Annotated in this window: 100 protein-coding genes, 2 tRNA genes and 10 pseudogenes (2 of these 112 running past the window's edge); 66 read left to right on the top strand and 46 right to left on the bottom strand. The window is 56.4% G+C overall.

Translation table 11 applies throughout. The features are described 5' to 3' along the window. The 4 genes in view from AC0L7S_RS06275 to allE are tightly spaced (at most 39 nt apart) and all read left to right on the top strand, a layout consistent with a single transcriptional unit that may run on beyond the window. Positions 1 to 619, top strand: partial view of an aspartate/glutamate racemase family protein gene (locus tag AC0L7S_RS06275; protein ID WP_473473564.1) — the 3' portion only. The gene continues 122 nt to the left of window position 1, outside the view; only the last 619 of its 741 coding nucleotides appear in the window; its start codon lies beyond the left edge, outside the window; the stop codon is at positions 617 to 619. 38 nt (positions 620 to 657) lie between these two features. Continuing rightward, entirely contained in the window at positions 658 to 1,557 is a 900-nt protein-coding gene (puuE, locus tag AC0L7S_RS06280) for an allantoinase PuuE (protein WP_473473565.1), read from the top strand. Positions 1,558 to 1,596: 39 nt separating this feature from the next. Then, complete coding sequence (locus AC0L7S_RS06285) at positions 1,597 to 2,847, top strand: allantoate amidohydrolase (RefSeq protein WP_473473566.1); 1,251 nt, start codon at positions 1,597 to 1,599, stop codon at positions 2,845 to 2,847. 5 nt (positions 2,848 to 2,852) lie between these two features. After that, on the top strand, positions 2,853 to 3,608 hold the full coding sequence (allE, locus tag AC0L7S_RS06290) for a (S)-ureidoglycine aminohydrolase (RefSeq protein ID WP_473473567.1): 756 nt from the start codon (positions 2,853 to 2,855) through the stop codon (positions 3,606 to 3,608). A 38-nt stretch (positions 3,609 to 3,646) separates the two neighbouring features. Here the strand turns inward: allE and AC0L7S_RS06295 are convergent, their stop codons facing one another. After that, positions 3,647 to 3,790 (bottom strand): hypothetical protein, encoded by a 144-nt coding sequence (locus AC0L7S_RS06295; protein ID WP_473473568.1) that lies wholly within the window; start codon positions 3,788 to 3,790, stop codon positions 3,647 to 3,649. Positions 3,791 to 4,118: 328 nt separating this feature from the next. On the opposite strand from AC0L7S_RS06295, the gene rfbF reads away from it, so the two are divergent. The 9 genes and pseudogenes from rfbF to AC0L7S_RS06340 all read left to right on the top strand — a co-directional run bounded on the left by rfbF (position 4,119) and on the right by AC0L7S_RS06340 (position 10,659). Next, positions 4,119 to 5,375, top strand: coding sequence for a glucose-1-phosphate cytidylyltransferase (gene rfbF / locus AC0L7S_RS06300; RefSeq protein ID WP_473473569.1), 1,257 nt, complete (start codon positions 4,119 to 4,121; stop codon positions 5,373 to 5,375). Next, a complete protein-coding gene (locus AC0L7S_RS06305; protein WP_473473570.1) occupies positions 5,372 to 6,286 on the top strand; it encodes a class I SAM-dependent methyltransferase in 915 nt (304 codons plus the stop codon). The genes rfbF and AC0L7S_RS06305 overlap by 4 nt, the downstream gene beginning before the upstream one ends. Continuing rightward, on the top strand, positions 6,189 to 7,133 hold the full coding sequence (locus AC0L7S_RS06310; protein ID WP_473473571.1) for a Gfo/Idh/MocA family protein: 945 nt from the start codon (positions 6,189 to 6,191) through the stop codon (positions 7,131 to 7,133). The genes AC0L7S_RS06305 and AC0L7S_RS06310 overlap by 98 nt, the downstream gene beginning before the upstream one ends. Positions 7,134 to 7,217: 84 nt before the next feature. Next, positions 7,218 to 7,421 (top strand): annotated as a pseudogene (locus tag AC0L7S_RS06315) (class I SAM-dependent methyltransferase); the annotation flags it as partial. Between the two features lie 51 nt (positions 7,422 to 7,472). Then, the gene (locus tag AC0L7S_RS06320) at positions 7,473 to 8,459 is read left to right on the top strand and encodes a class I SAM-dependent methyltransferase (protein WP_473474198.1); all 987 of its coding nucleotides are present in this window, start codon (positions 7,473 to 7,475) and stop codon (positions 8,457 to 8,459) included. A gap of 96 nt (positions 8,460 to 8,555) precedes the next feature. Continuing rightward, positions 8,556 to 8,909 carry a glycosyltransferase gene (locus AC0L7S_RS06325; protein WP_473473572.1) on the top strand — a complete coding sequence of 118 codons (354 nt, stop codon included), beginning with the start codon at positions 8,556 to 8,558 and terminating at the stop codon, positions 8,907 to 8,909. Next, complete coding sequence (locus tag AC0L7S_RS06330; RefSeq protein ID WP_473473573.1) at positions 8,879 to 9,541, top strand: hypothetical protein; 663 nt, start codon at positions 8,879 to 8,881, stop codon at positions 9,539 to 9,541. The genes AC0L7S_RS06325 and AC0L7S_RS06330 overlap by 31 nt, the downstream gene beginning before the upstream one ends. A gap of 57 nt (positions 9,542 to 9,598) precedes the next feature. After that, positions 9,599 to 10,243 (top strand): CDP-glucose 4,6-dehydratase, encoded by a 645-nt coding sequence (gene rfbG / locus AC0L7S_RS06335; protein ID WP_473473574.1) that lies wholly within the window; start codon positions 9,599 to 9,601, stop codon positions 10,241 to 10,243. Next, positions 10,240 to 10,659, top strand: coding sequence for a CDP-glucose 4,6-dehydratase (locus AC0L7S_RS06340; protein WP_473473575.1), 420 nt, complete (start codon positions 10,240 to 10,242; stop codon positions 10,657 to 10,659). Before rfbG ends, AC0L7S_RS06340 begins: the two co-directional genes overlap by 4 nt. 16 nt (positions 10,660 to 10,675) lie before the next feature. Here the strand turns inward: AC0L7S_RS06340 and AC0L7S_RS06345 are convergent, their stop codons facing one another. The 5 genes from AC0L7S_RS06345 to AC0L7S_RS06365 form a co-directional block, all read right to left on the bottom strand. After that, positions 10,676 to 12,490 carry a hypothetical protein gene (locus AC0L7S_RS06345; protein ID WP_473473576.1) on the bottom strand — a complete coding sequence of 605 codons (1,815 nt, stop codon included), beginning with the start codon at positions 12,488 to 12,490 and terminating at the stop codon, positions 10,676 to 10,678. Positions 12,491 to 12,943: 453 nt separating this feature from the next. After that, positions 12,944 to 13,873 carry a GIY-YIG nuclease family protein gene (locus tag AC0L7S_RS06350; protein ID WP_473473577.1) on the bottom strand — a complete coding sequence of 310 codons (930 nt, stop codon included), beginning with the start codon at positions 13,871 to 13,873 and terminating at the stop codon, positions 12,944 to 12,946. Then, positions 13,860 to 14,072, bottom strand: coding sequence for a hypothetical protein (locus tag AC0L7S_RS06355; protein WP_473473578.1), 213 nt, complete (start codon positions 14,070 to 14,072; stop codon positions 13,860 to 13,862). Before AC0L7S_RS06355 ends, AC0L7S_RS06350 begins: the two co-directional genes overlap by 14 nt. 242 nt (positions 14,073 to 14,314) lie before the next feature. After that, a tRNA-Ala gene (locus AC0L7S_RS06360) sits at positions 14,315 to 14,390 on the bottom strand. Between the two features lie 171 nt (positions 14,391 to 14,561). Then, on the bottom strand, positions 14,562 to 14,939 hold the full coding sequence (locus tag AC0L7S_RS06365; RefSeq protein WP_473473579.1) for a TIGR02300 family protein: 378 nt from the start codon (positions 14,937 to 14,939) through the stop codon (positions 14,562 to 14,564). 194 nt (positions 14,940 to 15,133) lie between these two features. Here AC0L7S_RS06365 and aroA point away from each other — a divergent pair, with 194 nt between their 5' ends. From aroA to AC0L7S_RS06405, 8 genes and pseudogenes are all read left to right on the top strand, one after another. Then, on the top strand, positions 15,134 to 16,501 hold the full coding sequence (gene aroA / locus AC0L7S_RS06370; protein ID WP_473473580.1) for a 3-phosphoshikimate 1-carboxyvinyltransferase: 1,368 nt from the start codon (positions 15,134 to 15,136) through the stop codon (positions 16,499 to 16,501). After that, on the top strand, positions 16,501 to 17,145 hold the full coding sequence (cmk, locus tag AC0L7S_RS06375) for a (d)CMP kinase (RefSeq protein ID WP_473474199.1): 645 nt from the start codon (positions 16,501 to 16,503) through the stop codon (positions 17,143 to 17,145). The genes aroA and cmk overlap by 1 nt, the downstream gene beginning before the upstream one ends. Positions 17,146 to 17,343: 198 nt before the next feature. Continuing rightward, positions 17,344 to 19,041, top strand: a complete 1,698-nt coding sequence (gene rpsA / locus AC0L7S_RS06380) for a 30S ribosomal protein S1 (RefSeq protein WP_473473581.1) — start codon at positions 17,344 to 17,346, stop codon at positions 19,039 to 19,041. Between the two features lie 418 nt (positions 19,042 to 19,459). After that, positions 19,460 to 19,600 (top strand): annotated as a pseudogene (locus AC0L7S_RS06385) (IS6 family transposase); the annotation flags it as partial. Positions 19,601 to 20,037: 437 nt separating this feature from the next. Further along, positions 20,038 to 20,898: an FAD binding domain-containing protein gene (locus tag AC0L7S_RS06390; RefSeq protein ID WP_473473582.1), complete on the top strand. Its 861-nt coding sequence runs from the start codon at positions 20,038 to 20,040 to the stop codon at positions 20,896 to 20,898. Continuing rightward, positions 20,898 to 21,374 (top strand): (2Fe-2S)-binding protein, encoded by a 477-nt coding sequence (locus AC0L7S_RS06395; RefSeq protein WP_473473583.1) that lies wholly within the window; start codon positions 20,898 to 20,900, stop codon positions 21,372 to 21,374. Before AC0L7S_RS06390 ends, AC0L7S_RS06395 begins: the two co-directional genes overlap by 1 nt. 2 nt (positions 21,375 to 21,376) lie before the next feature. Beyond that, positions 21,377 to 23,641, top strand: coding sequence for a xanthine dehydrogenase family protein molybdopterin-binding subunit (locus tag AC0L7S_RS06400; RefSeq protein ID WP_473473584.1), 2,265 nt, complete (start codon positions 21,377 to 21,379; stop codon positions 23,639 to 23,641). Next, entirely contained in the window at positions 23,641 to 23,886 is a 246-nt protein-coding gene (locus tag AC0L7S_RS06405; RefSeq protein WP_473473585.1) for a MoaD/ThiS family protein, read from the top strand. The genes AC0L7S_RS06400 and AC0L7S_RS06405 overlap by 1 nt, the downstream gene beginning before the upstream one ends. Positions 23,887 to 24,080: 194 nt before the next feature. On the opposite strand, the gene AC0L7S_RS06410 is transcribed toward AC0L7S_RS06405, so the two are convergent. The 13 genes from AC0L7S_RS06410 to AC0L7S_RS06470 all read right to left on the bottom strand — a co-directional run bounded on the left by AC0L7S_RS06410 (position 24,081) and on the right by AC0L7S_RS06470 (position 37,336). Beyond that, on the bottom strand, positions 24,081 to 25,115 hold the full coding sequence (locus AC0L7S_RS06410) for an NADP-dependent oxidoreductase (RefSeq protein WP_473473586.1): 1,035 nt from the start codon (positions 25,113 to 25,115) through the stop codon (positions 24,081 to 24,083). A gap of 158 nt (positions 25,116 to 25,273) precedes the next feature. Further along, entirely contained in the window at positions 25,274 to 26,041 is a 768-nt protein-coding gene (locus tag AC0L7S_RS06415) for an NYN domain-containing protein (RefSeq protein WP_473473587.1), read from the bottom strand. A 13-nt stretch (positions 26,042 to 26,054) separates the two neighbouring features. Then, positions 26,055 to 26,570, bottom strand: coding sequence for a DUF2478 domain-containing protein (locus tag AC0L7S_RS06420; protein WP_473473588.1), 516 nt, complete (start codon positions 26,568 to 26,570; stop codon positions 26,055 to 26,057). A gap of 416 nt (positions 26,571 to 26,986) precedes the next feature. After that, complete coding sequence (locus AC0L7S_RS06425) at positions 26,987 to 28,432, bottom strand: NAD(P)/FAD-dependent oxidoreductase (RefSeq protein ID WP_473473589.1); 1,446 nt, start codon at positions 28,430 to 28,432, stop codon at positions 26,987 to 26,989. A 15-nt stretch (positions 28,433 to 28,447) separates the two neighbouring features. Further along, positions 28,448 to 29,602, bottom strand: a complete 1,155-nt coding sequence (locus AC0L7S_RS06430) for an NAD(P)/FAD-dependent oxidoreductase (protein ID WP_473473590.1) — start codon at positions 29,600 to 29,602, stop codon at positions 28,448 to 28,450. Between the two features lie 3 nt (positions 29,603 to 29,605). After that, positions 29,606 to 31,045, bottom strand: a complete 1,440-nt coding sequence (locus tag AC0L7S_RS06435) for an FAD-dependent oxidoreductase (protein WP_473473591.1) — start codon at positions 31,043 to 31,045, stop codon at positions 29,606 to 29,608. Next, on the bottom strand, positions 31,042 to 31,416 hold the full coding sequence (locus AC0L7S_RS06440) for a (2Fe-2S)-binding protein (RefSeq protein WP_473473592.1): 375 nt from the start codon (positions 31,414 to 31,416) through the stop codon (positions 31,042 to 31,044). The genes AC0L7S_RS06435 and AC0L7S_RS06440 overlap by 4 nt, the downstream gene beginning before the upstream one ends. Next, positions 31,319 to 32,443, bottom strand: coding sequence for an NAD(P)/FAD-dependent oxidoreductase (locus AC0L7S_RS06445; RefSeq protein WP_473473593.1), 1,125 nt, complete (start codon positions 32,441 to 32,443; stop codon positions 31,319 to 31,321). Before AC0L7S_RS06445 ends, AC0L7S_RS06440 begins: the two co-directional genes overlap by 98 nt. After that, the gene (locus tag AC0L7S_RS06450; protein ID WP_473473594.1) at positions 32,440 to 33,171 is read right to left on the bottom strand and encodes an ABC transporter permease; all 732 of its coding nucleotides are present in this window, start codon (positions 33,169 to 33,171) and stop codon (positions 32,440 to 32,442) included. The genes AC0L7S_RS06445 and AC0L7S_RS06450 overlap by 4 nt, the downstream gene beginning before the upstream one ends. A gap of 106 nt (positions 33,172 to 33,277) precedes the next feature. Continuing rightward, positions 33,278 to 34,174 carry an ABC transporter permease gene (locus AC0L7S_RS06455; RefSeq protein WP_473473595.1) on the bottom strand — a complete coding sequence of 299 codons (897 nt, stop codon included), beginning with the start codon at positions 34,172 to 34,174 and terminating at the stop codon, positions 33,278 to 33,280. Positions 34,175 to 34,177: 3 nt separating this feature from the next. Then, a complete protein-coding gene (locus tag AC0L7S_RS06460) occupies positions 34,178 to 35,254 on the bottom strand; it encodes an ABC transporter ATP-binding protein (protein WP_473473596.1) in 1,077 nt (358 codons plus the stop codon). A 90-nt stretch (positions 35,255 to 35,344) separates the two neighbouring features. Next, positions 35,345 to 36,406, bottom strand: coding sequence for an ABC transporter substrate-binding protein (locus AC0L7S_RS06465; RefSeq protein WP_473473597.1), 1,062 nt, complete (start codon positions 36,404 to 36,406; stop codon positions 35,345 to 35,347). Between the two features lie 30 nt (positions 36,407 to 36,436). After that, a complete protein-coding gene (locus AC0L7S_RS06470) occupies positions 36,437 to 37,336 on the bottom strand; it encodes an acetamidase/formamidase family protein (RefSeq protein ID WP_473473598.1) in 900 nt (299 codons plus the stop codon). A 129-nt stretch (positions 37,337 to 37,465) separates the two neighbouring features. Here AC0L7S_RS06470 and AC0L7S_RS06475 point away from each other — a divergent pair, with 129 nt between their 5' ends. Beyond that, positions 37,466 to 38,368, top strand: coding sequence for a LysR substrate-binding domain-containing protein (locus tag AC0L7S_RS06475; RefSeq protein ID WP_473473599.1), 903 nt, complete (start codon positions 37,466 to 37,468; stop codon positions 38,366 to 38,368). Positions 38,369 to 38,489: 121 nt separating this feature from the next. Here AC0L7S_RS06475 and AC0L7S_RS06480 read toward each other — a convergent pair whose 3' ends face one another. The 6 genes and pseudogenes from AC0L7S_RS06480 to AC0L7S_RS06505 form a co-directional block, all read right to left on the bottom strand. Beyond that, positions 38,490 to 39,122 carry a hypothetical protein gene (locus tag AC0L7S_RS06480; protein WP_473473600.1) on the bottom strand — a complete coding sequence of 211 codons (633 nt, stop codon included), beginning with the start codon at positions 39,120 to 39,122 and terminating at the stop codon, positions 38,490 to 38,492. Continuing rightward, positions 39,073 to 39,776, bottom strand: a pseudogene (locus AC0L7S_RS06485) (ABC transporter ATP-binding protein). Before AC0L7S_RS06485 ends, AC0L7S_RS06480 begins: the two are co-directional and overlap by 50 nt. Beyond that, positions 39,769 to 40,536, bottom strand: a complete 768-nt coding sequence (locus AC0L7S_RS06490) for an ABC transporter ATP-binding protein (protein WP_473473601.1) — start codon at positions 40,534 to 40,536, stop codon at positions 39,769 to 39,771. Before AC0L7S_RS06490 ends, AC0L7S_RS06485 begins: the two are co-directional and overlap by 8 nt. Then, positions 40,533 to 41,510: a branched-chain amino acid ABC transporter permease gene (locus AC0L7S_RS06495; protein WP_473473602.1), complete on the bottom strand. Its 978-nt coding sequence runs from the start codon at positions 41,508 to 41,510 to the stop codon at positions 40,533 to 40,535. The genes AC0L7S_RS06490 and AC0L7S_RS06495 overlap by 4 nt, the downstream gene beginning before the upstream one ends. Further along, positions 41,503 to 42,405 carry a branched-chain amino acid ABC transporter permease gene (locus AC0L7S_RS06500; protein WP_473473603.1) on the bottom strand — a complete coding sequence of 301 codons (903 nt, stop codon included), beginning with the start codon at positions 42,403 to 42,405 and terminating at the stop codon, positions 41,503 to 41,505. Before AC0L7S_RS06500 ends, AC0L7S_RS06495 begins: the two co-directional genes overlap by 8 nt. 34 nt (positions 42,406 to 42,439) lie before the next feature. Beyond that, a complete protein-coding gene (locus tag AC0L7S_RS06505) occupies positions 42,440 to 43,732 on the bottom strand; it encodes an ABC transporter substrate-binding protein (RefSeq protein ID WP_473473604.1) in 1,293 nt (430 codons plus the stop codon). A gap of 404 nt (positions 43,733 to 44,136) precedes the next feature. Here AC0L7S_RS06505 and AC0L7S_RS06510 point away from each other — a divergent pair, with 404 nt between their 5' ends. Continuing rightward, complete coding sequence (locus AC0L7S_RS06510) at positions 44,137 to 44,865, top strand: FadR/GntR family transcriptional regulator (RefSeq protein WP_473473605.1); 729 nt, start codon at positions 44,137 to 44,139, stop codon at positions 44,863 to 44,865. A gap of 2 nt (positions 44,866 to 44,867) precedes the next feature. On the opposite strand, the gene AC0L7S_RS06515 is transcribed toward AC0L7S_RS06510, so the two are convergent. Beyond that, on the bottom strand, positions 44,868 to 46,163 hold the full coding sequence (locus AC0L7S_RS06515; protein WP_473473606.1) for an ABC transporter substrate-binding protein: 1,296 nt from the start codon (positions 46,161 to 46,163) through the stop codon (positions 44,868 to 44,870). Between the two features lie 161 nt (positions 46,164 to 46,324). On the opposite strand from AC0L7S_RS06515, the gene AC0L7S_RS06520 reads away from it, so the two are divergent. The 5 genes and pseudogenes from AC0L7S_RS06520 (at position 46,325) to AC0L7S_RS06540 (ending at position 53,474) form a co-directional block, all read left to right on the top strand. Continuing rightward, positions 46,325 to 47,698, top strand: a complete 1,374-nt coding sequence (locus AC0L7S_RS06520) for a flavin-containing monooxygenase (RefSeq protein ID WP_473473607.1) — start codon at positions 46,325 to 46,327, stop codon at positions 47,696 to 47,698. Between the two features lie 115 nt (positions 47,699 to 47,813). After that, positions 47,814 to 50,180, top strand: a complete 2,367-nt coding sequence (locus AC0L7S_RS06525) for a DUF1989 domain-containing protein (RefSeq protein ID WP_473473608.1) — start codon at positions 47,814 to 47,816, stop codon at positions 50,178 to 50,180. Between the two features lie 178 nt (positions 50,181 to 50,358). Beyond that, positions 50,359 to 51,315: an arginase family protein gene (locus AC0L7S_RS06530; RefSeq protein ID WP_473473609.1), complete on the top strand. Its 957-nt coding sequence runs from the start codon at positions 50,359 to 50,361 to the stop codon at positions 51,313 to 51,315. Between the two features lie 208 nt (positions 51,316 to 51,523). Next, positions 51,524 to 52,725 (top strand): annotated as a pseudogene (pcaF, locus tag AC0L7S_RS06535) (3-oxoadipyl-CoA thiolase). A gap of 137 nt (positions 52,726 to 52,862) precedes the next feature. Continuing rightward, the gene (locus tag AC0L7S_RS06540) at positions 52,863 to 53,474 is read left to right on the top strand and encodes a class I SAM-dependent methyltransferase (RefSeq protein WP_473473610.1); all 612 of its coding nucleotides are present in this window, start codon (positions 52,863 to 52,865) and stop codon (positions 53,472 to 53,474) included. Between the two features lie 96 nt (positions 53,475 to 53,570). Here the strand turns inward: AC0L7S_RS06540 and AC0L7S_RS06545 are convergent, their stop codons facing one another. After that, positions 53,571 to 55,565 carry a long-chain-fatty-acid--CoA ligase gene (locus AC0L7S_RS06545; RefSeq protein ID WP_473473611.1) on the bottom strand — a complete coding sequence of 665 codons (1,995 nt, stop codon included), beginning with the start codon at positions 55,563 to 55,565 and terminating at the stop codon, positions 53,571 to 53,573. Positions 55,566 to 55,968: 403 nt separating this feature from the next. On the opposite strand from AC0L7S_RS06545, the gene AC0L7S_RS06550 reads away from it, so the two are divergent. The 16 genes and pseudogenes from AC0L7S_RS06550 (at position 55,969) to nhaA (ending at position 73,845) form a co-directional block, all read left to right on the top strand. Then, the gene (locus AC0L7S_RS06550) at positions 55,969 to 57,564 is read left to right on the top strand and encodes an ABC transporter substrate-binding protein (RefSeq protein WP_473473612.1); all 1,596 of its coding nucleotides are present in this window, start codon (positions 55,969 to 55,971) and stop codon (positions 57,562 to 57,564) included. A 101-nt stretch (positions 57,565 to 57,665) separates the two neighbouring features. After that, positions 57,666 to 58,669, top strand: a pseudogene (locus tag AC0L7S_RS06555) (ABC transporter permease subunit). 10 nt (positions 58,670 to 58,679) lie between these two features. Next, positions 58,680 to 59,585, top strand: coding sequence for an ABC transporter permease subunit (locus AC0L7S_RS06560; protein ID WP_473473613.1), 906 nt, complete (start codon positions 58,680 to 58,682; stop codon positions 59,583 to 59,585). Between the two features lie 2 nt (positions 59,586 to 59,587). After that, the gene (locus tag AC0L7S_RS06565) at positions 59,588 to 60,442 is read left to right on the top strand and encodes an ABC transporter ATP-binding protein (protein WP_473473614.1); all 855 of its coding nucleotides are present in this window, start codon (positions 59,588 to 59,590) and stop codon (positions 60,440 to 60,442) included. After that, positions 60,439 to 61,269, top strand: coding sequence for a dipeptide ABC transporter ATP-binding protein (locus AC0L7S_RS06570; protein WP_473473615.1), 831 nt, complete (start codon positions 60,439 to 60,441; stop codon positions 61,267 to 61,269). Before AC0L7S_RS06565 ends, AC0L7S_RS06570 begins: the two co-directional genes overlap by 4 nt. Before the next feature lie 373 nt (positions 61,270 to 61,642). After that, positions 61,643 to 61,846 carry a 50S ribosomal protein L35 gene (gene rpmI / locus AC0L7S_RS06575; RefSeq protein WP_457940205.1) on the top strand — a complete coding sequence of 68 codons (204 nt, stop codon included), beginning with the start codon at positions 61,643 to 61,645 and terminating at the stop codon, positions 61,844 to 61,846. A 36-nt stretch (positions 61,847 to 61,882) separates the two neighbouring features. Next, positions 61,883 to 62,284, top strand: coding sequence for a 50S ribosomal protein L20 (gene rplT, locus AC0L7S_RS06580; RefSeq protein ID WP_473473616.1), 402 nt, complete (start codon positions 61,883 to 61,885; stop codon positions 62,282 to 62,284). Between the two features lie 52 nt (positions 62,285 to 62,336). Beyond that, positions 62,337 to 62,954: a hypothetical protein gene (locus AC0L7S_RS06585; RefSeq protein ID WP_473473617.1), complete on the top strand. Its 618-nt coding sequence runs from the start codon at positions 62,337 to 62,339 to the stop codon at positions 62,952 to 62,954. Beyond that, positions 62,951 to 63,352, top strand: coding sequence for a hypothetical protein (locus tag AC0L7S_RS06590; RefSeq protein WP_473473618.1), 402 nt, complete (start codon positions 62,951 to 62,953; stop codon positions 63,350 to 63,352). The genes AC0L7S_RS06585 and AC0L7S_RS06590 overlap by 4 nt, the downstream gene beginning before the upstream one ends. Further along, entirely contained in the window at positions 63,349 to 64,440 is a 1,092-nt protein-coding gene (gene pheS / locus AC0L7S_RS06595) for a phenylalanine--tRNA ligase subunit alpha (protein ID WP_473473619.1), read from the top strand. The genes AC0L7S_RS06590 and pheS overlap by 4 nt, the downstream gene beginning before the upstream one ends. Before the next feature lie 10 nt (positions 64,441 to 64,450). Beyond that, positions 64,451 to 66,859 (top strand): phenylalanine--tRNA ligase subunit beta, encoded by a 2,409-nt coding sequence (gene pheT / locus AC0L7S_RS06600; protein ID WP_473473620.1) that lies wholly within the window; start codon positions 64,451 to 64,453, stop codon positions 66,857 to 66,859. A 193-nt stretch (positions 66,860 to 67,052) separates the two neighbouring features. Next, complete coding sequence (locus AC0L7S_RS06605) at positions 67,053 to 68,039, top strand: Gfo/Idh/MocA family protein (RefSeq protein WP_473473621.1); 987 nt, start codon at positions 67,053 to 67,055, stop codon at positions 68,037 to 68,039. A 4-nt stretch (positions 68,040 to 68,043) separates the two neighbouring features. After that, positions 68,044 to 70,512: an ATP-dependent helicase HrpB gene (gene hrpB / locus AC0L7S_RS06610; protein ID WP_473473622.1), complete on the top strand. Its 2,469-nt coding sequence runs from the start codon at positions 68,044 to 68,046 to the stop codon at positions 70,510 to 70,512. Between the two features lie 78 nt (positions 70,513 to 70,590). Beyond that, entirely contained in the window at positions 70,591 to 71,916 is a 1,326-nt protein-coding gene (locus AC0L7S_RS06615; protein WP_473473623.1) for an ActS/PrrB/RegB family redox-sensitive histidine kinase, read from the top strand. 82 nt (positions 71,917 to 71,998) lie between these two features. Then, positions 71,999 to 72,562: an ActR/PrrA/RegA family redox response regulator transcription factor gene (locus AC0L7S_RS06620; protein WP_473473624.1), complete on the top strand. Its 564-nt coding sequence runs from the start codon at positions 71,999 to 72,001 to the stop codon at positions 72,560 to 72,562. A gap of 80 nt (positions 72,563 to 72,642) precedes the next feature. Then, entirely contained in the window at positions 72,643 to 73,845 is a 1,203-nt protein-coding gene (nhaA, locus tag AC0L7S_RS06625) for a Na+/H+ antiporter NhaA (protein WP_473473625.1), read from the top strand. 9 nt (positions 73,846 to 73,854) lie between these two features. Here the strand turns inward: nhaA and AC0L7S_RS06630 are convergent, their stop codons facing one another. Together AC0L7S_RS06630 and AC0L7S_RS06635 are read right to left on the bottom strand one after the other, a co-directional pair. Beyond that, positions 73,855 to 74,355 (bottom strand): MmcB family DNA repair protein, encoded by a 501-nt coding sequence (locus tag AC0L7S_RS06630; RefSeq protein WP_473473626.1) that lies wholly within the window; start codon positions 74,353 to 74,355, stop codon positions 73,855 to 73,857. A 223-nt stretch (positions 74,356 to 74,578) separates the two neighbouring features. Next, positions 74,579 to 76,350, bottom strand: a pseudogene (locus tag AC0L7S_RS06635) (chloride channel protein). Between the two features lie 120 nt (positions 76,351 to 76,470). Between AC0L7S_RS06635 and AC0L7S_RS06640 the strand changes: the two are divergent. Beyond that, a complete protein-coding gene (locus AC0L7S_RS06640) occupies positions 76,471 to 76,923 on the top strand; it encodes a MarR family winged helix-turn-helix transcriptional regulator (RefSeq protein ID WP_473473627.1) in 453 nt (150 codons plus the stop codon). Positions 76,924 to 76,935: 12 nt separating this feature from the next. Here AC0L7S_RS06640 and AC0L7S_RS06645 read toward each other — a convergent pair whose 3' ends face one another. Further along, positions 76,936 to 77,985 carry an ornithine cyclodeaminase gene (locus AC0L7S_RS06645; RefSeq protein ID WP_473474200.1) on the bottom strand — a complete coding sequence of 350 codons (1,050 nt, stop codon included), beginning with the start codon at positions 77,983 to 77,985 and terminating at the stop codon, positions 76,936 to 76,938. A 137-nt stretch (positions 77,986 to 78,122) separates the two neighbouring features. Further along, positions 78,123 to 79,046, bottom strand: coding sequence for an arginase (gene rocF / locus AC0L7S_RS06650; protein ID WP_473474201.1), 924 nt, complete (start codon positions 79,044 to 79,046; stop codon positions 78,123 to 78,125). Positions 79,047 to 79,189: 143 nt separating this feature from the next. On the opposite strand from rocF, the gene AC0L7S_RS06655 reads away from it, so the two are divergent. Further along, positions 79,190 to 79,615 carry an Lrp/AsnC family transcriptional regulator gene (locus AC0L7S_RS06655; RefSeq protein ID WP_473473628.1) on the top strand — a complete coding sequence of 142 codons (426 nt, stop codon included), beginning with the start codon at positions 79,190 to 79,192 and terminating at the stop codon, positions 79,613 to 79,615. Between the two features lie 37 nt (positions 79,616 to 79,652). Here the strand turns inward: AC0L7S_RS06655 and AC0L7S_RS06660 are convergent, their stop codons facing one another. The 7 genes from AC0L7S_RS06660 to dnaK all read right to left on the bottom strand — a co-directional run bounded on the left by AC0L7S_RS06660 (position 79,653) and on the right by dnaK (position 86,707). Next, complete coding sequence (locus tag AC0L7S_RS06660; RefSeq protein ID WP_473473629.1) at positions 79,653 to 80,750, bottom strand: acyltransferase family protein; 1,098 nt, start codon at positions 80,748 to 80,750, stop codon at positions 79,653 to 79,655. Between the two features lie 306 nt (positions 80,751 to 81,056). After that, positions 81,057 to 81,344 (bottom strand): DUF1330 domain-containing protein, encoded by a 288-nt coding sequence (locus AC0L7S_RS06665; RefSeq protein WP_473473630.1) that lies wholly within the window; start codon positions 81,342 to 81,344, stop codon positions 81,057 to 81,059. Between the two features lie 27 nt (positions 81,345 to 81,371). After that, positions 81,372 to 82,073, bottom strand: a complete 702-nt coding sequence (gene pyrF / locus AC0L7S_RS06670) for an orotidine-5'-phosphate decarboxylase (RefSeq protein WP_473473631.1) — start codon at positions 82,071 to 82,073, stop codon at positions 81,372 to 81,374. Continuing rightward, positions 82,070 to 82,666 carry an NADPH-dependent FMN reductase gene (locus tag AC0L7S_RS06675; RefSeq protein ID WP_473473632.1) on the bottom strand — a complete coding sequence of 199 codons (597 nt, stop codon included), beginning with the start codon at positions 82,664 to 82,666 and terminating at the stop codon, positions 82,070 to 82,072. The genes pyrF and AC0L7S_RS06675 overlap by 4 nt, the downstream gene beginning before the upstream one ends. Before the next feature lie 61 nt (positions 82,667 to 82,727). Beyond that, complete coding sequence (gene pmtA, locus AC0L7S_RS06680) at positions 82,728 to 83,333, bottom strand: phospholipid N-methyltransferase PmtA (protein ID WP_473473633.1); 606 nt, start codon at positions 83,331 to 83,333, stop codon at positions 82,728 to 82,730. A 117-nt stretch (positions 83,334 to 83,450) separates the two neighbouring features. Then, complete coding sequence (gene dnaJ / locus AC0L7S_RS06685) at positions 83,451 to 84,587, bottom strand: molecular chaperone DnaJ (RefSeq protein ID WP_473473634.1); 1,137 nt, start codon at positions 84,585 to 84,587, stop codon at positions 83,451 to 83,453. Positions 84,588 to 84,790: 203 nt separating this feature from the next. Then, positions 84,791 to 86,707: a molecular chaperone DnaK gene (gene dnaK, locus AC0L7S_RS06690; RefSeq protein WP_473473635.1), complete on the bottom strand. Its 1,917-nt coding sequence runs from the start codon at positions 86,705 to 86,707 to the stop codon at positions 84,791 to 84,793. Between the two features lie 577 nt (positions 86,708 to 87,284). Here dnaK and AC0L7S_RS06695 point away from each other — a divergent pair. The 4 genes from AC0L7S_RS06695 (at position 87,285) to AC0L7S_RS06710 (ending at position 90,299) form a co-directional block, all read left to right on the top strand. Then, the gene (locus AC0L7S_RS06695) at positions 87,285 to 87,839 is read left to right on the top strand and encodes a carboxymuconolactone decarboxylase family protein (RefSeq protein WP_473473636.1); all 555 of its coding nucleotides are present in this window, start codon (positions 87,285 to 87,287) and stop codon (positions 87,837 to 87,839) included. Positions 87,840 to 87,930: 91 nt separating this feature from the next. Next, on the top strand, positions 87,931 to 88,524 hold the full coding sequence (locus AC0L7S_RS06700; RefSeq protein WP_473473637.1) for a TetR/AcrR family transcriptional regulator: 594 nt from the start codon (positions 87,931 to 87,933) through the stop codon (positions 88,522 to 88,524). A 223-nt stretch (positions 88,525 to 88,747) separates the two neighbouring features. After that, on the top strand, positions 88,748 to 89,623 hold the full coding sequence (yghU, locus tag AC0L7S_RS06705; protein ID WP_473473638.1) for a glutathione-dependent disulfide-bond oxidoreductase: 876 nt from the start codon (positions 88,748 to 88,750) through the stop codon (positions 89,621 to 89,623). A 599-nt stretch (positions 89,624 to 90,222) separates the two neighbouring features. Further along, positions 90,223 to 90,299, top strand: a tRNA-Arg gene (locus tag AC0L7S_RS06710). 288 nt (positions 90,300 to 90,587) lie between these two features. On the opposite strand, the gene AC0L7S_RS06715 is transcribed toward AC0L7S_RS06710, so the two are convergent. After that, complete coding sequence (locus AC0L7S_RS06715) at positions 90,588 to 90,977, bottom strand: hypothetical protein (RefSeq protein ID WP_473473639.1); 390 nt, start codon at positions 90,975 to 90,977, stop codon at positions 90,588 to 90,590. A 29-nt stretch (positions 90,978 to 91,006) separates the two neighbouring features. Between AC0L7S_RS06715 and AC0L7S_RS06720 the strand changes: the two genes are divergently transcribed. Continuing rightward, the gene (locus tag AC0L7S_RS06720) at positions 91,007 to 91,150 is read left to right on the top strand and encodes a hypothetical protein (RefSeq protein WP_473473640.1); all 144 of its coding nucleotides are present in this window, start codon (positions 91,007 to 91,009) and stop codon (positions 91,148 to 91,150) included. A gap of 260 nt (positions 91,151 to 91,410) precedes the next feature. On the opposite strand, the gene pdxR is transcribed toward AC0L7S_RS06720, so the two are convergent. After that, on the bottom strand, positions 91,411 to 92,913 hold the full coding sequence (gene pdxR, locus AC0L7S_RS06725) for a MocR-like pyridoxine biosynthesis transcription factor PdxR (RefSeq protein WP_473473641.1): 1,503 nt from the start codon (positions 92,911 to 92,913) through the stop codon (positions 91,411 to 91,413). Between the two features lie 258 nt (positions 92,914 to 93,171). Between pdxR and AC0L7S_RS06730 the strand changes: the two genes are divergently transcribed. The 8 genes and pseudogenes from AC0L7S_RS06730 (at position 93,172) to AC0L7S_RS06765 (ending at position 101,210) form a co-directional block, all read left to right on the top strand. Beyond that, a complete protein-coding gene (locus tag AC0L7S_RS06730; RefSeq protein ID WP_473473642.1) occupies positions 93,172 to 94,629 on the top strand; it encodes a CoA-acylating methylmalonate-semialdehyde dehydrogenase in 1,458 nt (485 codons plus the stop codon). Positions 94,630 to 94,782: 153 nt separating this feature from the next. After that, positions 94,783 to 95,210, top strand: a pseudogene (locus tag AC0L7S_RS06735) (ABC transporter ATP-binding protein); the annotation flags it as partial. After that, a complete protein-coding gene (locus AC0L7S_RS06740; protein ID WP_473474202.1) occupies positions 95,211 to 95,876 on the top strand; it encodes an ABC transporter ATP-binding protein in 666 nt (221 codons plus the stop codon). After that, positions 95,873 to 96,829 (top strand): ABC transporter permease, encoded by a 957-nt coding sequence (locus AC0L7S_RS06745; protein WP_473473643.1) that lies wholly within the window; start codon positions 95,873 to 95,875, stop codon positions 96,827 to 96,829. The genes AC0L7S_RS06740 and AC0L7S_RS06745 overlap by 4 nt, the downstream gene beginning before the upstream one ends. 1 nt (position 96,830) lies before the next feature. After that, positions 96,831 to 97,667: an ABC transporter permease gene (locus AC0L7S_RS06750; protein WP_473473644.1), complete on the top strand. Its 837-nt coding sequence runs from the start codon at positions 96,831 to 96,833 to the stop codon at positions 97,665 to 97,667. A gap of 19 nt (positions 97,668 to 97,686) precedes the next feature. After that, positions 97,687 to 98,724 carry an extracellular solute-binding protein gene (locus AC0L7S_RS06755; protein ID WP_473473645.1) on the top strand — a complete coding sequence of 346 codons (1,038 nt, stop codon included), beginning with the start codon at positions 97,687 to 97,689 and terminating at the stop codon, positions 98,722 to 98,724. Between the two features lie 201 nt (positions 98,725 to 98,925). After that, positions 98,926 to 99,414, top strand: coding sequence for an isochorismatase family protein (locus tag AC0L7S_RS06760; RefSeq protein ID WP_473474203.1), 489 nt, complete (start codon positions 98,926 to 98,928; stop codon positions 99,412 to 99,414). Between the two features lie 143 nt (positions 99,415 to 99,557). Further along, positions 99,558 to 101,210 (top strand): lysine--tRNA ligase, encoded by a 1,653-nt coding sequence (locus AC0L7S_RS06765; RefSeq protein WP_473473646.1) that lies wholly within the window; start codon positions 99,558 to 99,560, stop codon positions 101,208 to 101,210. Here the strand turns inward: AC0L7S_RS06765 and AC0L7S_RS06770 are convergent. Then, positions 101,173 to 102,005: pseudogene (locus tag AC0L7S_RS06770) on the bottom strand (thermonuclease family protein). The gene AC0L7S_RS06765 and the pseudogene AC0L7S_RS06770 sit on opposite strands and share 38 nt — an antisense overlap. Before the next feature lie 8 nt (positions 102,006 to 102,013). After that, a complete protein-coding gene (locus AC0L7S_RS06775) occupies positions 102,014 to 102,658 on the bottom strand; it encodes a S24 family peptidase (RefSeq protein WP_473473647.1) in 645 nt (214 codons plus the stop codon). 1,082 nt (positions 102,659 to 103,740) lie between these two features. On the opposite strand from AC0L7S_RS06775, the pseudogene AC0L7S_RS06780 reads away from it, so the two are divergent. After that, positions 103,741 to 104,748, top strand: a pseudogene (locus tag AC0L7S_RS06780) (glycosyltransferase); the annotation flags it as partial. A gap of 390 nt (positions 104,749 to 105,138) precedes the next feature. On the opposite strand, the gene ppk2 reads toward AC0L7S_RS06780, so the two are convergent. Further along, complete coding sequence (gene ppk2 / locus AC0L7S_RS06785) at positions 105,139 to 106,041, bottom strand: polyphosphate kinase 2 (RefSeq protein ID WP_473473648.1); 903 nt, start codon at positions 106,039 to 106,041, stop codon at positions 105,139 to 105,141. A gap of 134 nt (positions 106,042 to 106,175) precedes the next feature. Here ppk2 and AC0L7S_RS06790 point away from each other — a divergent pair, with 134 nt between their 5' ends. The 3 genes from AC0L7S_RS06790 to AC0L7S_RS06800 all read left to right on the top strand — a co-directional run bounded on the left by AC0L7S_RS06790 (position 106,176) and on the right by AC0L7S_RS06800 (position 109,418). Further along, on the top strand, positions 106,176 to 107,411 hold the full coding sequence (locus tag AC0L7S_RS06790; RefSeq protein WP_473474204.1) for an ATP-binding protein: 1,236 nt from the start codon (positions 106,176 to 106,178) through the stop codon (positions 107,409 to 107,411). Between the two features lie 128 nt (positions 107,412 to 107,539). Next, positions 107,540 to 108,265 (top strand): phosphate signaling complex protein PhoU, encoded by a 726-nt coding sequence (phoU, locus tag AC0L7S_RS06795; RefSeq protein ID WP_473473649.1) that lies wholly within the window; start codon positions 107,540 to 107,542, stop codon positions 108,263 to 108,265. A gap of 145 nt (positions 108,266 to 108,410) precedes the next feature. Further along, positions 108,411 to 109,418, top strand: coding sequence for a magnesium and cobalt transport protein CorA (locus AC0L7S_RS06800; RefSeq protein ID WP_473473650.1), 1,008 nt, complete (start codon positions 108,411 to 108,413; stop codon positions 109,416 to 109,418). Between the two features lie 57 nt (positions 109,419 to 109,475). On the opposite strand, the gene AC0L7S_RS06805 is transcribed toward AC0L7S_RS06800, so the two are convergent. Continuing rightward, positions 109,476 to 109,994, bottom strand: a complete 519-nt coding sequence (locus tag AC0L7S_RS06805; RefSeq protein ID WP_473473651.1) for a GcrA family cell cycle regulator — start codon at positions 109,992 to 109,994, stop codon at positions 109,476 to 109,478. A gap of 353 nt (positions 109,995 to 110,347) precedes the next feature. Here AC0L7S_RS06805 and AC0L7S_RS06810 point away from each other — a divergent pair. The 3 genes and pseudogenes from AC0L7S_RS06810 (at position 110,348) to AC0L7S_RS06820 (ending at position 113,616) form a co-directional block, all read left to right on the top strand. Then, positions 110,348 to 111,540, top strand: a pseudogene (locus tag AC0L7S_RS06810) (acetylornithine transaminase). A 14-nt stretch (positions 111,541 to 111,554) separates the two neighbouring features. Next, positions 111,555 to 112,466 carry an ornithine carbamoyltransferase gene (argF, locus tag AC0L7S_RS06815; RefSeq protein WP_473473652.1) on the top strand — a complete coding sequence of 304 codons (912 nt, stop codon included), beginning with the start codon at positions 111,555 to 111,557 and terminating at the stop codon, positions 112,464 to 112,466. Between the two features lie 148 nt (positions 112,467 to 112,614). Further along, a complete protein-coding gene (locus AC0L7S_RS06820) occupies positions 112,615 to 113,616 on the top strand; it encodes an Hsp33 family molecular chaperone (RefSeq protein WP_473473653.1) in 1,002 nt (333 codons plus the stop codon). Positions 113,617 to 113,689: 73 nt separating this feature from the next. On the opposite strand, the gene apaG is transcribed toward AC0L7S_RS06820, so the two are convergent. Further along, positions 113,690 to 114,082: a Co2+/Mg2+ efflux protein ApaG gene (apaG, locus tag AC0L7S_RS06825; RefSeq protein ID WP_473473654.1), complete on the bottom strand. Its 393-nt coding sequence runs from the start codon at positions 114,080 to 114,082 to the stop codon at positions 113,690 to 113,692. Between the two features lie 156 nt (positions 114,083 to 114,238). After that, positions 114,239 to 115,343: the 3' portion of an O-succinylhomoserine sulfhydrylase gene (locus AC0L7S_RS06830; RefSeq protein WP_473473655.1), read on the bottom strand. It continues 95 nt past the right edge of the window; the window shows 1,105 of its 1,200 coding nt (coding positions 96-1,200); the start codon falls outside the window, past its right edge; its stop codon occupies positions 114,239 to 114,241.

The raw sequence follows: 115,343 nt of genomic DNA on the forward strand, positions 1-115,343 counted from the left end.
GACGTCGATCGAAAGCCATTATGACGAGGCATCTGCAACGATCGGCATCCTCGAGGAGATAGCAAAGGGCGAAAAGGCAGGCCACGACGCCTATGTAATCGCCTGCTTCGGTGACCCCGGATATCTGGCCGCGCGTGAAGTTGCGAAAGGTCCGGTCATTGGCATTGCGGAAGCCTCATTTCACATTGCGAGCATGATTTCGACCAGATTTTCCGTCGTCACCACATTGGCTCGAACCAAGATCATTGCGCAGCACCTCCTTCAGATCCACGGGTTCGAACATCAATGCGCGCGGGTGCGCGCAACTGATCTCGAAGTATTGGAACTTGAAGGGTCTGGGCCTGAAATCTTTTCAAGCATTGTCGATGAATGCCGCCGTGCAATTGCCGAGGACGAGGCTTCCGCCATCGTATTGGGGTGCGCTGGCATGGCAAATCTGGCGGATCACATTCAGCAGGCAATCGGCATTCCCGTCATCGAAGGCGTGACCGCAGGCGTGAAATTGGCCGAGGCCATTGTCGGGATGGGATTGGGCACCAGCAAGCTGGGAGATCTGGCTTACCCGTTAGCCAAAAAGCATTCTGGCACGGTCGCGCATTTGACTGTGACGAAAGACTGAAATCAGCACCTGAAGGACCAATTCTTGGGAGACCGCATATGAGTTACGCCAGAGACATGATCGGGTATGCCAACAATCCGCCGCAAGCCGATTGGCCAAAAGGTGCCAAGCTCGCATTACAGATTATTGTTGCCTACGAAGAAGGATCTGAAAATTGCATCCTGCACGGGGACGTCGGGTCCGAGAATTTCATATCGGACATCATCGGCGTGCCCTCTCTTCCCGGTGTTCGCAACATGAACATGGAATCTCTGTACGAATACGGCACCCGCGTTGGGTTCTGGCGTATTTTCAATGAATTCAAGGCCCGTGGAATCTACACGACTGTTCTGGCGAACGGCTTGGCATTGGAAAACAATCCGGGCTACGGCCGGATCATGCATGAACTGGGTCATGAAATCGCCAGCCACGGCTGGAAGTGGATCGATCACCAGTACATGGGTAAGGAAACCGAACGCGCGCATCTGCAATTGGCCATCAAGGCCATAGAAGATGAGACGGGGGTGCGCCCGGTCGGTTGGTACACCGGACGAAACAGCCCCAATACACTTGATCTGGTCGTGGAAGAAGGAGGCTTCCTCTATGACTCGGATACCTATGCCGACGATCTACCATATTGGGTCGAGGTCAATGGCAAAAGCCATTTGCGCATACCTTACACTCTCGAAGCCAATGATATGCGCTTCGTGGCTGCTGCGGGTTTCAACAGCGGCGATCAGTATTTCACCTATCTCAAGGACACTTTCGACGTTCTGTATCGCGAGAGTGATCAAACACCACGGATGATGTCGACGGGGTTGCATCTTCGGATAGGCGGCCGTCCCGGACGATGGGCGGCGTTCCTGCGGTTTCTCGATTATGTCCAGAGCCACGAGGCCGTCTGGATATGCCGACGCGATGAAATCGCCCGTCACTGGCACCAAAAGCACCCTGTTTGAGATGGAAAATGGCGGAGCCAAAGTCATGGGGAAATATGCATGAGCTATCTCGATGAACCGCAGGCAGGGCAGCGCATCTACAACCGATGTGAAGAATGGGCGCGGATCAGCGCGCCAGGACCAGGCGTTACCCGGCTTTATCTATCTACAGAGCATCGGCAAGCGGCCGAGGTTCTGATGGGTTGGATGACAGAATCGGGAATGGAAGCGCGGATAGACGAAGTCGGCAATGTCGTCGGGCGTTATCATGCCGATACTGGCGCCGGTCCTTATCTCATCATGGGTTCGCATCAGGATAGCGTGATCACCGGCGGAAAATACGACGGGCCGCTCGGCCTCCTGACCGCTCTTGACTGCGTGGCTGTATTGAACGGCGAAGGCAAGCGCCTGCCTTTTGGCATAGAGGTTGTGGCTTTTGGTGACGAGGAAGGGTCGCGATTTCGCACAACACTGGCTGGCAGCAGGGGAATTATCGGTGATTTCGGACCTGACCTGTTGAAAGCCAGTGACCCCGAGGGGGTATTTCTTTCCGACGCGCTTATTGAATTTGGCCTTGATCCTGCATTGGTCGGAAATGCCGCTCATCCAGCGGACGATGTTCTGGGATATGTCGAAGTTCATATCGAACAGGGTCCCGTACTCGAGGCTGAAAACCTTTCCGTGGGAGTCGTGACGGGTATAAGTGCGCAGCGGCGGGCCTGGCTCAATTTTCACAGCGAACCGAACCACGCCGGAACTGTCCCGATGCAGTTGCGCCATGATGCCATGGTTTGCGCGGCGGAAGCGATCCTGATTATCGAAGAAGCGGCAATGAGCCATTCGGACACGGTGGCAACAGTCGGCTCGGTCGAGACCAAGCCCGGCTTGGCCAATGTAATATGCGGTCAGGTAACGGTTTCGCTCGACCTGCGTTCGCATTCAGTTGAAGTCTTGAACCGGGTTTACGAGACCCTCAAGAGCAAGATCAATGAAGTGGCGCACCGACGGGGTGTGCAGGTGAAATATGATGTCCTGCTCGACCTCGCCGCCTGTCCATGTTCGGAGGCATTCGTGCGTCAGTTAGAAGACGCTGTCATCGCCACCGGATCACGCGCAATCAGAATGCCTAGCGGGGCTGGGCATGATGGTATGGCAATGAGCAAACTCACCGACATCGGCATGTTGTTTGTGCGCTGCAAAGACGGTGTGAGCCATAATCCAGCCGAAAGCGTCGAGGTGGTGGATGTAGATGCGGGGGCGGCGGTCCTGCTTCAGTTCGTTCGAAATTTCCGTCCAGTTTCCCAAAGGTAAGACAAATGAAACAGCATCTGGGTGAATCCCGCTCCTCATTCAAATCGAACTATGCATTCGTTAGCCCCGACAGCCACGAGGCAACAACCTTGCCTAACTGGCAAAAAAGTACACTTGCTGTGGTCATTGCGCCGCAGGTAGGATCCAAGTTTACCGAGTTTTTCGCCCAGATGGATGATGGAGCGGTCGCAACCGAATCTCCTATTGGTCTCCAACGTTTTTTTATGGTCCTCGAGGGTGAAGTCACCCTGTCTGCCAATGGCACAACCCATGAAATGGGCGTCGAAGGCTATGCGATCATACCCGCTGGCATGGCCCACAGAATCGAGGCGCGCGGCCCTGCGCGGCTGATAGTGCTTGAGCGCCCGTATCTGCCACTGAAAGGATATGAACGTCCTGGCGTCCATGTGTCCAATGTGTCCGACCACAAACAGATCATCATGAAAGGTGACGATCGGCTTTTGTTGCAGAAGCTGGCACCGGAAACACCAAGTTATGATTTTGAAATCAATGTAATGGAATACAAACCAGGCATGGGGCTCCCGTTCGTCGAAACGCATTATATGGAACACGGCATTCTTTTGATGAATGGTGGGGGGATATTCAGGCTAGGCGATAACTGGCACCCTTCCGAGCAAGGTGACGTGATCTGGATGGGACCTTACTGCCCGCAATGGTTCGGCGCGATCGGCCGCGATAATGTTCGTTATCTGATCTACAAGGATTACAATCGCGACCCGCTTTCACCCGGTACGTATTAAAAGAGGATCTCGCTAAGATGACAGTGCGCGTTTGAATATTACCGCAGTTCGCGATCAGGGATCGCAGTTGCAATGCCTTCCGGCACGTCTAGCGTTTTGTCGGTTTCGCCGCTTGCATCACGAAACCATGAAGTGTCCGGATTTTCGTCGCGGCCTGCAACATAGTCACCTGTAAAGATCATGGGACGAACCATGGCGCATTGCGCAAAATATTAACCCTGCGCGAACAGGCTCTATCATGTTGATTTTACGGTATAAATTTCGCCGCTTCAAAATGGCGAAATTTGTGCCGGTCATAACCTCATTTCAGCATCTGAAAGTGAGAGGAATCAATTGGTTGGCATTCCACCGCTGGACTCATGTTTCAGCGAAATTTCACAGCCCGCCAGCGCATGTGTCTGGCGATGACGTTCCAGATGAGCTTGCCAGTTGTCTTAAAGTCAACGACAAAGGGGCCCAGTGAATGGCGCGATGCAATAATTTTGGTTCAGGATATGAAGTGGGATTTTCGTGAAGGCAGTAATTTTGGCAGGGGGCTTGGGAACCCGGCTTTCTGAGGAAACCGAAATAAAGCCGAAGCCGCTTGTCGAGATTGGCGGGAAGCCAATCCTCTGGCATGTGATGAAAATCTATGCTGCTGCGGGATTTTCAGATTTTGTGATCTGCTGCGGTTACAAGAGCCATTTGATCAAGTCCTATTTCGTCAATTACTTCACTGAAAACTACGATATCACTGTCCATCTCGGTGAGAACAAGATCGATTTCCACGGCGATGCAAGCGAACGCTGGAGTGTAACGCTGATCGATACCGGCCTTCATACGATGACCGGCGGGCGCATCAAACGCATTGCCGAATTCGTGCATGGCGAAACATTTTGCGTCACCTATGGCGATGGCGTCACCGATCTGGACGTCCGCAAGGTCGTGGAACATCATCGCAGGAGCGGACGCAAGGCGACTGTGACGGCAGTACCCTCGCCGGGACGCTTTGGCATTCTGGACATCGATCAAGGGAATATGGTTACCCGCTTTCATGAGAAGCCCGACAACGAAATGGGTTGGATCAACGGGGGCTTTTTCGTTCTCGAGCCTTCCGCGCTCGATTACATTGAGGGGGATGAGACCATATGGGAACGAGCGCCGCTGGAACGGCTCGCAGCAGACGGCGAACTCGCGGCTTTCCGTCATGGCGGTTTCTGGCGTCCGATGGATACGCTGCGCGACCAGAGGAACTCGAAACGATGTGGAATGCGGGAAAAGCACCCTGGAAGACATGGTAGCAGCATGAGGCGAATTCAAAGCTACACAAGCCAGACCGCCCGGGACTTCCTGACGATGCACGGATTCGGACGTCTTGCGCGCTTCGGGTTCGCCGGCATTCTGGCGACAATGTTATATCTGGTGCTCGTCTACGCGATCGTTACAGGCCTTGAAACCGACCCCATTACAGCCTCCGTCTTTGCCTATCTTTTGTCGTTGATCTTCTCTTATCTCATGCAGAGCCGCTTCACTTTCGGCGTGCGTGAAGACACGTTCGGGCAAGGATTGCGTTTCGTCATTACCTCGCTCGTCGGTCTAGCCATCTCTTACGTAGCGATGTCGTTTTCCGTGGAAGTGCTGAAGCTTCCTTATACCGTGGGTGCGGTTGGGGTCTGCATCCTGATCCCGCTTACCAACTATATCGTGTTCCAGCGTTGGGTGTTCGCGAACGCTCTACCTGCAGGAGAGGAAACGACAGGTTCCAAGGGAGCCGGAACCAAACCATGAAATCCGAACCACACACCGGCAAGGACAACATCACCCAAGAGCAGGTGGCAGAAGATTTCGACCGTCTGACGCAAACTTACGAAAGCGACATCAATGAGGCCATAGCCTTCGCCGGGATGGAACACTCATTCTTTATCGATGTGAAGCGTGCGCATCTTGTGAGGCTCGCGGCGAAGCAATTTGGCAATGTAGGCCAGCTTGACACGCTCGATCTTGGATGCGGCATCGGGGCCTATCATGCCGGCCTCGAGAACGTCTTCCACGAGTTGCACGGGATCGATGTTTCGGCTGCAAGCGTTGAAATGGCCGCACTTAAGCACCCGTTTGTGAACTATGAAAGTTTCGATGGCGCACGCTTGCCCTATGTTGACAACAGGTTTGACGTAATTTTCACGATCTGCGTAATGCATCATGTTCCGCCAGAGCAATGGGAAGGTTTCGTCGCAGAGATGAAGCGCGTTCTCAAGCCTTCCGGGCTTGCCCTCGTCTTCGAGCACAACCCCTACAATCCGGCGACGCAATATATCGTAAAGTCCTGTCCTATCGACAAAGACGCCGTCTTGCTGAATCCGGGAAGGTTGCGCAGGCTTTTGGTAACGCCGGCTTCAACGATGTCCGCACCCGCAGCATTCTTTCGGTGCCGCCAAAGGGCGCTTTCCTCACCGGGCTCGATTCTATTCTGGGAGCGCTTCCGTTCGGCGCGCAATATTATCTCAGTGCGACGAAGAGCTGAGACTATTGAAAGCCGCAACGCAATTCGAAGCAGTCGATTTCGATGGGTTTTGGCAGGCGGCTGCCCTGCCGATACCGGTCATGATCGTTGGTTGCGGGCGCTGGGGTCGCGTATGGGCCACGGTCCTGTCGGCAGCCAGAGGCGATGCCAGCGGCATAACCATGGTAGCGCGCCATAACTACACCGAAAGCCACGAATGGGCGCAAACGATCGGGCTATCAAAAATTACGGTTGTAGGCAGCATCGAAGCGGCGCTGGCACTCGAACCACGCTTTGAGGTGGCAATCATCGCGAGTCGGCCTCGTGATCATGCCCGCGATGCGCTTCAGGTGCTTACCGCAGGTCTTCACGTTCTTGTCGAAAAACCGATCGCCAGCAGCGCGTCTGATGCGGCATTGATCATGGAACAGGCCGTCCATGCCGACCGCCTTTTCGGTGTTTGCACGGAATTTGCCTTCTTGCCGGCCTTTCATCAGATTGCTTCCTTGATGAATGGGCAAGGATCTGCCGATTTCTCTGCCGTGCTCGAATGGACCGATCCCAACAATGAGGTCCGCCATGGGCTGAAGAAGGCGATACATGACGAAATCAGTGTCCTCGAAGACCTGCTACCGCACGCACTTTCGGTCTTCCGTATCTTGCAGCCGCACGCCCGTTTCACCTTGTCGGATCGATGGCTCTCGCAGGATGGCCGGCGACGTGGCGGCTTCGAATTGCGAGATCAGCAGGGGCGGACATATGGCCTGTCCTGCGACAGCGAAAGCGATTGCCGGCGCAGGCTTCTGCGAATCGAGGTGAACGGCGTGTGTGGGAGTGTGGATTTCTCGAGCCACCCGCCGAAATTGGTTGTCGCCAGCCAAATGATTGAACCCTTGCCGGACACGCTTGCGATGACCTCAACGCTAAGGCTCGCATTCGGGGCTTTCGCTGCGGAATTGAAGGGGTTGATTTCGGCAAGCCCGTTAACAACTGGATTGGACGAACTTATCGCGATACATGCAGGGCTGGAGAATCCAGCCGAATGAGGCGCTATATGCTCTTGTCGCGCATGACAGGTCTTTTATTTGGGAGCGTTGGCGCCACGGCGGCCACCGAGGAATAGGATGAACATGCAACAGGACGATACGATCCGCATCACCAGATGCGAGGTTTGCGGGAATTCGGATCTCACGGACGTTCTCGATTTGGGAAAACATCCGCTTTGCGACGACCTCGTCCCGGTAGGCGACAGCCGGGTCACAGTTGAATATCCGATTTCCATCGCCTATTGCGCAACTTGCAAGACCGCTCATCAAAGATACCAGGTTCCAAAGCGGACATTATTCCCTGAAACCTATCATTATCGCGCCCGCCACACTGCGGATGTGCTGAACGGGATGCGCCAGCTCGTAGAAGCATGCCAACGCCAATGCGGTGATCTTGAGGGACTGAAAGTCCTCGATATCGGATGCAACGACGGCAGTTTGTTGTCTATCTTTGCCGAAAAGGGCGCACATACGTTCGGTATAGAGCCAACCGGTGCAGCTGCGGATGCAAAGGCTGCCGGTCATGTGACCTATCAGGATTATCTCAACCCTGTACTGGCCGAACAGTTTGTTCAGGAGCACGGACAGCCCGACATCATCACCTTCACAAATGTGTTCGCACATATCGAAGATTTGTCAGCCGTACTCGGATCAGTCGGGACGATGATGTCCCCCAAGACGCTTCTGGTGATTGAGAACCATTATCTGGGTGCAGTATTGGAGCGACACCAGTTCGATACGTTTTATCATGAGCACCCGCGCACCTACAGCCTGACTTCCTTTAAATTTATTGCGGATTCGCTGGGTGCCAACGTCGTCCTATGCGAATTTCCAGCTCGCTATGGTGGGAATATCCGCGTGATGATGCAAGCTGGATCGAGTTCGGTTTCCCCGGACCTGAGCCAGTATCTGGCACGGGAGGAGGATTTTGGCCAAGGCCTGATCGACTTGGCCCGCCGCATCCCGTTATGGCAGGAAGCCAAGCGCAATGAACTGGAAAAACTCGTCGCCGAATATGGTCCATTACCCGGCAAGGCATTCCCGGGGCGCGCCGCGATTCTTGTCAAACTTCTCGATCTCGACGAGAAAATGGTTTCGGCGGTTTACGAGAAACCCGGCTCCATGAAAATCGGCCACTATATTCCTGGCACGCGTATACAAATTCGATCGGACAACGAGTTCGTTGATCGACCAGACAAAGAGGCTCCTCTTCTCAATCTGGCTTGGCATATCTCGACAGAAATCCAAAACTACATGAGAAAAAGCGGATTCGACGGCCTTATCGTCGATATTTTAACTCAAGAAGAGATAGATCGTCTGGAATGAGTCCGCACGTTCACCCAGTTGCGCGGCAAAGCTCTGCCACCCGATGCGGACCTGCTGCGCGTGCCAATTGTTTGACCCGACCTTGATGAGATGGCGATGAAAACACTCATTTCGATCATCATTCCGGTATTCAACGAAGAAGACAATGTTCAGAAAACCTACGAGGCATTGAAGCAAGTTACGACTGAACTGGACGAATATGAATTCGAGTTCATCTTCACCGATAACCGTTCGACAGATTCCACATTTGGAAAACTTTGCGATATCGCACAGGTGGATTCGTCAGTCCGGGTGGTTCGCTTTGTCCGCAATTTCGGTTTTCAGAAATCCTTGTTGACCGGCTATCGATTGGCCAGGGAGCCGCCGCGATCCAGATCGACGCCGATCTTCAGGATCCACCCGCATTATTCGGCGCGTTCTTGCAACAATGGCGTGAAGGCTACGATGTAGTCGTCGGCGTACGTCGGCAGCGGCGTGAGAACCGGTTGCTGCACCAGGCTCGAAAAACCTACTATCGGCTCATAGCCAGGCTTGACGGCCCCCACCTCATACCCGACGCGGGCGACTTCCGCCTGATTGATCGATCGGTGATCGAAAAGCTGCGGCGTATTCACGAGCCGCATATCTATTTGCGTGGGCTGATCTCGTCGCTGGCGAGACGCCAGATCGGAATTCCCTTTGATCGTGCTGAACGGCTGCACAATGAAAGCAAGTTCCGTTTCAGTGCCCTCGTGCGTCTGGCTATGCAAGGCATTCTCGCACATTCGAGCCTTCCATTGCGGATCGCTTTCTATGTCGGCGTAGCGATCGCCTTCGCTGCAATGGCTCTCGCGGCCTTCTACATCGGATACCAGTTCCTGCATCCTGGCGCGATCCCAAAGGGCTTCACCACCACACAGATCCTTATCCTGTTCGGGATTGGCCTCAATAGCCTTTTCCTGGGTATAATCGGCATCTATGTCGGACGGATTTATGACCAGATACGTACCCGCCCGCTGACAATTATTTCGGACGCAATCAATTTCGACAGGCCGATTGAGAAGATCGAGGGAGATCTCACTATGCCTCGGCGCCTGGATTGACCGGAATTGAGCCCCCTAATCATGTAAGTTCGGCAAGTCACCAAGGTTCTTATATCGATGTCTTATCGCGGTGTTCGCACATTCGTTACCGGTCATACAGGCTTCAAGGGCAGTTGGTTATGCGCTTGGCTGAAAAGAAAAGGCGCCCTTGTCAGTGGGCTTGCGCTACCTCCAGAGACGTCTCCCAATCTATTTGACAGCGCCAATATTGCCGATGGGATGGAATCGGAATTTGGCGATATCCGTGACTTCGACACAGTCCGAAAACATCTGCAAGCAGCATCTCCGGAGATCGTTTTTCACCTAGCCGCCCAGCCGCTGGTTCGCCGGTCCTACCGCGACCCGGTTGGAACATTTGCATCGAACGTGATGGGAACAGCCCACGTGCTGGAAGCAATCCGCCAGTGCCCTTCGGTGCGCGCGGTGGTGGTCGTGACGACGGACAAGGTTTACCGAAACAAAGAGTGGGCATGGGGCTATAGAGAGACGGACCGGCTTGGCGGAAAAGACCCGTACAGTGCCAGCAAGGCTTGTGCTGAGTTGATAGCCGACTGCTATGCCCAAACCATGCTGCCAATGTCCGGCTCGCTAAAAATGGCCACCGTTCGCGGGGGCAACGTCATAGGCGGGGGGACTGGTCAGAAGATCGTCTGGTTCCCGATATCATTCGCACTGGCGATGCCGGTCAGGTTGTTGTGTTGAGGAACCCGAACTCCATCCGCCCCTGGCAGCACGTTCTGGAATTGGTGCACGCATATCTGCATATCGGGGAGCGGTTGCTCGCCGGCGATGACGTTGCTGTCGGCGCATGGAACGTAGGGCCGGAACCGGGCAACGAAGTCACTGTCGAAACTTTGGTGCGCGCCCTCCTCACGGACCTGAACAAATCCGACAACTCGATCGAAGTGCAATCCTCCGAACTTAAAGAGGCGAATTTCCTACGCCTCGATATTTCCAGGATACGCCAGCTGCTACATTGGAATCCGGTACTGGATTTTTCAACCACTGTGGCGTGGACCGCCGACTGGTATCGTCGCCGTGGCGCGGGGGAAGACGCAGCCGATCTCGTGGAGGAACAGATCGCCAGCTACGCCGCGCGGCGCGGCAAGGAAACTTAGCGCCGTTTCATGTAGATCAGGCGACCGCCAGGCGCTGCTTCATTGATTGAACCACAAATAGCCTTCTACTTTTGCAGATACACACTGGCACTCGCACCATTAACTGTCGCATGCGAAGCAGGTGTGGTTTCAAAAACTCGCTGTTGATCGGAGCCTTCGTTGTGGAAATGAAGGCATAGCGACGACCCGCATATCTTCCGGATGAGTGCATTCTGTACGCCTCATAGGCAGTGGCAATTTCCGGCAAGTGTGCGGCGATCGCCTTGCTTTGCACGGAGCGATCATCCGTGCACGGATACCAATAGTCGCAGATATTGAAGAAGAATGCGGAAAAATAGCCGTTGCGCGCTTGGGCCTCTTTTTTCAGGATGTCTGCGACCTTCTCCTTGGACAATCCGCGCAGCCGCCAATATTCAAACAACGCTTCCCCATGCCGTGTCAGCTGAAATCCCGCATTCGCCAAGCTGGGAATCCAATCGAGAACGACATCGGTATAATCGATAAGGAAATCACGCCCGCCATCCAGACGCACAGCCAAAGCTGGCGCCAGTCCCGGTTCGTCGAGCACCAATGTCCATCCGTCGAGTTTGTTGGGGGCAGCGTCAATTGCCCTGGCCATGGCAAGTGTATCCATATTGAGCGGAAACCAGAGTGAGGTCGCCCGCTGCAAGCTTGCAAAGGCAACCAGTAAGAGCAGGATCACCGGGACGAAAGCCCACCGCAGATAACGTTCCAACGTTGCCCCGTTGGCAGCCGGTGCCAACCTCGACACCATTATCCCTAGGCCCATCATCAACGCCGGATGGTTGACATATCGCTCCCAATCGCGCGTGCTGATCATCATCCCCGTCAACAATTGCTGATTCATGAGCGCGATCGGGAGACCAGCGAAGCCCATCGCGAGCCAGAGCATACGATCCGCGCCTCTCCGTTTCCACAAGAGCGCGCCAATGATGCAAACGAGAACGAGCCCGCCAAAGACCGCAACCGATATGCTCGGAAGACGGCTGGCGAAAACCCTCGAACCTTCAGCGTCGAGGCCGATATAGGCGGTCACTATGGTACCAAGCGACAGCCCGCAAAAAACCACTAGCAAAGCGGCTGTTCTAAATGAGCGGCAGACCAGCAGCACAAGTGCCGCGAAAATTTCGACCATCAGAAGGGGCAGGCTTACCAGGGAATATGAAAGCGTCAGCAGGACCTGCATGACGGCGAAAGCCAGCCAGGTCGCCAACTTCGTTTCCCGCTGGCTGCGGCGCACAATGTCCACAAGCAGTCCGGCGAATAAAAACGCCACCACATATACGACCTGCGGCTCAGGCGAGCGAAGAATAGCGGGATAGGACGTTTCGATCGGCGGCACCAGGTTGGGCCCAAGCAAACCGATGATCGTCTTGAAATGCTCCAGGGAGATCAACTTGCTGAGATAGGAGGCGCTGTTGCCCAGGCTGAACAAATCGGTCGAGAACATCAAAAGCAGCGACAAAAGCACACGAAAGGCAGAACTGGCAAAGAGACGCGAGGCAAAGAAATAGCCTGAAAGGAAGATAAGCGGCGGGAAGACGAGATCGAAACCGACAAGGGTCGCCGACGGAGAACCGCCGGTGATGAATAGCAGCGACCGGGCGATGTCATCGGAAAGTGTGCGATCGAGACGCGCCGCGCTCAATCCATTGGAAAGCAGGATATAGGTGTCTTCATCGTAGGCATTCTTGAACCAGGCAGGCTCTCCGACGGAGAAGGAGAACAAAAGGTGCTGCCAGGCTCCAAAAACGAGCATCAAAAGAGCGACGAAGATGACGGGAAAAAGCTTTCGATGCTTTTCGTTCATTCGCGCCGTCCCCAAGCCCCATATCGTCGGATGATTTCTCCGGCGTCTCGGACATCCGTTCCCAGGTGACGCGATTTGATCCAGGTCACGATAACGCCGAGCATTGCAAATGCTTCTCTAACACGCGTTGTTTATTTCGGCGAGTGAATTTGAATGGAGGCGATCTGCGTCGCGCCATGCCCCCACACACAGCCCTGCTGCTATGACATTTATATCGATCCCTTCCACGCTCCACCCGAAAAGCGGAGGGAATTATCTCTGCTTAAATCAACCAAACAAGATGCGGCCAACACTCTTCTGATATTCGCATATGTCTGTCTCAAATGTTCTGATGATGGACAGCGTCTGACGACAGTACCTGCGGGACAGATTTGAGGATGTGCTTCCATCAGGGATTTTTGCACTTCACCGACTGTTCCATATTCTTGGCTTTCAGGTACCGGTCGACAATTTTCACTCATCCACCGCTTCCTCCCTCGCGACTCGGGCTTCTTGCCAGTCGTGATAATTCTGCTTGGAACCTCTTACCTTCCACTCTGTCCGTCCGTTGCTATTTCGGTCAAGCACGGTAGCGGCGGCCGCCGAAGGACTGGAGAAGGGATAGGGCTTAACAAAGGTCATCATGTCGTCGCTAAGAGGGCCAAGGATACCCTCGGTGATCAGCTTTTGCTTCAATGCCGCATAGTTTTGCTGGACAAAGCCCGTGTTGATTAAGGCCTGAGAGCCTTCGAGCACGATAAATTCACCGTCCTCCTCGACTGCTTCGGCTTGCACACCCGTCTTGTGGCGCATCTCGAAATGCACGTCATCAGACGTTCGTTGCTCAATAGGCGTACGGGTCTGGCTCGCTGCGCGGGGCTGAGGCTTGAGCATCTCAAGCCCAATGACGGGGAGGATAATTTTCAAATTGACTAGGAACTGCTCCATATTGGCGCGGTCCGCTTCAGGTAGACGACGGCGCAGGCTGGCAGGATTTGTACTGTTATCGAGCGCTGCGCGGCCTGCTTCGTCGGCCATCTCAATCAGCCGTGCTTCGAGATATTCGGCATGGCCTTTGGATAAGTCATCGTCGCTGGTGGTGACCGTTATAGCCGTCTCCCAGAATTCGCGCTGGACAGCGCTTTGCTTGATCCGCTCACGCACGGAATTGGCCGAACCAATATATACACGCGTTGTGCCCTGCCGTTCGGGGTCTGGGCCTGCAAGAATGTAGACGCCGGTTCGATCTACTTCGGCCCGCGTCGCAAGAGACGCAAATGTCGAGTCTGTTGCTACGAAGATCAAGCCGGTCCAGCCATGGATCGTAGCTTTGCGCAAACCGGTGGGTGTGCCATCGACAAGAAAAAGTTGGATCGTCCGACCGAAGACTTCAGGCGTCATCATTCATCAACTCCGACAATTTCTGAGGATTCACCAGTGGCCGCCTCGATCCGCACACTGCAGAGCGTAATTGATCAAGGATCGCAGTTGCAACGTATTCCGGCACGTTTAGCGTTTCGCCGGTTTCGCTGCTTTCATCACGAAACCATGAAGCGTCCGGATATTCGTCGCGCCCTGCGACAGGGTCACGTGTAATGATCATGGAACGAAACAAGGCGCATGGCACAAAATATTGACCAGATGCCAACACGATGGGAAAGTTGAGTGATGTATGGATGCTCGTGCGTGGTCAGCACGATTGCGAGATTTTCACTGTTTGCACAGAACGCCAAAAACCCGTTCATTCCTATGGACGGCTCGAGAGTTGGCAACAAAAGGAAAACGTGGGGAAAGAAATAGGCTTCACGAAAATATTAAGCTATTTCAGTTAGTTAAATGACTAAATGGTGGAGCCAATCGGAATCGAACCGACGACCTCTTGAATGCCATTCAAGCGCTCTCCCAACTGAGCTATGGCCCCACATCCGGCAGTCGACCGGCACCGTTTCCGGCGAAGAGATCAAGCACGGATTGCCCCGAGCCCGTTAGTATTGGCGGCTTCTACCCCCGCCTTCAATCAATATCAAGCCTTCGTCATCCGCTTTTATCGCCCGGCTACGCAAAACTGTACCCGGTGGCGATATTTGAAAGATCAACTGTCGTCGTCGTCGTCACCAACAGCGATCATATCGGACACGTCATCATCGTCCTCTTCGTCATCGGCTAGGAACGTATCATCGTCGTCGTCATCACCGAGATCGACATCATCATCGTCGTCAGTGTCTGGTTTATCCTTGCCTTTGGCCTCCTCGTCGGCGTCTTCAAGAGATACGACTTCGACTTCCTCCTCCGCTTCTTTTTCGACGACTTCTTCCTCGTCATCGTCAAGCGAAAGCTTACCGCTTTCGAAATAGGAACGCGGATATGTCTTGCCTGTATACGGCGAGACAACAGGGTCCTTGTTCAGGTCGTAAAATTTCTGACCCGTTTCCGGGTCGATGCGTTTTGTGCCAAGTTCGGATTTCGCCACGGCAAACCTCTTTTGGAAAAGTTTGGTCCCCTTAACCGCAGTTTGCGGCAGTGTCAAAGCTAAAAACGGGTGTTTCCACGCTATGTATTTGTATTGCCCGGGTCTAGGGATGACCATTGCAGCCTGGCATGATACGAGACCGCCGCCACATGGCAAAAAGCCGATCCTGCGGCTTTTTATGCACGAGGATTATTATGTCACAAGCAGTCGCCCCTAAGCCGGCCATAGCCACCAGATCAGGTGCACTGTCAGGAACCGCGCATGTACCAGGCGATAAATCGATTTCGCACAGGGCCTTCATGTTTGGTGGTCTGGCGTCGGGCGAGACGCGCATTACAGGCTTGTTGGAAGGTGAAGACGTCTTGCGCACGGGGCAAGCCATGAAAGCAATGGGCGCGCATATTGAAAAACGCGCCGACGAATGGGTGATCCGCGGCACCGGCAATGGTGCTTTGCTAGAGCCGCAATCGCCGCTCGATTTTGGCAATGCAGGCACCGGCTCGCGACTCACCATGGGTCTCGTCGGTACCTATGACATGGAAACAACTTTTATTGGGGATGCCTCGCTATCGGGCCGACCCATGGGTCGCGTGCTTGATCCACTCAGGCAGATGGGAGTGCAGGTGCTGAAGGCAAGCCCCGGTGATCGTATGCCGATCACGCTGCGGGGGCCCAAGCATGCAGCCCCCATCAGCTACCGCGTGCCGATGGCCTCTGCTCAGGTGAAATCCGCGGTACTGCTTGCGGGATTGAACATTGCAGGTGTCACGACGGTCATCGAACCGGTGATGACCAGAGATCACACCGAAAAAATGCTGGTTGGCTTTGGTGCCCAACTACAGGTCGAAGTCGATGAGCGTGGCGTACGCCATATCTTTATCGAAGGGCAAGGCAAACTGACCGGCCAGACAATTGCCGTGCCGGGCGACCCCTCTTCGGCCAGCTTTCCGCTGGTGGCCGCACTTATCGTGCCGGGGTCGGATATCATCATTGAAAATGTGCTGATGAACCCGACCCGTACCGGCTTGCTGCTCACCTTGCAGGAAATGGGCGGCCAGATCGAAATCCTGGCTCCCCGCAATGCCGGGGGAGAAGACGTCGCAGATTTGCGTGTCCGCTACTCGGAACTCAAGGGTGTGGTGGTTCCGCCCGAACGCGCACCGTCGATGATTGATGAGTATCCAGTGCTGGCCGTTGCCGCATCTTTTGCCGAGGGCGAAACATTGATGCAGGGGCTGGAGGAATTGCGCGTCAAGGAATCTGACCGGCTGGCAGCGGTCGCAAATGGACTGATCCTCAATGGGGTCGATTGCAACGAGACCGAAACCACTCTGTCGGTGCGCGGCGTACCTGGCGGCAAAGGGCTTGGCGCGCGCTCCAGAGGCGTTGTGGTGGAAACCCATCTCGATCATCGTATTGCCATGAGCTTCCTTGTCATGGGCCTGGCGAGCGAAAAGCCGGTGACCATCGACGACAGCACCATGATCTCTACAAGCTTTCCCGAATTCATGGGATTGATGGCAGGGCTTGGCGCGGAGATCGAGACGGTGGAACCGAGTTGATTGCACTTATCATCGCCATTGACGGCCCGGCAGGCGCGGGCAAGGGCACGCTGGCCAGGCGGCTGGCAGATTATTTCCACCTGCCGCATCTGGATACCGGCCTGACCTATCGTGCTGTCGCGCATGTGCTTTTGACCAAAGGCTGGCCGTTGGGCGACGAACTGCACGCCATTGAGGCTGCTCAGCGTGTTGAGCTTGGCGGGCTGGACAAGGCAACGCTGTCCGCTCATGCGGTGGGCGAGGCGGCGTCGCGGATCGCGGTCATTCCTCGGGTGCGGGCCATTCTCGTCGACAAACAGCGCGCCTTCGCCCGGCAGGCATCAGGTGCCGTCCTCGATGGTCGTGACATCGGCACGGTGGTCTGTCCGAATGCGAACGTAAAACTCTATGTAACGGCGAGCGCTGCGGTGCGGGCGGGGCGGCGTCTGGCCGAAATCGAAGCGAATGGGGGTAGCGGCGATTTCGCGACGATTCTTGCCGACATTGCACGCCGCGATGAGCGCGATATGGGCAGGGCGGACTCGCCGCTAAGGCCGGCACCAGATGCGCACTTGCTAGATACGAGTGAAATGGATATAGAAACCGCGTTTCTTGCGGCCAAGGCGATAGTAGATCGCGCCCTTGCCAAGAGAGACGAAGCCTAGGCTTGATAAACAGCGTTCGCGTCGAATTGTCGGCAGCAACGCAAAATGTCATACTGGGTTTTAAAACCGCCTGCCTGCATTCATCATGCGTCGGAATTGCCGCCAGAAGCGGCCAAGGCTTTAGAGCCTGGAGTGCCGGCAGGGAAACGCAACTCTAACCTACGGCGCTTGCCTCGATGAGGCACTCCAGGAGAAAATATGTCAGCTGCAAACCCCTCTCGCGACGATTTCGCGAGTCTGCTCGAAGAATCATTTTCCACCGGTCACTCCGGCGAAGGCCAGGTCGTCAAAGGTACGGTCACGGCAATCGAAAAAGACATGGCCATCATCGATGTCGGCCTCAAGGTCGAAGGCCGTGTGCCACTGAAGGAATTCGGTGCCAAGGGCAAGGATGCGATCCTTGCGGTCGGCGATACCGTCGAGGTCTATGTCGAGCGCATCGAAAACGCCCTTGGCGAAGCTATGCTTTCGCGCGACAAGGCGCGGCGTGAAGAAAGCTGGGTCCGCCTCGAAGAGAAATTCACCAATGGCGAGCGCGTCGAGGGTGTCATCTTCAATCAGGTCAAAGGCGGCTTCACCGTCGATCTGGATGGCGCGGTGGCCTTCTTGCCACGCTCGCAGGTCGATATCCGCCCGATCCGCGATGTCACGCCTCTCATGCACAATCCGCAGCCCTTCGAAATTCTCAAGATGGATCGCCGTCGTGGCAACATCGTCGTTTCGCGGCGCACCGTGCTTGAAGAAAGCCGTGCCGAACAGCGTTCGGAAATCGTGCAGAACCTCGAAGAGGGTCAGGTCGTCGAGGGTGTCGTCAAGAACATCACCGATTATGGCGCTTTCGTCGATCTCGGCGGCATAGACGGCCTGCTGCATGTCACCGACATGGCATGGCGGCGCGTCAACCATCCGACCGAAATCCTCAATATCGGCCAGACGGTGAAGGTGCAGATCATCCGCATCAATCAGGAAACGCACCGCATCTCGCTCGGCATGAAACAGCTCGAAAGCGATCCGTGGTCTGATATCGGCACCAAGTTCCCTATCGGCAAGAAGATCAGCGGCACAGTTACCAACATCACCGACTACGGTGCGTTTGTTGAACTGGAGCCAGGCATCGAAGGTCTTATCCACGTTTCGGAAATGTCGTGGACGAAGAAGAACGTGCATCCAGGCAAGATCCTTTCAACCACGCAGCAGGTCGACGTTGTCGTGCTCGAGGTCGATCCGGCCAAACGCCGTATTTCGCTCGGCCTCAAGCAGACACTGGACAATCCGTGGGAAGCCTTTGCGCGTGATCATCCCGTGGGCAGCCAGGTTGAAGGCGAGGTCAAGAACAAGACCGAGTTTGGTCTCTTCATCGGCCTTGAGGGCGATGTGGACGGCATGGTCCATCTCTCCGATCTCGACTGGAATCGTCCAGGCGAACAAGTGATCGAGGAGTACAATCGCGGCGATATGGTCAAGGCGCAGGTGCTTGATGTCGATATCGAGAAGGAGCGTATTTCGCTCGGCGTCAAGCAGATGCAAAACGATGCAGCTGGCGATGCAGCCGCAAGTGGAGAACTGCGCAAGAATGCCGTGGTTACCTGTGAAGTCATCGGCGTCAAGGATGGTGGTCTTGATGTGCGGCTTGTCGAAAGCGGCATTGAAACCTTCATCAAGCGTTCGGACCTTTCCCGCGATCGTGACGAACAGCGTCCCGAGCGTTTCACGGTTGGCCAGAAGCTCGATGCGCGCATCATCGCCTTCGACAAGAAGACCCGCAAGCTGCAGGTCTCCATCAAGGCGCTGGAAATCGCAGAAGAGAAGCAGGCGGTCGCTCAGTACGGTTCGACCGATTCGGGCGCTTCCCTTGGCGATATTCTGGGCGCAGCCTTGAAGAAGCAGGGCAGCTAAAGTCCAAGCTTCACGCTTTTAGAGCATCGGACCGAAATTGGTCGTCGGTCCGCGGCTCAATTAATGTGATAAAACGCCGTGCATCCATCTGGACGCACGGCGTTTTAGCGACCGGTTCAGTACTTCCTTATCGATAGCAAAGCAGACGGTGTCGATCCCGTTCTCATGCCCCCATTGGACACGGCGGCGCGCCACGTCCGGGCGACCCTGTTCGGCGGCGATCAAGGCCCTTTTGTGCGACGGTTCTTCGGCGTGCACGAACTTTCAGCCTGATCGCGGTTCGGGAGCATGAGGAGTCGATCAGCGAAATCGCTATGCGCTGTAGCATTCATCCAGGGATGCTGAAGTGCAGCTTGTGTTGCAACGTTTTGATTACTTATCCTAAGACAATACCTCGCGACGATTTTCGGAGAAGTGAATGTTCGAGGGCAGCCCGTTCGAGCAGTCGGTGATCCTGTTGTGTGTACGCCGGTATCTGGTCCACGGTCTGAGCCTGTGGGATCTGGAAGAGATGTTGGCCGAGCCGGGGATTGCCACTGACCATACGACCATTCACCGGCTTTGAGCTTGGCCCGCAGCCCCGAAATTCCGTCGACCGCACGTTGGGCATGATAACCGCCAAGTCGTCAATGGTTGTCCGGTCTGCTCGTTACATTCGTATTGCTCCTTCGGACGGAGGTGCAGTTCTTTGAGCAACCTCGGCTTGGGCAGAACAGTTACTTTGTCGCGACCAATTATGTGGCCGCGAGTCTGCGCACCTTGCTGATTGGAAATCGTGATGTTGTCGGTCGCAGTATTTATATCTGTGCATTCATCCTATCGGTCAGCGTTCACTGCTGCGCTAGGGCACAGGTTCCCGTAATCGTTTTTTTCGTGTCGTTTTGAACCGGATTTGCTACGGCTGACTTCGGTTACAGCAAATGCATGAACAGGATGGAGATTTTGAGCGGACGCATTATAACAGGTCGATGAGATTGTGATTATCAAGGGGATAAGATGCGCTACGAGCGTCCGTATTCAATGGAAGAAGCTGTTGGCCTGTTGACCGGGTCAACTGGCCCGACCGCCATTCTCGCTGGAGGCAGCGACCTCTTGGTGAGGATGAAGGGCGGCTTCGTCGAGCCCGACCTGATCGTCGACATCAAGACGATAAACGGACTGGACGAAATCAGGCAGACGGCGGAAGGCTTCAGTATAGGTGCGGCAGTGCCTTGCGCCATATTGGGAGAGAGCGCAGCCTTGCAGAAGGAATGGCCCGGCGTCGTTGAAGCGGCGAAGCTGATCGGCTCGAAGCAGGTGCAGGGACGCTGCACCATCGTCGGCAATCTCTGCAACGCCTCACCGGCGGCCGACAGTGTGCCGGCGCTGGTCGCGGCCGGTGCCAGAGCATTGGTTGCCGGACCGGGAGGCAGACGCACGATTGCAGTGGAGGCTGTGCCGACCGGGCCAGGCAAGACGTCGCTCGCCAAAGGCGAGATCATCGAGGCGATCTTGCTCGACAAGCGCCCGCCGCGTTCGGGTGACGCTTATCTTCGTTTCATTCCTCGTACGGAGATGGATATCGCAGTGGTCAGTGCGGGCGTGAGCTTGACGATCGATGAGGAAGGTGTCGTCAAATCGGCCCGCGTGACGCTGGGAGCCGCGGCACCGACGGTACTTCTGGTAGATGAGGCCACTCAGATTCTTATTGGTACAAAGACGGATGCAGCCACACTCGAGAAGCTCGCAGAGGCTTGTTCGGTGGCCTGCCGTCCCATTGACGACAAGCGCGGCACCGTCGCGTTCAGGAGGAAAGTTGCCGGCGTGATGGCCAAACGAGCCGCCGCGACCGCTTATGAGCGTGCAGGAGGCAAATAATGGCTGGAATCGCAGTCTCAACCACGATTAACGACGATAATTATGAATTCCTGTGCCAGCCGGACGAAACGTTGCTCGATGTGCTGCGTGATCGCTTAGGGCTCACGGGAGCCAAGGAAGGCTGCGGTACGGGCGACTGCGGTGCGTGCAGTATCATCCTCGATGACAGGCTGGTGTGCTCGTGCCTGGTGCTCGGCGCGGAGGCGCAAGGCCGGCGGGTCGAGACCGTCGAGGGCATGGCCTACGGCGACAAACTGCATCCGCTCCAGCAGAAGTTCCTCGAACACGCGGCGCTGCAATGCGGCATCTGCACGCCAGGTTTCCTGGTAGCGGCGAAAGATCTTCTGGCTAAAAACCCTGATCCGACCGAGGAAGAAATCCGCTTCGGCCTGGCCGGAAACCTCTGCCGCTGCACTGGCTATGACAAGATCGTGCGCGCCGTTCAGGACGCTGCGAGCGTGATGAAGGGAGTATGACCATGGGTTTCGATCCGCGCTACCTGGAACGCAATTTCACATCCGTCGGCACGCGTCCCATCCGCCCCGACGGCGTCGACAAGGTGACGGGCCGCGCACGTTACGGCGCGGACTTCAACATGGCCGGCCAACTCGTTGGCCGCATTCTCAGAAGCCCGCACGCTCACGCCAAGATCAGGAAGATCGACACATCGAAGGCGGAGAAACTGGCCGGTGTGAAGGCGGTTATCACTGCGGCCGACCTGCCCGACCTGACCGACGGCGATTCCGCTATGTACGACATCCTCGATAATTGCATGGCGCGCAAGAAGGCGCTCTATGACGGCCATGCGGTGGCGGCGGTTGCTGCGATCGACGAGCGCACGGCCAAGCAGGCGCTGAAGCTCATCGAGGTCGACTACGAGGTGCTGGCGCATGTAACCGATGTTGACGAGGCAATGAAGCCCACGGCGCCGGTGCTGCACGAGACCGTATTTTCCGAGGGCGTCGAACCCAAGCCTGGCAAAGCGTCCAACATCGCCAAGCACAGCCAGTACGGTCATGGCGACATCGAGGAGGGCTTCAAGCAAGCCGAATTCATCGTCGAACGCTCCTTCAAGACCGAGCAGACGCATCAAGGATATATCGAGCCGCATGCCTGCGTGGCAAACGCCAGTTCCGATGGAACCGCCGACCTTTGGGTCTGCACGCAAGGCCATTTCGTCTATCGCCAGCACTGCGCCCAACTGCTTGGAATGGATGTCTCCAAGCTGCGCGTCACCTCGTCAGAGATCGGCGGTGGTTTCGGCGGCAAGACCCATGTCTGGTCAGAACCGGTCGCGCTGGCGCTATCGCGCAAAGCCGGCCGGCCGGTAAAGCTCGTCATGACGCGCGATGAGGTGTTCCGCGCCTCGGGGCCAACCAGCGCAACATCGATCGATGTCAAGATTGGAGCGCGCAAGGACGGCACGATCACGGCGGCATCGGCGACATTGCGCTATTCCTGCGGCCCCTATTACGGCATGTGGGCAGAACTCGGCGCCATGACCGCGTTTGCCTGCTACAACCTCGATAACGTCAAGACAGTCGGCTATGAAGTGCTGGTTAATCGGCCCAAGACCACGGCCTATCGCGCGCCGTCGGCACCGATGGCGGCCTTCGCGGTGGAAAGCGCAGTCGACGAATTGGCCAAGAAGATCGGAATGAAGCCCGTCGACTTCCGGATCAAAAACGCCGCCCAGGAGGGCACGAGATCGTCCTACGGTCCGGTATATGGCCCGATCGGCATCGGCCCGACGCTTGAGGCGGCGAAAAACCATCCTCATATGAAGGCTCCTCTGGGCAAGAATCAGGGGCGCGGTATGGCTTGCGGCTTCTGGTTCAACTTTGGTGGCCAGACCTGCACTGATATTAACATCGGCATCGACGGCACGGTCTCGCTTGCGGTTGGAACCATGGACGTGGGCGGTTCGCGTGCCTCGCTGTCGCTGGTAGCGGCGGAGGAGCTCGGCGTTGCCTATGAGCAGGTGAAAGCGGTGGTCGCCGACACTTCCACCCTCGGCTACAATGACATGACAGATGGAAGCCGCGGCACGTTCTCTTCGTCCCTGGCGACGATCTCGGCTGCTCGCAATGTCATCCGTGTCCTGCAGGAACGCGCTGCACAGGTGTGGGACATTCCGGTCGGCGATATTGTCTGGGAAAATGGCCACGCCATTGCCAAAGGCGCGAAGTACGACAATCTTCAACCACTGTCGCTCAAGGAGATTGCGGCCACGGCGGGCAATACGGGCGGACCGATAGCCGGCCACAGCGAACTCGTCGCCGACGGTGCCGGTGTGTCCTTTGCCACTCACATCTGCGATATCGAAGTCGACCCGGAAACTGGTGCCACAAGGGTTCTGCGCTACACCGTCGTTCAGGACGCCGGAAAAGCAGTACACCCGACCTATGTGGAGGGGCAGTATCAGGGCGGCGCCGCGCAAGGCATCGGCTGGGCGCTCAACGAGGAATATATCTACGGCAAGGATGGGCGACTTCAGAATCCCGGCTTTCTCGACTATCGTATCCCGGTCTGCTCGGACCTGCCGATGATCGACACGCAGATTCTCGAAATCCCCAATCCCAACCATCCTTATGGGGTGCGCGGCGTGGGAGAGACGTCGATCGTGCCACCGCTTGCGGCGATCGCCAATGCGGTATCGAACGCAGCGGGCGTGCGGATGACGCATATACCCATGTCACCGCCGCGCATCCTGGCAGCAATCGAGGTGGAACAGGCAGGCTGATGGTCGAAGTGACGCTCTGGGGGTCGCTTGGCACGGCAGCCGGAGGCAAGAACAAGCTCGACATCGAGGCGAAGGATATCCGTGAGCTGTTCAGAAAGCTGTCGGAACAGTATCCCGGTCTTGAACCTCACATCGAACGTGGCATCGCCGTCGCAATCGACGGCGTGATCTATCGCGATACCTGGTCGAAGGAATTGCCACAAGATGCCGAAATCTTCCTGCTGCCGCGTCTTGCCGGAGGATGATCGGACAACCGTTCACGCCATCGACGACCAAGACCTTGGCCTTGTCACGGGGACAAGAAAGGGTCACCTGTTGGCTGCGGCACGGTTAGGTGCGGCAGTGTCTTCAGTTGTGAAGTGGTCGCTCATCTTGACGATGTCACGCAACCGGTCGTGAGATCGTCCAGACAAGCGACCAGAAATTTGCTGCGTTTCCTTCAGTTTTGACCGACGCGGATCACACGCTTGCCGAAATTTTCGCCATTGAGAAGGCCGATGAAGGCAGCCGGGGCGTTTTCCAGACCTTCTATGATTTCCTCACGATATTTGATCTTGCCACTCTTGACCCAGCCGCCCATTTCCTTGGCGAACTCCGGGTAGAGATGCCCGAAACTGTCAAAGATGATAAAACCTTGCATCCTGATTTTCTTGCGCAGGATCTGACCCATCAGCCAGTTCATCCGGTCCGGCCCTGCGGGTAATTCGGTTGCGTTGTATTGCGACACCAATCCGCACACAGGTACGCGTGCATGTGCATTCAGAAGCGGAATGACCGCGTCCAGCACCTTGCCGCCGACATTCTCGAAGTAGATATCGATGCCGTTGGGGCTGGCCTTGGCAAGCTGTTCCGCAAAATCGGGGGCCTTGTGATCTATGCAAGCATCAAAACCCAGTTCGTCAACCGCATAGGTGCATTTGTCGGACCCGCCGGCAATGCCAACCACACGACAATCCAGCAGCTTACCAATCTGCCCAACAGTCGCACCGACCGGTCCGGTCGCCGCGGCCACGACGATTGTCTCGCCGGCTTTGGGCGCACCTATCTGCTTCAGGCCTGCCCAGGCCGTGAAACCGGGCATACCCATTATGCCTAGCGCCCACGAGGGATGTTCTGGCGACTGACCAAGATTGGTCACTCCCTTGCCATCTGAAAGAACATAGTCCTGCCAGCCGTTAAAACTCAGGACGCAGTCCCCCGGCGCAAAGCCTTTGACATTCGAGGTGACGACCCGTGCGACGCTGCCACCTACCATCACGCCTCCGATTTCGACGGGGGCGGCGTAAGACGGCGCATCGCTCATCCGGCCTCGCATATAGGGATCAAGCGATAGATATTCAGTGCGCAGCAGCATCTGTCCTGCGGCGGGCACGGGAATGGGGCTTTCGATCAATCGCAGTGTGCCCGCATTGGGTGCCCCCTTCGGTCGTTCAGCCAATATCAGTTGGCGATTTGTGTTGTCTGTTTGTGCCATGGATTTTTGCTTTCAATGCGCGGTTTGACGAACGGGCGTTTATTGGGAGAAGTGTCGCGTTCTTCGCTTCGCAAATCATCTTCCTCTATTTGCTGATGCCCCCAAGGATGTCGCGCCCAAACACCTACATGTCCATGAGAGCAAGAAGCCTGCAAGGGTCAGGATGGCCGCTGCGCCTTGGATGTTGATCCCCCCGGCGGTTTGGGTTTTACACGTATGCGCATCGTTCCACCTTCGGGATGGTCAATATCGAACGCGTTCGTGTTGCGCACAAGATCGCTCAATTTGCGGAAGCCGAAGGTGCGCGGGTCGAAGTCGGAGGCCAGATTGGCAAGCTGGTTGCCTACCATACCAAGCCGTACCCAGCCATCTTCACTTTCCATCTGAGCAATGACCCGTTTGATGATTGCCGCAGCGGCATTTGGTGGCTGGAGAGGCGTGGTGGTGGGTTGAGCAAGGTCACTGGCGTTTGCCGAGGCGGTCGGCTCCAGGTTTTCCGTATAGACGAAACGACGACAGGCCTGCCGGAAACTCTCGGGGGTTTTTCGCTCGCCGAAGCCATAGACATCGACGCCCTGTTCGCGAATACGCGCGGCCAGACGCGTGAAGTCACTATCGGATGATACGAGACAGAACCCATCAAAGCGTCCACTGTGCAGAAGGTCCATTGCATCGATAACCAGCGTGATATCGGAGGCGTTCTTGCCTGTCGTATAGGCAAATTGCTGTTGTGGGATGATGGCGTATTTCGACAAAATACCTGCCCAACCCTTGGAGCGGTCATTGGAGAAATCGCCATAGATGCGGCGAACGCTCGCTTCACCGATCTTGGCAATCTCCTCGAACAGCCCATCGGCGATCTTTGCCGAAGCATTGTCGGCGTCGATCAGGACTGCCAGGCGTAAGGAACGTGGTTCAGTTGGCATGAGGAACTTCCATTCAAGCGGTCTGCAAGGAATGCCACCACGACATGACCGCAGCGTCATCGGCAGGCAGAAAAGTGGCATCGGGCGCAAACGCATGCCACGCATCGCGATGCTTGGCCGACACCGTGGTCAGAACGGGTTTGCCAGCGCCGAATGCGGCTTTGAATGCTGGAACTAATCCTTCTCCCATAGCTTCCAGCTTGCCAAATTTGCTGAGCACGACGACATCACACGCCGCCACCTGATCGAGAAGATGTGAACAGGCGTTTTGGACACCTGTTGCATCAAGATGGCACGATGTGCCGCTCGGCGCGGCATCAAGGAAAATGGGATGCGGATTTCCGGAAACGATATCGCGTAAAACACCGGCACTACAGGTTCGGTCAGGTAGACCATGAGCCTCACTGATGACGCCAATAGCCCTGATGCCCGTTGCATGCCATTTGCCTGCGACGTGTCTGAACAATTCCTGGATGGCTGCACCATCGTCTCCCACGATGGTGGCGACTTTCGCCGTTTTCCGCTTCATCGATTAACCTCGCATACGGCTGGAGACAGTCATTATCGGCCTCATGTCTTCTGCTGTGATAATGACTGCTTCGTTTTTTCGATGCTTATGCTGTTTGAACAAATGACATAGATTGCACCGCAACATACCGGGACAATAGCTGCTGATCTATGCCCGCGACAATGGCTGGATTACGCTGACCAAATCCGGCGGATCTTCTGGTCAGGTTCATCAATAACTTCAAGAACTTGACGGCCATCGGAATTTGCAGCCAGGAACCTGCTTGTTATAGCGTTTCATATGGATTTTGTGCCCGCTTGCCGCCAGGCAACCGGTTCATGCCATTGCGTCCGAGACCTCGAACCCATGATAGCATCCAGATACCAGACAATACGGATCGGACCGAGGTGGGCACGCATCTTCAAATCGTGATTGTCCTAACGGGTTCCGATGCGCATCCCCAGAAGTCCCGGCAGGCGGGCTATCAACTCAGCTATTGCCGGTGACTTCTCCTGCAATTCCTCGGCCTCTTCGCAAGCGATGATCGCGCGGCGGATCGCTGCAGCTCCAATATATCGGAACGGTTCTGGTGGAAGACGCGGCACGTCGCGTGTGCATAGTGGCAAAGCTGACCACATATCCTTGGTACCAAGCACAAGTGAAGCAAGGCATTGTCCTCCGATATATGTAGGGTTCACCCCGTGTCCGGAATATCCACATCCGAAATGGATTCGCGTTCCCGGAATAGTCTTGAAGAAGGGCAACCTGTCGGACGACACGTCGATAGCGCCTCCCCATGCTTTGGCTAAAGATATCTTTGAGAGAGCTGGCAGGAGCCGCCTCAGGCCGCGCTCGGCGCGCGCAGCACTTGTACGGTCTTCCCGCAACTTGCGCGCAGCAGCGTTGCCATTGTGGCTTATTGGGCCAGAGCCGCTCCCCATTAGCACGCGACCATCCCGCGTTTTGCGAAAATAGTGAACAAACATGCGGAAATCTGCGATTCCTTCGCCGCCAAGCCATCCCATTTCGGCAATCTCCGCCGGGGCGGGTTCGCTCATGACAGCATAACTTGAAAATACGCTGATATGAGGCTTCACCTCAATTGCCGACGCCATGTCCACATTGGTGGCGAGGACAACGTCGCGGGCAAGCAACTCGCCTCGCGGCGTGCGAACGCGGTTTATGTTGCCCCTGTCCAGACCGATCATTGGGGTGTTCTCAAAGACCAAGACGCCGTTTTCAATCGCAGCAATTCGAAGTGCACGCACCAGGCGGGCGGGGTGCACATTGGCACCTTCGGGAAGGAACACCCCACCACGGAATACTGGTGATCTGCACCTCATGGCCACTTCCGCGGGGCTAAGCACATGCACGGTGTCAGCAACACCAAGGCGCAGCGCTTCTTGCGCGAGGTTCTGGATTTTGATGTCTTGGGCCGGGGCCGTCGAAACACGCATATTACCGTCTTCGCGCCACCACACATCGTGCTCCGAGTTTGTCACGAAATCGCGTATGGCATCCTGCGCAATCGTCCCTGCTCGGGCTACAGCGAGTGCGCCATCGTCGCCAATCGTATTTGCCATTGCCGGTAGTGCTGCCCAGTAGCCGTGAACCTTGCCACCATTCTTGCCACTAGCCCCGGAGCCGCAAAGATTAGCCTCGATGATTGCAACTGAAAGCGAGGGGCTTCGTTGCTTCAGCGCGAGCGCGGTCCACAGACCAGTATAGCCGCCACCAACAATGGCGACGTCAACCGAATGGGTTCCTGTGAATGGAAAATAAGGCGTCGGCCAACTTTCCTGCGCCAAAGCATCGGAAAACCACCAGGAGGGGTCGGCGGGATCAACACTTGTTGTCCTTGAAGGACCGTCAACTCCACTCATTGCGTTCAACTTCCATCAATTGCGAGTATGCGAAGATATCGGCGCTCCAGAACCAATGACGGTATTGAAACGTTTTATGGAAAAATCCTGTATTGGAAGGCTCGTCGCCCCAGTCGTTACCAGATCCGCGACGATGGAGCCCACTATGGGGCCAAGCTGAAACCCATGGGCGGAAAATCCGAAGGCATGGAAAAGCCCCTCTTCGGTCGAGCTTTGGCCGATTACAGGCAAACCATCACGTGTCCGCCCTTCAATGCCCGCCCATGCCCGCACGATATGCACATCGCGCATCACCGGAAACAGATCGAAAACGGTGCGCGCATTTAGCGCCAGTTTCCTGAAATCAAGGTCTGCACGGTTACTTTCCGGTTCGGCTTGGCCCTCATAGCCACCCCCGATCAATACCGTACCGTTGGCAAATTGCTTGAATGAGAGCGGTGCAGATACGGCGCTGACGACCTGCGAGATAAAGGGGGCCACGGGCTCGCTAATCATCAACATCGGCGCGACTGCGTTCATATCTGCGCGCTCACCGACCTGAGTTGCGAGCGCTGCTCCCCAGGCTCCCGCTGCGTTCACCAGTGACGGCGCTGTGACAGCCCGGCCGTCAGCGATATGTGCGGTCCAGACATTGCTGCTGCGGTTAATAGACGTCACCAGAGCATGTTCTTCAACATTGACCCCGAGGCGGATCAACTGGCGATGAAATGCATGGACAGTGTGAAAGGGAAGTGCTGCACCGTCGCGGCGAGAAATCAGCCCGCCCACGCAATGTTGCGCCAGCATGGGAACGAGATTTCTCAAGGTTGCCTCGTCTATCAGTTCCTCATGGTCGAAACCAGACGCTGCAACTTCGTCGCGGCGCGCCTTGAGAAAGGCAAATTCACTCTCATTCTCGGCGACAAACACATGACCATGCGCCACGAACCCGCAATCGCCATCAAGAATCTCGTCGATGCGCTCCCATAGATCCATCGCCGCAACGCTCAGCGGAATTTCAGCCATGGCCCGGAAAATTTGGCGCACTCCCCCTGCATTCACACCTGAAGCATGACGACCAAGGGTGTCCTTCTCTAATAACAATACGGATGCGCCGCGTTGAGCCAAATGGAATGCCGCGGAGCAACCGTGAATACCGCCACCAACAACAATCACATCAAAAGAAGACATTCTTCACTCACGAACGACAGCCCTGACATCTTCTTCTTCGTGCGGAAGCGAAGCGAGTTCCCTCACGGTGATTGGCTTGATCGGAAATCTCAAACGATAATAGCCAACGTTTGCGGGTGACACGCGACGCTGCGCGGCAATCATTTCGGTTACGGTAAGTCCGCATTGACGTCCCTGGCATGGCCCCATCCCGCATCGGAGATAGGACTTCAACTGGTTCGGCCCGATGTCATTAAAGTCGGCAATCGCGTCGGATATCTGCCGGCCAGTAACTTCCTCGCATCGGCAAACAATCGTGTCCGGCGCAGCTAGGCGAAAGTTCTCAGCCGGTTGAAACATGGCGTCGAGGAACTGCCGGCCTCTGGCAAAGGGCGCGAGGGTTTTGTGAACGGGAGAAGCCGCATGGTTGCGCTCGGCTTCGGTGATTGTTTTCAGGAGAAAGGCGGCATCCAGGCCGCAGAGCCGGCCAAGACACGCAGCAGCTTCAGCACCGTTGATCCCGGCACCATCCCCGGCAACTGACAAGCCTTCGACTGAGGTGCGGCCCCAGGAATCGGTTGCCGGTTTCCAGCAAAGCTGAACGTCATCCCACGCCATCTCGCATCCAGCGGCATTCGTCATGTTGACGTTTGGCACAACACCTTGATGAAGAAATAGCGTATCAACTTCGACGCTCTTGAATTGGTTGTCGCCTTGACGGTAGGCGACACTTTCAATCTTGCCGCGTCCGGTCGCTTTCAACTCCGTAATGCCACTTATGACCGGAACGTGGCGACGCACCTGTCGTGTCAGTTCCCATCCTTTCCTGAAATAAGGCGAGCAAAGAAAAGACGGGAGCGCTCTTGCGACCGAGAACCTGCGCGGTGACAGGGAAGTGTCGAGAAGAATGGTCGGCGGCGCTTCGGCCGTTATGAGTTGCTGGGCCAGCAGCCAAAGCAGCGGACCAGTGCCGGCAAGTGCGAAGCGACCATGCGGTACCAGGCCCGAGCTTTTGAGCAAGCCCTGCGCGGCACCCACACTCATTACACCCGGCAGTGTCCAGCCAGAGATCGGAAACGGCCGTTCCAGCGCGCCGGTCGCCAGCAAAATATGACGAGCTTCGATAATTCGGCTTTGGCCCCCTTTCGAAATACCGAGTTCGAGGGTGCGTGAAGCCATCCATACCGTCGCGCCGGGCATATAGGTGGTGGCACTGTTGTGGAAATCACGGAGAAGTTCGTTTCCTCGCCCGTAATCTTTCCCGAGGATTTCGCAGCGGCTTGACGGAGCCGTGCCAAGGCCACGGTAGATCTGTCCGCCGGGTTCGGGGTTCTCGTCTACCAGTAAAACCTGAAGCCCTCTGGAGCCTGCAACGGTTGCCGCAGCAAGGCCCGCAGGACCGGCTCCAACCACGACAAGATCGAATGTGGATGGCAAATCGTCGATGGTATCCAGACGGATCATTGCATGACCTTCCGCTTCCCAGCGCCGGTTTGTATCCGCATGCCGCTTTGAATTGGAATGAGGCACGCTTGCTGATTTGCCACTCCGTCAATTTCCACAAGACATTCGAAACAAACGCCCATCATGCAATAGGGGCCGCGAGCCTCACCTGACACGGCGCTCTTTCTGAACGCGATATATCCCGTCGCCAGCAGGATTGCTGCCACAGTATCGCCCGGTCGGCCTCTGAATGGTTGACCGTCGACCATAAGCTCGATCGATAGCTTCTCTGGTTCAGGCAGTCTTCGAAACATGAAACCTCCGGGCGCTGAATGCTTTGACTTCCGTCGGCAATTCACCGAGCGCGATGGATGGCGCGAGTATCTGGGCATGGGCTGCGGCAAGCGTCACGCCACTGTGGCACGTTGCCAGAAAGGCACCGGGCCACCTCTCGGACTGGTCGTAAATCGGGAATCCGTCGCGACTCAGCACACGAAGGCAGGTCCACATGCGCACGACGTTCAGATCAGCGATTGCAGGAAACATACGCACTGCGCGGTCTGCCATCACGCCAACGATGCCGCTATTCAATTCCTCGGAGAAGCCGGCTTCTTCTTGGGAATCGCCAATCATGACAGTGCCTTCGTCCGTCTGTCGAACGGTCTGGAGCGGTTGCTTCAGAAAAGGAGCGGTCCTCTCCGTGACGATAATGTTGCCGAGTTGTGGTCTGACCGGCGCTTCCATGCCGACCATCGGTGCCAATCTGGCATTGTCGAGGCCGGCAGCAAGAACGACATGCTCAGCAGTTATTGCTGTAGCATTGCCGTCGAAAACAAGCCGAAATCCATCCGAGGGCTCTATGCGTTCAACCCTGTTTCCCGGGCGATAGTCAACGCCCGCGTTCAGCATCGCCTTGTGGGTCGCGTGGAAAAGGCGAAGAGCGTTCAGGTGTCCGTCCATCTGCGAAAAGGTTCCACCAACGATTTGTGAGCCCGCACCTGGCAGCCGCCGGCGGATCTCGTCGCCGTCGAGTACGCTGTAAGGATACGGCACCACTCCGGGCTGGGCGTTTATGCGTTCGCCAAGCGCAACCAGGCGTTCCATCTCGCCATCGGAAAGCGCGATATGAAAACCGCCCTCCTGCTGCAAAGAGATGTCGATGCCTGACTCAGCCTCAAGTTCCGTTGCATAGTCCGCCCATAACCGGACGGATCGCTGCGTCCAATTTGCATAGGCGGGCATGTTCAGGCCCTTGCTTTGGAGCCAGATCAAAGCAAAATTGCCGCGCGACGCGCGATAGGCGATGTCGCTTTCATCCAGCACTGCAACCTTGCGATTCTGTCGCGCAAGGGCGCGCGCGATCGATGCGCCGACAAGGCCGCCTCCGATTATCGCAAAGTCGTAAGCCGTATCTTTCATGGGGTATTGGATTTCATAAGGCGGTCGACCCGCACGATCCTCACGAGCACTATCAAGACCACTAGCGTGACGATCACCAAACCCGAAGAAATGGCCGTCAGCAGCGGATCAAGCGGCGACCATTCCAGCGCGGTATAGATGGCGACCGGTAGCGTTACGGTCTTCGGCGTATTGAGAAAAAGCGAAACCTCAAGACTACCGAACGACATCATGAACGAAAAACCCCAACCAGCCGCCATGCTCCAGGCGATTAATGGTAGAGTTATCAGCCGCCTGGCTTGCCAGGGCGATGCGCCGAGGCTTCGCGCCGCCCGCTCGAGAACGGGATTGACGCTACTGACGCCAACCAGGATCAGCGAGACGGCGAACGGCGTTGCAACCACGACATGCGCGGCGAACAGGCCAAATGCCGTGCCACCAAAGCCCATGCGTGTATAGGAAATGAGAAATGCCAGGCCGATGAAGATGGAGGGAAGCATGACCGGAGTCAGCACGAAAGCCTGCAGCAGCACATTGAGACGCGTCGGGTAGCGATACAATGCGAGCGCCACGACCACCCCCAACATCATTGCCACGGTCGCGGAAAGTGCTGCGATCACGAGGCTGAGAAGAAGGGCACGGAGATAGAGCGGTTGCGAGAAGATTGCCGCATACCACTTGAAGCTGATGCCTTCAGGCGGAAACGACACATATGAACTGGCGGTAAGGGAACCTAGAGTGATCGCCACGACCGGCGCCAGCAGAAATGCTGCCAGTAGAACGACATAAACAGCCAGCGCACCCCGTGCAATTTTTCCTTCGGTCTTTCACCGCCACTGGCGGGTATCCGGGCGCTCATCGTACCGCCTTTGTCAATGTCGCAGCGCGTTGCAGTGCTGCTTGCTTTCTGATGCTCCCATAGAGCCTGGAAAGCCCGACGATGCCCAAGGTGGCGGCAAGCAGAATGACCGCCATGGCCGCTGCAAAGGGCCAGTTAAGCAAAGCCGAACTCTGCTGGTAGATCAGATAGGACAGAACCTTCCTGCGCGGACCACCGATAAGCACGGGCGTAGCATAGGCGCTCATGCTCAAGGAAAACACCATCAGGCAGCCAGCCCGCAGGCCGGGAAAGGTAAGGGGAAAAACGATCTTGCGAAAGGTTGTCCATATGCCAGCCCCCAGGCTGCGCGCCGCCTTGCTCAGATTCGGGTCAATTCCTTGCATCGACGCCGCGATCGAAAGCGTCATGAACACTAAAAGCACATGTGTCAGCCCGATGACGATGCCGGTATCGGTATACATTAGCTGCAACGGACTGGATGACAGGTTGAGACCAGTAACAATCTGGTTCACCAGCCCTTTCTGGCCGAGCAAGATGAGCCAACCATAGGATACGACGATGCTGCTGGTCACGAGCGGCAGCACCAGGACGATGATGAGACCGGTCTGGCGCCAGCCCCTGGCCTGAAGAAGATAGAACGCCAGTGGATAGGCCAGCAGTGCCGTTGCAACAGTGGTGGCCAGGCTGATGATCAATGTCCGACCAAGGATGCCAAGATAATAGCTGTCAGTAAGGAACGCGACGAAATAGCCCGGATTGACATCGGGGATCACCCCGACCGTCGGATCGAAGCGGCTGAGGCTCAACCACAGAAGCTGCAATACCGGCATCACATAGAAGATGGCGAAAAGAACCAGCGGCAATGCCGCAAGGGCTAACCAGTTTCCAAGAGGAGAAGTTCTGTGTCCCATTGCTCAACTCTCGGCTGGGAATACGAGTGTGTCCTTGACGGTCCAGCTAAGCGTCGCCGGAGTATCGGTTTGGACGGGCATCTGAGGGTCTTGGCTCCAGGCGACAATGGTGCCCCCGCCTGCGGTCTTGGCATGGAACTCGACGCGGTGGCCGAGAAACAGGGCCCGTTCGATCCTGGCAGGAATCTTGTTGGCAGCCTTGTCGTGCGCGCTATCGAGGGCAAGTGAAACGCGTTGCGGCCGCACCAGGACTTGGGCGCTTGAGCCGATCGCAAGGCCATGTCCTCGCCCCCTCAGGCGGCCGAGCCCTGCAATTTCGACCTCAACAGCCTCAGCGTCTACAGCAGTTACCTTGCCGCGAAAGACATTGCTGTCACCGATGAAACGCGCCGAAAACAGGCTCGTCGGATTTTCATAAATCTCGTCCGGCTTGCCGATCTGCTGAATTTCGCCCGCGCGCATGACCACGATACGGTCGGCAATTGCCATTGCCTCTTCCTGGTCGTGGGTAACCATGATGGTAGCGATGGTCAGATCGCTCAGAAGCTCAAGAAGCTCGGCACGCATTTCCTGACGGAGGCGCGCATCGAGGTTGCTGAAGGGCTCGTCCAGTAAAAGAAGTTTAGGTTTGATGACCACCGCGCGAGCAAAGGCAATGCGTTGCTGCTCTCCACCGGAGAGCATGGCGGGCATTTTTTCCGCTGAATGCAACAGATGCACACGCTCCAGCGCGGCTGAGACTTGCGATCTGATATCCGCCGCCGCCAGGTTCCGCATTCTGAGCCCGAATGCGACGTTGTCGTAGACGGTCATGTGCGGGAATAGCGCGTAATTTTGAAACATGATGCCGATATTGCGCTTTTCTGGGGCTTCGCTGAGAATGCTCCGCCCCGCCAGCAAAACCTGCCCACTTTCCGGGCCAACAAAGCCGGCGAGGACCTGCAGTGTCGTTGTCTTCCCGCACCCGGAGGGACCGAGAAGACAGATTCTCTCGCGCTCCTGAACCTCGAATGAGATGCCCTTGAGCGCTTGAAAGTCGCCATAGCGGACCTTGAGATCCTGAATCTTGATATAGCTCATGTGGATCCAAATTCGTTGGGCAGTTGCCGCCGGCGCGCTCGATCAGCACGCCGGCACAAGTCATGTCTTACAATTTCGGCAGCAAGCCAATCAGCGCTCGATCTCGCGATTCCAACGGTCTGTCCACTCAGGACGCTTGGCATTGATGGCAGCCCAATCAAGTTGCACAAGGCTGCTTGCCGCATCGGCACCATAGGTCACGTTCGCGGCCTTTTCGGGTGGAAGGACAACCTGGTCGTTAACTGGACCGAAGCCAATGCTCTCGCCCACAACCTGCTGTGCTTCTTTGCCAACAAGATAGTTGAGGAAAGCATCCGCCAAATCGGCATTCGGAGCGCCTTTGACGACGTTGGCCGTGGCAAACAGCGCCGGCGCGCCTTCGGTGGGATAAACGAACTTCATCGGGAAGCCGGTCTTGGCGCGGTAACCGTTGGCCTCGCCATTGGTCCAAACACCAACCCATGCCTCACCCTGCTGAAAAAACGAGCTGAGATCAGCCGTGGTGTCGAAGGTCGGAACATTGATCGCCACTTCCTTCATTTTGGCAAAGCCGGGTTCGATGTTCTCGGTGCCTCCGCCATTTGCCTTGGCGAGCATGATCAGAAGATCGAGACCATAGGTCGAGGTGATCGTGTCGGCGATGACATGGCCCTTGAGTTCGGGAAGGGCGAGATCGTTCCATGATTTTGGCGGGGTAAGCCCGGCCTCGGTGTAAGCATCAGGGTTGTAAACAATTCCCACGCCGAACATTGCCCAGCCGACACCGATATTGTCCGGCATCTTGGCCACATCATAGACATTGGCGAGGTTTGGCATTTTTGACGGGTCGGTCGGCTGCAACAGTCCCATTGCCTTGGCTTGCTCGCGCGGGCCATCATCCAGACATGCAATATCGATCTGCGGGCTGTCCTTCTGCGCCTGAAGTTTGGAGATCGTGGCGAGTGAAACACCAGGAAGATAGCTTATCTCAACATTGTGCTGCTTCTTGAAATCAGGAAGGATATTTTTTTCCATATATTCCTGAATACCTGCGGCGTAACACGCAATGGTCAACTGCCCCGGAGCATCCTGAGCGCGCGCGCTGGCGCCTGAAAAACCCATTGCGGCCAGTGCAAGGGCCGTCATGGTCAGGGATTGAGTTGTTGTATTCATTGTATCTTTCCCTCTTTATCAATGTTTGGTCTAGTCGATGGATGGAAGGTATTGCTTGGCGATGGACATGCGCACCGTCATCAGCGGATCAACCACCTGGCAAACCCGCAGATTTCCAACCAAACTGCTCAGCATGTAGGCCTCCTCCCAGGAATGCCCGTGGACACGGGAAATCGCAGCGATCAGATCTTCATTTGCCAGGCTGCAGGCGGCTTCGAGCGTCTCGGCGCTGGCCACGAACTGCCATTCCGCCGCAGTCTCGATCACGGGACGCGGCAAACGCTTGCCTTTGACGATTTCGAAGTGCGCAAAGATGTTGATCGGGACGCCGACGCCGGTTCCGCAGACCTCGCCATCACCCATCACCGCTTTCGCATCGCCCATCGCAACGAGCCCGCCCGGCTGATTCACCGGGAGATGCAACCGGGAACCTGCCCTTATGGCGGTGGTGTCCATATTGCCGCCGTGATCAAAGGGAATGACTGTGTTGTATCGGCCTTCCGCAGGCGCTACCCCAATTGTGCCAATGCAAGGGTCTAGAGGGATACGAAGGTCGTCGAAGTGGACGTAGCCGTCGCGGATGGCGACGATTTTGGTCTTGGCTTCGCTGATTCTGGCTTGAAGAAGCCCGAACTTCGGAATGAGAAGAACATAGCCCCAGTCCTGCGGGATCTGGATGTCCGCAATGTCGAAAACCAGACGGTCACCCGGCTCTGAGCCCTCCACATGAATCGGGCCAACGGCGTCGTTGACATGGTCGTAGTCGACAGCCTGATACCGATCAGTTTCGCAACGGATCTGGCCATGGACCCCATCGGGACATTGTATTTCCAGCCGTTCGCCGGGCGTCACACGCCACTTTGGTTCCATAGCGGCATCAAAGTGGTAGATGACATGCTCTGAGGTGATGACTGTGGTTGCGCGATCCATGGTCTCATCCGGCAAGTAAATCGGCTTGGCGACATTGTTCCGGAGAGGAAATAGGTTTACCCCATTACCGTCAAATTCATTATTCGATCAACTTCATAACTGATCGTTATGTATCTTATTGGACTTGGTATGAAGCCACGGCAGATCGAAGCATTCCGAGCCGTAATTGAAGCTGGCGGCGTAACGGCAGCGGCCAATAGGCTGAGGATCACGCAACCGGCTGTCAGCAAGCTGATTTCGGAACTGGAGCGCAAAACTCGGTTGGTTCTGTTTGTTCGCAACAAACAGCGATTGGTGCCAACGCCAGAGGCACGCCTGCTTTACGAAGAAGTGGATCGCGTTTTTCTAAGTCTCGACCGCATCGAGCGTTTTGCGCAAGATTTGCGAGAAAACAGAACCGGCACGCTCAGTATTGGCTGCCTGCCAAGTCTGGGGCTTAGTATCGTTCCAGAAGTGGTTGCACAGTTCGCCGCCGACAGGCCTGATGTTCGTTTGTCTTTTCATGTGCGCATGTCAACGAAGATCGCCGATTGGGTTTTGGGGCAGCAGATCGATCTGGGCATTTCGCTGCTGCGCATTGACCACCCGTCAATTGACGTTGAACTCCTCACGAATGCGCATGCCGTATGTATCTTGCCGGTCGGACATGCCTTGGCTGAAAAGGACGTTATCACACCAGACGATCTGAAAGACGTGCCATTCATCGGTTTGGGCCGTGAGGATCAAGCAGAGCAGATGATCAGCCGAGCGTTCGACCGCGACATCATTCCGCGTCGCGTGCAGCTTGAAACCAACCTGTCCGCCGTTGCCTGCCGTCTCGTTTCGGCAGGCGTGGGCGTTTCAATTGTGGACCCCCTAACCGCAGCGGAATTTTCCGGATCATACCTATTGATCAAGCCGTTCCGTCCTGAAATCAGTTTCGATATGTGGCTGCTTTTCCCTGCCCATCGGCCGAGATCGCAATTGATAGACATATTCGTCAAAGCCTTGCGGGAAACTATCACGCAGAAGAATATCAGGTTCGTTGGCTAACTCGGAAACAGGAATAGTGGGCACCGCTTTTCCGTGCGCGTCTTGCTCCAATCCATTGGATTAGATTCCGCGCCTTGTCCCATGCGGGATGCTGCGATGGAAAACGATGCTGGTACATTTTTTATAATGTGACAACGCGAGCGTCGCGAACGTCGACAATCAATAGGCACGCTCCCAGGATTTTGCGCATGTCGTCGAAAATGACGGGCCGTTCGCCGTGCCAGCGGGAGAAATGGCGATGTACCGGAGTACAAGCGGACCCTTCGAGTGCTCCCAATGTTTCCTCGGTCTCTTGTATCATGCGCGTGATCCGGCGGCGCGCATTGGCAAGATAGGTTTCGCGGTGGCGCGCTTCCATCCGTAGGTGGAATAGTGAGGAGCGGGTGCGCGGCTTCACCACCATATGGTCGACATCTCCAGCCGCTGCTTGCCAGAGCAGCCGCGCGTGTGAAAATCGGCGTTTGGCTTTTGCATCATTTTTGCCCGCGACAATTCCGAGATTGATCAGGCTGGTAGCAATGCGCCGGTCGCTCCGGTCGAAGGCAAACCGCGCCTGCCAATAAGCGATGTGGAAAAGACACGCCGCGCGAAGCCGCCCACCCGTCTGCAAGGAGCCGATCGCGGCTTCGCTCAGGCGTTCCCAGCGAAGGTCGGCACGGCTCCAGCCGCCGGACTGCGCCTGCCGCCATTCCGTATCGTTGCGGTCATACGCCGAGATACGCCGCACGGACATGTTCATTGTCATGTAACTCATCGGCTGGCCCTCCAAAGCGAGATTTCCGGTTTCAAGGACATAGGCGTGATTGGCGAGATCGAGAGCCAGTTCGGCATTCTGCTCCACCAGCACGACCGGCACGCCCTCGGCGTTGATTTCTTCTATGATATTCGCGATTTCCTCGACGATGACCGGTGCCAGCCCCATCGACGGCTCGTCCATCAGGAGAAGGCGAGGCCGTACCATCAATGCCCGGCCGATCGCCAGCATCTGCTGTTCGCCGCCCGACATGGTTTGCGCACGCTGGGTGCGGCGTTCCAGAAGGCGCGGGAAGCGGTGATAGACTTTTTCCAGGTCGCTTTCGATTCCGGCACTGTCGCGGCGCAGGAAGGCACCGGTCCGCAGGTTCTCTTCTACGGTCATGTCGGGAAAGATGCGTCGTCCTTCGGGGACATGGGCGATGCCACGTCCGACAATCTGGTCGGCAGGCAACGTGTCGATCCGGTCGCCGTCCAGCCAGATCTCTCCACTGGCGAGTTTCGCAAGGCCTGAAATTGCCCGCAATGTTGTGGTTTTACCCGCTCCGTTGCCGCCAATGATCGTTACGATACCGCCCTCCGGCACCGAAAGCGACAGCCGGCGAAGCGCCGAGACCTGACCGTAATTCACCGATATGTCGCGCAACTCAAGCAACATGGCGCGCACCTCCAAGATAGGCTTCGATGACCGACGGATGGTGGCGGATCTGGTCGGGGTTGCCCTCGGCCAGCAGCTTTCCGAAGCTCATGCAGGTGATGCGGTCGCAAAGTCCCATGATCGCCTGCATGTCGTGCTCGACAATCAGGATTGTGATGCCGTCTTGCCGCAGTTTGCGCATGAGATCCATCATCTGCCGCGTTTCTTCCGGGTTCATACCGGTGAAGGGTTCATCGAGGAGGATCACATCGGGATGCGGGGCATAGGCTACTGCCATCCCAAGTGCGCGCTGGTGACCGTGCGACAGATCGCCCGCTCGCGTATCGGCCAGATGACCCAACCCGAAGAAGTCCAGCGCCTCGCGGGCTCTTGTTTCCGCCCCGTGCCGGCCATCGCGGTTGTATCCGATGATAGCGGCAAAGATGTTCGGGCGGAACGGCATATGGGTGCCGACAAGCGCATTCTCCAGTACGGTCAACTCGCCAAACAGCGTCGAGTGCTGGAAGGTGCGGACAACACCGCGCCGGGCCACTTCGTGCATCTTGAGACCCGAGATGGTTTCACCCCGTAATCTGACCTCGCCTGATGTCGGATTGTAAAAGCCCGAGATGGCGTTGAACGTGGTGGTCTTTCCAGCGCCGTTCGGGCCGATAAGTCCGTGGATCGTGCCTTGATCGACCTTGAAGCTCAGCGCGTCGATGGCGGTCAGCCCACCGAACTTCATCGTCAGGTTATCGACTTCCAGAAGTTTGCTCATTCGGCGGTCCTTTCGACGGGGATCGCCGCCTTGCGGCGTTGCGAGAATTTCTGGACCAGGCTTTCGAGCCCTTTCGGCATGAACAGTATCGACAGGATCAGGATCAGGCCATAGATCATCGGCCGCATCTGCTCGAAGCCAAGTTCGCGCAAGACGACTTCATTCAGCACCGTCAGCACGACGCAGCCGAGTATCGGACCATAGAATGTGCCGGTCCCTCCGACAATGGCCCAGGTCAGCACAAAGACCATCACTTCGACGTCAAAGCCATTGGGGTTGATGGTGCCGACATAGTGCGCCATCAGGGCACCGCTGATGCCCGCGAAACCACTGGCGATGGTGAAGGCCAATGTCCGGTAGGCGCGCACATTGACACCGGCTGCCTGGGCAAGCTTGTCCTGCCAATGGATCGCATGGAAGGTCAGACCGACCGGCGATTTTTCGATACGCCATAAAATCCAGAGACACACGGCCACGACGGCCACAGCGAAGTAGAAATAGCTGATCGGCTCGAAGAAATCGAAATGATAGAAGCCAAGTGAGAAGTCGGGCATCGGGTCGATGCCCTTTATGCCCTTCGGACCACCGAAGGGTTCACGAAACCGCTTCCAAAGGAGGCGAATGACCTCACCCGCGGCAAAACTGCCGATCAGGAAATAAAAGCCTTTCATCCGGAAAAGGGGCATGCTCAGCACTAAGGCGATCAAGCTGGAGCAGACCCCGCCGAGCAGGATCGATATCGGAACCGGTACACCGAATGACTTCGACACAAGCGCTGATGCGTAGGCACCGACCCCCATGATGACCACATGCGCGAGCGACCATTCGCCGGTTAGCGTCATGAGACGGTAAGACGTTACCAACAAGACATTGATCGTGAGGTAGACAAGTATCTCCTGCTGCGAAAAGCTGAGGAGGTACGGCGCAAAGATGATACCGACGAGCAGCGCCAGCCAAACTAACAGTTTAGGCACGATCAGCACTCCCCATTAGACCGGTGGGCCTGACGACGAGTACCAGCAGCATGAGGGTCAAACCCACAATATCGGCCAGAACGCCGTCCCAGAATGTCGTGACGACAGTGTTGATGATGGCGTAGGCCACCGAGGCGATGATCGCGCCCTCCAATGATCCCACGCCGCCAACGATGATCACAATGAACGCGGTCACGATGACCGAATGCCCCATGAACGGGTTCACTGATACCAGCGGTGCGGTTAGTGCACCGGCGACGCCTGCAAGGCCTGCGCCGATGAACATGGCAATTCGCGCCGTCTGGTTGATTGAGATGCCCTGTAGGGAAGCCGCCTCCGGGTCTTGCGCCGACGCCCGCAACGCCCAGCCAAATCGTGTCCGCTTGAGGAAGAACCAGAGCGCGGAAAGCAGAACCACCGCAGCGACGATGACGTAAAGCCGCGCCACCGGCAGGTGGACCTTATCGGCAAAGGATATGACCTCCTGCGTCACCGGCGGGATGTGCGCCATTCGTACACCGAAACCCATGATCGCCGACGATTGCAGGATCATCAGGAAGCCGATCGACGCGACCAGCCCACCCAAGGGATTGTCACGCAAGGGGCGAAACAGCGCGCGCTCCATCAGCAGGCCAAGTGCCCCGACGAAGGCAAGTCCGATAGCGACTGCCATAATGAACGGCATATGCAGGTCGGCATATGTGGCGACAACCACATATGCGCCTGCCATGAACAATTCGCCATGGGCGAAATTCACGACCCCCATGACGCCGAAAATCAGGACCAGCCCCACCGCGACAAGCGATATATAGCTGGCCGCGTAGAGGGCATTGAACCCAGTCTGTGCCAGGATTTCCAGCATCAGTTCCTCCCAGTCGGATGAATTGGACGGCACGAAAGCGGATTTCGTGCCGCGCCGGGCACGTGGGTCAGGTGCGCTGATTCCACATCTGGCCGTAATCGGTCATATGCTTCCTCAGCAACTCGCCGTGCTTGTCATACCAGGCGGGGATCGACCGGAATTCCTTGATGACGGCCTTGCCATTCTCGATTGCAACGACAGGCCAGTTACCAACCAATGCGTTGGAAATGCCGAACAGCTCCTCACCCCACCATTCGGCCTCGCCGAAGGCATGCTTGCCCTTGCCGCCGTCCTTCATCGCGGCGAGAACTGCTTCAGGTTCCGCCGAGCCCGCCTTTTCGGCCCCTGCCTTCCATAAATCCATGATTGAGGCATATTCCCAGCTGACCGCTCCCCATTCGCCAGGATGACGCTTGTTGTACTCCGCGTAAAAGCCGTTCGGATCTTCAAAGTTGACGTTGTCGGCGTTCATGGCCGGATCGTCGAAATCCGGGAACTGGAAGATGAACCCCTCCACAAATTCTTTGGATGTCCTGGCGATTATCTGATCATAGAAATCCGCAGTGCATGAGATGATCTGCCCTTTAAAGGCCTGCTGGAACAGTTGCTCCGCAATGGGGTGGACATAGTCCGAATAGCATGTGTCGAGGCAGACGATCTGCGGGTTCTTGGCCAGAAGACGCGTGACAACCGGCGCAAAATCGGTAGTGGCCGGGTCGAAAAGCAGCGGCTCATCCAGCATTTCGATGCCTGCCGCTTCGAATGCGGCAAGGTAGGTCGCGATAGATGGCAGGCCGAGTGCATCGTCTTGCGCGCACATCACGGCGGTCTTCAAGTCTGGGCGATTTTCGGCCAGCCATTCGACACCAGTGACATTATAGATCGGATGAACTTCGGCGGGCGCAATCAAGGTCGTGGTGTCGGGCGAGAGATCGGACGGCAGAAGCGTTGAAAACAGCATTCCGGTCTTTTCGGCCACGGGCTGTACGCCGGGCCATGTATCGCCGCCCAACATCATGATGAAGCTGACCTTATCCTCACGGATCAGTTTGGTGGCACCAGTGCGTGCCTTGCCCGGGTCGTATTCATTGTCATAGGAAACGAACTCTATGTTGAAGCTTTCGTCTCCAAGCTTGACACCTCCTGCGGCATTCGTCCGCTCGGCCCAGATTTGACAGCCTTCGAGACCAGGCTTGCCCCAGGCCGCGACAGATCCGGTCAATGGCGCGAGGAACCCGATTTTGATCGTGCCGCCGGCTGCGGTCGCGACACGCGGAAAGCCCGCGGCAAGTGTCCCGAGCGCGGTGGCCTTGAGAAAGAAACGGCGGCTGAAGCCGGAACGGTGAAAATTCGTGATCATCTGCTTCTCCCATTATGGAACCCGCTCACGGAAGTGTCGCGGCGGGCCTGTCCTCTCGGATGCGATTTTCAATCCAATTTCCGGTTTCTACTGGACCAGTTCATGTAAATTGGATCGACTACGCAACCAAATGCTAGCATATGGTCTTTTTCCTAACAAGAAATTCTGTTCCATACGGGTAAAATTTTTTGGTACTCGGCAATCTCCCAAGCGGTGCATGTCATCAAGCTATTGAAGATAATTGAGAAATCCCGATATTCCTGAATTCGATTACTTCGACCCAATATCCAACCGGATCTATACCGAAACGAGCCAGTTGCGCGAACTGGTTCCCTGCCCTGTGCTATATTGTGGTGAATTCGCTTATCTGGTTAACTTTGCAGCACCAAATTGGGATTCCGTCCATGAACACGCATCTGACCGCCTCAAAGGCATTGGACAACTCTGACAGCACAATCGGTGCGACGGTGCAGTCCGTCATCGACGCGATCTTCTCGCGCATCGAATCGGAAGATTACGTGATCGACGAGAGATTGCCATCGGAACGCACGCTGGCCGCCGAACTGGGTGTCGCACGCAATACGGTGCGCGAGGCGCTCGACGTGCTCGAAAGTCGGCGGGTGATTCGCCGTCGCGCTGGCAGCGGCAGTTTCGTGACGTATCGATCCGAGCCGCAGAGCAACACGGCACCGTCGGCGCTCGCCTCGAATATCAGTCCGCTCAATCATCTCGTGGTGCGCGGCATTCTTGAACCCGAGATGGTCCGGCTGGCAATCATCAACATGACACCACGCCATATCGAAGCTCTTGGCGAGACATTGTCGCGGATGGAGGCGGTGCGTACCGATGTGACCGCCTTTGTCCGGCAGGAAGAAGAACTCTATCGCCAGATCGCCGAAGGCACCGGCAACCCGCTCTTGGCGGCGTGCTACGAACTGGCAATCGACGCCTGTCGCCAAAATTTCCGTGCCGCGCTGCTGCGCCGGTATCTGACGCCGAAACGCATCGGCGACTATCAGCAACGCTACAATACGCTGTTCAACGCGATCGCCTCGCGCGACATCGAGGCTGCGGTGGAGTTCATCAAGTTGCACCTGATCGAGGAACAAAAGCTGCTGTTGCAGGACGTGTGAGTCTATAGGCTACGCCGCGCCAGAGCCGTTTTGCCGCCGGCGCGGGTCTGGCGCTGATCCCACATCTGGCCAAGCTCGATCATCTGCCCCTTGAGCAGTGCACCGTTTTTCTCCAACCAATCCGGGATCGACCCGAATTCGAGGATTCGGGCCTTGCCGCCCCGGATTTCCACGACGGGCCAGTCGCCAACCAGCGCATTGTTGATACCGAAGATTTCCGCACCCCACCACTTTGCCGGGCCGAAGGCATGCATGACCTTGCCGGATTGCTTCATCGCGGCGAGGACCGAGATAGGCGTGACGCTGCCTGCCCGCTCGGCGGCCGAATGCCAAATATCGAGAATCGCGACATATTCCCACGACACCGCACTCCAGCTGCCCGGAAAGAGACGCTGGTATTCGTCATAGAAGTCCTTGGGGCGGTTGAAGAAGAAGGCCTTTTCGGCAAGTGCGGGGTCGTCGAAATCGGGGAACTGGAAGACGAAGCCGTCCATGAAGGTGCGCGACGTGCGCTTGACCAGGCGTGGATAGGAATCGAGCGTGCAGGACAGAAGCTGCCCCTTGAAGCCCGCCGCAAAAGCCGCCTCGGTCAAGGCATGAACCATAGGCGTGTAGCTGGTGCACCAGCACAGGATATCCGGGTTCTCAGCCATCATCGCGCCGACCATATCGACCGGATCAGAGGTCTGGGGATCGTAGCGGATCTCCTTGACCACGTCGATATCAGCAGCAGCGAATGCCGCCCGATAGGTGGCCAGCGAAGGCAGACCGAGCGCGTCGGTCTGGCTGCAAAGGGCAGCACGACGCAAGCCGGGCCTGTTTCGCGCCAGCCAGTCGACGCCGGTGACGTTATAGATCGGATGCAATTCGCTCGGCGCGATCAGATAGGGCGTATCGGGTGACAGATCACTTGGGAGAAGGGTCGCCGTCAAAACCTTGCGGTCGGTCAGATAATCCATCACCGGAGATAATGTGTCGCCACCCAGTGCAAGCAACAGCTTGACGTCATGCTCCTGCACCAGCTTGCGAACCCCCTCCATAGCCAGCTTTGCGTCATACTCGCAATCAAAGGGAATGAGTTTGATATTGTGTCGGCTCCCACCCAGATGCAGGCCGCCCTTCCGGTTGATGCTGTCCGCCCAGATTTGACAGCCGTTCAGTCCGGGAAGTCCCCATGATTGGACTGGACCGGTCAAGGGGGCCATGAAACCAATGTTGATTGTGTCGGCGAATCCGGCGGTTAACCGGGGAAGCGCCCCTTTTACGGCCAACCTATGCGCGAAACTTGCAGAAGTCATGTGCGCGAGATTACTTGGTTTTTTTCATTTGTGGAGCAAATTCGTAAAAAATATCACTGTCAGGCAGAAGATTTTATTGACAGATGGCCAACCAATTCGTCAAACTGGTCCAAACCAAAAGAACCAGATATGCGAATTGGTCTATATGAGGAGGAGCGGAAATGAAGAAACGCGTGGCGATCATTGGTGCCGGTCCGTCCGGCTTGGCGCAGTTGCGGGCTTTTCAGTCGGCTGCTCACAACGGCGAGGCCATACCGGACATAGTCTGCTTCGAAAAGCAGTCCAACTGGGGTGGGCTGTGGAATTACACCTGGCGTACTGGCCTTGATGAATACGGAGAGCCGGTGCACGGGTCGATGTATCGCTACCTCTGGTCGAACGGCCCCAAAGAAGGGCTGGAGTTCGCCGACTATTCCTTCGAGGAGCACTTTGGCCGCCAGATCGCATCCTACCCGCCGCGTGCAGTGCTTTTCGACTATATCGAGGGCCGGGTTAAAAAGGCAGGCGTGCGCGACAAAATCCGGTTCTCGACCGCAGTCCGCAATGTCAGCCACGACAAGGCCACAGGCAAGTTTACAGTCACCGCGCATGATCTTCCCAAGGACCGCCTCTATGATGAGGAATTCGATCACGTCATCGTGGCATCGGGCCATTTCTCGACGCCGAACGTGCCGCAGTTCACTGGATTTGAGACATTCAACGGCCGCGTTCTTCATGCGCACGATTTTCGCGATGCACGCGAATTCGCCGGCAAGGACCTCTTGGTGATCGGCACCAGCTATTCAGCCGAGGATATCGGCTCGCAATGCTGGAAATACGGCTGCAAATCCGTAACGGTCAGCTACCGCACGGCACCCATGGGCTTCAAATGGCCAGCCAACTGGAAAGAGGTGCCGTTACTCCAGAAGGTCGAGGGCAATATCGCGACCTTCAAGGACGGATCGACCACCAAGGTCGATGCGGTCATCCTTTGCACCGGATACAAGCACCATTTCTCGTTCCTGCCCGACGATCTACGTCTGCGCACTGCCAATCGGCTGGCGACGGCGGACCTTTATAAGGGTGTCGCCTATGTGCATAACCCTGATCTTTTCTATCTCGGGATGCAGGACCAGTGGTTCACCTTCAACATGTTCGACGCGCAGGCCTGGTGGGTGCGCGATGCGATCATGGGCAAGATCAAGATTCCGACCGACAAAGCGGCATTGATGAAGGATATCGAGACGCGCGTTGCTGAAGAGGACGCCGGTGAAGATGCGCACGACGCGATCCAGTATCAGGGTGATTACGTCAAGGAACTGATTGCGGAGACCGATTATCCAAGCTTCGATGTCGACGGCGCCTGCGACGCATTCTTCAAGTGGAAGGACCACAAGAAACAGGACATTATGGGTTTTCGCAACAACTGTTACCGCTCGGTCATCACCGGTACAATGGCACCACTGCATCATACGCCGTGGAAAGACGCGCTGGACGATTCTCTGGAGGCCTATCTTAAGATCGAGCCCGAAGCGGATATTGCCAAATCGGCGTGATCCAGGGGCTGCGGCCGCTACAATCAGCCGCGCTTGCTACCTTCGCCGGTCTGGCTCGCAACATCGTGCATAGCCCGCTCTCGTCGGAGGGGACCAGCAAATTGGAGGCACTGTCGTGAATGTTCAATCCGTCTTCGAGACGCCGTTCGAACGTGCCGGCGTTTTAGTTCCCGGCCTGCCGGTGCTGCCAGCCGGGGTTGAGCGCCACCCGGTGCCCGGCGGAGGCAGCCGTGCGGTCGCGATCCAGAAAGGCGACGAAATCACCATTCAGGATCGCGAGGGCCTGCAACCGGTCGAGATGGTGTTCTTTGCGCCGGACGGGCGTTCGGATGCCGCGATGATCGGGGCTCGAGGCGGGCGCGACCCGGCCGGACTGAAGGCGGCCTTGCTGCGCGATCCTTCGGGCAAGAACGTGGTTCGGGCGCTCGAAAAATCAGGCTTCGATCTTGGTAACGCCGACGGCACTTTGGTCTTTGAGGAAGGCTCGCGCGCTGGCGACATGGCGACCTTTACCGCCTCGCAGGATGGGCTTTTGATCGTCTGCGCCGCAGGCGGGCCGATGGAACCACACGAGCAATGGGCACCGACCGAGGTGGTGCTCTATGTGCGCCGCGCGGTGCTGCCAAATGCCAAGGGCGGGTTTTTGCCGCCCGACCCTTTGGCCGACCCGCTTCTCGACGCCAATATCCGTCCGGGCGAAGCCAAGCCTTATGAAGTCAAGGCGGGGCAATATATCCAGATCCTCGACGTGCAGGGGCGGGAATGTTCGGATTTTCAGGCTTTCTCGCGGCGCGCGCTCGACAATGGGCTGGAGCGCGAGATCGACCCGACGACGACGCGCTCATTGATGGGTTCACTCTATCCGATGCCGGGGCTGCATGCGAAATACTTCTCCGTCGACCATGAACCTCTGGTGGAGATCGTGCAGGACACGGTGGGGCGCCATGACACGTTCGGGCTGGCTTGCACCGCGCGCTATTACGAAGATCTCGGCTATCCCGGCCATGTCAACTGCTCGGACAATATCAACCGGGAACTGGCAGCGTTCGGCATGCGTCCGCGCGGTGGCTGGCCAGCGATCAATTTCTTCTTCAACACGCTTTTGGACGATACTCATGCGATCGGCATGGACGATCCATGGTCGCGACCGGGCGACTACGTCCTCTTGCGCGCACTGACCGATCTTGTGTGCGTCTCGACCGCCTGTCCGTGCGACGTCGATCCCGCGAATGGCTGGAACCCCACCGACATCCAGCTGCGTGTGTATGACAAGACCGAAGACTTCAAGCGCTCGATTGGATGGCGCAAAACACCGGGGGCTGACTTGGAAGAAACGAAGAAAACCGGGTTCCACGACTGCTTCGCACGCCACACGCGCAACTTTGTCGAATATGCCGGCTACTGGCTGCCGCAGAACATGACCAATCACGGGGCGGTCGCCGAATACTGGGCGGCACGGGAAAAGGCCGTGGTGATGGACCTCAGCCCGCTGCGCAAATACGAAGTGACCGGCCCAGATGCCGAGGCGCTGATGCAGCTTTGCGTGACCCGCGATATAAAGAAGCTGCCGGTTGGAGGCATCGTCTACACCGCGATGTGCTACGATCATGGCGGCATGATCGACGACGGCACGGTCTTCCGGCTGGGTGAGACAAATTTCCGCTGGATCGGCGGCAACGACCAGTCGGGCTTGTGGCTCAGGAAGCAGGCCGAGGAGCGGGGACTGAATGCCTGGGTCCGTGTCTCGACCGATCACCATTGCAACATCGCGGTCCAGGGGCCGCTGTCGCGCGAGATCCTGAAGCAAATGATCTGGACACCGCCGGCGCAGCCAACGGTTGAAGAACTGGGTTGGTTCCGGTTGACGATCGGGCGGCTTGGCGATTTTCACGGCCCCGCAGTCGTGGTCAGCCGCACCGGCTATTCGGGTGAGCTTGGCTACGAGGTCTTTTGCCATCCAAAGGATGCGGAGGCGGTTTTCGATGCGGTCTGGGCAGCAGGCGAACCAAAGGGGATGATCCCACTGGGGCTCGAGGCGTTGAACATGCTGAGGATCGAGTCCGGGCTGATCTTCGCCGGTTCCGAGTTCGACGACCAGACCGACCCGATGGAGGCCGGGATCGGTTTTGCCGTGCCACTGAAATCCAAGACCGACGATTTCATCGGCCGTGCTGCGCTGGAACAGCGCAAGGCACATCCACAGAAGAAACTGGTCGGGCTCGATCTCGAGGGCGGCGTGGTGCCAACGCCGGGCGATTGCGTTCATGTCGGCAAGCCGCAGATCGGTATCGTCACTTCGGCAGTAAAATCACCAATTCTCGGCAAGGTTATCGCGCTGGCGCGCCTTGATGTAACCCATGCGGAGATAGGCAAGAGTGTTGAGATCGGTCGCCTCGATGGTGATCAGAAACGCCTGAAGGCGACCGTCGTTGCCTTCCCGCATTTCGATCCGACCAAAGAACGCGTGAAGGGGAATTACTGACGCCAGAGTTCGTCAATTGTTAGAGTTGCCGGAACTTGATGGCGTATCGCCACAACCAGCCTCGTACACAAAATTCCAGACTGCCTAACGGGAAGAGGTGGTTCTTGTCGCTGATGGCAAAATCTGACATCCTCACTCTTACTGGCAATCCGTAACGTGAAACAACGTGACAGCACCCATGGCCACTACCGACGCCGCTATCCCAATGCTCACCGAATTGCTTGTTCCCAGACACCAGACTTTCCTCGGAATACAGGCGGCAGCAGCACCAACCGCTGGATCAGCCGCAATCTTTGGGGCTGTTCATGGCACGCCCTACACGCCTTTCGTCCCTGATGATGGTGCCGAGACAGGACCGGACGCTGTAAGGCGGGCGATCACGGCGGCATCGCTCGACATAGATCATTGGGATTTTGATTTTGACGGGCCGTTGTTGAACGAAGGGGCGTTGCAAGCCTTCGATCTTGGCGATGTTGCGACTTCGCATGACGATGCCGAAACGAACCGGCGCAACATCGAAACCGTAACGCGCGCCGTTCGTGCTACCGGTGCCGTTCCACTGCTGATAGGAGGCGATGATTCTGTTGCCATCCCCTTCATGCATGGTCTCGACGGCGGCGAACCGCTTCACATTTTGCAGATCGATGCACATATCGATTGGCGCCAGGACGTTGGTAGCGAGAGGTTCGGTTATTCCAGCACCATGCGACGCGCGTCGGAACTGGCATCCGTCGCTTCCATGACCCAGGTCGGCATTCGTGCGGTCGGCAGCGCGCGTCGCGCTGAAGTCGAGGCGGCGACGGCCTGGGGTTCGCATTTGGTTACCGTGAGCGAAGCCCGCCGCCTTGGCATGGCTGCGGTAGCCGATATGATTCCGCGAGGCGGAACACTGCTCATTCACATTGATTGCGATGCAATGGATCCTGGAACTTGCCCAAGCGTCAACGCCTTGTCTCCCGGCGGTTTCACTTTCGACGAAATGACCGGATTGATTCAAGCCGCGATAAGCGGCAGGAAGCTGGCCGGTTTCTCGATTGTGGAATTCCAGCCGAACGCCGATATCAACGACATGTCGGCGACAGTCGTTGGCAGGTTGGTCAGCCATGTGCTTGGCCATTTGGCGCGTGCAGGCTGAAGCCGTCACCCCAACCCGTCCGTGAGACCGGATTGACGTTGCCAGTAGGATTGATCGCTCATCTGTCTGAATCTTCCGGCGTCGACGACATCATTGGGTCCCTCAAAGCGCTTCGGAATAATACACAACCGACGCTACGACGCAGGAGGCCTTTTCATGACCACAGCTCAACGATAGAAGAGCTATTCCTTGAAGAGGACAGTCGAATATGACGGAAGCATTTATTTGCGAAGGCACGCGAACGGCAATCGGCCGATTTGGGGGTGCTTTGGCTCCCGTCAGACCGGATGACATGTTGGCGCATGTGATAAAAGCCGCCGTCGCGGCCGCTCTCCAACTGGATCTGGAGGCTATTGACGACATCATTGCCGGTTGCGCCAATCAGGCAGGAGAAGACAATCGTAATGTCGGGCGCTTTGGCGGCCTCCTTGCTGGCCTGCCTGACACTGTTCCAGCTACCACACTGAACAGATTATGCGGCTCAGGTCTCGATGCCATTGGCACGGCGGCTCGGGCGATCAAATCGGGCGAGGCTGATATCATCATTGCCTGTGGCGTGGAGAGCATGAGCCGCGCCCCATTCGTCTTGCCAAAGGCGGAAACGGGATTTTCGCGCAACGCTGAAATTTATGACACCACGATTGGCTGGCGATTTGTGAACAAGGCATTCAAATCGCAATATGGCACGGACTCAATGCCGGAAACCGCAGAAAACGTAGCCCACGACTTCGACATCAGCCGCGAAGATCAAGACGCGTTCGCTCTGCGTAGTCAGGAACGAGCTGACAAGGCCATCAAGAACGGTCGGCTGGCCAAAGAAATCTCCCCGATAATCATTCCTCAAAAACGTGGTGAAGATATCGTCTTCGATACGGACGAACATCCGCGCCTGTCATCTCTCGAGAAGCTCGCTGCCCTTCCCACGCCATTTCGGCAGAATGGTTCTGTAACGGCTGGCAATGCGTCCGGGGTCAATGATGGGGCCGGTGCCCTTATCATTGCTTCTGAAGCGGCCGTTGCCAAATACAGCCTGAAAGCCCGCGCGCGCATTGTCGGTATGGCAACCACTGGCGTCACTCCGAGAATAATGGGTATAGGACCAGCACCTGCTTCAAAGAAACTGTTGAGCCGATTGGGGTACTCGATCACGGATATCGATATCATCGAACTCAACGAAGCGTTTGCGGCGCAAGGGCTTGCTGTTCTGCGCATCCTCGGCGTGGCCGATGATGCACCCTATGTGAACCCCAACGGTGGCGCGATTGCGCTCGGCCACCCGCTTGGAATGTCCGAATTCGGCTTGCACTAACTGCAGCTCTGGAATTGCAAGAGACAAAGCTCCAACGCGCCCTATGCACGATGTGCATTGGGGTCGGGCAAGGTATCGCCCTTGTACTGGAGCGGGTTTAGAGACCGCCCCCGATTTATCCAGCAACAAACGATAGAATGGGTGAGTTGAAATCGCCAAAAAAATCACGACTGCTGGCGACACGCAAAAGCGCTGCACCTTTACCCATGCCGAGGTGCAAGCGTTCATTCTGGCAAACATGCCTGCCATAGCTGCGCCTTCTGTTCCCGAGATCTGTCTCCATCTGGCACATTCGACCAGCAACCTTTGGCGTCTCGATGGTCCTGATGCCAGCGAAACGCCTTACTGGGCCTATGTCTGGGCAGGTGGCGCGGCACTTGCCCGCCACTTTATCGACCAACCACAGGCGGTTCGGGGGCGTCGTGTACTCGATCTCGGTGCCGGGTCCGGTATTGTGGCCATAGCGGCTGCGATGGCGGGAGCCGCCTCAGTAACCGCTGCCGAGATTAATCATCATGCCCTGGTAGCACTGGAACTCAATGCGGCGCAGAATATCACGACTATCACAACCATAGGTGCCGACATTACCCTCGCCGATCCGCCACCGGTTGATATTGTGGCAGTCGGTGACCTCTTCTATGGGCAGGAACTTGCACGGCAGGTCACAGGGTTTCTCGATCGTTGCCTGGCTGCCAATTGCACCGTGTTGGTTGGAGACCCCGGCAGGGCTTACTTACCTACCGAGCGGCTTCGCCTGATCGCAAAGTATGCGGTTACGGATTTCGGTTGCGCTAAAGATGCCGCGATGCTGAAAAAAAGCGGTGTGTTTGCCTTTGAGGCGCATCGGTAGGAGACGCACGACAAGGTGGATCAATAAGATCTCGCGCCGATCATGGCCGCAAAGCTGGCACGGTCGGTGTGGCTTCACGTTCTGTCGTCACCCCATCTATTCGCGCAATTCGCGCCGCAGAATCTTTCCGACTGGTGTTTTGGGTAATTCAGCCCGAAACTCAATGTGCTTGGGGCGCTTATAGCCGGTCAGGTTTTCTCGGCAGTAAGCCATAAGCATTTCATCCGTGAGGTCAGGGTCTTTCTTCACCACGAAGAGTTTAGGAACCTCTCCCGAATGCGCGTCCGCAACACCGATCGCGGCGACTTCAAGAACGCCGGGATGGTGTGCCACCACTTCTTCCAATTCGTTCGGGTAGACGTTGAAACCGGAGACAAGGATCATATCCTTTTTGCGATCAACGATCTTGGTGAAGCCAGATTCATCCATGAACCCCATGTCGCCCGACTTGAAGAAGCCGTCACTGGTCATCACTTTGGCAGTCTCGCCTGGCCGGTTCCAGTAACCGTCCATAACCTGCGGGCCCTTGATACATATTTCACCGACTTCGCCGAGCGCCAGATTGATATCGTCATCGTCGCGGATGGCGATTTCAGTCGATGGCAATGGCAATCCAATCGTGCCGGTGAAGTCTGGCGAGCTGCATTTATTGGCGGTCGCAACAGGCGAGGTTTCGGACAGGCCGTACCCTTCGGTTATATGATTTCCGGTCAACCCCTTCCAACTGTCGGCCACACTCTTTTGCACGGCCATTCCTCCACCAAGGCTGAGGATCAACGGGCTGAAGTCGAGCTTGCGAAAATCTTCATTGTTCATGAGCGCATTGAACAGGGTATTGAGCCCCGGAAAGATGTTGATCTGGTATTTTCGCAGTTCTTTCACAAAGCCTGGAATGTCGCGCGGGTTGGGAATCAGGATGTTGTGGGCACCTTGCTGCATGCCCATCAACGCATTCACCGTCAGCGCGAAAATATGATAAAGTGGCAACGCGCATAAATATGTAAGGTGAGCAGGCTTCGGCTTGACGATATAGGCGTCCTCGATCCACAGCGCGAGTTGGGCAACATTGGCCAAAACATTGCGATGAAGAAGCGTTGCACCTTTGGAAACGCCCGTCGTGCCGCCGGTATATTGAAGGAATGCGACGTCTTCGGGCGTAACGTTGACCGGCTTGAAAGCAAGGCCGGCCCCGGCCTTCAACGCGGCATTGAACCCGATATGCCCGGGCAATGACCATGCCGGAACCATGTTTTTGACGCGCCGCACCACGAAGTTGACGATGGTGCCCTTGACGGTGCCGAGCATGTCACCCATCGACGCAACAATGACGTGTTTGACGGATGTCTGGCCAATCACGGCCTGCAAGGTGCCGGCGAAATTCTCGAGGATAATGATAGCTTCGGCCCCCGAGTCCTTCAATTGGTGTGCAAGTTCTCGCGGCGTATAGAGCGGGTTGACGTTGACCACGACAAACCCGGCGCGCAACACCGCCATCATCGCGATGGGGTACTGGAGGACGTTCGGCATCATGAGCGCAACGCGCGCGCCCTTCTGCAGTCCTTTCGATTGCAGGTAAGCCGCAAGTTCCGATGAAGCGCGCTCGACTTCGGCGAAGTTCAATGTCTTGTCCATGCAGGTAAAAGCAGGCTGGCCTGCGAACCGCTTGCACGCACCACTCAACAATTCTCCAATCGAACTGGACGGCAGAGCGCCGATTTCCGTCGGCATGTCTTTCGGATAGCTCGCTAACCACGGTTTGTTCCGTGCCGCTGATTCAGGAGCAGCACCGGGGCTGGAAGCAGGCTTCGATGCCCGAACCTTGCCTGTGCTCGCAGGCGTCTTTGCGGGGCTTGTCTTTGTAGAGCTTGTCTTGGTTGTGGCCTTCTTGTTTGAGCCGGCCGGTTTCTTGCCTGTTCCCTTGGGTGCAGGATTGGCAGCCGTTGCTCGCGCTTTCGAGGTGGCAACGGTTGAGCCGCCAGCTTTGGCCGACTTGCTCGGCGCGCTTTTTGAACCGGCTTTGCTTGTGACTGCCTCTGGTGCGTTGCTCGCTTTGGGCTTCGCCTTTTGCGGTGTCTTGATTGTCTTGGCCAATGCTGCCTCCCATGGCTGCGCGGTTTCAAACCCTCGACTATTTGCCTGCCAAATCCTCGTAACCGGGTTTGACCTGGCCGGAACCGCCTTTGGCACCGGTCGCGGAGTATCTGGATCTCCCAGCTATATGGTATCTATGGCGACAATTCTCGACCATGCAAGTCTTGCCCTTGCGGCATGGCCACGGGTTTTTTCGGATCGCCCACATTTGTTGCATGAAACGAGGCAGGCGCAATGCCAATCCGTGCGACTGTTCTTTCCAATATTCGGTCTCGACGATTTCGAGATTTTTTCTGCTTCCCTTAGGGTAGGCAAACGAGGAGTTCCAAAGCTGGAGAAACGGTGCTTATATGCGCGCTTCGCAAGCCTGACAGAAGGCTTGAAAAACATCAGGGAGTGATCAATGAAAAAGAAACTGACTTTTGCGGCTGCATTGCTTGCCGCGACCGTCCTGAGCGGCGCGGTTAGCGCCAAGACGCTGGTCTATTGCTCGGAAGGGTCGCCGGAAGGTTTTGATCCTGCTCTTTATACAGCGGGCACTACTTTCGACGCTGCATCGCGCACGGTCTACAATCGTCTGGTCGAATTCAAGCACGGCAGCACCGAAGTGGAGGCGGGTCTCGCCGAGAGCTGGAACGTATCGGACGACGGTCTGGAGTACACGTTCAAGCTTCGTCCCGGCGTCAAATTCCAGACGACCGATTTCTTCACTCCAACCCGCGACATGAACGCTGACGATGTCATTTTCTCGTTCGAGCGTCAGTTGAAAAGCGACAATCCGTGGAACCAGTACATCAATGGCGCAAGCTGGGAATATGCGGCCGGCATGGGCTTTCCTGATCTGATCAAGTCGATCGAGAAGGTCGATGATATGACCGTCAAGTTTGTACTCAACCGCCCCGAAGCGCCGTTCGTTGCCGATCTGGCGATGGATTTCGCATCGATCCTGTCGAAAGAATACGCCGACAAGCTCGACGCCGACGGCAAGAAGGACCAGATGAACCAGATGCCGCTTGGCACAGGTCCATTCCAGTTTGTTGCCTATCAGCAGGACGCTGTCATCCGCTACAAAGCCAATCCGGACTATTGGGCAGGCAAGGAAAAGATCGACGATCTGGTCTTTGCAATTACCACCGATGCAGCTGTGCGCCTTCAAAAGCTCAAGGCTGGTGAATGCCAAATCATGCCGTATCCGAATGCGGCTGATGTCGAAGGCATCAAGGCTGACCCGAATTTGAAGGTGGTCGAACAAGAAGGCCTGAACGTGGCCTATCTGGCTTACAACACCACGCAGGCTCCGTTTGACAAGCCGGAAGTCCGCAAGGCGCTCAACAAGGCGATCAACAAGCAGGCGATCATCGACTCGGTGTTCCAGGGTGCTGCCAAGATCGCCAAGAATCCGATCCCGCCGACAATGTGGTCCTATGACGACAGCATCAAGGATGACACCTACGATCCCGAAGCGGCGAAAAAGATGCTGGAAGACGCTGGCGTCAAAGACTTGTCGATGAAGGTCTGGGCGATGCCGGTTGCACGGCCTTATATGCTCAATGCGCGGCGTGCAGCAGAGCTTATCCAGTCCGATTTCGCCAAGGTTGGCGTCAAGGTTGAGATCGTTACCTATGAATGGGCCGAGTATCTGAAGCTTTCCAAGGCCAAGGATCGTGACGGCGCTGTCATGCTCGGCTGGACCGGCGACAATGGCGACCCGGACAATTTCCTTGATACACTCCTCGGCTGCGATGCTGTTGGCGGCAATAACCGCGCGCAGTGGTGTAACAAGGAGTTCGACGACCTCGTGACCAAGGCCAAGGAAACTTCCGACCAGGCCGAGCGCACCAAGCTCTACAAGGAAGCGCAGGTGGTGTTCAAGAAAGACGCGCCCTGGGCGACGCTTGACCATTCGCTGGTCTTCATGCCTATGTCGAACAAGGTGACTGGCTACGTGCAGGATCCGCTCGGTTATCATCGTTTCGATGGCGTTGATATTGCCGAATAAGCGCTCCTGACCCTGTTGCATGGGGGCGTTCGCAAAACGGGCGCCCCCATTGCATTCAAGGTAAGCTCTGCGCGTCGAAACACCGAGCGTAAAGGTTACATATGTTCCGGTATCTCCTGGGGCGGCTCGCCGTCCTGATCCCGACTTTCATCGGGGTCTCGATTATCGCATTCTCGTTCATCCGCCTGTTGCCGGGCGATCCGGTCATGCTCATGTCGGGCGAACGTGTCATGTCGGACGCGCGCCATGCCTTGATCTCTCATCAGCTTGGCCTCGACCGGCCGCTGGTCATTCAATATCTGGATTATCTCTGGGGTGTTGTGCACGGCGATTTCGGCAACTCGATCGTCACCAAACAACCGATCATCGAGCAGTTTCTGGCGCTCTTTCCAGCGACGCTGGAACTCTCTTTTGTGCAATTATTTTTGCTGTCGTCCTGGGTATTCCTGCCGGTATCTTCGCCGCCATCAAACGTGGTTCGTTTTACGATCAGACGATCATGGGAACAGCACTTGTCGGCTACTCCATGCCGATTTTTTGGTGGGGCCTGCTGCTCATCATCCTTTTCTCCGGCGTTTTACAATGGACCCCGGTGTCTGGTCGCATTTCACTCATGTATTTTTTCCCGGCCACTACCGGTTTCATGTTGATCGATTCGCTCCTCTCAGGTCAGGCGGGTGCATTCAAGTCGGCGGTAAGCCATCTCATCTTGCCGACCATCGTGCTTGGCACCATTCCGCTGGCCGTCATCGCCCGCCAGACACGTTCGGCAATGCTGGAAGTGCTCGGCGAGGACTATGTTCGCACCGCTCGCGCCAAGGGGCTTTCACCGTTTCGCGTTATCGGCGTGCATGCGTTGCGCAACGCCATGATCCCGGTGATCACGACCATCGGATTGCAGGTCGGGGTGCTGATGGCAGGGGCGATACTAACCGAGACGATTTTCTCGTGGCCGGGCATCGGCAAATGGATGGTCGATTCCGTATTCCGGCGTGACTATCCCGTCATCCAGAGCGGTCTCCTGATCATTGCCGGCATCATCATGCTGGTAAATCTTGCTGTCGATTTGCTCTACGGCCTGATCAATCCGCGCATCCGGCATTGAGGGGACGGCCATGACCGAAACGACGACCATTCCCGCAACACCGGAACCTGCCCGCGTCGGGCGGCTCACCGAATTCTGGTTTTATTTTTCCGAAAGCCGCGGTGCAGTTATTGGCTTGGCAGTATTCGTATTGCTGGTGTTCGTTGCAATCTTTGCGCCATTGATCGCACCTTATTCGCCTATCGCGCAAAACCGTGAGGCCATACTGATCCCGCCGTTCTGGGACATCGGCGGCAATTACAACTATTTGCTCGGAACCGATGCAGTTGGCCGCGATATGCTCTCGCGCCTGCTCTATGGCGCGCGCTATTCCCTGTTCATCGGCGTCATTGTCACAACCGTTGCCTTGCTATTTGGCATCACCATTGGCGTTATCGCGGGCTATTTCCGGGGTTGGATCGACACCACCATCATGCGGGTCATGGACATTATCCTGGCCTTCCCATCGCTGCTTCTGGCACTTGTTCTCGTCGCCGTTCTCGGGCCGGGGCTGTTAAACGCAATGATTGCGATTGCGCTCGTCTATCAACCGCATTTCGTTCGGTTGACCCGCGCAGCCGTGATGGCCGAGAAGGGCAAGGAATATGTCGTCGCTGCGCGCGTGGCCGGTGCGCGCCCATTGCGCCTGATGTTTATTACCATCCTGCCCAATTGCCTTGCGCCGCTGATCGTTCAGGCGACATTGTCATTCTCCAATGCGATCCTCGATGCAGCCGCCCTTGGCTTCCTCGGTATGGGCGCACAACCGCCAACTCCCGAATGGGGTACCATGCTGGCCGAATCGCGTGAATTCATCTTGCGCGCATGGTGGGTGGTGACCTTCCCCGGCATTGCCATTCTGGTCACCGTTTTGGCCATCAATCTGGTTGGCGACGGCATGCGCGATGCGCTCGACCCCAAGCTGAAGAGGTCGTAAGCATGTCTCTTCTCGAGATTGAAAACCTTGTCGTTGAATTCGCCACCGCCACCGGGCCGTTCCGTGCGGTTGATAGTGTTTCCCTTGCCGTGGACGAGCGCGAGGTGCTGGCAATCGTTGGTGAATCCGGCTCCGGCAAATCGGTGTCGATGCTTGCCGTCATGGGATTGTTGCCGTGGACGGCGAACGTGACCGCCGATCGGATGGCGTTCAATGGCCGCGACCTGCTTTCGCTGAATATCGCTGAGCGGCGCAAACTGGTCGGCAAGGATATGGCGATGATCTTCCAGGAACCGATGGCCAGCCTTAATCCATGCTTCACTGTCGGTTTCCAGATTGAGGAAGTCTTGCGTTTCCACATGAATATGGGGCGCGCGCAGCGCCGTGCACGGGCCATCGAATTGTTCGAACAGGTCGGCATTCCCGAACCTGCGGAACGCCTTGGACACTATCCTCACCAGATGTCCGGCGGGCAATGCCAACGCGTGATGATCGCCATTGCCATCGCCTGCAATCCCAAACTTCTGATCGCCGATGAACCGACGACAGCGCTTGATGTCACCATCCAGAAACAGATTCTCGATCTGCTGGTCGGGCTTCAGGCCCAGCATGGCATGGGGTTGATCATGATCACTCACAATATGGGTGTCGTCGCCGAAACCGCCGACCGGGTCATCGTGCAGTATCAGGGACGCAAGATGGAGGAAGCCGACGTGCTCTCGCTCTTTGAAAACCCGAAGAACAGCTACACCAAGGCTCTTCTTTCGGCGCTGCCCGACAATGCTACGGGAGACAGGCTGCCAACGATTTCCGACTACTTTACCGATGAAACGCTCGCTGGCGGTGCTGCGTCATGACGAGTGCTGTTGTTGAAGGAAAAAATCTGGTCCGCGACTACCGCGTACGCGCTGGCATGTTTTCCGCAGAAAGAACCGTCCATGCGGTCAAGGGCGTCAATTTTTCCGTTGAAACGGGCAAGACTTTGGCGATTGTCGGTGAAAGCGGTTGCGGCAAATCCACGCTCGCCCGCATCATCACGATGATCGATGCGCCAACATCTGGCGAACTCTTCATAGACGGAAAGCAGGTTGATATTGCCAAGGGTAACCTGTCGAAAGAGATGCGCCGCAAAGTGCAGATCATCTTTCAAAATCCTTACGGGTCGCTCAATCCGCGCCAGAAGATCGGTGACATATTGGGCGAACCCTTGCTCATCAATACTGGGAAGCCGGTCGAGGAGCGGCGCGAACTTGCCATGGCGATGCTGCTAAAGGTTGGACTTGGCCCTGAACACTATAACCGCTATCCGCACATGTTTTCCGGTGGGCAGCGTCAGCGTATCGCCATTGCTCGCGCGTTGATGCTTAACCCCAGACTGCTTGTGCTGGATGAACCGGTTTCCGCACTCGATCTTTCCGTACAGGCGCAAGTTCTCAACCTCCTGGCCGACTTGCAGGACGAATTCCAGTTGACTTACATTTTCATCAGCCATGACCTGTCGGTGGTGCGCTACATTGCCGACGATGTGATGGTGATGTATTTTGGCGAGGCTGTCGAATACGGGTCTCGCAACGCAGTATTTTCCGATCCGCAGCACAGTTATACCAAGACACTATTTGCCGCGACACCGCGTGCCGATGTGGCCAGCATCAAGGCGCGACTGGCACGCAAGAATGCGGCCTGAGATATTCATCTCAGGCCTGCGGGCGAAATTTTATGCCGAGACGAAGCCGCCGAGATGTCTGCGAAATTGGTCTTGGTTGTCGTAATGACAGCGTTCGACGGTGGACCGAATTGGCGAGATCAAAGCTTTTTGGCGTTTTGAAACAGCCACAAGGCTCGCGGTTCGAACATTGGCGACAAGATCCGGCTTGGAGGGAACATGGCGCAAAATCATGATGGGTGTTGCGTGCCACGCGGCTTTGCCGTATAGCACCGCGGTTCCAGAAAAACCGCCCGGCAGGGCATGCCGTGGCGGTTTGATTTGCTTTTCGGGCTTTGGTCGGCCCGAAGCACCAGACAAGCGCAATTGTGCGCACCAGTAAAGGATAAGCAAAATGCCCAAGATGAAGACCAAATCCGCTGCCAAGAAGCGGTTCAAGATCACTGCGACCGGCAAGGTCCTTTCGGCTGCGGCCGGCAAGCGCCACGGCATGATCAAGCGCTCCAACAAGTTCATTCGCGATGCTCGCGGCACGATGGTTCTGGCTGAACCGGACGCCAAGAAGATCATCAAGAATTTTCTGCCGAACGGCCTTTGAGCCTCGGTCTGGACAGCGTTTTAAGGAGATCATGACATGGCACGCGTAAAAAGAGGCGTCACCTCGCACGCCAAGCACAAAAAAGTCCTGAAAGCCGCCAAAGGCTTCTATGGCCGCCGCAAGAACACCATTCGTATTGCCAAGCAGGCGGTTGAAAAGTCGCTGCAATACGCCTACCGCGACCGCAAGAATCGCAAGCGCTCGTTCCGTGCGCTGTGGATTCAGCGTATCAACGCTGCGGCGCATGAGCACGGCCTGACCTATGGCCGCTTCATCGACGGCCTCAACAAGGCCGGCATTGAAATCGACCGCAAGGTTTTGTCGGACATGGCCATCCATGAGCCGCAGGCATTCGCAGCACTTGTCGCCAAGGCGAAGGTCGCGCTCGAATATCTGAAAGATACAACGCCGAACGCTTTTGAAAGCGCTGTAGCCTGAAGCTCCGCGCGTCCGGATGGGCGCGTGAAAAGCTTGAGGAATCGTGAGAAGCATGATCTCACCTGAAAGGGCTGCAACCTTTCGGGATCATGTTTCGAGCCAGCGTTTTCCCGTAGTATCGGCAAATCGATTTGGGAAACCCGCGCTGGCAGGGCTGGCGCGGGTTTTTCGTGTGGAACACATGGGCAACGAAGCAGACAAGAATAACCAGATGCTCTCCGCCGATGGCCTTGCGGCACTTGTGCAGTTGGTCGCCACCGAAACGCACACACGCATTTCCCGCGCCGACATTGACGGTCGCACCGTCTGGCTCAAGCGCTACAATGTTGACGCGCGACCGCTGCCAAAGACCCTTCATGCGTGGATATCGCCAATTCTGCCGGTTTTTCTGCGATCCTCCCCGCTGGTCGGGGTGTCGGGTGCGATAGAGCGTGAAACGCGCAAGATGGGATCGTTCCGCGCCGCCGGCTTTCCGATAGCCGAGATCGTGTTTCGCAACGCGCAGGTGTTGGTTTTGTCGGACATGGGGGAAGTCGCCCAAAAGGCACTTGACCGATTGAGGGTCAGCGACATGTCAACTCATGATGCGATTCTCGTTGATCTCGCAAAACACTGGGTGAAGTTCACGCTGCCGGACTTTGCCACGGCAGGCCGCATCCTCGCGATATGATCTCCAGCGACGGCCGCTGGGGCTTCATTGACTTCGAAGAAGAACCGGAGGCCGTCATGCCGCTCGCCATGGCACAGGCACGGGATGTGTGGCTCATGTTCCTGCAAATTTCCAGCCGCGCTGAGGGCCGCGAAATCGAAGCGCGGGCGTTTTCGGCTTACTGCCGGGTTGCGCCTGCAAATGTATTTACGCCATTGCGAAAAATCGTCGGTTCCATGGCCTCCATCATCGCGCCCCTCGGCCTTGTACCGACTAGCCTTGTAGGCAAGGATGGGCAACGCATGATGAAAGCCACGACATTCCTGAAACGTGCCCTGACCGACGCGGCATCCGATATATCCATGGCAGGCACCAGCACTCCCATGGCTGACCGAGAAAGACCAAGAGGACGATCATGACAGAAATCGATCAGCTCGAGCGGTCGCTCACTGACGCTGCTGCCAATGCGATGGACGAGGCCGCAATCGAGGCGCTGCGGGTGGCGGCGCTTGGCAAGAAGGGTTCGATCTCCGAAATGCTGAAAACGCTCGGGGCGATGAGCCCCGAGGAGCGTCAGGTCAAGGGGCCGGCCATCAACGGACTCAAGGCTCGGGTCACCGAGGCTTTGGCCGTTCGCAAGGCGGTGCTGAAGGATGTGGCCATTGCAGCGCGTCTTGCCGCCGAGACCATTGACGTCACGCTGCCGGTTCGCCAATCGCCAGCCGAACGTGGCCGCATTCATCCTATCAGTCAGGTCATTGACGAGATCGCAGCGATCTTCGGTGATCTCGGGTTCGCCATTGCCGAAGGCCCGGACATCGAGACCGATCATTACAATTTCACAGCGCTGAATTTCCCTGACGGCCATCCGGCTCGCGAAATGCATGACACGTTTTTCTTCCAGCCGGACAGTGAAGGCGCGCGCAAGGTGCTGCGTACCCACACCTCGCCAGTGCAAATCCGCACTATGGAAGTCCAACAACCACCGATCCGCATCGTCATTCCGGGCAAGACCTACCGGCAAGACAGCGACGCCACCCACTCGCCGATGTTCCATCAGCTTGAAGGGCTGGTGATCGACAAATCCGCCAATGTCGCCAACATGAAATGGGTGCTGGAAGAATTCTGCAAGGCATTTTTCGAGGTCGCATCGGTCAAGATGCGCTTTCGTCCATCCTATTTCCCGTTCACCGAACCCAGCCTCGAGGTCGACATTCAATGCGACCGCTCGCGATCTGGTGAAGTGCGCTTCGGAGAAGGCTCCGACTGGATGGAAATTCTGGGCTGCGGCATGGTGCATCCCAATGTGCTGCGCCATGGCGGCCTTGATCCGAACATCTATCAGGGCTTTGCGTGGGGTATCGGCATCGACCGCATCGCCATGTTGAAATATGGCATGCCGGACCTGCGTGCCTTCTTCGATGCGGATGTGCGCTGGCTTTCACATTACGGGTTCCGACCACTCGATATGCCGACTCTGTTCGGTGGGTTGAGCGGCCAGTCTTGAGGAGAAAATCATGAAATTCACTCTCTCCTGGCTCAAGGAACACCTTGAAACCGATGCCTCGCTCGATGAAATCGTCGAGCGGCTGACCGCGATTGGCCTTGAGGTCGAACACGTTGACGACAAGGCGGCGCTAAAGCCTTTCGTCATCGCCAAAGTGCTCACCGCCGTACAGCATCCAGATGCCGACCGGCTGCGCGTGCTGAGCGTCGATACCGGCGACGGCAAAGAGCCGGTGCAGGTGGTATGCGGCGCACCCAATGCACGCGCTGGTCTGGTTGGTGCTTTTGCCGCGCCCGGTGCCTATGTTCCCGGCATCGATGTGACACTCTCAATTGGCAAGATCCGAGGTGTCGAGAGCCACGGGATGATGTGCTCGGAGCGTGAGCTTGAACTTTCCAACGAACATGACGGCATTATCGATCTTCCAACTGACGCGCCCGTCGGCACCAGTTTCGCCACTTACGCCCATCTTGACGACCCGGTAATCGACATCAACCTGACGCCAAATCGCCCCGACGCGACTGGGGTGCACGGCATCGCGCGCGATCTCGCCGCAGCGGGCCTTGGCACTTTGAAGGCCATGAAGGTGGAGCCTGTTGCGGGCAAGGGCGAATGCCCGGTTAAGGTGAGCATAGAAGCGCCAGAACTTTGCCCCGGTTTCGCGCTTCGTCTCGTGCGCGGCCTGACAAATGGCGCTTCGCCGAAGTGGATGCAGCAACGCTTGATTGCTATCGGCCTTCGTCCGATCAATGCACTGGTCGATATCACCAATTACATGACCTTCGATCTTGGCAGGCCGCTGCATGTGTTCGACGCCAACAAGGTGTTGGGCAACCTTGTCGTGCGCCGCGCTAAAGATGATGAAAAGGTGCTGGCGCTCGACGGGCGCGAATATCAGCTCACACCCGAAATATGCATCATCGCGGACCAGAACGGTGTTGAATCCATTGCCGGTGTTATGGGTGGCGAACATTCCGGTTGCGATGAAAACACGACCGACGTGCTGATCGAATCGGCCCTTTGGGAACCGCTCAATATTGCCCGTACCGGGCGCGCGCTTGGCATCATTACTGATGCTCGCTACCGCTTCGAGCGCGGGGTCGATCCTGAATTCATGGTGCCGGGGCTTGAACTGGCAACCAAGCTTGTTGTCGATCTTTGCGGCGGCGAACCGACCGCGAGCGAAGTGGTCGGCTATGGTGACCACACACCAAAAATCGTGTCGTTCCCGCTATCGGAAGTGAAGCGGCTGACGGGCCTCGAGGTCAACGATGCAGAGAGCCTCGACATTCTGACGCGCCTTGGTTTCTCGCCCACCGGAGCGGGTGAGACTATCGATGTCGGCGTGCCGTCATGGCGGCCCGATGTTGATGGCAAGGCAGATCTGGTCGAAGAAGTTATGCGCATCCACGGCGTTGATGAAATCGTGTCGCAGCCACTCACCAGTCATGACGCTGTCAACGGCAAGATCCTCACCGCGCTGCAATTGCGTACCCGCGCAGCACGGCGCGCGCTTGCCGTGCGTGGCATGATGGAGGCTGTCAACTGGTCGTTCATTCCAGCCAAACATGCCGAACTTTTCGGTGGCGGCCAGCCGGCCTTAAAACTCGCCAATCCGATTGCCGCTGACATGTCCGATATGCGACCTTCGCTTTTGCCCGGTCTTCTTGTCGCGGCACAGCGCAATGCCGACAAAGGTATCGGCGATGTTGCGCTATTTGAAGTTTCCGGCACTTATGAAGGCGACAAGCCCGAACAGCAGCGCCGTGTTGCAGCAGGAGTACGGCGCGGGAGCGCCAAGCTGGACGGCTCCGGCCGCCATTGGGCGGGGAATGCCGGACCAGTCGGTGTGTTCGATGCCAAGGCAGATGCGCTTGCCGCGCTGGAAGCCTGTGGAGCGCCGGTTGACCGCGTGCAGATCGAAGCGGGTGGGCCGGACTGGTATCACCCCGGTCGCTCGGGCACGCTCAAGCTTGGCCCGAAAGTTGTGCTCGGCACATTCGGCGAATTTCATCCAAAAACGCTCGAAGAGCTCGATGTTTCAGGGCCGCTTGCCGGATTCGAGGTGTTCATTGACGCTGTTCCGCAGGTAAAGACCAAGCCGACACGTACCAAACCGAGGCTTGACCTTTCCGCTTTCCAAGCCGTGAAACGCGATTTTGCCTTCGTCGTCGAGAAATCCGTGGAAGCGGCAACGCTGACGCGTGCAGCACTTGCCGCCGACAAGAAACTGATCACCGGTGTCAACGTTTTTGACGTATTCGAGGGTGATGCACTTGGCGCGGACAAGAAATCAATTGCCATCGAAGTTTCGATCCAACCGGTCGAAAAGACGCTGACCGACGAAGATTTCGAGGCGTTGGCCAAACGCATCGTCGAAAATGTCGCCAAGCAAACGGGCGGGGTTTTGCGCGGCTAAGCTTGCAGTTGTAGCAGTCCGGCTATAGCGGCTCAGCTTTTGATAGAACCGCCAACCCGCTCTGAGCATTTGTTTTACGCAATTCTGTAAGGAAAACCGCTGAACACTTTTCCTGGAATTGCTCTAGCATACTGGTTCGAGCATGTCCGATCGGCTCGGCTGTCGGAGATTGTAATCCAACGGGAGAATGCGCATGTTTCGCTGGGGAGTTCTGTCGACCGCAAAGATCGGCCGCGAGCATCTTTTGCCGGCCATTGTCGAAGCCGACAATGGTGTTCTGTCGGCGATAGCCAGCCGCGACGCGGCGAAAGCCCGGGCGCTGGCCGACCGCTTTGGCGCGCCCCATGCCTTTGGCTCCTATGAAGCACTGCTGGCTTCCGATGAAGTCGATGGCGTCTACATCCCTTTACCGACCTCGCAGCATGTCGAGTGGACGGCGAAAGCCATCGAGGCGGGCAAGCATGTGCTGGTTGAAAAGCCGCTTGCGCTTGATGCCGAGGCAATCGCCGCGCTGATCGCATTGCGTGACAAGCACAAGGTTCTGGTCTGCGAAGCCTTCATGGTCACCTATCATCCGCAATGGATCAAAGTGCGCGACTTGATAGCGGCGGGCGCGATAGGGCAGCTCAAACATGTGCAAGGCGCTTTTTCCTACTACAATGTCGATCCCGGCAATATGCGCAACAGGCTTGAGCTTGGTGGCGGTGCGTTGCCCGACATCGGTGTCTACCCGACGGTTGCGACGCGCTTTTCCACCAGCAAGGAACCGCTTCGCGTGCAAGCAACAATCGAGCGTGACAAGACATTCGGTACCGATACCTACTCCTCGATCCGCGCCGCTTTCGACGATTTCGAATTGTCCTTCTATCTGTCGACGCAAATGGCCGCGCGTCAGGTGATGGTGTTCCACGGTGACAAAGGCTTCATAGAAGTTGCATCCCCCTTCAATGCGGGGCTCTACGACCATCACCGAATTGAACTGCACAATCAGGCCCATAGCGAGGCGCAAGTCTTCCGCTTTGCCGGTGCGCAGCAATACCTTCTGCAAGTTGAAGCCTTTGCTCGCGCAGCCGCAGGCGGCAAGGATCGCATGTTCACGCTTGAGGACTCGGTGCTCAATCAAAAGGTCATCGACGCCATATATCGTGCGGGCGAAAAGGACGGCTGGGAGGCCGTCTGATCAATTGTCCCGCATCGCGTTACCGGAGCTACCGGTCACTACCATTCTGCCCGAGCTTGGCGCGACGCTCGTCAGGGGCAACAGCGCAGTTCTTGTCGCGCCACCCGGTGCCGGCAAGACAACGCTTGTACCATTATCGCTGCTCGATGCGCCTTGGTTGGATGATGGCAAGATCGTCCTGCTGGAGCCACGCCGGTTGGCTGCGCGTTCTGCGGCGCGGCGCATGGCCTCACTGCTTGGCGAGGAGATAGGAGACAGCGTCGGTTACGCCATGCGTATGGACAACCGGACCTCGGAACAAACGCGCATCCTTGTCGTTACCGAAGGCGTTCTGGCACGCATGATTCTCGATGACCCGGAACTCACAGGCGTCTCGGCGCTGATCTTCGACGAGTTTCACGAACGCTCACTTGACGGCGATTTTGCACTGGCTCTGGCACTTGATGTGCAAGGTGCATTGCGACCCGATTTGCGCCTTCTGATGATGTCAGCGACCCTCGATGGCGCGCGTGTTGCCGATCTTCTGCACAGTGCACCGGTGATCGAGAGCGAGGGCCGCGCCTTCCCTGTTGACATCCGCTACCAGGAGCGGCCTGCCGGTACCACCATTGAAGATGCAATGGCAGTAGCCATTCGTGCAGCCCTTGCCAGCGAGAGCGGCAGCCTGCTTGCCTTCCTGCCGGGCCAGCGCGAGATTGAACGCACCGCCGAGCGGCTGGAAGGGCGCGTGGGTTCGCATACCGATATCGTGCGCCTCTACGGCCTGATGGACGCCAAGGCGCAGGATGCGGCCATCAATCCATCTCCCGAGGGGCGACGTAAAATTGTACTGGCTACATCCATTGCGGAAACCTCAATCACCATTGACGGCGTGCGCGTGGTCATCGACAGCGGCTTGTCGCGCTTGCCGCGCTATGAGCCAGCAAGCGGGTTGACGCGGCTGGAAACCGTACGCGTTTCGCGTGCCTCGGCCAACCAGAGAGCGGGGCGCGCCGGGCGCACGCAGCCCGGCATTGCCATCAGGCTCTGGCGTGCCGAACAGACGGCATCGTTGCCTGCCTTTACACCGCCAGAAATTCTCGAGGCCGATCTATCAAGACTGGTGCTCGACTGTGCCGCCTTCGGTGTCGCAGATCCCGCAAGCCTTGCCTTTCTCGATCCCCCGCCGGAACCAGCCATGAAAGAGGCGCAGACGCTGCTTCTGGGACTGGACGCCATTGATCAATCCGGCCGCCTGACCGAATCGGGCGAGGCCATGCGTAAACTGGCGCTGCCGGTTCGACTGGCTCATATGGTGGCCGAAGCGGCGAAGCAGGGTTCGGCGGAAAAAGCTGCACAACTTGCCGTTCTTATGACCGAGCGCGGTCTTTGCGGCGACAGCGTCGATCTTGAGCGGCGCTTGGTGCGGTTCCAGACAGAACGGACGCCGCGCGCAACCACTGCAAGGCAACTTGTACAACGGCTGGTTCGCGCAACGCCCATTGCTGGCGAAACCACCGATGACAATACATCTCCCGGTGCACTCCTTATACATGCCTGGCCGGACAGGGTTGCCAAGGCGCGCGGCGGACGCGGCCGGTTCGTGCTTGCCAATGGCTCAGGTGCCGTACTCGTCCCTACCGATCCGCTGGCAGGCGAGCCGTTTCTCGTCGTTGCCGATCTGCAAGGCAAGGCACAGAATGCGCGTATAACCGCTGCCGCCTCTGTCACCGAGGTTGATATCCGCGCGACACTTGCACACCACATCGAGACGCGCCGTGACACGACTTTCGATGTCGCCAAACTGGCTGTGCGTGTGCGCGAGCAAAGCCGGCTCGGTTCCATCGGCCTTTCCCAACACATGCTGCCGGCTCCGACCGGTGCGGAGGCGGACCTTGCGGTTATCGACGCCGTGCGCCAGCATGGATTGGCGCTGCTGCCATGGAGCAAGGATGGCGAGACGCTGCGCCAGCGTTTGTCATGGTTGCATCGCGGTCTTGGTGCTCCGTGGCCAGACGTTTCCGACGCATATTTGACGGCTCAACTCGAAGACTGGCTGCTGCCCTTCCTTCCAGGTGTGGCGTCATTTTCGGCCATCGAAGCTGGCGTACTTTCAGCCGGTTTGCTATCGCTCGTACCATACGATCTGCAACATCAGGCTGACGCCCTTGCGCCGACACATTTCGAGGCGCCGTCAGGTAGCCGCGTGCCAATCCGTTACGAAGGCGAAGAGCCGGTTTTGGCCATCCGAGTCCAAGAATTGTTTGGCCTTGAGCGCCATCCCTCAATCGCAAAAGGTACAGTGGCGCTGACGCTTGAGCTTCTGTCGCCCGCGCATCGCCCGATCCAGACGACGCGTGACCTGCCCGGCTTCTGGCGCGGTTCGTGGGCCGATGTCCGTGCCGACATGCGTGGCCGCTATCCGAAACATGTGTGGCCGGAAAATCCGCTCTTGGCCACAGCTACGAGCCGCGCCAAGCCACGCGGCTCATGAGAGCAAAGCAGATCGCATCGGCAGGCCGCCGTCCCTGTGGAATTGCCCTGACAGGGCGTTGGTTGTAAAGGCTCGGCGATGATTAGCGACTTGCACTCCCCTGACCTGCAACAGAGCCACAAGCTGCGCCTCAATACGTTGATTCGCCTGCGCTGGCTGGCCATTGTTGGGCAAAGCATTGCCGTGATCGTCGTGGCCTATTGGCTGGAGTTCCCGATGCCGGTGAGCCTGTGCTTTGCACTGATTGCCGGTTCGGGTTGGCTGAACCTGATCCTTACTTTCCGCTTCCCGGCTGCCCACCGGCTGCAGCCATTGGCAGCGATGGGCATTCTCATCTTCGACAGTCTGCAACTTGCCGGTCTGCTCTACATGACGGGCGGTCTTACCAATCCGTTTTCGCTTCTGATGACGGTTCCCGTCGTTATCTCCGCAACATCGCTGCCATTGCGGCTAACTGCTTTTCTGGGCGCATTGGTGATGATTGCCGCAACATTGCTGGCGTTCTTCCACTTGCCGCTGCCGTGGGAACAAGGCACGGGCCTCGAAATGCCGTTCATCTATGTCGCGGGCGTGTGGATGGCAGTCCTGTCATCCATTGCCTTCACGGGTATTTATGCCTTTCGTGTCGCCGAGGAAGCGCGGCTTCTTGCCAATGCACTGGCGGCGACCGAACTGGTGCTCCAGCGCGAACAACACCTGTCGGCGCTCGACGGTCTGGCGGCTGCGGCAGCACATGAACTTGGCACACCGCTTGCCACCATTACTTTGGTGGTCAAGGAAATGGAAAGGGCGCTGGGAAACGACCCCAAATTTCATGATGACGTCACACTCCTGCGCTCGCAGAGCGAACGCTGCCGCGAGATCCTCAAGCGGCTGACCAGTCTGTCATCGGAAGGCGAGCCGCTGCTTGCCCAACTGCCCTTGACCTCACTGGTTGAGGAAGTCATCGCGCCGCATCGTGATTTTGGTATCTCGATCAAACTCTTGCCCGGCGAACGCATCGGCCCGGAACCTGTCGGTCAACGCAATCCCGGTGTTATCTACGGCCTTGGGAATCTGATCGAAAATGCCGTCGATTTCGCACAATCAAACGTTAGAGTAAGCTGGAGCTGGAACGACGATACCGTTGTCTTCTCGATCACCGACGACGGGCCGGGCTTTCCGGCGGAAACCATCGACCGAATTGGCGAGCCCTACATGTCAACGAGACAGGGTTCCGAACCGGGTGGAGGGCTGGGGCTTGGCCTGTTTATCGCCAAGACACTCCTAGAACGATCGGGAGCCACGCTCGAATTCTACAATGCGAGCGAGCCGGGTGAGGGTGCTGTGGCGCGAATTCAGTGGCCGCGAAGCTCTTTTGTCCACACGTTTGGGGCAACGTCTGCCCTGCTTGACAGGGTGTAAAATTGGACAGAGACATTCAACATCTATATCTGCATGAAAACTCATATGGATATGAAAATAGCGGGCTAAGGACTTACAGATCATGACCGGCGAAGATGCCACTGGCAGCATGGTAACAGGTGACGACACAACCCTCCTCATCGTGGAAGACGACAGACCGTTTCTGACCCGTCTGGCTCGCGCGATGGAAACGCGTGGATTTGTCGTGGAAACAGCTGAGAGCGTCGAGGAAGCTATTGGCAAGGCGCGCGCCAATCCGCCCGCCTATGCGGTGGTCGATATGCGGCTGGGGGATGGCAACGGCCTCGATGTGGTCGCCGCGATCCGGGAAAAGCGTGAAGATGCGCGCGCCGTTATCCTCACCGGCTATGGCAATATTGCGACTGCCGTGACAGCCGTGAAGCTTGGCGCCATCGACTATCTGTCAAAGCCGGCCGATGCCGACGATGTTTTTGCCGCGCTGACCAGTGCCAGCGGAGAACGTGCAGCACCTCCCGAAAATCCAATGTCGGCTGATCGTGTACGATGGGAACATATTCAGCGCGTCTACGAGATGTGCGAACGCAATGTTTCGGAGACTGCGCGCAGGCTCAATATGCATCGACGGACCTTGCAACGCATTCTGGCAAAACGCGCACCGCGCTGAGCATTCCCCGCACGTACTTGCGGTACTGGCTGCGACTGCATATCTGACAAGCTTCGTTATATTCCTTGCAAGGAGTTCGCATGCAGCCAGCAAGACGGCGACCGATCTCGATCTTCCGCGAATTTCTCGACAGCGAGGCGTCGGGCGGGATCGTCCTCATGGTGGCGGCCGCGCTAGCGTTGATCATTGCAAACTCACCATTGGCGGATGACTATTTTTCCGCACTCCATGCCTATCTGGGGCCACTCAGCGTCTCGCACTGGATCAATGACGGACTGATGGCCGTTTTCTTCCTGTTGGTTGGGTTGGAAATCAAACGTGAAGTGCTTGATGGGCAACTTTCCACCTGGCCGCGCCGTGTGTTGCCCGGTGTTGCCGCATTGGGTGGCATGGTTGTTCCCGCGCTGGTTTACGTCGTGATCAATCGTGATAATTCAGCCGCATTGTCCGGCTGGGCAATCCCGACCGCGACCGACATCGCCTTTGCACTCGGCGTGCTTTCTCTACTCGGCAACCGCGTTCCTGCCGCGCTGAAGGTCTTTCTCACCGCGCTCGCCATCATCGACGATCTGGGTGCCGTCATCATCATCGCCATCTTCTACACCAGCGATCTGTCACTCGCCTATCTCGGCGCGGCTTTCGCGGTCATTGCCCTCCTTGTCATTCTCAACCGCATGGGTGTTCTGTCGCTTACGCCTTATGTCGTACTTGGTGCGGTTTTGTGGTTTCTGGTGTTGAAGTCGGGGGTCCATGCCACGCTTGCTGGGGTGGCGCTTGCGCTCACGATACCGCTGCGCATCACTCCGGGTATTGCGCATGATCTCGACCATTCGCCCCTTCACCAACTCGAACACGCATTGCACAAGGTGGTGGCGTTCGTGATCATTCCGATCTTCGGCTTTGCCAATGCTGGTGTCGCCTTGACCGGGCTGACGCCGGCCGCGCTGGTCGAGCCTTTGACGCTTGGTGTCACGGCGGGGTTGGTCGTTGGCAAACTCGCCGGCGTGTTCGGCACATCGGCGCTGGCCATCAAGCTCAACCTTGCAGATATGCCGGCCAACGCAAACTGGGCGCACATGGTCGGTATCTCGCTTCTGTGCGGCATCGGCTTTACCATGAGCCTGTTCATTGGCCTGCTCGCCTTTGGCAACGATCAATCGCTGCAGGATGCGGTCAAGGTCGGTATTCTCGCGGGCTCCTTCATCGCGGCCATTCTTGGAGCAGCGGTACTCATGATGGCACCCCTGCCGGGCCACGCCACGAATGATGATTGCGAAGACTAAGGACGAGGTCTATTCGCTCTCGCCATCTATTGCCGGCACCGCCACGCCAGCCAGATCGGCTGCCATGAGGCGGGACGCTCCAGTGCGCGCGATCCTCAGCATCAAGGCTTTGCGGGTTGCGGCAGCCATTCGGTGTTCTGGTGCCTCACGCATGATCTCGCCGTCATAGCCGTCGGACAGAATGAAGCCGCACTCATTTGGAAAAATGTCGGAAGGAACACCGGGATGCGTCGCGAAGAAGAAGCGGTCGCAGTGCAGACGATAGTCCGGCCATTTGCGGTCGATTTTGAAATCCTCGATCGAGGATTTGATTTCGATAATCCAGATGTCACCCCGCCTGGTCAACGCAACCAGATCGGCGCGACGGCCTGTGGCCAGCGAAAGCTCGGGCAGAACATGGATGTTCATCTTCGCCATTAGCCGCTGCACACCGCGGCGCACCAACAAGGCTCGCTCTGACTGGCGACCATCAATCAAGGGATTGGAAGGAATCGGTGAGACAATAGGCATACCCCATCATGCCAGTTTTAATTCACAGAATGAACGGGGTTGGCTATTTCCAAAACAGAATTGACGAGCTTCTCGGCTCGCCAGTCCCCAAATCCAACGGGTCTGAGATTACTTCAGGCCGATACTAGAAAGGCTTAATTTGCACCGCCGTACCGGTTCCCTATCTGAATTTATGTGAAATCACGGAAATCAAGTGAAACTGTCCAGGTGCGTTCTCCCGCGTTTATCTGGCAGAGCCCAAACGCAACAAAGTGGAACGATCACGCTCCGAAGCCTGAAGTTTCGAGCGGACACGCATCAGGTCCTTCCATCCGATATAGCCAACCAGCTTTGAATCGTCGCGCGATATGACGGGCAGATGGGAGACGTTGGCGGCAAGCAGTTTGTCTGACAGGGATTCGAGATATTCGTCTGGGTAGGCGACCATGATCCTGGTTCCATCCAGCAAGACACCCAGAGTGGTGGTGCGATGCTTGCCTGCCCTGCGCCAGCGAAGAATCGTCGGCGGATCAATGAGGCCGAGCACATGTCCATTGCCGTCAACGACGGGAAAACTCGGGTGGCGTGTCTGGGGCGAGGTCAGGAAAGCAGCCGTTTGATGCAGCGTCATCGTATCCGGCACCGTCTCCACTTCCCGTGTCATGACCTCGCTCACCCGCGCCAAAGCGAACGGATCGACTTGGTATTCGCGCACGATATGGTGGCCGCGCCTGGCAATCTTTTCGGTCAGGACCGATCGTTTCATCAAGAGTACTGTTATCGCATATGCTGCTGCGCAGGCTGCGATCAACGGCAGCAGAACATGCGTGTCGCCGGTCAGTTCCACCGCGAAGAAGGTGGCGGTAAGCGGCGCACGCATCGTGCCGCCCATTGTCGCTGCCATCGCCAGAAGTGCCCACAGGCCGGGATCGGCGGCGGGCAGAATACCAGACAACATCGCCCCCATGGCACCGCCCATGATGAGGAGAGGTGCCAGCACGCCTCCAGAAGTGCCCGAACCAAGCGCGATCGACCAGATCACGGCCTTGACCGCAAGCAGAATCAGAGCTGCCGTGGCAAGCGTATGACCTTCGAGCAGGCGGGAGATGTTGTCGTAGCCAACCCCCAATGCATCGGGTTCGATCAGGCCGCCAATGCCAACGATCAGCCCCCGATCATTGGCCACCACATCCAGTGGATCGGCAGTTTTTCAAAAGCATCCTCACAGGCATAGACCAGTTGTGTCAGCAGCGCCGCCAGCAGGCCAGCAGCGATACCGATGCAAACCCATCCGCCAAGAGCGGAAAGCGTGACGTTCATGCTCCCCTGAAATGGAAAGAGAGGAGCTGACATATGCAGGAGTGTACGTTCCACCTCGGCAACTATTGCCGCTACCGTAATCGGGATGAAGCTACGTGGCGTCCATTCGAAGAGCAGCAACTCGACCGCCAGCATGATCGAGGCAATCGGTGTTCCGAACACGGTTGTCATCCCCGCGACCGCACCGGCAACAAGCAGAGTTTTACGCTCATTGTCGCTGACCGGCAGCATTTGCGCGATGAGCGAACCGATGGCGCCGCCCGTCATGATGATCGGTCCTTCCGCACCGAACGGCCCGCCTGTGCCAATCGAGATGGCCGACGAGAGCGGCTTCAGCACCGCGACTTTGGCATCAATCCGAGAGCGCCCGAGCAAAATCGCCTCGATGGCTTCAGGGATGCCGTGGCCGCGGATTTTTTCACTGCCGAAACGGGCCATGAGACCGATGATCAGCGCCCCGATAGCTGGAACGAATATGACGAAATAGCCGAAAGGACTATCACCAGGCTTCAGTGAAACTGTGCTGAATTGACCGAAATATGCTATGTTTGTTGCAAGCTGGATCAGTTTCAGAAGGCCGATGCCGGCCAGAAGTGCCGCAGTTGCAACCACGACTGCTATCGCACAAATGACAAGTACGCGGGAATCTGTGGTAAAATCGCCGAGACGGCGATGCTTGGCATCGCTGGATTTCATATTTAAGTCTGCTCACTGCTGGAAAGATGCAATCGAGGTCGATAAGCGCCTCGAATTGGCTATGTATCGTATAACGATATAAATACTCAAGAGCCTTCTTGACGAAATGGGAATGAGCAGATGACGGATAAACGGCAACGAACAGCGAGGTCGGAAGAAGCCTTGGGCAAGATTCGGCTATCCGACTATCAAAAGCTTTCCGAGTTCCGCTATCTTATCCGGTGTTTCCTTGACTTCAGTAAGGAGAAAGCGCGCGCGGCGGGTCTTACCCCGCGCCAGCATCAGGCGATACTGGCCATCAAGGGATTTACGCAAGACAGACCGGTCGCCGTCAGTGATCTCGCCGAGCGACTGTGCATTCGCCATCATAGTGCTGTCGAACTGGTTGATCGGCTTTGCGAGTCCGGGCTGGTGAAGAGAGATCAGGATATTGACGATCATCGACGGGTTTTTCTTCGGCTGACCGACAAAGCGGAAGAACATTTGGAAGGATTGTCGGCCGCCCATCTGGATGAGATTGCCCGCATTGAGCCGATGTTGAAGCAACTACTCGACCGCGAGCACCAGGGTTGAGATGCGGCGCGATCATTGTGCCCGTTGAATCATGCCAAAAAGATCGCGTGGGTCATCAGGATCGGCGATCATATCCAGTTCCACAAAGTGGCCTGTATGTTGCAACTGGTCGCGGACATAACGAAGGGCCGAGAAATCTTCGGTCGCAAATCCGACACTGTCAAAAAGCGTGATCTGGCTGGTGCTTTTGCGCCCCGGGTTTTCCCCTGCAATGACGCGCCAAAGTTCGGTGACGGGAAAATCTTCGTCCAGTTGCTGTATCTCGCCCTCAATGCGCGTTTGTGGCGGATACTCAACGAAAATATCCGAGCGAAGCAGAATGTCTTTATGCAGTTCCGTCTTTCCGGGGCAATCACCACCGATTGCGTTGATGTGAATACCTGCGCCGATCATATTATCGGTCAATATGGTCGCATATTGCTTGTCGGCCGTGCAGGTGGTGATGATGTGAGCTCCGTTCACAGCGTCCTGCGATGAATTGCAGGAAATGATTTCCAATCCGCTGTCAGCAAGGTTTCTTGCGGCCTTTTGCGTAGCATCACTGTCGATATCATAGAGGCGAACAGTTTTGATGCCGACCAATTCCTGGAAAGCCAAAGCCTGAAATTCGCATTGCGCGCCATTTCCGATCATCGCCATCACGCTTGCGTCTTTCGGTGCCAGATATTTGGCGGCAACCGCAGAAGTGGCGGCTGTACGCAAAGCCGTTAAAATGGTCATTTCCGAAAACAGGACGGGATAACCATTGTCGACACGGGCGAGAACGCCAAAGGCAGTTACGGTCTGAAAGCCTCTGGCCATATTTGCCGGATGACCATTGACATATTTGAACCCGTATGTGTCGCCATCACTGGTGGGCATGAGTTCTATCACACCCTCTTTCGAGTGGGCGGCAACACGAGGGGTTTTGTCAAAAAGTTCCCACCGCAAGAAGTCAGACTCAATATAGGTGCCAATCTCCGCGATCATTTTCGCCGCACCTATCGTATTGACGATTTTCATCATGTTCTCGACGCTGACAAAGGGAACCAGAGCGAGACGCGAGGGCGCAGGATTTTTAATCATTGCTTTTCCAGTTTACGGGTTCGACGCTTAAAGCGCATCGCGTCTAAAGGGATTTATGCAGGGTGCTTTAAGCCATTGTTTTTGTGGATGTCGTTGCTCCAAAGGAACTATCCCAAGGGCTGGCATCCTGACCATCAGTAACTCCGTGTTGGCCGGTCGAGCACTTTGCGGCCCAGAAGGCTGGCGCACAGATCGACCATCAACATCGCAGTGCGTCCACGCTCATCCAGAAATGGATTGAGTTCCACAAGATCAAGTGACGTCACCAATCTGCTTTCGCACAACATCTCCATGATAAGATGGGCTTCGCGGAATGTTGCACCGCCGGGAACCATTGTGCCTACACCCGGCGCGATCGCGGGTTCGAGAAAATCGACATCAAGGCTTACATGCAACGCGCCATTGGCTGCTTTCACCCGACTCAGGAAAGTCCGAAGCGGTGCCACTACACCGTGTTCATCCAGATAGCGCATATCATGTACGCAGATGCCGTTTCTTGCCAGTGCATGGTTTTCCGCGGCATCGACCGAACGTATGCCAAGCATGCAGACGTTTTCCGGCTTAACGGCTGCCTTAAGAGGTGGGTAGGTGCCGGTGAAGCCATCCTGGCCGGTGAAATAAGCGACTGGTGTTCCATGCAGATTGCCACTGGACGTTGTGTCAAGGGTATGGATATCAGGATGCGCATCGAGCCACAGGACAAATTGCTCGCGCTTGTTCTCGCTCGAATATCTGGTAACGCCAGGCACAGTTCCAACGGACAGGCTATGATCGCCGCCCAGGAAGATCGGAAAATCAGAGTTTTTGGCGGCGTCGTAGGCGGCCTCTTCCAATGCCACAGCCCAACCAATTGTTTCACCGAGATCATGAATCGCCGTGTTTGAATGTTGAGCCGTCTCGACCGGCCTCGGCGCAACATTTCCCACATCCACGACCTGGTGCCCGAGTTGATGGATGGCCGCCGCCAATCCAGCGGTACGAAAGGCTTCGGGCCCCATGATACAGCCCGCCTGGCTGGCACCGGACTGCACCGGCGCACCAATCAACGTGCAATTCAATGTCATGCCTAACCTTTCCTGTGCGAAATGAGCTTCAACATGGCCAAAACCGGTCAAATCATATAGTCAGTAAATTGATCAATTTACTCAATACTTTGATCAAATTGACTGCCCAAGAACGCAATTTGATAAAGCGCGAGCCGATGCCGGAAATTTCTTCATTTGAGCGCAAATTGTTAAGTGCCCTGAAAAAGGATGGGCGTGCCACTGTCACGACCCTTGCAGGTCTGCTGGGCGTATCGCGCGCCACAGTTCAAAGCAGTATGGAGCGTCTGGTTGCCAATGGTGTGATAAAGCGATTCACAATCGATCTTGACGTTGCGGGAGAGCACGACCAAATTCGTGCAGTCACGATGATTGAGCTACAGGGCAATCTCGCACGCACGGTCATCGCGCTCCTCAACAAGATGCCCGCCATTGTCAGCCTCCATACAACCAATGGTGCCTGGGATCTGGTAGCCCAAATAGAGACTGCAAACCTGCGCGAATTTGACCGCGTTCTGGGAGATGTTCGGGCAATTGCGGGCGTGCTGAACAGCGAGACTTGCCTCCTTCTCAACAGGGCATAGTCGCCCAGCGTAGAACCTGCCGATAGCCATGACCTTATTAGAGGGACCGGTCGTTGAGAGGCAGTGAGACGCTTCGCACAAGCCCTGCCCGTGCTTTTAAGTGCTGCGCAGCATTGATAATCAAGCGCCGTGCCCAAGGTTCCAGTGTAACCGCGATAAGCCAGGCCACTGCGGCAAGTGCGCTGACCAGCACCAGAGCGACCAGCCAACGGTTCTCGCCAGTCGCAAAGCGTGTGAAAACGGCATAGCCAATGTGCTGATGCAAAAGATAGAGTGGATAGGTAAGTGCCCCCAAACCGAAAGCGAGGCGCGGTTTGATCGGCAATGCGGGCGCGAGAACGCAAAAGGAAACCGCAGCGAGCGCCAATGGTGCAACCAGGACAACACCGATGAGGTTTCTGTGAACCCCATATGTCTCGATCATCCGTGGCTCTACATGAAGGGTGGCTATGATTGCCCACCCTAGCGCCAGGATTAGAAGACAGGCGGCTCGCTTGTCGAAACAGCGTTGCGCATGGAACAGCACGAGGCCAAAGGCGAAAAACCCCGAATATTCGGTAATCAGGAGTTTGCGCACGGCATCGCTGCCGAGGACGAATTCATTGAGGGCCGACAGCGTGATCCATATCAGAACGGCAACGCGCCAACCTTGCCTGAACCAGCCGCAGAGAAGCAGCACGAAGACCCATCCATAGAAAATGATCTCATAAACGATGGTCCAATAGGCACCGTCCATGAATGGCTGTCCAAGCGCCCGCGAAACGATAACGAACTGCGCTGCCCATTGCATGAAACTTGGGCGCGGGATGCCCGGGACCGGCCAGACAAGCGTGACGAGAGCGGTAATGGTCGCACAGACGACAAATGTCGGCCACAGCCGTGCAAACCGGCCCACCGCAAAATCGAATGTTGAACGGTTATTTGCCGATAGCGCGATTACGTATCCGGAGATGGTGAAGAAAACGACCAACCCTATGTCACCCCACATGGCAACAGGTGCCAATTCCGGAAACCCGACATCTCCCCCTTCCCCGGAGATCGCCATTCTGAAACCGTAGTGAAAGCAAAGCACCATGAGGGCTGAGAAAAGCCGCAGCAGATCAAGATTGGAGAGCCGGGAGTTTGCAGAAGGCATGATCGGTAACAACCCTGCGGGACGATCTTCTGGTCGAGGCGCCAGGCACGCGAAGAACTGGGCGACCCAATTTCGACCGAGGCCCGCACTGGATCACGGTTCACTTAAGATTCCATGACCACGTCCGTTGCGACTGCCGATGCGGTGACGTTTTGCAGGCTCAGAAAAATTGCAGGAGAAGCGATCTCGCTTTTTGATCACGACAATTGAGGATCAAATCGATCCTCAATCATGAACGTGATCGAACCCAACAGTTCAGAACGGCATGCAGGCGCAACACCGCTGCACATTTTTGCTGGAATTGCTCTAGCTACCCTCGACCAGCACGATTTCACCGTCGGCCACCTGCTGGCGGATTGCCACCGCGCGCTGGTATTCCGGCGAATGATAGCACTCGCGAGCGGCCGCCAGCGACTCGAACTCGATGATGACGTTGCGGGCGCGCCCCGGCCCTTCGACGTTCTCATGCTCACCGCCGCGCGCCAGAAATTTTGCGCCAAAGCGTTCAAATGCGGGTTTTGCGGTCGCGACATAATCCTTGTAGCGCTCCGGATCGCGTATATCGACGCGGGCGATCCAGTATCCTTTAGGCATTTCGTATTCTCCATTTATGGATGCGCCTCAAGCTTGGCGCATATCTTCGACAATAGCCTGCGCAGCAGCCCGCCTGTCAACAGCACCGACGATCGGGCGACTGACAACGAGGTGGCTGGACCCATTGCGGATTGCATCGGCAGGTGTCACGACACGTTTCTGGTCGCCGTGATCCGCTCCCTTCGGACGGATGCCGGGCGTCACCACAGCCATATCTGGACCGACAATCTTGCGCACGGCAGCAGCCTCATGGGCAGAGCAGACAATTCCACCCATGCCGGCATGCAATGCCTGTTCGGCACGTCTGAGGACCAGCGTGTGCGGGTCATATTCATAGCCTGCGTCGATGACATCCTGCTCGTCCATGGAGGTCAGGACGGTTACGGCCAACAGGCAAAGATCACTGCCATGTGCTGCCTGAACCGCTGCCCGCATCGCTTTCGGGTAGGCGTGCAGCGTCAGCATTGCAACGCCCATCTTGACGATGTTTTCGACACCCTTGGCCACCGTGTTGTCGATATCGAGCAATTTCATGTCGAGGAAGACGCTGGTTCCGCCGCTGGCGAGTTCGCGGGCGAACTCCAGGCCGCCGGCAAAGGCAAGCTGATAGCCAATCTTGTAGAACGAAACGATGCCTTCAAGATCGCGCACCACCCGTTGCGCATCCCCAACGCTTGGCACGTCGAGGCCAACGATCAAGCGCTTGTTCAATGCGGGGAGTGCGCTCATGGCTCGTTCCTTTTCGACATCATGATCGCGCGCTCAATGAGCGCGCCGACCATAGTATTCATGGCTTGGCGCAACGATTCATCGTGCAATTCGCCATCCTCTGCAAAAGCCTCGCCACCGCGCGGCACCGAGCATTCCGGCACCACGACATCGACACGGCAACGCACCAATATGGAGCGCAGATGACCGATGGCGCGAATACCGGCAAATTGGCCTTGAGAGGATGAACACAGGCCAGCCACCTTGCCCTGAAGCGGCTTCAATGTCCGGTTCCCATCGCGGCGCACGCGGCTGACCCAGTCGATAACGTTTTTGAGCAGAGGAGGAACAGAACCATTGTATTCCGGCGTCGCTATCAGCAAACCGTCATGCATATCGATAAGACGTGCCAGCTTCATGGCGTTGTCGGGGATGCCTTGTTCATTTTCAAGGTTCTGATCCATGATCGGCAAAGGGTAGTCTGCCAACGATATGCGCGTTACCTCAGCCCCCTGCACCGCCAGTACCTTTTGGGCAACATCGGCTGTTTTGCCACTATAGGCGCCATTGCGGATCGAGCCGGCAAGAACGAGTATCCGGGATGTCACAGGCATTGCCTTGCCTCCTCAAGCTGCAGGCATAGGGGCGGCAGGTATAGGCAATGGCGCCTGCAAATCAATGCGCAACGCGTCGATAAATCCAGAGGCGCGTCGGTGGAATATTGCGGATGATGAAGTCGAAATGCTCAACAATGTAGTCACCATGCCCCGCAGGGATGGGTGACATAGGCCCGTATGTGAGTTGCACCACAGGCCGGCCGGCCGGCAGGCGGTCGAGCAGACCGTTGAGATAAGCGACACGCCGGGCAACCGGGAAATTCAATAGGGGCACGCCAGAAATGATCGCGTCAAATATAAGGTCGCGCTTGTCGCCCAGCGTCGTATCGAGATCGAACGCATCGCCTTCAATGACGTTCACACCTGGAAAATTGGCGCGAAGATGGCATGCAAAGTCCGATGAATATTCGATGGTATAGAGATTGTCCGGTTTCACACCGCGCGCCAGGATAGCCTTGGTGATGACCCCGGTTCCCGGCCCAAGTTCAAGCACCGGCAAACCGGAGCCGGTATCGATCACGGAAGCCATGCGCCGGGCGGTGACAGAACTGGTCGGCATGATCGCTCCGACAGCCTTGGGTTTGTCAATCCAGCCTCTGAAGAACTTCAGCTCGTCGTCAAATTTGTCGGCGAGGTGTTTGCGCAGTCCGGACCCTCTTGTCATGCAGATTCTCCCGAGGCTCCCCTGATGCTATCTATCACTAGCATGGCCCAAGACAAGGCTCATACTGGCATAATCTCTTATACACACGGGAAGACACCCTGTGCACAAGAATAATGGCTATCGCTCTTCGCTAAAGGATTCGAAGAAATCCTTCATGCGTGAAAAGAAACCACTGGATTGTGGTGAATTTTCTTTCGACGATAATTGTTCAAACTCTTCAAGAAGTTCGCGTTGGCGGCGCGTCAAGCTCTGCGGCGTCTCGACCGCAGTCTGGATATAGAGATCACCCATCTGCGGTTGGCGAAGAACCGGCATACCCTTGCCCTTCACCCGGAATTGACGGCCATTCTGGGTGCCTTCAGGCACTTTGACGCGCGTTTGCGTACCATCGAGCGTGGCCACCTCGAACGAGCCGCCAAGAGCTGCGGTCGTCATCGAGATTGGCACCTTGCAGTAAAGGTCTGAGCCGTCACGCTGGAAGAACTCATGCGGCTTGACGGAAAGAAAGATGTAAAGGTCGCCTGAGGGCCCGCCACGCAGACCTGCCTCGCCTTCATTGGAAAGCCTGATGCGGGTTCCGTCTTCAATACCGGCAGGAATGTTGACAGACAGCGAGCGTTCTTCAGTCACACGGCCTTGGCCAGCGCATTTCGGGCATGGGTCGTTGATGGTCTGGCCGCGCCCCTGGCATTGCGGACAGGTGCGCTCTATAGAGAAAAAGCCCTGACTGGCGCGCACTTTGCCGTGTCCGGCGCACATGGCACAGGTTGTCGGCTGTGTGCCCGGTTTGGCGCCGGACCCCGAACACTCGGTACATGAGATGGAAGCCGGAACATGGATTTGCGCGGTTTTACCGGCAAACGCCTCTTCGAGCGTGATCTCCATATTGTAGCGTAGATCTGCGCCTCGCTCGCGCCCGCCTGATGAACGCCGGCGTCCGCCACCGCCCATCATATCGCCGAAAATATCTTCAAAAATGTCTGCGAAACCGCCGGCCCCGAAACCTTGCGCCCCGCCATTCATGCCACCGTTTTCGAAGGCGGCATGACCGAAACGGTCGTAGGCGGCCCGCTTCTGCGGGTCCTTCAACGTTTCGTAGGCCTCGTTGATTTCCTTGAATTTATGCTCGCAGGCATCGTCACCGGGATTGCGATCCGGGTGGAATTGCATGGCAAGCTTGCGGAACGCGCTTTTCAGTTCCTTTTCATCGGCACCTTTGCCAACGCCAAGTGTCTCGTAGAAATCGGCCTTCATAGTGTCCCAATGCCCGGATGGTCGACTGGATGTTCAATGTCTTGATGCATTGTAATTTTGTCCAAGCCGGCAATTGAGTTTCGATTTAGGCGTCCATTGGCTCGGATGCCAGTGCCGAGTCGGGTTTCGCCCCATTATTTAATGACGGATGACACAAAAGCCCGGCTTTGCTGCCGGGCTTTTGCTAGAATCGTCAAACCCGGTCAGGCAGACTTCTTCTTGTCGTCGTCGTCGTTGATTTCCTCGAAGTCCGCATCGACCACATCGGCGTCCTTGGCCGCGTCGGCCTTGGCATCCGCTTCGGCCGTCTCTTTTTGCGACTCCTCATACATAGCCTGACCAAGCTTCATGGATGCTTCGGCAAGCACCTGCGTCTTGGCCTCGATCTCGGCGACATCATCACCTTCGGCTGCCGTCCTCAACCCGGCAATAGCCTCGGTTATCGCCGTGCGGTCGTCTTCGGAAACCTTGTCGCCATAATCTTTCAACGACTTTTCGGAGGAATGCGCCAGAGCTTCGGCCTGATTGCGGGCTTCAACCAGCGCACGCCGCGTCTTGTCTGCCTCGGCATTGGCTTCGGCGTCCTTGACCATCTTGTCGATATCGGCATCCGACAGGCCGCCAGAAGCCTGAATGCGAATCTGATGTTCCTTGCCGGTTCCCTTGTCCTTGGCCGAGACATTGACGATGCCGTTTGCATCGATGTCGAAAGTGACCTCGATCTGCGGCACGCCGCGCGGTGCAGGAGGAATGCCGACCAGATCGAACTGGCCAAGCGCCTTGTTATCGGTAGCCATTTCACGTTCGCCCTGGAATACGCGGATGGTCACAGCCGACTGCGAGTCTTCAGCAGTCGAGAAGGTCTGCGACTTCTTCGTCGGGATCGTCGTGTTGCGCTCGATGAGACGCGTGAATACGCCACCCAGCGTTTCGATACCAAGCGACAGCGGTGTCACGTCAAGCAAAAGCACGTCCTTGACGTCGCCTTGCAGAACGCCTGCCTGGATGGCAGCACCCAATGCTACCACTTCGTCGGGGTTAACACCCTTGTGCGGGTCCTTGCCGAAGAACTGTTTCACGATCTCCTGAATCTTGGGCATGCGGGTCATGCCGCCGACCAGAACCACCTCGTCGATGTCGCCAGCCTTCAGTCCGGCATCCTTGAGGGCAGCCTTACATGGCGCGATTGTGCGCTGAACCAGATCGTCGACGAGGCTCTCGAATTTGGCCCGGGTCAACTTCATGGTCAGATGCTTCGGTCCCGACTGATCAGCCGTGATGAAGGGCAGATTGATTTCGGTCTGCGCCGAAGAGGACAGTTCGATCTTGGCTTTTTCAGCAGCTTCCTTGAGACGCTGAAGCGCCAGCTTGTCATTCTTCAGATCAATACCCTGATCCTTCTTGAACTCAGCCGCCAGATATTCGACGAGGCGCATGTCGAAATCTTCACCACCAAGGAAGGTGTCGCCATTGGTTGACTTGACCTCGAATACACCGTCCCCGATTTCGAGCACGGAAATGTCGAAGGTGCCGCCACCAAGGTCATAAACGGCGATGGTCTTGCCTTCCTTCTTGTCGAGGCCATACGCAAGTGCGGCCGCTGTCGGCTCGTTGATAATGCGCAGAACCTCAAGACCCGCAATCTTGCCGGCATCCTTGGTTGCCTGGCGCTGGGCGTCGTTGAAATAGGCAGGAACGGTGATGACGGCCTTCTCGACCGTTTCACCGAGATAGGCTTCCGCCGTCTCTTTCATCTTTTGCAGAATCATGGCCGAGATTTGCGAAGGCGACTGCTTGTTGCCACCGCCTTCAACCCAGGCGTCGCCATTGTCTCCCTTGACGATCTTGTACGGAACGAGATCCTTGTCCTTGGCAGTGACCGGATCGTCGTAGCGACGACCGATAAGGCGCTTGACCGCAAAGATGGTGTTTTCAGGATTGGTAACAGCCTGACGCTTGGCCGGCTGGCCAACGAGGCGTTCTCCATCGCCGGTGAAAGCGACAATAGAAGGTGTGGTGCGCGCGCCTTCTGCATTTTCGATAACCTTCGCGTCTTTACCGTCCATGACGGCGACGCAGGAATTGGTCGTCCCGAGATCGATGCCGATTACTTTTGCCATTGTTTCAGTCTCTCCACTAAGCAGGCTTTCCAGGACCCTGTCAGGCGTTCCAATGAAAGCCCCTGTTCACAGAAATGCCGCACAGGCTCACGTTTATGGACGCGATCCACGCGGTCGTGCGGCGTATATAAGAACAGGCTGCGCAACGCGCAAGCGACCCGTTCAATGTTCTCTACCGGTTTATACAGCGCGGGCCGGGCTGTAAAAGAGTTGATTGGCACTTTTGTCGTCTTCTGCCGGCCTTGCCGGAGCGGTCATTCATGAGCGCAACCAGTGATATAGTGGCTGTCGAAGGCATCGACTTGTCCGAAAAGATCAACGAGCCAAGCCCCTCAGATCGAGAAACAGCCATGCATCCTGAGTTGCCTTGTTCCGGGTGATTCCGGCAGCACCGGGCACTGATTGCGCGCAGCCCGCGCGTCGAACGCCGTTGGCGAACCCGCACTTGCCATTTTGAACGCCTCGCCTCAATCGCCTCACATTTGAGCGGTCACTCAAATGTGAGTTGAGCAATCACTCAAAGTCGCTAAATGAGATATGAACCCGACGAAACCCCACTCAATCAAAGGAAATAGCAATGACCGATTTTGCCCTACACGACGAAACCACCGCTCCCGATGACAGCAAGCCGTTGCTGGCCAAATCAAAGGCAGCGTTTGGCAGGATACCAGGCATGCACGCCGTGATGGCCGAAGCCCCCGGCCTGTTGGAAGCATACCAGCGAGTGCACGAACTGTTCGTGAACTCCAGCTTTGACAAGGATGAGCTGACTGTTGTGTGGCAGACCGTGAACGTCGAGAACGCTTGCCACTATTGCGTGCCTGCCCATACCGGAATCGCCAAAAGCATGGGCGTGGACGACGCTATTACCAATGCGCTGCGCGACAGGACACCGCTGCCGAATACACGGCTGGAGGCGCTACGGGACTTTACCCTGAAGCTCGTCCGCGATCGCGGCAACCTTGACGAAGCATCGGTACAAGCCTTTCTGGATGCTGGTTTCACCAAGCGAAATATCCTCGAAGTGATCCTGGGTTATTCGCAAAAGGTGATGTCTAATTACACCAATCATCTGGCCAATACTCCTGTGGACAAACCGTTCCAGAAATTCGAATGGAAAAATGCCGCCTGATCGCCTCATTCAGAATTGAGCATATGCTCAAATTCCGGTGAGGTGGCGGAAGGCAAAGATGCGTTCTGCCGGCCAGGAGAAACCCAGTGATATGAAACGTGCAGCCCCCTACGAGCGAGATACCGCCCTGAACGCGGCCATGTCCCTGTTTTGGAACAAGGGGTATCACGCGACCTCACTCAAGGATATCGAGGCAACCCTGAACATGAAGCCGGGCAGTATCTATGCGGCGTTCAACAGCAAGGAGAACTTGTATCTGCTGGCTTTGGAACGTTATTTCGAAACCTCTCGCGCGCGGTTCAATGCTCAGATGACAAAGGCGGATTCGCCGCTCACGGGGTTGGCGGATCACATCCGGTCCTATGCGAAGCTTTCACCAAATGATGGCGCCCGGCAGGCCTGCATGCTGACGAAAACGCTCGTCGACACACGAACCACCGATCCGGCCGTCGCCGACAAGGCCCGCGCATATCTGGACGAGATGCGACAGGAATTCGCGGCAATTTTCGAGCAGGCCATAGGGGCCGGAGAATTGCCATCTGACGCGAATGCCGGCCGCCTTGCCCGCAGGTTTCAGGCGAATATTGCAGCCCTGCGGTTCGAACTGCATCTGGGAACAAGTCAGGAAGAAATTTCCGCACTCGCCGAGGATATGGCGAAGGAGATCACACACCTACGGAACTAGCCGGCTGATTTTCAGTCAAAAAGTAGTCACGCATATGCGAGACAGAGGGCGGATTCATTGCTTACCCGTTCCTGTCGTTTGTCCTAGTGCATGTCGCCCAAAAGTGTGCAGCGGTTTTGGGCGACATGCACAAAAACAAAAGCTTAAAGCGCCCTGCATGAATCCCTTTAGACGCGATGTGCTTTAAGTCCACCAGAAAACATGAAAGATAGAGATCAGGATAATGTCTGACACGAACAGCTACGTTCCTCCAAAAGTCTGGACCTGGGATGCCGAAAACGGCGGGGAGTGGGCCAAGATCAACCGCCCCATCGCCAGCCCCACGCATGAGGCCAGTTTGCCGCGCGGCAAACATCCGCTGCAACTGTATTCGCTGGGCACGCCCAACGGCCAGAAGGTCACAATCCTGCTGGAAGAGTTACTCGCCCTTGGCATTGCAGGCGCAGAATATGACGCACATCTCATCAAGATCGGTGACGGCGACCAGTTCTCGTCGGGCTTCGTCGACGTCAACCCAAATTCGAAAATTCCGGCGCTCTTGGACACTGAAACAGGCAGCCGGGTCTTCGAAAGCGGCGCGATCCTTCTGTATCTCGCCGGGAAGTTCGGACATTTCCTGCCCGAAAATGCGGCCGCGCGCACCGAAGTGCTGAATTGGCTTTTCTGGCTGCAAGGTTCGGCCCCGTATCTGGGTGGAGGATTTGGACATTTCTACGCCTATGCGCCTGAAAAATTCGAATATCCGATCAACCGATTTACCATGGAGGTGAAGCGCCAGATGGACGTGTTGGATCGCGAATTTGCCGAACATCGGTATCTCGGTGGAAACGAATACTCCATCGCCGATATCGCCACATGGCCATGGTATGGCAATCTGGTGTTGGGCGAGGCCTACAGCGCGGGCGAGTTCCTGCAAGTTGAAAGCTACAAGAACCTGCGCCGCTGGGCCGAAGATATCCTGACACGTCCCGCCGTCCACCGTGGCCGTAAGGTGAACCGCACATGGGGCCCGCTTTCGGACCAACTCCACGAACGTCATGACGCTTCGGATTTCGATCTGAAAACCCAAGACAAGCTGGCACCTGAAAGCGCCATGTAGCGATGCCGGGCTGGAGCTCAGAATGCTGAAATTTTACTTCATCCGCCCCCACCCTTTGAAGACTACCTTTTCCTCCAGGAAGTGGAGTTAGCGCTTAGAATGAATGCCTATACATTAGATTGATTTTGTTAGACTTTTCGTTTCTGAATTGTGGATTAAGAGACGAGGACTGGCGAAGCAATCATTGTTTTGATTGTCCGATGAGGCATGGACGGCACCGGAACCTCAATTTCCCCACGGAATACCCGGCAAGCCACGTGTCGGTGACCGCAGGTGTCTCGCTGAACCGACAGGTCCGACGGTTCTACCAGCTCCTCAGTTGTACCGATGACGTCAACCTGAATACCAAACTTGCTGAATGGGAGCGCTTCTACAATCTCGCCAGCCTCATAGTGTGCCCACAACGGGGAAACACCTTACAAGGCGCTCAGGGAAACGCTATGACCAAACAATCAGGTGTCTCACCAGATCGCCTGCATTACAATTAACTCGGAACCGGACGCTTGGTAAAAGTTTTGCTGGATCAGCTTGCATTTCCCGATTTCAGTCGCTAGTGAACACGCAATATCTTCGGGTCGGTTTCCAAGCTGGTTCGTTGCGCGCCCGTAGCTCAGCTGGATAGAGCACCAGACTACGAATCTGGGGGTCAGGAGTTCGAATCTCTTCGGGCGCGCCAATCTTTTCAGTTACTTAATGGCTTTGTCGACGCGCTGCGGCGCCTTGGTTTGCAAAATCTGTACTTGGTGCGTTCTCGGAACGGATGACGGCCTCGGTCGCAAGGACACGGATTCGCGCAAGATACCAATCAAGAATTGACGAAACGATCTTTAAGAATGTCCGGTGATCGCCGCGATCTGAGGAGTAGTGCAATCTGTTTCCGCCACAAAATCGTATCCCCGATTGTATGAATCCATTAAAAGGACTGCGAGAAAGAGGTTCTTAGAGATAGATATATGCTATTTCCTTATGAAATCGCCATGGCTGAAACGTGACGTGAATGTCTGGAAAAACGGATACTTGGTTCCTCCGCGTTCCAGTGCCGTATAATAGAGCTTTCCCCAATTGCGAAAGAACTCCGGCCCGGCACCTTCTCCGCTCTGCATTCCGTCATTTTCTCCTCAGTGATTTCGAGCGTGACGTCCTTCAGCGTGTAACCGGGGCCGAGCACGCCAGTGTCGACGCGCTGAACCGTCTTCGGGTCGTCGATGTCGGCAAAGGTGACGATGAGCGGGCGCTGGTTTGCGGAGATTGAGACCGTCTCGCCATAGTGATCGGCAACATCGCCCGCCATTTTCAGCAGTGTGAGCAGGCCATAATGCTTCGGCAGGGTAAAGAAGGTGCGAAGCGCCAGCACTCTTGATGAGCGCAAAGACGTAGCGCCCGTTGGGCAGCGCCACGACCGCAGCTTCGCCTTCGACGGAATTCGTTGCGCCGGGGAAATCCGGCAGCAGGCGCGGCTGGCCGGTCCAGCGCACGGCAACGACGCTGGAGCCGTCGGGCAGTTCGACCACCACCGTCACCTTCTGATGCCAGGCATAAGCCGGATAGGTGATCCTGTAGGTGACGATCACTGGCGCGCCGTCAAGCTACGACTTGCACAAGGCGCTCCACCGCCACATCTGGTTAATTTCTCTAGAGCACGTCGCGTCTAAAGGGATTCTTGCAGCATGCTTCAAGCCTTTTCTTTTTGTGCATGTCGTTGTCCCAAAACCGCTGCACATTTTTGGGCGACATGCACTAGATCCCTCGACAATCAATCCGTTTCGAAACCCCGGTCAAGGTGAGCGTCACCCGCTTTCATGTTCTGCCTCTCGCTGCACCTGTGCGGCGGCCGCAGCAAGATGGGCGATGCCCGGCCAGATTCGATCCTCCGGGATCGAAGAAAAGCTGAGGCGGAAATAGTTTCGGCCTTCGTCGGGATTGGTGAAATAGACATCGCCCGTTTCAATGACAACGCCGCGCTCCATGGCCCGGGCCGCAAGTTTGCGCGCATCAAGCGTATCAGGTCCCTTGACCCAAAAAGATGTGCCGCCAAACGAGGGTGCGCGCGCCCAACCGGGAAGATAAGCCTCGAGCGCCGCCGATAAGGTTTGCCAGCGAATTGTGTAGGCATGATGCAGTTTGGCAATAAGTGCATCATGATGGCCAAGAGAGAGAAACAACGCCGCCACCCGCTGATTATTGCTCGGCGGATGGCGCAGAATTAGCCGTCTAAGCGCACGCGCTTCCTTTATCAATTCGCGTGGGCCAACCATGAAGCCAATGCGCAAGCCGGGCATCAACGACTTGGACAAGCTGCTTGTATATAGCACGCGGTCGGTCGTATCGAGCGACTTCAGCGCCGGGATAGGACTGCCGTAGTAATTCGTTTCAAACTCGTAATCGTCTTCGATGATCAGAGCGTCGGTAGCATTTGCCCAGTCAAGCAAGGCGCGACGGCGATCCAGACTCATGGTCACGTTTGTCGGGAATTGATGGCTGGGCGTGACGAAAGCGATCTGCGCCGATTGCAAATCTTCGATGCGCAAACCTTCGCCATCCAGTCTCACAGGGCGCACATTGGACGCAAGCAACGAAAACATGTTGCGTACGTCGGCATAGCCAGGATCTTCCATTGCAACAACTATGCCCGGTCTGACCAGCAGGCTGGCAAGCAAGTAAAGCGAATTCTGGGAACCTAATGTGACAAGGATTTCGTCAGGCTTTGCCATGATGCCGCGCCGGGTAAGAACCCGTTGGCGGATTTGTTCGACCAGCATTGGATCGTCTTCCGTGTAGCGATCCTCGGTCCAGGCGTAGATCCATTTGCGGTTCATCGCCTGGCGGGTGCAGTCACGCCACACGCTGACCGGGAACAGGTTCGCATCAACCTGACCGTAGATAAACGGGTATGGATAGTCATACCAGTTTTTCGGTTTGGAAATATTCAACTGCCTGGCTGGGTGCAGGAAAAGTTTTGCGCGCCAGTCTATAGCTTTGCCTTTTTCTGCCCGATCAGGGTTCTCGGAAGCAGTCTGGTTTTCCGGCGGTTGGCGGCGCGCAATGTCAGATGCAACGTAATGGCCGGACCGGTCACGCGCGACGATATACCCGTCTTCAGTCAATGCCTGATAGGCGAGAAGGACGGTGTTGAGCGACACTTTAAGGTGTTTTGCCATAACCCGGCTGGATGGCAATTGTGAATTGGGCGGCAAGTGGCCGGCGAGGATAGCGCTTACCAATTTCTCACGTATCTGGGTTTGCAGCGTCAGCGCGCTGGAGCGTTCGATGTGAAACAGGCTGTCTCGCATTGCCACCTTTCTGCTGCAACCGCATAGGCGATCAAGACATCGGCATTGATACACCACGGCAAGCCATCGCCGAAGGCGGCCTGCGGGCAACTGTACCTATCTGTTTACATACACTGTTTCTATGAGCGGTTCCATGTTTCAAGGAAGCTACCGCCAACAGAGAAACGGGCATGCCGGTGGCGGGTTCGTCTTTATCTCCGGGATATGATCCAGATTAATGCCCTGAGATATGCTCTTGTGGAAAAGGCTTATGATGACATGAACGAAATTGTTAACTTGCCTTATGTTTCATCAATTGTGTCGGGAGAAGAGTTTCTCTCCGAGGAATATTCATCAGTATTTAATCCGGCGGATGGCGTTGTTACGGCACGTCTTATGGTTGCAGATACCGAAACTGTCGGCGCAGCCGTCAGTGCAGCTAACAAAGCTTTCACGAGCTGGCGTGAAGTAGCCCCTGCCCAGCGCGCGCGCTGCCTGATGCGTTTTCGTGAAATCGTCGAGCGCGACAAGACCATCCTCGCCGAAATGATTATGCGCGAACATGGCAAGCCGCTGGCTGACGCCTATGGCTCTATCCAGCGCGGGCTGGAAGTCGTCGAATTCGCCATGGGTGCACCGCAGCTTCTGAAAGGCGAAAACTCGGATCACGTCGCCACCGGCATCGCAACGCGTTCATCGCGGCGGCCACTCGGTGTTTGCGTCGGCATCACGCCGTTCAATTATCCAGCAATGATACCCATGTGGATGTTTCCCCTCGCCCTGGTCTGCGGCAACACATTTGTTCTCAAACCTTCGGAAAAAACGCCAAGCGCGGTCAATCACATTGCCGCAATGCTGGCGGAGGCCGGTTTGCCAGATGGTGTGTTCAATGTCGTTCACGGCGGTCGAGACGTGGCGGAGGCACTCATCAGCCATCCCGAAGTGTCTGCCGTTTCCTTCGTCGGCTCCAGCGCTGTTGCCCGTTCGGTTTATGAAACGGCGAGCCGTCATGGCAAGCGGGTGCAGGCTCTGGGTGGTGCCAAGAACCATGCCATCGTCATGCCGGATGCCGACTTGCCGACGACAGTCGATGCCCTGTTGAACGGCGCATTCAACTCGGCGGGGCAACGCTGCATGGCCATTTCGGTCGCGGTCATGGTGGCTGAGGCATATGACAAGGTGATGCCGTCGCTCATTGAAGCGGCCTCGCGTTTGAAAGTGTCAGCAGGCACAGAGCCTGACTGTTTCGTTCCGCCCGTCAATTCTTCCCAGCAGTACGATAGGATCTTGCGCCTTATCGAGGCAGGAGTTCAGGAAGGAGCGGAGTTGCGCCTGGATGGGCGTAGGCCTTCCGGAAAAGAAAAAGACGGGTTCCTCATCGGTCCAACTATCTTCGACAACGTCACATCCAGCATGACGGTTTACAAAGAAGAGATATTCGGACCGGTGCTCGCTGTCATGCGGGCTGAAACCTTGGACGGTGCCATAAAGCTGAGCAACGATCACATGCTTGGCAATGGTGCCGTCCTGTTTACAGCTTCCGGCAAGGCAGCCAACAAATTCGAGCGCGACATCCACTGTGGAATGCCTGGCGTCAACGTGCCTGTGCCTTCACCGGTTGCCTACTACTCCTTCGGGGGTAGCAAGAAGTCGATCTTTGGCGATCTTGCCGTTCACGGTCCCGATGGCATCAATTTCTATACACGCCGGCAAGTGCTGACATCGCGGTGGCTATGAGCGTTGGAATAGCTGTCGCCTAAAACAAACATGACTGGCGCAAGGGAAGCGCCTGAAATGAGCAGGGAGAATAAAAGCCCGGGAGCAGGCTCCCGATTTGGAGCGACCCTATAAAAATAAAATGCCTCAAAAGGCACAGCTTAGGTGGAACAAGTGACCATAGAACTCAAGAAAATAACCAAGATTTTTACGAGCAACAGTGCGCATGTTGTTCTGGATGATATAAATCTTGTCATTGCCGACAACGAGTTCTTTACATTGCTGGGGCCATCCGGCTGCGGGAAGACGACACTCCTTCGATTGATTGCGGGGTTCGAGCGCCCGACTTCCGGCTCCATTCTTCTGTTTGGCGAACCGGTCGAATCGACCGCGCCCAACGCCCGGCCGGTCAATACGGTGTTCCAGCACTATGCGTTGTTCCCCCATCAGACGGTTTCCCAGAATGTCGGCTTCGGATTGAGAATGTTGCGGCGGCCTCAAGCCGAAATCGTACCCGAGGTTGCGCGAATGCTTGAACTGGTTCGGCTCGATGGCTTTGGTCATCGCTTCCCGCACGAATTGTCGGGGGCCAGCAGCAGCGCGTGGCTCTGGCCCGCGCACTGGTGACGCGGCCACGCTGCCTTTTGCTGGATGAGCCGCTATCGGCGCTCGATTCCAAGCTGCGCGATGAAATGCGCGTAGAGTTGAAAGCGCTTCAGCGCGATACCGGCATTACCTTTGTGTTTGTCACCCATGATCAGGGTGAAGCACTTGCCATGAGCGACCGTATTGCCGTGTTGTCGGAAGGGCGCATCCAGCAAATCGGGACGCCGGACGACATTTATGAGCGGCCAAAAAGCCGTTTCGTTGCCCAATTTGTCGGCGAAACGAACGTTTTCGAAGGCAAATTGATCCAATTGCCGGGAAAATCGCCTGAATTCAGAACAAGTTCGGGCACAATATTGCCGCTTGGAGCCGTTCCTGCGCAAGACGACAATGCGGGTCTTGCTTTTGTGCGCCCCGAAAAGCTCCGGCTCGGCAATCCCGATGAACTGGCGCAAGATCCGCACGCACGGTTGCGCGGGGTGGTTTCCAACAAGCTCTATCTCGGCACCGATACCGTCTACTATGTTGATCTGGATGGCGGTGAGACCCTGCGCGCGCGCATCCAGAATGCCAATGCTGCCGAAAGCCGGTTCGATGTCGGTGCCCATGTCAGGGTGAGAGCCGAAGAAGGGGCGTTTCGAACAGTGGGGCGCTCAGCGTGAGTTACGTGCGCGCAAAACTGGAAGCGGCTCCTCCGCGGAACGTTGCGCCTGGCGTAAAGGCCAAACGCGAACGCACGCCGAAGTCACGCCTGTTGCTCCTGCCCGCAATTCTGGTCATCGGGTTTTTCCTGCTGGTACCGCTCGCCATTATCGTGACTTATTCGTTCCTGGTGCCAGCAACTTTCGGCGGTGTCGTCTGGAAATTCTCGACAGAGGCCTATACGCAATTTCTGTTCGAGCGCGATATTTTCGACGAAACGCTGGCCTTCAACGCGTCTTATCTGCAAATCTTCCTGCGCTCGGTCCTTCTGGCCGTGTCGGCCACGGTTATCAGTCTCATCATCGGTTTTCCCACCGCCTATTTCATAGCCACACGGCCCGACAGGCAAAAGAACATCCTGATTTTCCTGATAACATTGCCGTTCTGGACGAACCTCTTGATCCGTACCTTTTGCGTTCTTTTGATATTGCGCGATGACGGGCTGGTTAATTCCGTTGCCATGGGGCTTGGCATCTACGACAAGCCGGTGACCTATCTGTACAACAACTTCGCCATGGGCGCGGGGCTGGTCTACAGCTACCTGCCCTTCATGATCCTGCCCCTTTACGCCAATCTGGAGCGTATGGACCGACGGGTCGTGGAAGCCGCATACGACCTCTACGCAACGCCGCGCAGGGTATTTACCGATGTGATCCTGCCTCATGCACGCCCCGGCATCATGGCGGGAAGCCTGCTTGTGTTCGTTCCGAGTCTTGGGACGTTTCTTGTCCCCGACATGCTTGGCGGCGGCGGCAAATTGCTGATCGGCAACCTGATCCAGTTGCAATTCGGCAGCAGCCGCAACTGGCCGTTTGGCGCAGCACTTGCCGTCATATTGCTCAGCGCCATTCTCCTTGTCCTGTTGTTGAGTGCGAAGCGCAGTCGCGGCGCTAAAGCTGAGGGGGCAAGCTGACATGGCAATATTTACGCGCAAAGAACCAAGGTCACTGGTTTCGTTTCGCGGCTTTGGCCTGGTCGCAGGCTTGTGTCTGTTCATTCTCTACGTGCCAATGATGGTTCTCGTCTTCTTCTCCTTCAACGCCAACCGCGCGGTGACTGTCTGGGGTGGCTTCAGCCTGCAATGGTATGTCAAGGCCGCCTCCAACAGCGGCTTGCAAAATGCCGCATGGAATTCGCTGACCGTTGCAATCATCGCTACCGTTCTGGCAACATCGATCGCAACTGCGGCGGCGCTCGCCACGGGTCGCGGGCAGCGTTTTCGCGGCGCTCACGCGTTTTACATGCTGGTCAATTTGCCGTTGATGCTGCCCGAAATCATCATTGCGGTCGGCACATTGTCGTTCTTTGCACTGCTTGGAATGAAACTTTCGCTGACCACCATCATCATCGCACATACGGTGTTCTGCATTCCCTTCAGCTATCTGCCTATTCGCAGCAGGCTGGAAACAATGGATCGTCGTCTCGAGGAGGCCGCGGCCGATCTTTACGCGTCCTCGTGGGATGCGTTCCGCCATGTCACGATGCCGCTCTTGATGCCCGGTATCGTATCGGGCGCCATGCTTGCCTTCGTCGTGTCACTCGACGATTACATCATCACAGCCATGGTCGCCGGCGCTGGTGCCGGCACACTTCCCGTCTATGTCTATACGCAATTGAAACAAGGTGTGACGCCTGAAATCAATGCAATCTCGACGGTTCTACTGGGCGTTTCGATCGTTCTGGTCGCCGCCTCATACTACGTCGCCAAGGCCGGGTCCCGGCATGTTCAATCAACCGCAAAACAATCATAATTATCAATGGGAGGGTTAGATGAACCGCATTACCACAACAACGTCCTATCTCGTACTTGCCACATGCATGATGTACCCGGTATCGGCGCAAGCCGAAGGATCGCTCGCGATTTTCAATTGGGGGGACTACATCTCGGAGGAGATGGTCAAGAAATTCGAGGAAAAGCACGACATCAAAGTAACCGTCGATACGTATGATTCGAACGAAACGATGCTTGCCAAGCTGAAATCCGGCATTACCGGCTATGATCTGGCCGTACCCGGCGACTACATGGTGGAAATTCTCATCAAGGAAGACCTGATCGAAAAGGTCGAGCCCAACACCTTCGAGAATTACAAGAATCTCGAACCACAATGGGCAAATGTCTATTGGGACGAAGGGCGCCACTATTCGGTGCCATGGGTGTGGGGAACGACCTCATTCACAGTCAGCACCGAAGTGTACGATGGCGATGTCGACACGCTGGCAGTGATGTTCGACCCGCCGGATGAGTTGAAGGGACGCATCAATCTGCTGCGCGACGTCAATGACGTGATCAACGCCGCATTGCGCTATCTTGACATGCCACGCTGCAACGAAAACCCTGACGACCTGAGACAGGTTCAGGATCTTTTGACCAAGCTGAAGCCTTCGGTAAAAAGTTTCGCATATGAATCCAAGGAACTGGCTGAATCCGGCGAGGTTGATCTGGCCCAGATATGGAACGGCAAAGCCTACCTTGCCAGAAAAGGACGTCCGGACCTTCAATATTCCTATCCGAAAGAAGGCTTTACCGGCTGGATGGACAATCTGGTGGTGGTCAAGGACGCTCCCAATATCGAAAACGCCAAATTGTTCATGAATTTCCTCATGGACCCGGAAAACGCGGCAATGATGACGAATTTCACCGGCTATGCCAACGGCGTTACGGGAAGTGAAAAATTCGTCAATGCCGACCTGCGCGACGCGCATGAATACCGGCCACCGGCTGGTGCGCCGGAGCCGGAGTTCGTCAAGGTATGCAATGAGAAGGTCATCAAGCTCTATGATCGCTTGTGGACCAACTTCCTCAAATAAGGCAGGCAGCAAGGAGCCGCACATGGCAGTAGGGCGTCATCCGCAATGGAGTGAACTCGACATCTCCATGTTCTTGAATGATGCGGCGCTTCTCGTGATCGACCCCACCAACGGGGTCCTTCACAGGAGGGCGCCCAGTGCGGCGACGGCTTATGGCAACGGGCGGGCGCGCAAGAAGGGTCGCTGGAGAAGATACTTCAACTGGTTTCCTTTGCACGCACCCGCAACATTCCTATCGCCTGGCTACGCTATGAATATCTGCGCCAACATTATCCGGCGACGGTTCTCGACACCGCGCAATATGACTACTGGTATCAGAACCGGCGCTGGACCGATGATCAGAAGCATTGGGAAGGCGCTTTGATCGACGAGATTGCGGCAGCGCGGCAAGAAGGCGATCTGGACAGCGTCTACACGTCTTTCGGCAATGTCTTCCTTGGCTCGCCGCTTCTGGCAACGTTGAATGCGTGGCGCGTACGTTCGCTGATTGTATGTGGCTACCATCTCGATCATTGTGTCGAACAGGCGGCACGGACGTCACGCGATTTCGGCTTTATCCCGCTTGTCGTCGGCGATTGCAGCAGCGCCTCCGAACCTGCCGACGAAGAACCAACCCTGAAGCGGGTGGATGCAAACTGGGCTCCCGTCGTTTCTCTGGACGACATACTTGCCGCACGGGACTCGACCTGACGAGAAGGCTCTGCCGCACCGAATTGCCCCTGCCTTGAGGCGTCTGGCACGGAAAAATGCCTTGAAATGTTGACGCTACAGCGCGCCGCGCATAGAGCAGGCGCGCTGGCGATGATGTCGGCGCTTTATGCAGGACCATCGACATGGCCAGAACCAACCCGCTCGATCTCAACCCGGAACTTCTTGCTGCTGCGGCGGAGAGCAAAGCCTGGCCGTTCGAGGAAGCCAAAAAGATCGTCGAACGCTATGCCAAACAGGGCTATCCTGAGACCGTATTGTTCGAAACCGGCTATGGCCCTTCGGGCCTGCCTCATATCGGAACCTTTGGTGAGGTTGCGCGCACAACCATGGTGCGCCACGCATTTCGCGTCCTGAGCCAGGACAAGGTCAAAACGCGACTATTGTGCTTCTCCGACGACATGGACGGCCTGCGCAAGGTGCCAGATAACGTACCTAACAAGGAGATGCTGCAAAACTGCCTTGGCCAGCAACTGACAAAAATTCCCGATCCGTTTGGCGAGCATGAAAGTTTCGGCCATCATAACAACGCGATGTTGCGGCGGTTTCTGGACACGTTCGGGTTCGATTACGAGTTCGCGTCCTCCACCGAATATTATGCATCGGGGCGTTTTGATGCGATGCTGCTCAAAATGCTTGCCCGGTTCGACAAGGTGATGGAGATCATGCTGCCGTCGCTTCGTGAGGAACGCGCGCAAAGCTACTCGCCATTCCTTCCGATTCATCCCAAAACCGGCGTCGTCATGCAGGTGCCAATCGACGAGCGCAATGTCGAGGCAGGCACCATCACGTGGCGTGATCCCGAAACGGGTGAGCGCTATGAAACGCTGGTCACCGGTGGCCATACCAAGCTTCAGTGGAAGCCCGACTGGGCGATGCGTTGGGCAGCCCTTGGCGTCGATTACGAAATGTCGGGCAAAGACCTCATCGACTCCACCAAGCTTGCCGGCAAGATTTGCCGCGCCCTCGACGCGCCCGCGCCGGAAGGCTTCAACTACGAGCTTTTCCTCGATGAGAAGGGGCAGAAGATTTCGAAGTCGAAAGGCAACGGCCTGACAATCGACCAATGGCTGACCTATGCACCGAGCGAAAGCCTGGGGCTATATATGTACCAGAAGCCAAAGGTGGCGAAGAAACTTCATTTCGATGTCATTCCGCGTGCCGTCGACGAATATTATACTTTTCTCTCCGCCTATCAGCGGCAGGACTGGAAAAACCGGCTCGGCAACCCCGTCTGGCATATGCACAATGGCGAGCCACCGGCTATCAGTCTGGCGGTTCCATTCGCATTGCTACTCAATCTTGTCAGTGCCTCCAATGCGCAAAACAAGGATGTTTTGTGGGGCTTCATTTCGCGTTATGCGCCCGATGCATCACCTGAGAAGAACCCTGAGCTTGACCGGCTGACCGGCTACGCCATTCGCTACTTCGATGATTTTGTGAAGCCGGCCAAGGTCTATCGCGCACCCGACGATGTTGAGCGCGATGCGTTGGCAAAACTGGCGGAGACTATGGCTGCACTGCCCACCCAAGCCGATGGCGAGGCGATCCAGAATGCCGCGCTCAATGTTGCCCGCAAGATCGAGCGTTATCAGGATCATTCCAAGACAGCGCCCCAAGGCGGGCCGGGCGTTTCGGTAGCCTTTTTCCAGATGATCTATCAGGTATTGATTGGACAGGAGCGCGGGCCACGGTTCGGGTCGTTTGCCGCGCTTTATGGCGTCTCCGAGACGCGTGCGCTCATTGAACGGGCTCTGGCTGGTCAATTGGTGGCATAGCGTCCGTTCCTGACAGATCAATGATAGAGGCGGGGGCTTCAGGCACAGCCTGCGTCGAAGCGGGTATCGACGGCAGGCCCGACAGATCGGGCGCGAAACCGAAAATACCTTTTTGGCCTCGCGGGCCTTCTTACCCAATTCTTCGTAAGGGCCGCCCGCGGCAGCACGGCCCCATCCATTGCTGGCGAGCCAGGTGCCAATATCGACCTTGCCGACACGGCATTTCGCAACATTCGATGTTGGCTTGGCATCAGATGGCAAGGCGCACACGACGCCACGACCTCGCAGAAATGCGCGAAATGCCGTGCGTGCGCGGATGCCGCATTTCCAGCTTGTCTCACCATCAAGGCACGTTTCGGCGGGTTTCACCGGATCAATACCGGCAATGGCGACGGAATGGCCTTTCGCTTCAATGATTCCTGCAGCGGGAGCAATGGGTCGAAATAGCGTCGTGCCGTCCCAGTCGCCGGGTATTTGCGGCGCTGGCGGCCCGGCTAGTGCGAGATCGCTCAAGGGCGCACGCGGTGCGATACGTTGAAGTTCATGTGGGGCGACAGGTGGCGGGGCGACGATTTCCGGATCAATCGCACGCGAAGGTGTTGCAACTTGTTCGGGTTTTGTCGGCTGATGATTGGCCAGAGGCACCGCAGCGGCAGAAGGCTGACCATTTTTTGCCGTCACCTGATCGGTGTTGGCTTGTCTGGAAGTGGGCAGGACGGTCTGGCCACCAGCAATCACCACCGCACTCATGATCAAAACCATAAGAGCCGCGAATATGGCGTGTTGCAGCCGCATCTGAGCGACTATTGGCTCGCCCAGACGATCCGTGCGACCCACTCGATCTCGGTGGTCGCGATATCGCGATTGGGATGTTCGGGATTCAACGAATGCAAGGCAATGGATCTGGACGTCTGGCGATTAAGGATTTTAGCCATGACTTCACCTTCTCTCGTCTTGACGACGACACGATCACCCTTGCGCACATTGGCTCCGGGTTCAACGATCAGTACATCGCCATTGCGATAGAGCGGCAGCATGGAATCGCCCTGAACCTTGAGGGCGTAGGAAGTCGCTGTCGATTGGGTGGGAAGTTCGATCAGGTCCCAACCCTGGCCTGCGGGAAAGCCCGCATCATCGAAAAAACCACCGGCACCGGCTTGCGCGAAACCAACCAGTGGAACGGTGGGCCGTTGCACAGGCAACGCGTCATTGTCGTTCGCGCCTTCGATCAAATTCATGAATTCATCGAGCGACGAACCCGTAGCTTCGATAATCTTGGCCAGCGATTCAGTCGAGGGCCAGCGAGGGCGGCCATCTGCCGAAAGCCGCTTCGACTTGTTGAAGGCCGTGGAATCCAGGCCGGCGCGGCGGGCCAGGCCCGAGGCTGATAGTGAATAGCGTTCGGCCAGCGCGTCTATGGCTGCCCATACACGATCATGCGAGAGCATGTTTAGCTCCCCTTATAACAGGAAAAAATACCTTTTCTTTTTGTACCCGCCGATGCCCCGCATGTCCACCACGGATGCCGCCCTGATCTCACCTTGACCAGAAACACAATCTCTGTCCGTGATTTGAGAGCAACCTCAATACTGGTCGATCAACCGAACTTGCTCTCTTGGCCCAAAGCACATGCTTATCATTGCATCGATTCACGATAGATATAACGATCTAAATCATTTATCTATCAGGCATTGCACGGTGGAAGATCGGTTCAGGTCTATTGCGGCAAGCATGCAATTTGCTGCAAACGTTGGACGATCCGCCCAAAACTGGAAGGCTCGGGTCATTATTTGACAGATACAACCGTCTATCGCGCAAGAACCAGTGATCTGCATGGCGAGTATAGAGACGTTATCAAGCAAACTTGCGCCCGGTTTGGGCTCTGGGGCGGTTTGCGAGGTGAAATAGTGCATTGGGGGGAAGTATGCGGTCGTCAAACATCGACGGGCGAACAGATGTAGCAGTTGCAGAGGGAACGATCCATCATCGAAAACAAAAGATAACAAGTAGAAATGATCGCGGCTTTCATAGTGGCGACGATCTCTTAACCGAGCTGACGGAGTGGAAATCCATCCTGTCGCGCTTATCCATCCCTTGGGAGACTGCGGTTGAAATTTACGCCCGCTCCCGCAGGGCCAATCAAGATTTCCAAACAGCGCTGCTGGCTTCAGGGGCAGTCAATCGAGCTGAACTCATCAGGTCAATTGCCGACGAACTCGGCTTAAACGTCATCGAAACAATTGACCCCAGCAAGCTCATTATCAGCGATGACAACATCTCGACACTGCTTCGCAGCCACAGTGGCCACGTACCGGTCAAGCTGGTGGAAAACGACGGATCATTGGCATTTGTGATAACGTCGGAGCGCATCCGTCTTGCATATTTGCGCGCACGAATTCGCTCAAGCCCATCTCTTGCAACCCGCTTGAGGCTGGCGGATGCACAAGACCTTCGCGCCGCCATTGTCGAGCGGGCGCGGCCAGTTCTTGTTCGGACTGCGGTCAGTGGGCTTTTTGAGCGCTTTCCTCAAATGTCGGCGCGCGTCGTTGCCAATGCCTGGCAGGGGTCCGTAGTCGGTATTGCGGCAACCGCGTTGCCGGTTGGCATTGTCCTCGCCCCGCAACTCGCGCTGGCGACCTTGCATGGGCTTGCGACTTTTTTCTTTTTCGCCTGTGTCGCGCTCCGGTTTGCCGCGGTCGCGTCTATTCGTCCGCCCAGCGCAAAGCCGGAAATCTCGCCGCCCTCCGGGCAGGTTCCCATCTACTCGGTGCTTGTAGCACTCTACAAGGAAGCCGGGATCGTACCCGACTTACTCACCGCTTTGGACCGTATCGTCTGGCCTCGTGACCGCATCGAGATCAAACTTGTGTGCGAAGCTGACGACAGTGCCACACTGGCAGCACTAAGGCTTCATGCGCTCCCGCCGCATATCGAAGTGATCGAAGTTCCCTCCGCGGGGCCAAGAACAAAGCCCAAAGCGCTGGCCTATGCGCTGGCCATGACGAGCGGCGAACTCGTTGCACTATATGATGCGGAAGACTGGCCCGATCCAATGCAACTGTCCCAAGCTTGGCAGCGCTTTCATGAAGAGGGGCCGGATCTGGCTGTCCTGCAAGCCCCGCTTGAAGTGTCGAACCGCTCTGAGGGTATCATGGCGCGGATGTTTGCCTTTGAATATAGCGGGCTCTTTCGTGGATTGTTGCCCTGGCTGTCACATAACGGCCTGTTGTTGCCACTTGGCGGAACTTCCAACCATTTCCGTCGTTCCGCGCTGGAAGCGGTAGGTGGCTGGGATCCTTTCAATGTCACGGAAGATGCAGATTTGGGCACTCGCCTCGCACGTTTTGGCTACCGCGCCGAAACAATTTCATGTCCGACCTATGAGCAAGCCCCGACCAGCTTTGATGTATGGCTCCCGCAGCGCACGCGCTGGTTCAAGGGTTGGTCGCAAACCTGGCTGGTCCATATGCGCAATCCCCTGCGCCTTGCATCCGACCTTGGGCCCCGATCATTTCTGATTGCCCAGGTGCTTTTTGCCGGGATGCTGGCATCTGCCATTTTGCATCCGCTGCTTTTAACGACGCTGGCTTTCGCTCTTATCGAAACGATGCTGAGGCCGCATAGTAGCGGGTTCCACTCGATCTTGCTCGCTGTTGATGTCGCAAACATCACCTGTGGGTATCTGTCATTTCTTCTGCTCGGATGGCAGACAATGACAAAACCAGAACGCAGGGGTTTTGGAAGATCGTGGCCTTCACGCCAATCTATTGGGTCATGCTGTCCTATGCCGGTTGGCGCGCTATGTGGCAACTGGTGCGCGAACCGCATAGGTGGGAAAAGACGCCTCACAAGAGTGCTCGGCCCGCAGTCAAGCCAGCCATATTGGCAGCCTTTTTGCCGTCATCAGGCGCTACGGCATTTTCGCACTCTAATCCCGAAGCAGGGACATCCCTTCGCCAATGATCTTCGGGTTTTCCTTGCCGATAATGTCAAGGTCGCGGCCATCATATGGAAGCGACAGCAACACGCGACGAATGACAGCCAATCGCGCCCGGCGCTTGTCGTTGGCCCGCACGACCGTCCACGGTGCGTCCGGTGTGTGCGTCTTTTCGATCATGGAATCGCGCGCCTTGGTATAGGCGTTCCATTTGGCGATGCCTGCAATATCTATCGGTGAAAACTTCCAGCTCTTCAAAGGGCTGTGGCGCCGGTCATGGAAACGCTCGAGCTGCGTTTCCTGCCCGATATTCAGCCAGAACTTGAAAAAGATGATGCCATCATCACGGAGCATGCGTTCAAACTGCGGCGCTTCATGGAGGAAATGCTCATGTTGCTCCGGCGTACAGAAACCCATTACGGGTTCTACGCCACCGCGGTTATACCAGGAACGATCAAAGGTAACGAATTCGCCCGCTGTCGGGAAATGCGTGATGTAGCGTTGAAAATACCATTGCCCGCGCTCGGTTTCAGTCGGCTTGGTCAGCGCCACATTTCGCGCCGTTCGAGGGTTCATATACTGGCGCAGCACGAAGATGGTGCCGCCTTTTCCAGCAGCGTCACGGCCTTCAAACAACGCAAGCACCCGCTTGCCTGTCGCCTGCAGCCAAGCCTGCGCCTTCACCAACTGGATTTGCAACGATTCCAGTTCGTCTTCATATTCGCCGCGTTTCATCCTCTTGTCGTAGGGATAGTCACCGGTCGTCAATTTGTGATCCTTGACCCAATCAGGAAGATCCGGATCGTCAATATCAAATTTCCGCTCCTTGCCGGCGACCCGAAGTTTCAAGGGGCCAGATGTCGGCGTCATACGATTGTCATCGGAGCTTTTCATGTAGGCTGACCTTTCCAGTTCCAAAGTTCATGCTATTGGGAGCCTTGGTGCCGGTCCAGAGCAAAGTTGACGAGATGCCACGAAGTCACGATGAGGCGCAAATAACAGAAAAATCGGGTCATGGGCGCGAGGGCATGCAGGCCATTGCCCGCAGCGTGTGGGCTGTTCGACGATTGCTTGCCACAGCGGTCGTCGCGGTACTGGCAGTCTATTTTTTTGCCAATACATACCCATTGGTGCTGCCTACCGTGTTGATAGCGTTGCTTGTCGTTGCGGCGAGCAGCCCTGGCAAAACCAACAACAGGCCTTCGCACAGCGCTAGTGAGTTGGAAGCAAACGGGCTTGAGAGCCTGTCGGCGGAGTACCTGGCGGCGGCAGTCTCTGACCCGTTAATCGTGTTTGATCACAACGGCACCATCGTTCACGCCAATGCCGCATCCATTACCGTGTTTGGCACCATCACTTCGGGCATGTCCTTGCCGTTGAAGTTTCGCGCACCGGAAATGCAGGAATTGATGGATGCCGTATTGTCCGGCAGAGCCATTTCGCAAACGCTCGATTATAATGAGCGGCTGCCGGTCGAGCGCGTGTACAGGGTTGTTGCATCTTCGATTGGCCACGGCACCGGCCTCTATGTTCTGGTCTTCAAGGATCAAAGCGAAGCGCGCAGAATAGATCGGATGCGGGCAGATTTTATCGCTAATGCCAGCCACGAGATGCGCACACCTCTCGCCTCGATCTCTGGTTTCATCGAAACCTTGCGCGGCCCGGCGCGCAACGATCCGGCGGCGCAGGACCAATTCTTGCAAATCATGCAGAGCCAGACGGGGCGCATGGCGCGATTGATCGACGATCTGTTGTCGCTGTCACGACTGGAGATGAAACCATATCTGAAACCGGGCTCGCGCGTTGATGTGAGGCAGGTGGCCGATAGCGTCATCGCTTCGCTGGCGCCTCTGGCCAAGGACAATGGCGTGACTGTCGAGCGTGATTTCGCAGACCATCTGCCGGACATCCCAGGTGACCGGGACGAACTGTTTCAGGTATTCGAAAATCTGCTGGAAAACGCCTGCAAATACGGGCAATCGGGCGAGCGTGTGGTGGTTTCGATTGCACATGGGGATGATCGCGCAGAACCGGGAATTGACGTAACGATCCGCGATTTTGGACCAGGTATTCCTGAAGAACACATTCCACGCGTCACCGAGCGTTTCTATCGGGTAGACGTCGAGACAAGCCGCACCCACAAGGGCACGGGCCTTGGGCTATCTATCGTCAAGCATATCCTTACCCGTCACCACGCCCGGTTGACCATAATATCCGAAATCGGTAAAGGCGCGGCCTTCACGGTTCATTTGCCAACGAAATAAGTCAGCACTCTGGAATTGGCTGAAGGAACGCGATATTCTCACGCAACCATTCGTGTAACTGTCATGCAGCCAGCGTATTGGCTGAGATTCATTAGGCCGAATCGTAGGTGCCAGGAGACTTTTCACTCATGCAGTCCGTGCACATTGTCAGCGCATATGACGAAGAACTGAAATATCTGTCGCGGCGCATAGCGGCGATGGGCGGGCATGCCGAGCGCATGATCGATCAAGCCATCATCGCGCTCGTCACTGCGGACTCCGGCCTCGCACAAAAAGTCATCGGTGACGATGCTGTTCTCGACGAGGGGCAGCGTGAGATCGACGACAAAGCAATCGTGATCATTGCCAAACGCCAGCCTATGGCCACAGATTTACGGGAAATTGTCGGAGCTATCCGCATCAGCGCCGACCTTGAGCGGGTTGGCGATCTGGCCAAGAATGTTGCCAAGCGCGTTATGTCGGTTAGCGGAGCCCATCAGCCAACCAGTCTTTTTCGCGGAATTGAAGCCTTGTCAAATCTTGCGCTGACACAATTGAAGGAAGTTCTCGACGTTTACGCTTCCCGTCAGATCGACAAAATCGGCTTCGTGCGCGATCGCGATGACCAGATCGACGCCATGTATACGTCGCTGTTTCGCGAACTTCTGACCTATATGATGGAAGATCCTCGCAATATTACACCGTGCACGCATCTTCTGTTTTGCGCCAAAAATATCGAACGCATCGGCGACCATGCGACCAATATTGCGGAAACGATTTTCTACATCGTGACAGGCGACCAGATGCCTGCCGACCGGCCCAAGGGCGACAAGACCGACAGTGTCGTGCTGCCGGCCGCGCAGGTGTCGAGATAGGCATTTACCGCATCGGAGCGAGTGTCGCGCAGCGGGAGGCGCAGCGCACTTCCATCTCGTTGTTTTTGAAGCCGATGCCAACATTCGGGTCCGGTACCCCAGTGTCCGCTCCCCACGATGATTGGTATTACCTTCGGAGATCGTGATGGAATATGTTCAAGAATTCACCCCAACGTCGCCATCATCGGCAATTGTCGCTTCAAGCGTCTACACGTCCGGCGTTCGTGTTGCCGACATATCCATAGAGCAGGCAGGTGAATGGGCAAAGAAAGACGGCCATGTCGTGTGGATTGGTCTTCTTGAACCCGACCGCAATCTCCTGTTGCGGGTTCAGGCCCAGTTCCAGTTGCATGACCTGGCAATCGAAGATGCAGAGCATCCCCATCAACGCCCCAAGGTCGAGCAATATGGCGATGCCTTGTTCATCGTCGCTCGTACCGCGCAACTGGTGGAGGGGCGCGTAACCTTTGGCGAGACGCATATATTTGTAGGGAAGGGCTATATTGTCAGCGTACGACATGGCCCCTCGACGTCCTACAATGTGGTTCGTCAGCATTGGGAAAGCTGCCCGCATTCATTGGCAAAGGGCGAGGATTTCGTTCTCTATGCCATCCTCGACTTTATCGTCGATAATTACATGCCGGTGCTTGAACAGATCGAGGACGAAGTTGAGGCGATTGAGGATAAAGTTCTCCTCAAGCCGATGAACGCAACCGACATTGAGCGCCTGTATCTGTTGCGCCGCGACCTGTTGCGGCTGCGCAATGCAGCGTTACCCCTGGTTGAAGTTTGCCGCAGGCTAACCAGTCCCGACCTTCCACAGATTCATGAAAGCATGCATACATTATTTCGGGATGTTACTGATCATATCCGAACGGTGCAGGAAAAAATCGACAGCCTGCGTGAGGTGCTGGCATTTGCCTTCGAGACCAGTCTTCTGGTCGGGCAAAGCCAGGAAACAGCGGTATCGAAGAAGCTTGCATCCTGGGCAGCCATATTGGCGGTGCCGACGGCTTTCGCAGGAATCTATGGCATGAATTTCAAGGACATGCCTGAACTGAAAATGGAATATGGTTATCCTGTCGCGCTGACCACAATCGCCTTCATCTGCATATTTCTATACTGGCGATTCCGCAAGAACGGATGGCTTTGAAGCCGAACCCCTGAATTCCGGGTTCTTTTTCCTGCAATTGAGCAAGTCTTTACCGGATCAACGGCTGCGGCGACGTTCCGAGGCCGGCTGGAACGCCAACTTTGAATGATAGGCGCAATACGGGCCATTCTCGGCAGAGTCATTGCCGCAGAAGTGAAAGTCCTCCGACAACGGGTCGCCGTTCGGCCATTTGCAGGTCCGCTCGGTCAGTTCGATCAAATGCAAATGGCGCGAGATCGGAACAACCACATCCTCGACCGGGCGAAGATATTGGCGAGCCACCGGTTCCACGTCGAACTGCGTTTGTAATGCGGTTGCGCCGACCGACGCGGTGACATGGCGCGGCGTACTTGCAGAGCGAGACACGGACTTCATGGCACCTGCGCCTTGCGTGGCTTTCTTCTGTCGCGCAGGCCCCGCGGTTGAGCGACCCCTGCCCGACAATTTCAAGCGATGCACCTTGCCGATCACGGCATTGCGGCTGACGCCACCAAGCTGTGCCGCGATCTGGCTGGCGCTCAGACCCTCCGCCCACAATTTCTTTAAAAGCTCGACGCGTTCGTCAGTCCAATTCATGAGACTGCACTCCTTTGGAACGTGCTGTCCGTGAATCCTCACCCGTCCCGGCTCACGCCGAGTGGGCACCATATATGCCTGGGTGATTAGATCCGCCGCACGAAATCTAGATATTTCTTGGCTATAGTTACCCCACAGCTTGACTCCATGACAAGAGTCTCGGGCACAACTCGAATCGGTTTTACAGGTTTTCCCCAACTTGCCGGATAACTGATGCGCATGCCGCATTGGCGCACATCATATCCTGCACCAAAAACCACGTTTCCGTTGACACTATGGCCAAAAAACATGATAAGCCGCTGGAGCCGCCGCTTGGGCGGCTTTTTGATTTTCCGGTTCCGGAGACGCATATAATGAGCGGTTCGGCGCTTTACGAGACTTTCACGCGCGCACCCTGGCCTTCGATCATGGGGAGGGCACATGGCTGGTTACCGACAAGGGCGAGCGATATCTGGATTTCGCGGCGGGCATCGCTGTGAATTCGCTTGGTCACGGACATCCGCATCTCGTCGCGGCATTGACCGAACAGGCGTCAAAGCTTTGGCATGTATCCAATCTTTACGAGATTCCCGGCCAACGCCGTCTCGGTCAAAGACTGGTCGATGCGACGTTCGCCGACAAGGTTTTCTTCACCAATTCCGGCGCCGAAGCACTCGAATGCGCCATCAAGACGGCGCGGCGCTATCACTATGTCACCGGCCATCCTGAGCGGTATCGCACCATCACCTTTGAAGGCGCTTTCCATGGCCGAACACTGGCAACCATTGCAGCCGGCGGCCAGGAGAAATATCTGGAAGGTTACGGCCCCAAGGTCGAAGGCTTCGATCAGGTTGCTTTCGACGATATGGATGCGGCTGAAAAGGCGATTACCGCAGAAACCGCCGCCATTCTGATCGAACCGGTGCAGGGCGAAGGCGGCATCCGCACCGTTTCCGCGCAGTCTTTGAAACGCCTGCGCCAACTTTGCGACAAGCACGGCCTGCTCTTGATATTTGACGAGGTACAATGCGGTATTGGCCGGACCGGCAAGCTCTTTGCGCATGAATGGTCTGGCATTACTCCCGATCTCATGGCGATCGCCAAGGGCATAGGCGGTGGTTTCCCGATGGGTGCGTGTCTTGCAACTGATGAGGCCGCACGCGGCATGACCGCAGGTGTTCACGGCACCACATTTGGTGGCAACCCGCTGGCTATGGCGGTTGGCAACGCTGTTCTCGATGTGGTGATGGCCGATGGTTTTCTGGAGGGTGTGCAGCACAAGGCACTTTTGATGAAGCAGGGGCTTGCCGCAATTGCCGACGAATTTCCCGAGGTGATCGAAAATATAAGAGGAATGGGCCTCATGCTCGGCCTGAAATGCGTTGCGTCAAATTCTGCCGTCAACGCGGCGTTGCGCGATCAGAAATTCCTGGCCGTGCCTGCCGGAGAAAACGTCATTCGCCTGTTGCCGCCATTAACCGTTTCCGATGCAGATATCCATGAAGCACTTGCGCGCATACACGCCGCCGCGAAAAGTCTTTCCTCGACCGTCGTCGCGGCAAAATAATCGGGAAACTATTGATGAGCCTTCGTCACTTCACTGATCTTTCCGCCATTTCCGCCGGCGATTTGCGGACCATGATAGGTGATGCAGCGGCGCGCAAGGAACGCCTGAAAGCCGGCGTGCGTTCCAAGCCTCTGGAAGGCAAGGTTCTGGCGATGATATTCGACAAACCGTCGACGCGTACGCGCGTGTCTTTCGATGTCGGCATGCGCCAACTTGGCGGTGAAACGGTCATGCTGACGGGCACCGAGATGCAACTTGGCCGGTCGGAAACCATCGCCGACACCGCAAAGGTCCTGTCGCGCTATGTCGATGCGATCATGATCCGTACGACCTCGCATGACCGGCTGCTTGAATTGACGCAAAGCGCCACCATTCCAGTTATCAACGGTCTTACGGACGACACGCACCCCTGCCAGATCATGGCCGACATCCTGACGTTTGAAGAACATCGCGGCCCGGTCACCGGCAAGACCATTGCGTGGAGCGGTGACGGCAACAATGTCTTGCATTCGCTGATGGAAGCGGCGGCGCGTTTTCAGTTCAACCTCAATGTTGCTGTACCAAAGGGAAGTGAACCCGCACAGAATTTCGTCGACTGGTCGCGCAACAATGGCGGCAATATTACCTTTGCAGCAACGGCGGAAGAGGCCGTGACGGGCGCCGATTGCGTGGTCACCGACAGTTGGGTGTCGATGGGGCAGGAACACCGCGCGCGCGGCCACAATATTTTCTCACCCTATCAGGTAAATGCCGCATTGATGGCGAAAGCCAATCCCGATGCATTGTTCATGCACTGTCTTCCCGCGCATCGTGGCGAAGAAGTAACAGATGATGTGATTGACGGATCACACTCGGTCGTCTTTGACGAAGCCGAAAACCGGCTGCATGCGCAAAAGGCCGTACTCGCCTGGTGCTTGGGGACCTGACGCTCGAAATCCGCTGGCTTGAATGCGGTGCCCGAAGCCGCACGCTTGAAGCCTGGAAAGGTCGCACCTATCTCTGCCACATCACCAAGAGACGTAGCGTAGCCTGCCATGCCCAATCAAAGGTCTGGCCTGCGGTTGGAGAAGTGTCATGTTGGAACCGATGCAGATGACTGACAGCGAACCCAAGCTCGGCGAATTTGGGCATGCCGGAGACGATTGTGTCGTACCGTTCGAGGTCGGTGCGCTCGATGTGCGTGGGCGCGCGGTACAGCTTGGGCCGATGCTCGATGCGATCCTGGCTCGCCATGCCTATCCCGAGCCGGTAGCGCGCTTGTTGGCTGAAGCATGTGTGTTGACTGTGCTACTCGGCACGTCATTGAAATTTGAAGGCAAGTTCATCTTTCAAACCCGTACCGACGGGCCGGTGGAAATGCTGATTGCGGATTTTTCAACGCCGCATTCATTGCGTGCCTATGCCCGCTATGACGCAGACCGGTTGGAGGCGCTGACAGCCGTTGGCGAGTGCTCTTCCGAAATCTTGCTCGGCTCCGGGGTGCTTGCCCTGACCATTGATCAGGGCGAATATACCCAGCGATATCAGGGTATTGTCCAGCTAGATGATATATCGCTGGAAGAGGCGGCACGTGTCTATTTTCGCCAGTCGGAGCAGATTCCGACTGATTTGCGTCTGTCTGTGGCCAAGCTGGTTGTGCCCGGCAGTGGCGAGCAGTGGCGCGCCGGGGGTCTGTTGGCGCAGTTCTTGCCGGAATCTCCTGAACGCATGCGTTTGCCGGATATTCCCGGCGGCGATGGAGACGTGAACGAAACCAACCCCGGCATGGTCGACAATGCATGGCAGGAAGTGTTGGCGCTTCTGGCAACTGTCGAAACAACGGAATTGGTCGATCCGACCGTGGGCTCCGAACGCTTGCTTTATCGACTATTTCACGAACATGGCGTGCGGGTATTTGGCAATGTCGAGGTCGCTGACAGATGTTCGTGTTCGGTAGAAAAAATCCGAGGTATCCTCAGCGGTTTTTCCGCCGAAGAGATCAAGGATAGTACGCAAGACGGCAAGATTAGCGTTGCCTGCGAATTCTGCTCGAAGGCTTACAGCTTCGATCCCGCGGAGTTTTGCCCGGATAGCTGATGTGTGAAGCACGCCCGCCACAGGCGCGCTTCATGCATATCTGAAATAACTTTTCCATGCCGGGCAGGCGCCATCAGTTCACGGTGCGCTTAACTCCGGGCAGATCGAGCGAAAATGCCGGGATGCCGATGTCGAAAGTCTCGTTTTGCGCGGTACGCATCGTATAGGTGCCGACCATGATGCCTGACGGGGTCGAGAGTGGACAACCGGATGTGTACTGGTAGCTGTCGCCAGGATTGAGCTCGGGCTGGTCGCCAACGACACCATCGCCTCGCACTTCTTCAATGCGACCCGTGCCGTCGGTAATATGCCAGTAACGAGACAAAAGCTGGACAACCTCTTCCGACTGGTTGTCGATAGTCACCTGATAACCCCAGACATAATGGTTTTCCAACGGATCGGACTGGTCCTCCAGATAAAATGGCCTGACCCGCACCTCGATATTGCGTGTGATGGCGCTATACATATCGTGCTCCTCAGTTCGAGGATTAGAGCATCGGTTGGTCAACCGTCTTGTGGCTTTCGCCGCCGCTATTCATCGGTCGCGAATGTTTCACCGTAAACTTGTCTAGAGCAAGATGAGGATGAAGGTAAACAGCCTCTGCCATTCAATCCGGCCGCATCAGCTGGTTTTTGCACGCGCCAGCGCATGTTCGATATCTCCCATGAGATCGTCGACATGTTCCAGCCCGATTGAAAGGCGCAATGTTCCCGGCCCGATGCCGAGTTCGGCGCGGGCTTCTTCGCTCAGGTTTTTATGAGTTGTCGTTCCAGGATGGGTAATCAGGCTCTTGGCGTCACCGAGATTGTTCGAAATGAGTACGATCTCCAGCGCATTTTGAAAGGCAAAAGCAGCCTCCTTGCCTCCCTTGACGTCGAGGCAAATCAGTGTCGAACCCCCGCTCATCTGTTTTTTGATGATCTCGGCCTGCGGGTGGTCGTCGCGACCGGGATAGACCAGGCGATCAATCTCAGGACGCTCAGCAAGAAAATCGGCAATGCGGCTCGCCGATCGCATCTGTTGCGCAACGCGGATCGGCAACGTTTCCAACCCCTTCAGAAGTGTCCATGCGTTGAATGGCGAAAGGCTCGGACCGGTATGGCGAAAATAGTCATGCAAATTTTCGTCGATCCATGCCTTGTCGGACAAGACGATACCGCCCAGACACCGCCCCTGCCCATCAATGTGCTTGGTGGCGGAATAGACCACCACATGCGCGCCAAGCTCCAATGGCCTCTGTTGCAATGGCGTGGCGAATACATTGTCGACGACGACGCGCGCTCCGATCGAGTTTGCGAGTGCCGCCACAGCCGCAATATCGATGACTTCCAAGGTCGGGTTGGTCGGGCTTTCAAGGAAAAAGAGTCTGGTGTCGGGGCGCACCGCCTGTTCCCAATTCCTGATGTCGGTGCCATCGACCAATGTCGCTTGTATGCCGTAGCGGGGCGCCAGCGTATCGATGATCCAACGGCAGGAACCGAACAGGGCGCGCGCCGCGACAATATGATCGCCTGCTTTCAGGCTGCAAAGAATAGCCGCTGCGACAGCCGCCATGCCTGACGCGGTGGCACGCGCATCTTCGGCACCTTCAAGCGCACACATGCGCTTTTCGAACATGTCGACGGTAGGGTTGGCGTAACGGGAATAGATGAAGCCGGGTTCCTCACCTTTGAACCGGGCTTCGGCCGCTTCGGCGCTCTTGTAGACGTAACCCTGAGTGAGAAAC

The sequence above is a fragment of the Mesorhizobium sp. G2-6-1 genome (assembly GCF_055809095.1).

What these genes read in the sequence shown, in the direction of transcription:
- AC0L7S_RS06505 (WP_473473604.1), bottom strand. Translation starts at nt 43,732, where the DNA reads ATGATCACGAATTTTCACCGTTCCGGCTTCAGCCGCCGTTTCTTTCTC.
- AC0L7S_RS06620 (WP_473473624.1), top strand. Translation starts at nt 71,999, where the DNA reads ATGACCGGCGAAGATGCCACTGGCAGCATGGTAACAGGTGACGACACA.
- pheT (WP_473473620.1), top strand. Translation starts at nt 64,451, where the DNA reads ATGAAATTCACTCTCTCCTGGCTCAAGGAACACCTTGAAACCGATGCC.
- aroA (WP_473473580.1), top strand. Translation starts at nt 15,134, where the DNA reads ATGTCACAAGCAGTCGCCCCTAAGCCGGCCATAGCCACCAGATCAGGT.
- AC0L7S_RS06475 (WP_473473599.1), top strand. Translation starts at nt 37,466, where the DNA reads ATGAAGCCACGGCAGATCGAAGCATTCCGAGCCGTAATTGAAGCTGGC.
- AC0L7S_RS06805 (WP_473473651.1), bottom strand. Translation starts at nt 109,994, where the DNA reads ATGAATTGGACTGACGAACGCGTCGAGCTTTTAAAGAAATTGTGGGCG.
- AC0L7S_RS06820 (WP_473473653.1), top strand. Translation starts at nt 112,615, where the DNA reads ATGTTGGAACCGATGCAGATGACTGACAGCGAACCCAAGCTCGGCGAA.
- AC0L7S_RS06295 (WP_473473568.1), bottom strand. Translation starts at nt 3,790, where the DNA reads ATGATCTTTACAGGTGACTATGTTGCAGGCCGCGACGAAAATCCGGAC.
- AC0L7S_RS06675 (WP_473473632.1), bottom strand. Translation starts at nt 82,666, where the DNA reads ATGCCTGTGACATCCCGGATACTCGTTCTTGCCGGCTCGATCCGCAAT.
- AC0L7S_RS06440 (WP_473473592.1), bottom strand. Translation starts at nt 31,416, where the DNA reads ATGCCCAGATACTCGCGCCATCCATCGCGCTCGGTGAATTGCCGACGG.
- AC0L7S_RS06565 (WP_473473614.1), top strand. Translation starts at nt 59,588, where the DNA reads ATGTCTCTTCTCGAGATTGAAAACCTTGTCGTTGAATTCGCCACCGCC.
- AC0L7S_RS06755 (WP_473473645.1), top strand. Translation starts at nt 97,687, where the DNA reads ATGAACCGCATTACCACAACAACGTCCTATCTCGTACTTGCCACATGC.
- AC0L7S_RS06400 (WP_473473584.1), top strand. Translation starts at nt 21,377, where the DNA reads ATGGGTTTCGATCCGCGCTACCTGGAACGCAATTTCACATCCGTCGGC.
- apaG (WP_473473654.1), bottom strand. Translation starts at nt 114,082, where the DNA reads ATGTATAGCGCCATCACACGCAATATCGAGGTGCGGGTCAGGCCATTT.
- AC0L7S_RS06470 (WP_473473598.1), bottom strand. Translation starts at nt 37,336, where the DNA reads ATGGATCGCGCAACCACAGTCATCACCTCAGAGCATGTCATCTACCAC.
- rplT (WP_473473616.1), top strand. Translation starts at nt 61,883, where the DNA reads ATGGCACGCGTAAAAAGAGGCGTCACCTCGCACGCCAAGCACAAAAAA.
- AC0L7S_RS06430 (WP_473473590.1), bottom strand. Translation starts at nt 29,602, where the DNA reads ATGTCTTCTTTTGATGTGATTGTTGTTGGTGGCGGTATTCACGGTTGC.
- rpsA (WP_473473581.1), top strand. Translation starts at nt 17,344, where the DNA reads ATGTCAGCTGCAAACCCCTCTCGCGACGATTTCGCGAGTCTGCTCGAA.
- AC0L7S_RS06660 (WP_473473629.1), bottom strand. Translation starts at nt 80,750, where the DNA reads ATGCCTTCTGCAAACTCCCGGCTCTCCAATCTTGATCTGCTGCGGCTT.
- puuE (WP_473473565.1), top strand. Translation starts at nt 658, where the DNA reads ATGAGTTACGCCAGAGACATGATCGGGTATGCCAACAATCCGCCGCAA.
- pyrF (WP_473473631.1), bottom strand. Translation starts at nt 82,073, where the DNA reads ATGAGCGCACTCCCCGCATTGAACAAGCGCTTGATCGTTGGCCTCGAC.
- AC0L7S_RS06490 (WP_473473601.1), bottom strand. Translation starts at nt 40,536, where the DNA reads ATGAGCAAACTTCTGGAAGTCGATAACCTGACGATGAAGTTCGGTGGG.
- dnaJ (WP_473473634.1), bottom strand. Translation starts at nt 84,587, where the DNA reads ATGAAGGCCGATTTCTACGAGACACTTGGCGTTGGCAAAGGTGCCGAT.
- AC0L7S_RS06425 (WP_473473589.1), bottom strand. Translation starts at nt 28,432, where the DNA reads ATGAGTGGAGTTGACGGTCCTTCAAGGACAACAAGTGTTGATCCCGCC.
- nhaA (WP_473473625.1), top strand. Translation starts at nt 72,643, where the DNA reads ATGCAGCCAGCAAGACGGCGACCGATCTCGATCTTCCGCGAATTTCTC.
- AC0L7S_RS06515 (WP_473473606.1), bottom strand. Translation starts at nt 46,163, where the DNA reads ATGACTTCTGCAAGTTTCGCGCATAGGTTGGCCGTAAAAGGGGCGCTT.
- AC0L7S_RS06480 (WP_473473600.1), bottom strand. Translation starts at nt 39,122, where the DNA reads ATGAGTTACATGACAATGAACATGTCCGTGCGGCGTATCTCGGCGTAT.
- AC0L7S_RS06460 (WP_473473596.1), bottom strand. Translation starts at nt 35,254, where the DNA reads ATGAGCTATATCAAGATTCAGGATCTCAAGGTCCGCTATGGCGACTTT.
- ppk2 (WP_473473648.1), bottom strand. Translation starts at nt 106,041, where the DNA reads ATGAAAAGCTCCGATGACAATCGTATGACGCCGACATCTGGCCCCTTG.
- AC0L7S_RS06325 (WP_473473572.1), top strand. Translation starts at nt 8,556, where the DNA reads ATGAAAACACTCATTTCGATCATCATTCCGGTATTCAACGAAGAAGAC.
- dnaK (WP_473473635.1), bottom strand. Translation starts at nt 86,707, where the DNA reads ATGGCAAAAGTAATCGGCATCGATCTCGGGACGACCAATTCCTGCGTC.
- AC0L7S_RS06695 (WP_473473636.1), top strand. Translation starts at nt 87,285, where the DNA reads ATGACCGATTTTGCCCTACACGACGAAACCACCGCTCCCGATGACAGC.
- AC0L7S_RS06455 (WP_473473595.1), bottom strand. Translation starts at nt 34,174, where the DNA reads ATGGGACACAGAACTTCTCCTCTTGGAAACTGGTTAGCCCTTGCGGCA.
- phoU (WP_473473649.1), top strand. Translation starts at nt 107,540, where the DNA reads ATGCAGTCCGTGCACATTGTCAGCGCATATGACGAAGAACTGAAATAT.
- AC0L7S_RS06445 (WP_473473593.1), bottom strand. Translation starts at nt 32,443, where the DNA reads ATGAAAGATACGGCTTACGACTTTGCGATAATCGGAGGCGGCCTTGTC.
- AC0L7S_RS06550 (WP_473473612.1), top strand. Translation starts at nt 55,969, where the DNA reads ATGAAAAAGAAACTGACTTTTGCGGCTGCATTGCTTGCCGCGACCGTC.
- AC0L7S_RS06570 (WP_473473615.1), top strand. Translation starts at nt 60,439, where the DNA reads ATGACGAGTGCTGTTGTTGAAGGAAAAAATCTGGTCCGCGACTACCGC.
- AC0L7S_RS06665 (WP_473473630.1), bottom strand. Translation starts at nt 81,344, where the DNA reads ATGCCTAAAGGATACTGGATCGCCCGCGTCGATATACGCGATCCGGAG.
- AC0L7S_RS06355 (WP_473473578.1), bottom strand. Translation starts at nt 14,072, where the DNA reads ATGATCATTACACGTGACCCTGTCGCAGGGCGCGACGAATATCCGGAC.
- AC0L7S_RS06700 (WP_473473637.1), top strand. Translation starts at nt 87,931, where the DNA reads ATGAAACGTGCAGCCCCCTACGAGCGAGATACCGCCCTGAACGCGGCC.
- pheS (WP_473473619.1), top strand. Translation starts at nt 63,349, where the DNA reads ATGACAGAAATCGATCAGCTCGAGCGGTCGCTCACTGACGCTGCTGCC.
- AC0L7S_RS06310 (WP_473473571.1), top strand. Translation starts at nt 6,189, where the DNA reads ATGATCGTTGGTTGCGGGCGCTGGGGTCGCGTATGGGCCACGGTCCTG.
- AC0L7S_RS06285 (WP_473473566.1), top strand. Translation starts at nt 1,597, where the DNA reads ATGAGCTATCTCGATGAACCGCAGGCAGGGCAGCGCATCTACAACCGA.
- AC0L7S_RS06750 (WP_473473644.1), top strand. Translation starts at nt 96,831, where the DNA reads ATGGCAATATTTACGCGCAAAGAACCAAGGTCACTGGTTTCGTTTCGC.
- AC0L7S_RS06410 (WP_473473586.1), bottom strand. Translation starts at nt 25,115, where the DNA reads ATGGCACAAACAGACAACACAAATCGCCAACTGATATTGGCTGAACGA.
- AC0L7S_RS06350 (WP_473473577.1), bottom strand. Translation starts at nt 13,873, where the DNA reads ATGATGACGCCTGAAGTCTTCGGTCGGACGATCCAACTTTTTCTTGTC.
- AC0L7S_RS06510 (WP_473473605.1), top strand. Translation starts at nt 44,137, where the DNA reads ATGAACACGCATCTGACCGCCTCAAAGGCATTGGACAACTCTGACAGC.
- AC0L7S_RS06775 (WP_473473647.1), bottom strand. Translation starts at nt 102,658, where the DNA reads ATGCTCTCGCATGATCGTGTATGGGCAGCCATAGACGCGCTGGCCGAA.
- AC0L7S_RS06465 (WP_473473597.1), bottom strand. Translation starts at nt 36,406, where the DNA reads ATGAATACAACAACTCAATCCCTGACCATGACGGCCCTTGCACTGGCC.
- AC0L7S_RS06590 (WP_473473618.1), top strand. Translation starts at nt 62,951, where the DNA reads ATGATCTCCAGCGACGGCCGCTGGGGCTTCATTGACTTCGAAGAAGAA.
- AC0L7S_RS06415 (WP_473473587.1), bottom strand. Translation starts at nt 26,041, where the DNA reads ATGCCAACTGAACCACGTTCCTTACGCCTGGCAGTCCTGATCGACGCC.
- AC0L7S_RS06790 (WP_473474204.1), top strand. Translation starts at nt 106,176, where the DNA reads ATGCAGGCCATTGCCCGCAGCGTGTGGGCTGTTCGACGATTGCTTGCC.
- AC0L7S_RS06395 (WP_473473583.1), top strand. Translation starts at nt 20,898, where the DNA reads ATGGCTGGAATCGCAGTCTCAACCACGATTAACGACGATAATTATGAA.
- AC0L7S_RS06630 (WP_473473626.1), bottom strand. Translation starts at nt 74,355, where the DNA reads ATGCCTATTGTCTCACCGATTCCTTCCAATCCCTTGATTGATGGTCGC.
- AC0L7S_RS06615 (WP_473473623.1), top strand. Translation starts at nt 70,591, where the DNA reads ATGATTAGCGACTTGCACTCCCCTGACCTGCAACAGAGCCACAAGCTG.
- AC0L7S_RS06305 (WP_473473570.1), top strand. Translation starts at nt 5,372, where the DNA reads ATGAAATCCGAACCACACACCGGCAAGGACAACATCACCCAAGAGCAG.
- AC0L7S_RS06435 (WP_473473591.1), bottom strand. Translation starts at nt 31,045, where the DNA reads ATGATCCGTCTGGATACCATCGACGATTTGCCATCCACATTCGATCTT.
- AC0L7S_RS06640 (WP_473473627.1), top strand. Translation starts at nt 76,471, where the DNA reads ATGACGGATAAACGGCAACGAACAGCGAGGTCGGAAGAAGCCTTGGGC.
- rfbG (WP_473473574.1), top strand. Translation starts at nt 9,599, where the DNA reads ATGTCTTATCGCGGTGTTCGCACATTCGTTACCGGTCATACAGGCTTC.
- AC0L7S_RS06605 (WP_473473621.1), top strand. Translation starts at nt 67,053, where the DNA reads ATGTTTCGCTGGGGAGTTCTGTCGACCGCAAAGATCGGCCGCGAGCAT.
- pdxR (WP_473473641.1), bottom strand. Translation starts at nt 92,913, where the DNA reads ATGCGAGACAGCCTGTTTCACATCGAACGCTCCAGCGCGCTGACGCTG.
- AC0L7S_RS06800 (WP_473473650.1), top strand. Translation starts at nt 108,411, where the DNA reads ATGGAATATGTTCAAGAATTCACCCCAACGTCGCCATCATCGGCAATT.
- AC0L7S_RS06540 (WP_473473610.1), top strand. Translation starts at nt 52,863, where the DNA reads ATGCCTGCCATAGCTGCGCCTTCTGTTCCCGAGATCTGTCTCCATCTG.
- AC0L7S_RS06560 (WP_473473613.1), top strand. Translation starts at nt 58,680, where the DNA reads ATGACCGAAACGACGACCATTCCCGCAACACCGGAACCTGCCCGCGTC.
- AC0L7S_RS06585 (WP_473473617.1), top strand. Translation starts at nt 62,337, where the DNA reads ATGATCTCACCTGAAAGGGCTGCAACCTTTCGGGATCATGTTTCGAGC.
- AC0L7S_RS06405 (WP_473473585.1), top strand. Translation starts at nt 23,641, where the DNA reads ATGGTCGAAGTGACGCTCTGGGGGTCGCTTGGCACGGCAGCCGGAGGC.
- AC0L7S_RS06390 (WP_473473582.1), top strand. Translation starts at nt 20,038, where the DNA reads ATGCGCTACGAGCGTCCGTATTCAATGGAAGAAGCTGTTGGCCTGTTG.
- AC0L7S_RS06530 (WP_473473609.1), top strand. Translation starts at nt 50,359, where the DNA reads ATGGCCACTACCGACGCCGCTATCCCAATGCTCACCGAATTGCTTGTT.
- AC0L7S_RS06730 (WP_473473642.1), top strand. Translation starts at nt 93,172, where the DNA reads ATGAACGAAATTGTTAACTTGCCTTATGTTTCATCAATTGTGTCGGGA.
- rpmI (WP_457940205.1), top strand. Translation starts at nt 61,643, where the DNA reads ATGCCCAAGATGAAGACCAAATCCGCTGCCAAGAAGCGGTTCAAGATC.
- AC0L7S_RS06655 (WP_473473628.1), top strand. Translation starts at nt 79,190, where the DNA reads ATGCCGGAAATTTCTTCATTTGAGCGCAAATTGTTAAGTGCCCTGAAA.
- AC0L7S_RS06520 (WP_473473607.1), top strand. Translation starts at nt 46,325, where the DNA reads ATGAAGAAACGCGTGGCGATCATTGGTGCCGGTCCGTCCGGCTTGGCG.
- AC0L7S_RS06345 (WP_473473576.1), bottom strand. Translation starts at nt 12,490, where the DNA reads ATGAACGAAAAGCATCGAAAGCTTTTTCCCGTCATCTTCGTCGCTCTT.
- pmtA (WP_473473633.1), bottom strand. Translation starts at nt 83,333, where the DNA reads ATGACAAGAGGGTCCGGACTGCGCAAACACCTCGCCGACAAATTTGAC.
- yghU (WP_473473638.1), top strand. Translation starts at nt 88,748, where the DNA reads ATGTCTGACACGAACAGCTACGTTCCTCCAAAAGTCTGGACCTGGGAT.
- allE (WP_473473567.1), top strand. Translation starts at nt 2,853, where the DNA reads ATGAAACAGCATCTGGGTGAATCCCGCTCCTCATTCAAATCGAACTAT.
- argF (WP_473473652.1), top strand. Translation starts at nt 111,555, where the DNA reads ATGAGCCTTCGTCACTTCACTGATCTTTCCGCCATTTCCGCCGGCGAT.
- AC0L7S_RS06420 (WP_473473588.1), bottom strand. Translation starts at nt 26,570, where the DNA reads ATGAAGCGGAAAACGGCGAAAGTCGCCACCATCGTGGGAGACGATGGT.
- AC0L7S_RS06765 (WP_473473646.1), top strand. Translation starts at nt 99,558, where the DNA reads ATGGCCAGAACCAACCCGCTCGATCTCAACCCGGAACTTCTTGCTGCT.